Origin of the sequence: Neisseria mucosa, from assembly GCF_013267835.1 — a bacterium.
In the GTDB taxonomy this organism is placed as follows: Bacteria; Pseudomonadota; Gammaproteobacteria; order Burkholderiales; family Neisseriaceae; genus Neisseria.
Window position 1 is genome coordinate 1,720,713 of the sequence record NZ_CP053939.1, and the last position, 114,197, is coordinate 1,834,909.

Consider the following 114,197-nt stretch of genomic DNA (forward strand, 5'->3'; position numbering starts at 1 on the left):
CCTGGATAGAATTTACGCTCACTGATGGTTTTTCGACCATTCTTGATATCTACTACTTCCTCGACGGGCACAAGAATCTGACCGAAATAATCTTCCATGTTTTCACGAGCAATACGCTCTTTCAATGTTTTTTGGACATTTTTTTCAAAACCGGAATAGGCCTGCACCACATACCAACGCTTTGACATCTTTACCCTTTCCTATTTAATAAAACATCAAAAAACAACCATGAAATAATTGTATCTGCCACATAAATGAAGGCTGCCAAAATCGCAACAAAGATAATTACAAATACAGTCATTTTGACCGCTTCATCCCGACTCGGCCAAACCACCTTCTTGAACTCGGTCCAAGAGCTCTTAAAATATGCAAACAGACCTTCTTTCTTTTCAGGAGCTGGCTTACTACTTACCACCACTTCCTTTTTCTGATGGCCTTCTTTGTGTCCAGACGAATGTTCTGTCATCTTTACTCACTTATCAATGCCCCACCCACCATCCATTTTAGATAGCAGCATTGATCCATATAATTAATTCTAGATAATCTTAAAACTTAAGTACAAAAAAATTAACCGGCACAAGGCCGGTTAATTTTTTATTTGGCAGGCCAAGAGGGTCTCGAACCCCCAACCCTCGGTTTTGGAGACCGATACTCTACCAATTGAGCTATTGGCCTCTAAACTTAAGCGATGATAGAAGAAACCACACCTGCACCTACGGTACGGCCACCTTCGCGAATCGCAAAGCGCAAACCTTCTTCCATAGCGATAGGTGCAATCAGTTCTACAGTAATGGTTACGTTCTCACCCGGCATTACCATTTCTACGCCTTCTTCCAAAGTAACTGCACCAGTTACGTCGGTAGTACGGAAGTAGAATTGTGGACGGTAGTTAGCGAAGAATGGAGTGTGACGGCCACCCTCTTCTTTGCTCAGTACGTATACTTCTGCTTTGAATTTGGTGTGAGGAGTGATGGTACCCGGTTTGGCCAATACTTGACCACGCTCTACGTCTTCACGTTTAGTGCCACGCAGCAATACGCCTACGTTGTCACCTGCTTGACCTTCGTCCAGCAGTTTGCGGAACATTTCAACGCCGGTACAAGTGGTTTTTTGGGTTTCTTTCAGACCTACGATTTCGATCTCGTCACCAACGTGGATGATGCCGCGCTCTACACGACCGGTTACTACTGTGCCACGGCCAGAGATAGAGAATACGTCTTCGATAGGCAACAAGAAAGGTTTGTCCACAGCACGCTCAGGTGTTGGGATGTAGCTGTCCAAAGCAGCAGCCAGTTCGAAGATTTTTTCTTCGTAAGCAGCATCACCTTCCAAAGCTTTCAGTGCAGAACCTTGTACGATTGGGCAGTCGTCACCTGGGAAGTCGTAGCTTGACAGCAGGTCACGGATTTCCATTTCAACCAGTTCCAACAATTCGGCATCGTCAACCATGTCGCATTTGTTCATGAACACGATGATGTAAGGTACACCTACTTGGCGAGCCAACAGGATGTGTTCGCGAGTTTGAGGCATAGGGCCGTCAGCTGCGGAACATACCAAGATAGCGCCGTCCATTTGGGCAGCACCGGTAATCATGTTTTTAACGTAGTCGGCGTGGCCCGGGCAGTCTACGTGTGCGTAGTGGCGGGTTTCGGTTTCGTATTCTACGTGAGAGGTATTAATGGTAATACCGCGGGCTTTTTCTTCAGGAGCGTTATCGATTTGGTCGTAAGCTTTTGCAGCGCCACCGAATTTTTTAGCCAAAATAGTAGTCAATGCAGCAGTCAGAGTGGTTTTACCATGGTCAACGTGACCGATAGTACCAACGTTTACGTGCGGTTTGCTACGTTCAAATTTTTCCTTAGCCATGGCAATATCCTATAATCTAAGCTTTTGAAAGAAAGGGTAATAATGAGATGGTGCCCATGGGCAGATTTGAACTGCCGACCTCTCCCTTACCAAGGGAGTGCTCTACCCCTGAGCTACATGGGCGAAATTGTTTGGAGCGGGTGAAGGGAATCGAACCCTCACCGTAAGCTTGGAAGGCTTCTGCTCTACCATTGAGCTACACCCGCATACTCACTATTTGCTCCAAGTAAGAATTTTTGGTGGAGGGAGAAGGATTCGAACCTTCGAAGCTCACGCAACAGATTTACAGTCTGCCCCCTTTGACCGCTCGGGAATCCCTCCAAAAGAGAACGCTAGTTTATTTGCAACTCAGATTTCCGTCAAGATTTTTTTTCACTTATTTCTTTAAAAATATCCAAGTTTTTGCTTTTAAACATTATTTACTTAAACTGAATGATTTTTTCGTACTTAGCCATCAGTTCTTCGTACGTTTCAGGATGCTCTTCATCGATCAAGATACAGTCAACAGGACATACCTGTTGGCACTGCGGCTCATCGTAATGGCCCACACATTGCGTACACAAATTTGGATTGATTTCGTAAATTTCTTCACCTTGCGAGATGGCATCATTAGGACACTCCGGTTCGCACACATCGCAGTTAATGCACTCATCTGTAATAAAGAGCGACATTTCTATTTCCTTTTTTCTTAAATTATCAAAACCGATTGGGCGCGGATTATAGCACAAATGACGTCGGAACAATCTGTTTGAAAGAATGTTTTACACCTTGGGAATGATTCTCAAATTCTATACTATTCAGCAACTTGCGAATAGAGCAACAATTCAAACTTACTCATTCCCGCCTTTCCTTCCCGATAAATTTCCAGCCAATCCGGTTTTTCAGGCACCTTCCCTGCTTCAATATAGACCATTGCCCCATTTTTCAAGTGGCTTTGCAATCGGATAAAAAGATTTTGCCAATCTTCCCATGCAAACGGCGGATCAAGGAACACAACATCAAATTTTTCAGACGGCCTTGTCAAATAAGCCATGCCGTCTGAACACACGATTTCCACCTGCCTCAAGCCTAATTCACGAACATTTTTCTGAAGTGTTTGCACAGTTTGGCGGTGGTTATCGACCATTACCACTTTTGCCGCATGACGAGAAGCAGCCTCCATTCCCAAAGCACCACTACCGCTGAATAAATCCAATACTGTTTTGCCGGTTAAATCCTGACCCAACCAGTTAAACAGTTTTTCACGCACGCTGTCAGGTGTCGGACGCAAACCATCTGCGGACAGAAAAGTTAACTTTCGTCCCCTACATTGCCCGCCAATGATGCGTACTTGATTGGTGTGTTTGGAATGTTTGTTATTTGCCATAATTTTTTAAAAGATGCCAAGTTTTCAGACGGCCTCAATTATATAGTGAAACTGCTATCAAACCGTATTTCGATCTCTGCTTTTAGAGACAAAAGGTCGTCTGAAAATTTTTCAGACGACCTTTTCAGTTTGAATTTGACGACATGAAATACTGAACTATGTTTCACCGTGAAGTGCGTTTTAAACTTAAACTAGATAAATTACATTTACTTATTTATAATGAGTATTTCTCTGTGAAATGTTTATATAAGTTATTATCATGTCAGACCTGAATCTCAGTAACAGTATATTCCAAGGTTACAACGACAAACATGGTTTAATGATTTGTGGGTATGAGTGGGGTTGGAGTAAAGCCGATGAGGCTGCTTATGTAGCAGGTGAATACAAACTCCCTGAAAACAAAATCGACCATACATTTGCAAATAAATCCCTCTATTATGGTGAGCAGGCAAAAAAGTGGCGTTACGACAATACAATAAAAAATTGGTTTGAAATGTGGGGACACCCCTTAGACGAAAATGGATTGGGCGGTGCATTTGAAAAATCCCTGGTTCAAACCAACTGGGCAGCTACTCAGGGCAACAAAATCGACAATCCAAACAAATTTCTCCAGCCCGAACACGTCGATAATTTTCTCTACCACATTGAGAAACTACGTCCTAAATTGATTCTCTTCATGGGAAGCAACCTGACAAATTATCTTAATTGCGCAAATGTATTGCCGCGCTTCGAGCAGCTTGTCGGAAAACAAACTCAACCGCTACGAGTAGTACAAAAAGATTTTAGCGGTACACGTTTCAAAATCAGATTCCAATCGTTTGAAAATTGCGAAGTCGTCTGCCTGCCCCACCCTAGTGCCAGCCGCGGTCTATCTTACGATTACATAGCCTTATTTGAACCAGAAATGAACCGTATTTTATCGGACTTTAAAACGACACGCGGATTTAAATAAAATAATCACAGAAAAGCAAAGGTCGTCTGAAATTTTTTCAGACGACCTTTGCTCTTTAAACCAACCTACTTCATCATTCTTTCGGTGCAGGCGGTTCAACCTGTTCTTTCCAGCCGCATTCTTTTTGCGGACAGACTTTTTCCACGCCCCAGCGTTTGGTGGTTTTGATAGTTAAAACCGGCCAATGGCAGTTCGGGCATTCTTCGGCGACGGGCGGGTTCCAGGTGGCGTAGTTGCAGTCGGGATAGGTGCTGCAACTGTAAAACAGTTTGCCGTAGCGGGATTTGCGCTCGACGAGGTTGCCTTTTTTGCATTGCGGGCATTGGACGCCGGTGTCTTTCGGTTTTTCCAAAGGCTCGACGTGTTTGCATTTCGGATAGTTGGCGCAGCCGATGAATTTGCTACCGGTGCGGCTGTATTTGTACACTAAACGACCGCCGCATTTAGGGCATTCGCGTCCGTCGAGTTCGGCTTGCTCTGCTTCCGCTTTGGCGATGCGCTCGGCGGCTTCTTCGGCGGTTTCGTTAACGTTGCGCGTGTAGCTGCACTCGGGATAGCCGGCACAGGCGACGAAGCGGCCCATTTTGCCGAATTTGATTTGCAGCTTGTGTTCGCCGCATTTCGGGCAGGTTTCGTCTAGTTCCTGCGTGGTAAATTTGGCGCGTTCGATACCCTCTTTTTCTTCCACTTGCTTGATAAACGGCTTCCAGAATTTGTCCATTACGGGGATCCATTGGCGTTTGCCGTTGGCAATTTCGTCAAGCTGGTCTTCGAGTTTGGCGGTGAAGTGGTAGTCGACGTATTGGGCGAAGTGTTCAGTCAGGAATTTGTTGACGATGTCGCCCGTGTCGGTAGGCATGAAGCGTTTTTGCTCAAGGGTAACGTATTCACGGTCTTTGAGCGTGGAAATAATGCTGGCGTAGGTCGAGGGGCGGCCAATGCCGTATTCTTCGAGGGCTTTAACCAGCGTGGCTTCGTTGTAGCGCGGCGGCGGGGTGGTAAAGTGTTGTTCGCCGTAGAGTTTGTCCACGGGCAGTTTGTCGCCTTCGCTCATTTCGGGCAGTTTTTTGCTGTCTTCGCCTTCTTCATCGTCGCTGCTTTCTTCGTAAACGCTGAGGAAGCCTGCGAAGGTTTGTACTTGTCCGGTTACGCGGAATACGCCTTTGCCGACAGTAATATCGACAGTGGTTTGGTCGAATTTGGCGGGCGTCATCTGACAGGCGACGGTGCGTTGCCAAATCATTTGATAGAGTTTGAACTGGTCTGCGCTCAGGAAGGGTTTGACGCTTTCGGGCGTGCGGTACACGGAAGTCGGACGGATGGCTTCGTGGGCCTCTTGGGCGTTTTTGGATTTGGTTTTGTACTGCTTGGCCGAGCTTGGCAGATATTCTTTGCCGATTTTGTTTTCGATGTAATGGCGGATTTCGGTTAACGCTTCATCAGCCAAATTCACGCTGTCGGTACGCATATAGGTAATCAGACCGATGGCACCCCGCCCTACGTCTATACCTTCGTAAAGCTGCTGGGCGGTACGCATGGTGCGGTCGGTGGTAAAACCGAGTTTGCGCACGGCATCCTGCTGCATGGTTGATGTAGTGAACGGCGCGGCGGGGTTGCGGCTGCGCTTTTTCTTTTCGATGGCGGTAACGACGGCCCCTTTGCCTTCGAGTTCTTTCAACACGTCGGCTTGCGCGGTTTCGTTCGGCAGGTCGAACTGTTCGAGTTTCGCGCCGTTGTATTGGGCGAGTTTGGCGGTGAATTTGCTGCGGCCTTTGTGGCTGTCGAGATGTACCGTCCAATATTCCTGCGCTTCAAACGCGCGGATTTCGTTTTCGCGTTCGCAAATCAAACGCAGGGCGGGACTTTGCACACGGCCTGCGCTCAAACCGCGGCGGATCTTTTTCCACAACAACGGCGAGAGGTTGAAACCGACCAAATAGTCCAAAGCGCGGCGGGCTTGTTGCGCATCGACCAAGTCCATTTCGATTTCGCGCGGATGGGCGACGGCATCAAGCACGGCATTTTTGGTGATTTCATGGAACACGACACGCTGCGGCTTGATGTTTTTCAGGCCGCGTTTGGATTTGAGGATTTCCAAAAGATGCCAGGAAATGGCTTCGCCTTCCCTATCCGGGTCGGTTGCGAGGTAGATGTTTTCGGCTTCTTTGGCACCGGCGACGATGGCATCGACGTGTTTGCTGTTGCGGCTGATCAGCTGGTACTTCATGGCAAAGCCGTTGTCGGGATCGACTGCTCCGCTTTTGGGTACCAAGTCGCGGACATGACCGTAAGACGCCAAGATTTCAAAATCACCGCCCAGATATTTTTTCAAGGTTTTGGCTTTGGACGGGGATTCGACGATTAATAGGTTTTTCGCCATTGTTGTTCTCTTTTGGATGTATTGGGTTTATGTTTCAGACGGCCTTTATGATTGAGGCCGTCTGAAAAAAGGTTTAGTGCATCACGTTTTGTCCGGTCAACGCACTCATCAAGTCGTCGCCAATCAGGACGGGCAACTCACTCTTGTGCATCCACAACACCAGCAATACCAACACTTTGGCGGTATCGAGGGTGATTTCGTCCGATGGAATGTGCATCAGGGCGTGAATGACGATTTCGCGCTGCTCGTAAGTAATTGCGTGTTCGGCAACCAGATACTGCATCAAGCCCATGACTTCCTGCGGCAGGTTTTCAGCTTCTTCACGGCAGAATACGCGCAGGGAATCGCTGTTAAACGGCTCGGCATAAAATTCGGACGTATTGAACAAGACTTCCATCATCATCAATGTATTGCCAATTTCCGTAGCGTCAAAACCTGCATCTTCCAGCAGGCGACCCAAATCTTCCGGAGGCGGACAGTTGTCGAAATCTTGGAAGTGTTCGATTAAATAGGCAATGACTTCGGTCATGCTGGTTCCTTAAGATATAGATAATTTATGCTTTGACACGCTGATAACGGCCGCCCGGCAAGGCGGCAACAATACCGTCGAGTTCGTATTCTAAAAGCTGTGCGTACACGTCTGCCGCCGCCGTATTGGTTTGTTGCGCCAAAATATCGGAGTGTATCGGGTCGTAACCCATTGCTTCCAATAAAGTGCTTGTCGATGAGGCGGCAGGAGGGTTTTCAGACGGCCTTTGCGGTTCATCCGCTATTGCTTTGGGTTGCAGACGTTTGGTTTGGTCGTTTTTGGGTTTTACCGTCTTATTTATAGAATATGATGGAACGGGCGTATTTTGCAATAGCTGCGGACATTCGTGAAGAATATCGTCCAAACATTCCACCAATTTTGCCCCGTCTTTAATCAGCTTGTGGCAGCCTTTGCTGTGTGGATTGTCTATCGAACCGGGCACCGCCATCACTTCGCGCCCCATCTCCGCCGCCAACTTGGCAGTAATCAGCGAACCGGATTCCAATGCCGCTTCGACCACCAATGTCAGCTGCGACAACGCGGCAATCAGACGGTTGCGGCGCGGAAAATTGCCTGCAAACGGACGCGTGTCTAAAGGAAACTCGCTGACAATCAATCCTTTTTCAGCGATTTCATAAGCAAGGTTTTTATTGGACGGCGGATAAATGCGGTCTATACCGGTTCCCCAGACGGCAATGGTGCCGCCATCTGCCTGCAATGCGCCCTGATGGGCGGCGGTATCGATACCCGAAGCCATACCCGATACGACGGGAATGCCTTTCTCACTCAACGCCCTGCCGAAATCTTTGGCAATCCGCATTGCCTGCGGCGTGGCATGGCGGCTGCCGACAATCGCGGCAGAAGGTGTGTGCAGCAGTCCTGCATTGCCGCGCAAAAACAAGACCGGCGGCGCGGTAATGCCTTGCGTCAGCATTTCAGGGAAATCATCATCTTGCAGCAGCAACAAACGGCAACCGTCCTGCATTTCCCATTGTAAAGCGGCTTCGGCAGACTGCTGCGCCAAAGCCCGTTTGTCCGCATTGCGCCACGACTCGGCCGCCTGTTTATGGCGTACCAGGGCGGCAATTTTGTCTGCCGGCGCACTCAAGGCAGCTTGTGCACTACCGAATTGCTGCAACAGCACCAAAAAACTTTCTGCGCCGATATAGGGCGTAAATGCCAGTTGCAACCAAGCAAAACGCTCGTTTTCCGTCATCAATCTGTTCCCTTTTCGTAATGGTTTTTCAGACGGCCTGAAGTAAATTAAGGCCGTCTGAAAATTTTATTGGTATAAAACTTTTGTCTGGCTTAAAAGGCAAAACAACAATGCCGGGCCATATCATTATTTTGATAAAGTATCGTTTGTCTAAGCAAACCGTCAAATGACGATGCCGTCGCAAACCGTCAAATGACGATGCCGTCGCAAACCGTCAAATGACGATGCCGTCGCAAACCGTCAAATGACGATGCCGTCTGAAAAACCTGATGGCTTTCAGACGGCCTCTTTTGTGTTTGAACCGATATTGCGCTTATTCTTCGGATTTGTCGGCGCTGCGGCGCGATACGCTGATACCGAGTTGTTTGAGTTTGCGGTAAAGGTGCGTACGCTCCAAACCGACCTTTTGCGCCACACGGCTCATATTTTGGCCTTCTTGGGCAATGTGGTACTCAAAGTAACGGCGCTCGACTTCTTCCCTCAATTCGCGCAAAGGCATATTGAAATTGAAGCCACCGATGATTTCTGTCGCCGTTGCATTTTCCTTCTGACCCAAAGCCGCGGCAACGGCCTGGTCGTCCACTTCTTTGCCGTCCGATTCCAACATGATGTTTTTCACCGTTTCGGCAAGCTGGTCGTAATTGCCCGGCCAATCGTATTGGCGCAAAACCACCAACGCGCTGTCGCTGAATTTTACCGGCTGGATTTTTTGACTTTCGGCCAAATCGGTCATGATGCGGTTGATTAAAAAGACGATGTCGTCCGGTTGGCTGCGCAAAGAAGGGATATTGATACGCTCTTTCAACAACTCCGCCAGTCGGCCGGCAACGACGTCATCGGCGCTCTCACCGCGTTTAAAGCCGCATGAAGCAATCACACGGACATTGTAGCGGTCGGCTTTCTCCAGCAAGAAAGCGATGCCGTTTTGGATGTTTTTGCTGTAACGGGCAATATCGCCGACATACAAAATACCGCCCGATGCTTTTTGCAACAGCTCCAACGGTGTATCGACAATGTGTTCGACACGGTCGGTTGCCACCCAAGGCGTACCGCTTTTGTGAAGATAGCGGGCCACAATTTCAAACGGCGAGCCTGCCTCACCGGCCAACAGCAGCGGGCGGTTGTGTTTGGCGGCCGCTTCAATGCTGCCGTTCATTTCTTGAATGACGGGGCTGTTGCCCAGTTTGTCCAAAGTCATGCCGGAGGCCGTCTGAACTTCTCCATGTTTCAAGGCGCGTTCTACTGCGGACAAGAGTTTTTGCAGGGCAATCGGTTTTTCCAGAAAATCGAGCGCGCCGATTTTGGTGGCTTCAACCGCGGTGTCGATGCTGGCATGGCCACTCATCATGACCACAGGCATATTGAGTTGGCCGTTTTTCGCCCACTCTTTCAACAAAGTGATGCCGTCGCAATCGGGCATCCAAATGTCCAGCAATACCATGGCTGGACGCGTTTGGTAACGCAATTGGCGCGCTTCTTCGGCATTTTCGGCCAAAGTAACGGTATAGCCTTCGTCTTGAAGGATTTCGGAGAGCAGGTCGCGGATGCCTACTTCATCATCTACAATCAAAATATCACTGCTTCGCATAAGTTTCTGCCATTTCCGGTAAAGCTATTTTGACGCACGCGCCGCCGCTGTTCTGATTGCTCAGGCTGATACGGCCGCCATGCTCCTCGATAATTTTTTTCACAACGGGCAAACCCAGCCCAGTTCCTGTCGGTTTGTCGGTAACGTACGGCTCAAAAGCATTGTGCAGCATTTCTTTGCTGAAACTTTTGCCGTTGTTGCATACGGTCAGGAAAACCTGTCCGCCTTCGCGTCCTGTTTCGATGTTTACTTGCGGCGCTTCGTCCAACTCCGCCGCTTCTGCGGCATTCTTAAATAGGTTATGCAACACTTGGCGCATGGCCGTCGTATCGGCGGCAATCGGCAAGGCGTCGGCGCTGAGCCGTGCATTAAATTTGCACGCGCCTGCCTCATATAATACCAATACTTCCGACACCAAACCGTTTAAATCTTGTTTTTCTAAATTCAGCGACGGCGCACGCGCATAATTGCGGAACGCTTCGACCATTTCTTTCAGCGCGGCAACCTGTTTGACGATGGTATCGGTTGAACGGCTGAGGATCTGGGCGTCTTGCTCGTCAAGTTTATCATGCAATTTCCATGCCAATCTCTCGGCGGAAAGCTGGATGGGCGTAAGCGGATTGCGGATTTCGTGCGCCAAACGTTTCGCCACTTCGCCCCATGCGGCCTCTTTTTGCGCGCGTATCAAGACGGTAATGTCATCAATCACCATCACCACGCCGTTATCGTTGTCTTCCGGCAGGATGGTGGCTTTGCCCAACAAGATTCGGGCATCGTCGGGCGCGGCGTATTCGACTTGGACGGGTTTGTCGCTGTCGGCGGTTTCATTAATGGCGGCAAACACATCGGCCAACAGGGTTTGCTGCGGCGATTTGCCGTGCCATTGATGCCAGTTGCTGCCCCACAAAGACACCAGCGAAACGCCCAAAATCTGTTCGGCGGCTTTGTTAAAGGTTTTCAGACGGCCGTCGGCATCCAAAGTAATCACGCCTGTGGTCAAACTTTCCAACACGCATTCCAAATAATGGCGAGCGGCTTCTTCGCGCAAACGGTTGCGCTCGTCCGCCTCTTTGGCAATCGCCAATTGCTCGGTCATGTGGTTGAACAATTGGGTCAAACGGCCAAACTCGTCATTGCGGAATACCGGCCGGGTCTGGCTGAAGTCGCCCTGAGCCACCGCCCGCGCGCCCTCTGCCAACGACAACACCGGCGCCACAAAACGGCGGGCAAAATACAAAGCCATCACCAGCGCCAAAAAGATGGCCAACAATGTCGCGACCAACAGCGTGGACAGGAAAAAGGTTTGCAGGCCTTTTTTGGTATAACTCAGCTCGGCGTATTTGGCGCGGGCCGCTTCGATCAACGTCGCATCTTGGGCAACATCTTTCGGAATCGGCTGACGGAAAAACAATGCATAATCCTGATTTTTATGCGTACCAATCAGCATCCAGCCTTGAGCATACAGCACGCCGCCGATGTTTTCCAAGCTGCGTACCGAGCCGGTCTGCTCCAGTTGCTCCCATCCTTCTTTGTTGAGCGTCGGTTGATTCAGTTTCAGGGGGTTGATGCTTTTCTCGACTTTATGGGTGGTCGCGTTATAAAGCGCCAGCTGGGCAAATTCGGAAGTAGGTGCGGATTGGGTCAGCGTCTGCCCCAAGTCGCCGTCCAGCGAAGCGGCGCTGATTAAGTCGATTTGCACCGGCGTGGCGTTACTGACCGCGTTGTCCACTGCCAAGTTCAGCGCGGATTTGCTCAAGTTTAAGCTGCGCTCCAAAGCCTCATGGGTATCGTTGCCAAACCAAGAATTAATCGTGCCGTTAATAAACTGGGCGGAAATACCGAACAAAAACACACCCGGCAATACGGCAACTAAGGTAAACATCCCCGACAGCCGACGCGCAATCTGCGAGCCGAACACGCTTTTGCTGTTGTCGCGCATCAAAAGCACGACATAGCGCACCAATACTGCGGCCAACACCAGTAACAGCAAGCCGCACAAGGCGACAATCCACCAGAAATAATCGGACAATACGTTGCTGCTGCCCGTTGCAACAGTCAGACCGTACAACAAAACTACGGCGAATACAGCGGCAATCAGGAGAAAGCGGCGCATGGTTTACTCCTGCACGACCGACAAGGATTTCCAACCCGAATCCAAATGCCAATTTTTAGACGTCAGGGCATTGATTTGGAACGGTTTGGGCAGCTTGGCGGTTGTCAGCAACAGGCGGATTTCAGCCTTCGTGTCTTTGGCGGCCACTTCACTCAGCGCGCCTTTGGATAAAACCTTCCAATTCGCGACTGCGCCCACTGCGCGCAAGGCGGCTTCAAGCGTGTCGTACTCGGTAGAAAACGTACCGACGGTAACGCGATAGCGGTTGGTCAGCGGATGGAAGGACAGTTTGTATTGAATCGTGCTGTCGTTGTTGAGCAGCTGGTCGAACTTGAATTTATAAGACGCCACGGACGGCGCCGACAGCTGCCAACTTAAATTGAAATGCAGGGGGACGCCCTGTTTGAGTGCTTCTTTGAGCTGATCGGGCAGGTCGGTGCGGAAACGGCTGCTGACGGAAAGCTGTCCGGCATGGGTCAGCTTTGCCTCGGCACGGGTCGCACTGATGCCCTCGCCCGCCGCGTTCAGCGACACAGCGAGCAAGAGCGGTACAATCAGCGTTTTACTGCTTTTTAATAAGCGCGTAATAAAAGCCATCTTGATGTTTGTTCGGTAAAAGCACATGCGATTCGATCAACTCGGCATCGGCATGGCGGTTAAGGAATTTTTGCAATTGACCGTCGTTTTCTTCGACAAAGACCGAGCAGGTAGCCAGCAACATCCTGCCGTTTTTCGTCAGGGTCTGCCACAGCGCGTCTAATAATGCTTCCTGTTGGCGTGCGGTTTTGACGGCATCGGTCGGTCGGCGCAGCCATTTGACGTCGGGATTGCGCCGCGCCACGCCCGAAGCGGTACACGGCACATCGGCCAAAACAGCGTCAAAGGCCTTACCATCATACCATGCCGCCAAGTCCTGCGCATCGGCACAAGCCAAAGAGGCCGTCTGAAAGCCTAAACGGTCAAGATTACTCTTCACCCTGTTCAGACGGCCTTCGTCTATATCCAAAGCAGTAACATGACAATCTGCCAGTTCCAAGATATGGCCTGTCTTACCGCCCGGCGCCGCACAGGCATCGAGGATGCGTTCGCCGTCTTTCGGGTTCAACAAATAGGCAGCACGTTGCGCACCAAAATCCTGTACAGACACCAAGCCGTCTGAAAAACCGGGCAGGCGGCTTACCGGCACGGCTTCTTCCAACATCACGGCGTATTCGTCCAACGCCCTGGCCAAAATACCTTCCGCAGCCAGCTTTTCCAAATAGCTTTCGGCATTACCGTGTCGGCGGTTGACGCGCAAAGTCATCGGCGGATGCGATTGCAGCGCGGTGGTAATGTTGTGCCAATGTTTCGGATAACGGTTTTTCAAGTAAGCCACCCACCACAGCGGCAAATTATGTTTCGCCACATCGTCTTTTTTACAGGAGGCCGCGAGCTTGTCGCGTTCACGCAAAAAGCGGCGCAAAATCGCGTTGGCAAACGAGCGGAACTGACCGCGGCCGATTTTGGCAATGCTTTCCACCGCTTCATTGACCACGGCATGAGGCGCGTTGCGCGTGTAATGCAGTTGGTACATCGCCGCCAAAAGCAGGCTTTCAAGCTGCGGATTGTCAATCGGCTTCTTCAGCATTTGACCAAGCATGTGTTTCAAACTGCCCAAATAACGTTGGCAACCGTAGGCAATATCCTGCAAGGCGCCGTTTTCCTGCGCCGTCAACTGCGGATGCGCCACGCGGATTTCCGCCAAAACATCCTGAAGATTGCGCCCTTCGGCAACCGCGGCAACGCTGTCGGCGGCCAGTTTTTGGGCGAGGGACATACTCATATTTTTGCTTTCTGATTCATAATTTGATTTCAAGTGTTCGGCGGATTTCAGACGGCCTGTTCGGCAGCCAGCAATACCCGATAATATTCGGCATCTGTTTTGGAAAAACAGCAAAAGATGATTTTTTCCACTGCCGGACATTGCGGCAGGGTTTGCTTCAAACTCTCCAAAGCGATACGTGCGGCGGCTTCGGCCGGGAAGCGGTACACACCGGTGCTGATGCACGGAAAGGCAATGCTGTGAAGATCGTGTTTCTGGGCAAGCAGCAAAGAATTGGCATAGGATTGTGCCAATTTAGCCTCTTCATTTTGTTTTCCGCCAAACCATACCGGCCCGACCGTGTGGATGACAAAGCGTGCAGGCAAACGGTAGCCTTGGGTAATTTTGGCTTCGCCCGTGCGGCAACCGCCCAAAGTGCGGCACTCGTCCAGCAGCTCTTTGCCCGCGGCACGGTGTATTGCACCGTCTACGCCGCCACCGCCCAACAGCGATGAATTGGCGGCATTGACAATCGCATCGACTGCCAATCGGGTAATATCGCCCTCGACCACTTCAAAAACAGCCATTGTTTTCTTTCCTCTACGTTGGTTTTCAGCCTGTTACAAAACCGTTCCGACTTCAATCGTCCGACCTGCCGCAAATGCCTGTATGCTCATGCGTTTGCTGCCGGAAGGCTGCAATTCGGTAATGTTCAGCGCGTTTTTACCGCACGCCACCAGCAGGCCGTCTGAAGTGCAAGACAACACCTCGCCTGCCTTACCCTGTTTGGCCACCACTTCGGCGCGCCAGATTTTCATCGGTTTGCCTTGATACTCGACCCACGCGGCAGGGACGGGGTTAAAGGCGCGGATTTTGCGTTCGATAATGTCTGCGCTTTGATTCCAATCGATACGCGCTTCTTCTTTGCTTAATTTTTGGGCATAGGTAACACCTTCTTCAGGCTGTTTGACCGCGTTCAGACGGCCTTCCGCCTGCAGACGTTGCAAGTCGGCAACAATCGCTTCCGCACCCAAACCCATCAACGCGTCATGCACTTCGTTGGCGGTATCCGTAGGCTGGATGGCGTAGCGGCGTTCGCTGACCACAGCGCCGGTGTCCAAGCCGATGTCCATCTGCATGATGCACACGCCGGTTTCGGCATCACCGGATTCAATCGCACGTTGAATCGGCGCCGCACCGCGCCAACGGGGCAACAGCGAGGCGTGGATATTGAGGCAGCCGTGTTTGGGCGCATCCAACACTTCCTGCGGCAAAATCAAGCCATACGCGGCCACCACCATCACATCCGCGCCCGTATCTTTGAGCATTTGCAGGGCTTCGGCGTTATTGCGCAACTTTTCCGGCTGCGCCACGGTCAAACCCAATTCCAAGGCAGCCTGTTTGACCGGCGATGCGGTCAACTGCATGCCGCGGCCTTTGGGGCGGTCGGGCTGGGTCAACACCAGCGGAATTTCAAAACCTGCGGCGGCGATGGCTTTCAAGGCGGCGGCGGCAAAATCGGGCGTACCGGCAAAGATGACTTTCATGTTGTGTCCTTGTGGAAATGGTTTGAATGGGCGCGTTGGGCAAACTGTTTCAGCTGAAAAGGCCGTCTGAAAGATTGAAAACCGAAGTCTGCCTTCTGTTTTGTCTTTTCAGACGGCCTTTAAGCGATGCTTAGGTCAGATGGTGTGTTTCTGACGTTTTTTCAGTTTGGTTTTGATGCGGCCTTGTTTCAGCTGCGACAGGTGTTCGACAAACACGATGCCCATCAGGTGGTCCAATTCGTGCTGCACGCAGATTGCCAACAGGCCGTCTGCTTCCAGTGTGAATTTCTCGCCTTTTTCGTTCAAGGCTTCGACTTTGACGCGCTCGGCACGGGTTACGGTATCGTAAATGCCCGGCACGGACAGGCAGCCTTCTTCATAAGTCGTCTCGCCGTCTTTTTCGACAATGACGGGGTTGATGAACACGCGCGGCTCGCTGCGGTCTTCGGTCAAATCCATCACGACGATGCGCTCGTGTACGTCAACCTGAGTGGCCGCCAAGCCGATACCGCGTGCTTCGTACATGGTTTCAAACATATCGGCAACCAATGTCTGGATGCGCTCGTCGATTTTTTCAACAGGTTTGGCGACCGTGTGCAAACGCTCGTCAGGGTATTGGAGGATGTTCAGTAAAGCCATAATATTCTCGTTTTATAAAGCTGATGTGTGATTTTCATACAGATTTGGTTTCCGCCGCCACAATCTCCTGTCATGACAGCAACATTCAATGCTAAAATAACGCCGAAAAATGTTAAGATAGCGCGACAGAGGCCGTTCGTTATCGTATTGACGGATGGGCGGCAGTTTCGCAAACTCCAGCCTTCTCTGTTTATCATCTGAAGACAAACCAAACCGATTTCAAGGGGAACGGTTATGCAACAACGTATTATAACCCTGCTTTGCATGGCAGGCATGGCTATTTCTGCCCACACTCAGGCAGCTTCTTTAAAAATCCGCCCCAATGCGCCGCAACGCTACGTCGTTAAAAACGGCGATACCTTGTGGGGTATTTCCGGCAAATATCTGTACAGCCCGTGGCAATGGAACCGCCTTTGGGGCGCCAACCGCAACGCCATCCGCAATCCGCACCTGATCTATCCGGGGCAGGTGTTGGTTTTACGCTACGTCAACGGCCAGCCGCGACTGGGTTTTGAACACGCCCAAACCCGTTCAGACGGCATTCCCGTGATCAAACTGCATCCGCGCGTACGCGAAACTTCCGGCTACGGTATTCCGACTGTCAACGTCAACCTCTACCGTATGTTCATGAAACATCCGCAGATTATCGCTCCGGAAGAAACCGCCAACGCGCCGCGCCTGATTGCGGGCCCCGACAACCGCGTCCTCTACACGCAAGGCAACCGCGTGTACGCATACGGCCTGACCGAACCCGGCCGCTACCTGACCTACCGCGTCAATAAAAATATCACTGATCCGGAAACCGGCAAATTCCTCGGCCAAGAAGTCGTGTTCAGCGGCATCGCCAACACGCTGCCTTACACCGACTCCGCATTGGAACACCGTACCCGCGCTTCTGACGAAAAACTCAAAAGCAACGAGTATTACACCCAAGTCAACAAAGTCATGAAGCTGCGCACCCAGTCCGCGCAACCTTTGGTTATCGAAGAAGCCGTTTCCGAAATCCGCAAAGACGACTATCTGCTGAAACTGCCCGAAGGCCTCGACAGCTTCAACGTGATGCCTCACGCCCCTGCCCGTCCGATTCAGGCCAAAGTCGTTTCCATCTTCGACGGCGTGGGCGAAGCCGGCCAGTTCCAAACCATTACGTTGGATAAAGGCGAACTCGACGGCTTGGACAAAGGCACGGTGGTCAGCCTCTACAAACGTGGCCGCCAAGTCCGTGTGAATCTGTCCAACAACCTGATTCGCAAGCCGAAAGACAAAGATACGGTTGAATTGGTTTCCATTCCGGCGGAAGAAATCGGTTTGGCAATGGTGTACCGCACATCCGACCATCTGGCCTCCGCCATTATTTTGGAAAGCCTGAACAGCGTTTCCATCGGCGATACCGCCTCCGAACCCGGCCGCGATTTGGACAATATGGCCGATGAAAAAACCATGGACAAACCGGCCGAAGACGAACAGGAAAGAGAAATCGAACTGGAAGTCCGCAGCTGATTGAGCTTTTTTAGCAGCGATTCGGCAAACAAAGGCCGTCTGAAAACCTGTTTTTTCAGACGGCCTTTTGATTGTTGCCCATCAAAATAAATAAAATCTGTAACACGCCGTTTTAAAGCGCAAACAATATCCCATGTCTTCAGCTATTTATCGGCTATCCCCTTTTCTATTGTCTTGCCGTTCTGCCATTCCAATCAGCAATATAGAAACCCTAACACGCTATTTATTGCCTATTGATTGTTTCATCTATTCCTGCTAATCAAAAAGGCCGTCTGAAATCTTCAGACGGCCTTTTTATCCACCACTCAAATCCGATTATTTAAATTTATAAGTGTATTGCAAGCCCAAGATGTCCGCTTTGTTTTTGAAGCGGGCAGAGGATGCACCGCGGCTGTCTACGTCGTTGCCGCTGGCTTTGCCGGTACGGTAAACCGTGTCATTGATGTGGATATGGCTGTACGCCGCATCGATCACATGGTTTTTACCCAGTTGATATTTAGCGCCGACGGAGAACCAGATACGGTTGCCGTCAGGTAGGCTGTTCATGCGGTCTTCAGCACTTTTAACCGGTGATTTGTCGAAAGCGATACCGGCACGCAGTTGCAATGGTTCGGTAACTTGGTAAGAGCCGCCGAATGCAACTTTATAAGTGTTGCGCCAGTTAGGCGTAATGACGGTACGGTCAGATTTGCCGTTGACAACGTTTTTGGTATTTTCAAACACCAGCTCGGCTTTGTTAAAGCGGCTATGACGCGTCCAGGTCACATCGCCGAACAAATTGGTTTTGTCGGTGGCGCGGTACATACCGTGAACAGACAAAGACTCAGGCGTGACGATTTTGACGCTGGCTTTTTCGTTCGGCACATAACCGCGTGCAGCCATTGCACCCAAATCCCAAGCACGTTTTGCATATGCGCCGTCTGCTTCCCAATCGGCAGTGCCTTTCAGCGTATGCGATACTTTGGAACGATAGTTCACACCCACGCGTGCGCGGTCGTTAATGTCCCACATCCACGCCAGTTGGTAGCCGAAGCCCCAATCATGGCCTTTTACATCGGCATGACCGTCAGCTTTGCCGGTCGCATCGACAGCAACGGGACGGCCTGCTTGACGGGAAGCCAAGCCGCTGGCCAACTGGCTGATGGCGCCGGAAGCGTCCCAGTCGGAGTATTTACGCAATTCGGCTTTGGAATATTGGGCAATCAAACCGGCACCGACGGCGTGCTGCTCATTCAGTTTCCATGCGACTACCGGCTCGATGGCGATGGTGGTCAAACCCAGTTTGTTGATGTTGTGGCGCAACACGGAATCTTTTTCATATTCGGTTGCAGAGCCGAAAGGAACGTACACACCCAAACCCAAAGTTACATCGTCGCTGGCTTTGTACGCGCCATAAACGTGCGGAGCAACGGTGGTTTCAGTAATTTTGCCGCCGGTCGAGCCGCTGACATCGGCACCCGTGCGGAAGTGTTTCGCAGATTCCGCCTCATAGTGAATGCTTGGGAAAACGATATTGGCGTTGACGGAAATTTGGCTGCTGTCAATTTTGCTCAAACCGGCCGGGTTGTAGAAAATGGTTGATGCATCGGCGGCTTCGGCGGCGGCGGCGTTGGCCGTGCCTTGTGCGTTAACGGATTGTGTGCCGAAGTGGTAGCCGGAGGCTTGGACGGCGGTAGATAACAGTGCTGCGCTTAAAATAAATGCTGTTTTTTTCAGATTGAAATGAATCATTTTGGTTTACCGTGAAAGTAGCGGACAAAGAAAAAGGCCGTCTGAAACGTCCTTTATTGATTTAGTATAGGCACTCAATTCTATACTACATCATTATTTTTGCCTAATCTTTTCTTTTTTTACACAAAAAAAGCAGGCTAAAACAGCCTGCTTTTCCAATCATCGGATCACTGCAATTATTTAACCTGCAACACTTCCAGCGTATTGGTCGAACCGGATTCGCGCATTTTCGAACCGCTGGTGATAATGTATTGGTCGCCGCTTTGGAGGATTTTGTGTTCTACCAACATGGCTTCCACTTCGTTCAGCGCGGTATCGTGGTCGGTACTGGTTGCCAAAATCAACGGACGCACACCGCGGTACATCGCCATACGACGTTGCGCTGAAACACTCGGCGTCAGGGCAAAAATCGGCAGAGTGATGTTGTGGCGGCTGACTTCGAAGGCGGTCGAACCGCTTTCAGTCAGGGCAACAATGGCTTTGGCGTGAACCGCGCGCGCCACGCTGACCGCACCGCCGGCAATCGCCAAGTTGGTGCTGACGGCTTCGGGATACTCGACCTGTTCGGCAACACCGTTGAGCGAATCTTGTTCTTTTTCCGCAGCCGCACAAATAATCGCCATTTGGCTGACGGTTTCAAACGGATACGCGCCGACGGCGGTTTCGGCGGAACACATCACCGCATCGGTACCGTCCAATACCGCGTTGGCCACGTCGCTGACTTCCGCGCGGGTCGGTACAGGGTTGGTAATCATCGATTCCATCATTTGGGTTGCGGTAATGCTGAAGCGGCGCAACTCACGGGCGCGGCGGATCATTCGTTTTTGCAGGGCAGGTACGGCGGCATGGCCGACTTCCACTGCCAAGTCGCCGCGGGCAACCATAATACCGTCGCTGGCAAGGATGATTTCGTCCAGGTTTTCAATGGCTTCTACGCGCTCGATTTTGGAAACCAAACCGGGGCGTACGGCGGTGCTGCCTTTCATTTCTTCTTCGACTTTGGCGCGTGCGATGTGCAAATCTTCGGCAGATTTCACAAAGCTGATGGCCAAGTAGTCGCAACCGATGGCAATCGCGGTTTTCAAGTCGCGGAAGTCTTTTTCGGTCAATGCACCGGCAGACAGGCCGCCGCCGCGTTTGTTGATACCTTTGTTACTTTTCAGCACATGGCTGTTTTCTACCCTTGTAATAATCTTACTTCCTTCAACCGCTTCAACGGTCAAAGTCAACAGGCCGTCGTCCAGCCACAAAACATCGCCGGCAGCAACGTCATTCGGCAAATCGCGGTAGTCCAAACCCACCGCTTCGCGTGTGCCTTCGCCTTCAAGTGCGGCATCAAGAACCAGCGTTTCGCCTTTGTTCAATTCGATGCTGCCGCCAGCAATTTTGCCCACGCGGATTTTAGGCCCTTGCAAGTCGGCAAGAATGGCGATTTCCTGACCCGCACGTTTCGAGGCTTCGCGTACGATACGGGCATTTTCTTCATGGAACTCCGGCGTACCGTGGCTGAAATTGAAACGGACGACATTAAGGCCGCCGACACGGATCATGTCTTCCAACAATTGTACATTGTTGCTGCCCGGACCCAGTGTGGCGACAATTTTGGTATTGTGGCTGATACGGGTTAAATCACGTTGCAATTGGCTCATGTAAACGTCCTTTCCTGTTGATTTCACGTTTGATAATGAAGAGGATTGTACTCTTAATGCAATAATGTTGGCGTAAAATTACATCATTTTCTGACTTAAACTAAATTTATTTTTGCATTAACCTACTTTCCTATCGGATACAATATACCCTCACGTCGTCATGTTTAATTTTCAGACGGCCTCACTCATACGAATAGAATACTGAAATATCCGACCGATCCATGAAACGTTTTTTAACTCCTCTACCCATCGGCATCGTTTTGGCCGACCTGATATACGGTTTCGTCCTGAATGTGATGCAAGGCTTAAACTTGCAACAAACTGCATCCAACCAGTCCGGCACGCTTTCCGTTACGCCCGACATCGCCTTCAACAGCCTGCAAATCGTCGCCAACGGCGGCATGGTCTGCATCATCGGCTTCGGTTTGATTGTTTTGTTCCAACTCAACCGCGCCGTATTGCGCCGACAAATACTGCCCATCGGTATTTTCCGAACCCTCGGCCTGTTGGCTGTTTTGGCTTTCAGCATTTCGTCTTTGTGGGAATGGTTGCATGCCGCTTTGTCGCTGCTTTCCGGCCGCAATGTTTTAAACTTCAGCAACCCGCGTTATCTGGTTACCGCAGCCTGCATGCCCATTATTGCTTTCTTGTGCATCTTGCGCCTGTACAATTGGTATCGCCTGCATCGGACTGTTGCCACCGACGATACCTCCGCTACCTTCTAATCAAGCTGCAAAAAGGCCGTCTGAAACAGAAAAACCTATTTCAGACGGCCTTGTCATTATATGCCTCAACGTTGATGGCTGGTTTCTACACCAGCCTTAATCTCGCCATACATTTGCGAGCTGCCTTGCCCGCTGCCTGATGCGCAGGCCGCCAAACTCAGTGCTAAAACAGCCGCAGTCAAAATCTTCAACATGGGATTTCCTCTTTCTACAACCATTATTTCGGATCGCAACGGAAATGGTAGGCGCAAATTTCAAATCCGTTTTTGAAGTAGAGACGATGCGCATCTGCGCGGTCATGGTTCACATGGACATTCAGATGGATTTTGGTTGCGCCGGTTTCCGCACCGATTTTGCGTACTTCTTCCAACAAGCGCGAAGCATAGCCTTTTCGGCGGCTTTGAGGCATGGTCACAATGTCGTCAATATGGATGTGGTAACCGCTGGCCAAGTTGTACGCGGCATGGAAACCGCATACGGCTACGGCATTTTGTTTGCCTTCTTCAAAAATGCCCAACAGGCGGTAGCCGGTTTTACGCTGATGCTCGTTGATTTGTTCGACAAAACGGTGGATATCGGTCAAAGAAGAACGCAAAATGCTTAATGCCGCAAAAGCGGTCGCAGTTTCTTCCGGCGGAATTTCACGCAATACGCCGACCACAGGCGCGGCAGCTTGAGGCTCGGGCTGGGTATCGGCCGCTTCCGCACGCTCGGCGGCGTGTTTTTCTTCAATCGCCTGCGCCAACAAAACGCGCTCGACCGGCACTTCGCCCTGCTGCTTGCTTTCCTGCTCTTTGAGTAAGGCTTTGCAGTCAATCACGCGCAAATCGTTATCCGCTGCAAAATCCATCAAGAAACGGAACATTTGCGGATTGTCTTCTTCCAGTTTTTTATCGACTGCCACACAACGGACATTGTCCACCAAAATCGGGCGCACCCAATTCGAATAGGAAAGGCGGTTGTCTTTGGTGAAGGAGGACAAAATACCGCACAGGCGCTCCGCCCAGTCGCTTGGTCGGAAAATCTTGCCTTTGCTGGTTGTACCATGGATCACAACTTCATAAGGATTACACACTAACATAAGCAGCTTCCTGAAAGTAAATGGCTGAAGGAATATTTCGCCGCTGCCGACATCAGAAAAAGTTCCGATACATAGCAACAGATGATTGAAAAAATATCAGTAGGGTTTTGAACTAAAACAATGATAAAACGGCCTTGCCGATCCTGGCAATCCGTTTCGAATTCTTTGATTATTATACCCGATACGCCTCTTTTTCTTCAAAAATCATTTGAAAAATAACAACAGGCCGTCTGAAACCAAGTATTTCGGTTTCAGACGGCCTGCATATCCTACACATCAATACAACAATTTCTTACGGGGCTTTTGCTCGCCGCCGGATTTAATTTCCGACAGATTGAAATTCAGTATGCTCAAATCCAAAACGCTTTCTGAAGTGCATTGATCGCCAAAGGCATTTTCATAAGTGGCTTTCAGTTTCAACACACCGCCAAATGTTTGGTCCGGCAATTCGGCAGCCAGCGCCAACATGCTTGCAAACACGCCGCCATACAATTCGCCCGATGCCAGCATATCCACGCCGCCGGAAAACATCTCCAAGCGCATAACCGCATCGGCAACCAGCTTGCTCGGCAAGTGATCCGGCAAAGGCTCTACCTCAAAGCGCACATTCTTCGCCAAGCCCTTACCGCTATTGCGGACAACCAAAACCAATAAATCTGTTTGCCCGTCAGAACGCTGCAACGTTGCATGCAAAACAGGATGAATGCTCTCTTTTTGAATCAGCTGCTCACGGTGCAACATCTTGCTTTTGGCTTTGGATCGCGCAGATACGACGGCCCAAATCAACCAAACCAATGCAACGGCAGAAATGGCTGTAACCAAAAGGGGAAGATTGGCCAAATAGGCTTGCTGATTAAACCAAACTTGTGCGGCTAAAAATCCGGCAAAGAAAATCAAGACGTATAAAATTGGGGCAAACCGGCTTTGTATGGATGAGTGCATGAGTTTTCCTACATTTCGTATCATGTTATTAAAAAATAATGCCTTTCGGGCGAATAATGTCATCAACCCGGGAGGCATTATTTTAACGTAATTTTAACGCAACTTGGCTTAATATCTTGCTTTTTATCATCTAATGTATCAAGCAAACAACTCAAACTTCGCAGCCGTGTCTTCAGACGGCCTGAGATTTTTATCAAGCTTCGGCAACCGAATCACGCGAGAAGGTTTTTTCGCAATAATGACATTTCAAACGCGTCTGCCCATGATGTGAGCGGACATAAAAACGGCTGATGACCGGCTCGCCATGACTGGCGCAATTGGTATTCGGACAGCGGAATACCTCCGAAATTTCATCCGGCAATGATAAATGCTGTTTCTCAACGACCTTAAACCGATCGATTTTGTTGACCACTGCTTCAGGGGCAAATAAAGCCAAACGGTTTGCTGCATTGGCATCCAACCATACGCCGCTGATTTTAATAATGTCTTTGCTGCCCTGCGTTTTGCTGGGCAAATTGAAGCCGACCGTTACTGCATTGCCATAATGCAGCAGTTTGAACTGCCTTAAAATGGCCAAGCCTTTACCGGCAGGAATATGGTCAATGACCGTACCTTGTTCAATCGCTTCCACGCTGAGTTTTGAGTTTTCCATCTTTCGCTCCTTAAACTTCTTCGTTCAATACCAAAGACAAAATCGCCATCCGTGCATACACACCGTTGGTTGCCTGTTCAAAATAATAGGCATGAGGTGTTTTATCCACATTCGGATGAATTTCATCTACCCTCGGTAAAGGATGCAAGACGCGCAAATTGGATTTGGCATTTGCCAGCATTGACGCATCAAGATTGAATTTACCCTGGATTTTGGCAAATTCCTGCTCATCAAAACGTTCGCGCTGAACGCGGGTCATGTACAAAATATCCGCCCATTCGACCGCTTCTTCCAAGCCGGGCAAAATTTGATAAGGGCAACCGGCCTCTTCCAGCTCTTCAGTGATATAGTCCGGCATTGCCAAGCTGGGAGGGGAAACAAATGCAAACTCACAACCCCAACGCTTCAACGCCTGACATAATGAATGTACCGTACGGCCATATTTCAAATCGCCGGCCATCGCAATCTTCAAATTGCTCAAACTGCCCTGTGTTTCATAAATCGTGACCAAATCCAAAAGCGTCTGACTCGGATGTTGGTTGGTACCATCGCCGGCATTAATCACGGGCACGCTCGAAAACTCGGCCGCCACACGGGCCGCACCGTCTTTCGGGTGTCGCTGAATAATCGCATCCGTATAGCTGGAAATAATCCTCGCAGTATCCGCAAGCGTTTCACCCTTTTTCGCACTGGTATTCGCGCCATCGGAAAAACCGATAACTTTCCCACCCAAACGCTGTACCGCCGTTTCAAAAGACAAACGCGTACGAGTGGACGGTTCAAAAAAGCACGAACCAATCAACTTGCCTTCAAGCAAATCTTCACGAGGCTGCTTTTTCAACTTCAAGGCCGTCTGAAGCAGCAATTCGAGCTGCTCCGTCGTCAAATCTGAAATTGAAATAATATGTTGCCGATAAAGCGGATTAGGCATGACCATTCCTTCCCATAAAAAAACCCGCAAAGCGGGCGTTTCAAGCAAACCGATTCCATCGTTGTCCAGCATGATTCCAACCGGACAGTCTCAACCATGTTTCTACCACACCCATGAAATCTCCCGCATTATCGCATATTTAACAGACGACTGCTTCTATCAAGTTTTCAGACGGCCTAAGACCTTTGCAAAAAATCCTTCATTCTCAACAGCCAAAATTCAAACACAGGGATTTGATGGTTTCCTTTTATCTTCCCAATACTCGCATCTTGTAGGAGCAAACAAGCGCAAGTAAGCTGTTAACCGATTCAACGATTCAAACATATCGCTTTCGAATAGCGTTGCACACCCATGTTGCCTAAAGCAAATTAGGTTCACAGCCTGATTTACAGTGAAACGTAACAAAGCTTTGTTCAACTACATAACGGGTTTTTCAACAAATATTTGGTTGTGTTTGATTTGCGTTTCCGTCGATGAGTTGTTGCAAAGGGCTTTTCAATAATGCAGGTCTGTAGCTGATGTTTTTCTAGGTGCCATCTGTTTTGCTGCCGTAGCCTTTGATCGAGCATTCTGCCATACCTTATCTCGTCGACATTGAAGGAGTGATGTGCAGTTTCTCAATATAGCCTTTCAAAATAGATACAGATATATGTTTGCTGTATCAACCAGCTTTCTACCCTGCAGACAATGCTATCTTTGCTTGGTGTAATTTGTCTGCAGCCTTTATCTTTTATTGTCCTTACCCATGACCGCTCGGGCCGTCTGAATAATGTTGCATCAATAACTTAAACTACCGATTTCTCTACTTTTAAACTTTTCCGCTCAGTTTACAGTTAATCAGCTCCAATAGTTCTGATCAGGACATTACCTTCCGCCAGCTGGTTGCAGTATCAGCATAAGGTACTGGATTTGAAATATTCAGTTCGTCAAAATAATAAAACAGGTTAAGACAATAATACTGTACTCGAGGTTGAGATCAGCCTACCCAAAGACGTGCCCGCGCACGTCCTTTTTTCTTTATCCGCCCCCCTTTTCGATCAGATTTCTACCCCATAAAAGGCTTACACTCCGCATCATTACCCCTAAATATCTCCTCGCCGTCCGTACAACTGCCCTTCCCTTTCATCTTCCCGCACACCACCGCCGTCAACGACTCGTTCAAGCGCAGCACCCTCGGCTCCGCCTCCCTGTCCAGCGCCACCGCCTTCAAGGTAAACTTACCCTCCAGGATACCCTTAGCCTGGCCGCTCATCCTGATACAGAAACCGCCCGCCTCCTTCACCGGCAATTCCGGCCACTTCGTCGACGTCAGCTTAAAGCTGCCCTTTTTCGCATAGAACTGCTCCATAAAGCGCGCATTTTCCAGCAGCGCGGCATGCGCCGCACGCAGGTTGGCCGAGCGGACCGATTCCCGATAGGCCGTAAAGGCCGCCGCCGCCAAGATCGAAACCAGCAGCATCACCACCAACAGCTGTACCAAAGAATACCCCCTCTGCACAGTTGCCCCATTCCGTTTTCCGTCAAATGCCTTTAAGTACATATCTTTCTTCCCTTTATCTTTTATATCCCTATCCAATAGGCGTCCTATCCGTTTATCCCTTTACCCAACGGAAGCCCCCACTGGTTCAAGCTTCATCCCCGCCCCCAAACAAAGCCGCCCCGGGCCCAACCGGCAAACGGTTCGGCCGCAGGGCGGCATATAGGCAGAGTCCGGCTTATTTTTTCACGGCAGGCTGGGCGGCCTTAGGCGCGGCAGAAGAAACCGTCGCCTCCGCCTTCAACTTGTTCAGCACCGCATCACCGATGCCCTTCACGTTTTTCAGCTCCTCCACCGATTTGAACGCACCGTTCTTCTGACGGTATTCCACAATCGCCTTCGCCTTAGCCGGGCCGATACCCGGTAATGCCTCCAGTTCCGCAGAAGAGGCGGTATTGACGTTCACGGCAGCCAAAGAGAACGCCGTACACATGGCGGCAAATACACCAAATAAAAATTTCTTCATCAGGGTTTTCCTATAACGTGTCAGATTGAATCAACCGGGCCGTCTGCAGGACGGTTTTACCCACCCCGCCGACACTGCCACATCGACAGTAGAACACGGCCCCATTCCATATAAATGCATACGACATATTAACGCAAATACCGTTCGATTTCAAACATTCCAAACGGTTAACCGTAACTTTCGGTACTTTTGTGCAAGAATAACAACAGGATAAATATTTCCGATTCCAATACCAAGATGCACAAATACTCCATAAACACCGGTACATCACTATCCCAATGTTTGACCCCAACACCCATTATCCCAATTCTGCCGCCAAACCGACAGAAACGACAGGCATGTAAAAAGCCCCCGACATCAGTCGGGGGCTTCGGAATGGGTGTTTGGCGGTGACCTACTTTCACATGGAAGAACCACACTATCATCGGCGCTGAGTCGTTTCACGGTCCTGTTCGGGATGGGAAGGCGTGGGACCAACTCGCTATGGCCGCCAAACTTAAACTGTTACAAATCGGTAAAGCCTTAATCGGTATAAATGGTGATGACTGAATCAGTCAGTAAGCTTTTATTATTTGAAGTTCTTCAAATGATAGAGTCAAGCCTCACGAGCAATTAGTATGGGTTAGCTTCACGCGTTACCGCGCTTCCACACCCCACCTATCAACGTCCTGGTCTCGAACGACTCTTTAGTGTAGTTAAACCACAAGGGAAGTCTCATCTTCAGGCGAGTTTCGCGCTTAGATGCTTTCAGCGCTTATCTCTTCCGAACTTAGCTACCCGGCTATGCAACTGGCGTTACAACCGGTACACCAGAGGTTCGTCCACTCCGGTCCTCTCGTACTAGGAGCAGCCCCCGTCAAACTTCCAACGCCCACTGCAGATAGGGACCAAACTGTCTCACGACGTTTTAAACCCAGCTCACGTACCACTTTAAATGGCGAACAGCCATACCCTTGGGACCGACTACAGCCCCAGGATGTGATGAGCCGACATCGAGGTGCCAAACTCCGCCGTCGATATGAACTCTTGGGCGGAATCAGCCTGTTATCCCCGGAGTACCTTTTATCCGTTGAGCGATGGCCCTTCCATACAGAACCACCGGATCACTATGTCCTGCTTTCGCACCTGCTCGACTTGTCGGTCTCGCAGTTAAGCTACCTTTTGCCATTGCACTATCAGTCCGATTTCCGACCGGACCTAGGTAACCTTCGAACTCCTCCGTTACTCTTTGGGAGGAGACCGCCCCAGTCAAACTGCCTACCATGCACGGTCCCCGACCCGGATTACGGGTCTGGGTTAGAACCTCAAAGACACCAGGGTGGTATTTCAAGGACGGCTCCACAGAGACTGGCGTCTCTGCTTCAAAGCCTCCCACCTATCCTACACAAGTGACTTCAAAGTCCAATGCAAAGCTACAGTAAAGGTTCACGGGGTCTTTCCGTCTAGCAGCGGGTAGATTGCATCTTCACAACCACTTCAACTTCGCTGAGTCTCGGGAGGAGACAGTGTGGCCATCGTTACGCCATTCGTGCGGGTCGGAACTTACCCGACAAGGAATTTCGCTACCTTAGGACCGTTATAGTTACGGCCGCCGTTTACTGGGGCTTCGATCCGATGCTTGCACATCTTCAATTAACCTTCCAGCACCGGGCAGGCGTCACACCCTATACGTCCACTTTCGTGTTAGCAGAGTGCTGTGTTTTTAATAAACAGTCGCAGCCACCTATTCTCTGCGACCCTCCGGGGCTTACGGAGCAAGTCCTTAACCTTAGAGGGCATACCTTCTCCCGAAGTTACGGTATCAATTTGCCGAGTTCCTTCTCCCGAGTTCTCTCAAGCGCCTTAGAATTCTCATCCTGCCCACCTGTGTCGGTTTGCGGTACGGTTCGATTCAAACTGAAGCTTAGTGGCTTTTCCTGGAAGCGTGGTATCGGTTACTTCATGTCCGTAGACACTCGTCGTCACTTCTCGGTGTTAAGAAGACCCGGATTTGCCTAAGTCTTCCACCTACCGGCTTAAACAAGCTATTCCAACAGCTTGCTAACCTAACCTTCTCCGTCCCCACATCGCATTTGAATCAAGTACAGGAATATTAACCTGTTTCCCATCGACTACGCATTTCTGCCTCGCCTTAGGGGCCGACTCACCCTACGCCGATGAACGTTGCGTAGGAAACCTTGGGCTTTCGGCGAGCGGGCTTTTCACCCGCTTTATCGCTACTCATGTCAACATTCGCACTTCTGATACCTCCAGCACACTTTACAATGCACCTTCATCGGCCTACAGAACGCTCCCCTACCATGCCAGTAAACTGGCATCCGCAGCTTCGGTTATAGATTTGAGCCCCGTTACATCTTCCGCGCAGGACGACTCGACCAGTGAGCTATTACGCTTTCTTTAAATGATGGCTGCTTCTAAGCCAACATCCTGGCTGTCTGGGCCTTCCCACTTCGTTTACCACTTAATCTATCATTTGGGACCTTAGCTGGCGGTCTGGGTTGTTTCCCTCTTGACAACGGACGTTAGCACCCGCTGTCTGTCTCCCGAGGAACCACTTGATGGTATTCTTAGTTTGCCATGGGTTGGTAAGTTGCAATAACCCCCTAGCCATAACAGTGCTTTACCCCCATCAGTGTCTTGCTCGAGGCACTACCTAAATAGTTTTCGGGGAGAACCAGCTATCTCCGAGTTTGTTTAGCCTTTCACCCCTATCCACAGCTCATCCCCGCATTTTGCAACATGCGTGGGTTCGGTCCTCCAGTACCTGTTACGGCACCTTCAACCTGGCCATGGATAGATCACTCGGTTTCGGGTCTACACCCAGCAACTGTTCGCCCTATTAAGACTCGGTTTCCCTACGCCTCCCCTATTCGGTTAAGCTCGCTACTGAATGTAAGTCGTTGACCCATTATACAAAAGGTACGCAGTCACACCACAAGGGTGCTCCCACTGTTTGTATGCATCAGGTTTCAGGTTCTATTTCACTCCCCTCCCGGGGTTCTTTTCGCCTTTCCCTCACGGTACTGGTTCACTATCGGTCGATGATGAGTATTTAGCCTTGGAGGATGGTCCCCCCATATTCAGACAGGATTTCACGTGTCCCGCCCTACTTTTCGTACGCTTAGTACCACCATTGAGATTTCGAATACGGGACTATCACCCACTATGGTCAAGCTTCCCAGCTTGTTCTTCTATCTCGACAGTTATCACGTACAGGCTCCTCCGCGTTCGCTCGCCACTACTTGCGGAATCTCGGTTGATTTCTTTTCCTCCGGGTACTTAGATGGTTCAGTTCTCCGGGTTCGCTTCGCTTATCCTATGTATTCAGATAAGGATACCTCCTAAGAGGTGGGTTTCCCCATTCGGACACCGCGGGATCATAGCTTTATTGCCAGCTCCCCCGCGCTTTTCGCAGGCTTACACGTCCTTCGTCGCCTATCATCGCCAAGGCATCCACCTGATGCACTTATTCACTTGACTCTATCATTTCAAGAACCTCTCTGACTTCGTTTGCCTACCCGTTGACTAGGGAAGCAAACTTGAAATTCCTACTTTGATAAAGCTTACTGCTTGTTGTGTCTTAATCCTGCCTTTTGTGTTTCAGGATTAAGTCGATACAATCATCACCCAAATACTGTGTTTGTTTTCTTTTCTCTTGCGAGAGATTCTTTATCCTTTGCAAAGAATAAAAAATCAAAACAAACGCATTGTCTTTGTTTGTTGATTTCGGCTTTCCAATTTGTTAAAGATCGATGCGTCGATATTTCACTTCGCAAATCAAAATAAGCTGCTAAGTATAGCAGGCTTCCTTTAATTTGTAAAGTGCTTGGTGGAGGCAAACGGGATCGAACCGATGACCCCCTGCTTGCAAAGCAGGTGCTCTACCAACTGAGCTATGCCCCCGTTCTTGGTGGGTCTGGGAGGACTTGAACCTCCGACCCCACGCTTATCAAGCGTGTGCTCTAACCAGCTGAGCTACAAACCCGGATTCTCTTCTTAAGCGAATCTTGTCTTCACTCAAGCTTTCCTCTTCCGCATCTTTACAGTTTACCGATAAGTGTGAATGCATCAGACCTCTTCTTTCTCTAGAAAGGAGGTGATCCAGCCGCAGGTTCCCCTACGGCTACCTTGTTACGACTTCACCCCAGTCATGAAGCATACCGTGGTAAGCGGGCTCCTTGCGGTTACCCTACCTACTTCTGGTATCCCCCACTCCCATGGTGTGACGGGCGGTGTGTACAAGACCCGGGAACGTATTCACCGCAGTATGCTGACCTGCGATTACTAGCGATTCCGACTTCATGCACTCGAGTTGCAGAGTGCAATCCGGACTACGATCGGTTTTGTGAGATTGGCTCCGCCTCGCGGCTTGGCTACCCTCTGTACCGACCATTGTATGACGTGTGAAGCCCTGGTCATAAGGGCCATGAGGACTTGACGTCATCCCCACCTTCCTCCGGCTTGTCACCGGCAGTCTCATTAGAGTGCCCAACTTAATGATGGCAACTAATGACAAGGGTTGCGCTCGTTGCGGGACTTAACCCAACATCTCACGACACGAGCTGACGACAGCCATGCAGCACCTGTGTTACGGCTCCCGAAGGCACTCCTCCGTCTCTGGAGGATTCCGTACATGTCAAGACCAGGTAAGGTTCTTCGCGTTGCATCGAATTAATCCACATCATCCACCGCTTGTGCGGGTCCCCGTCAATTCCTTTGAGTTTTAATCTTGCGACCGTACTCCCCAGGCGGTCAATTTCACGCGTTAGCTACGCTACTAAGCAATCAAGTTGCCCAACAGCTAATTGACATCGTTTAGGGCGTGGACTACCAGGGTATCTAATCCTGTTTGCTACCCACGCTTTCGAGCATGAACGTCAGTGTTATCCCAGGAGGCTGCCTTCGCCATCGGTATTCCTCCACATCTCTACGCATTTCACTGCTACACGTGGAATTCTACCTCCCTCTGACACACTCTAGTCACCCAGTTCAGAACGCAGTTCCCAGGTTGAGCCCGGGGATTTCACATCCTGCTTAAGTAACCGTCTGCGCTCGCTTTACGCCCAGTAATTCCGATTAACGCTCGCACCCTACGTATTACCGCGGCTGCTGGCACGTAGTTAGCCGGTGCTTATTCTTCAGGTACCGTCATCAGCTGTCGGTATTAGCAACAGCCTTTTCTTCCCTGACAAAAGTCCTTTACAACCCGAAGGCCTTCTTCAGACACGCGGCATGGCTGGATCAGGCTTGCGCCCATTGTCCAAAATTCCCCACTGCTGCCTCCCGTAGGAGTCTGGGCCGTGTCTCAGTCCCAGTGTGGCGGATCATCCTCTCAGACCCGCTACTGATCGTCGCCTTGGTAGGCCTTTACCCCACCAACTAGCTAATCAGATATCGGCCGCTCGAATAACGCAAGGCCCGAAGGTCCCCTGCTTTCCTCCTCAGAGAATATGCGGTATTAGCTAATCTTTCGATTAGTTATCCCCCATTACTCGGTACGTTCCGATATGTTACTCACCCGTTCGCCACTCGCCACCCAAGAAGCAAGCTTCTCTGTGCTGCCGTCCGACTTGCATGTGTAAAGCATGCCGCCAGCGTTCAATCTGAGCCAGGATCAAACTCTTATGTTCAATCTCTAACTTATAACTTCTGGTCTGCTTCAAAGAAACCGACAGGACAATGTCTAAAACATCATCTTGTCTGTCTTTCAAACAGTGTGAGGCCTAATGCACTCACACTTATCGGTAATCTGTTTTTTAAAGAGCGAATCGAATTATACAGTACAATTTTCAAAAGTCAACTAAAATTATCGAAAATTTCAACCAACTGTGTTATACTGTCTGCTTCGTTTTCTTCACCGCGTCAGCAGCGAAAAACCGAACTATACGCCTCCCAACAAAACCAGTCAACACCTTTCGCAAAATTATTTTCAAAAATTTAATCACTCCCCTGTTTTAACAGGTTTTTTATTTTTCTAAAAACACCTCAAATCTTCCCTATTCGCTTCCCAAATCCAACCCGGTTCAATACTAAGGCCGTCTGAAAGAGTATTTCAGACGGCCTTTTTGAGGTTTTATGTCTATATTTTAGTCGGCAAACTGTTTTTTCATTCGTTCGCGTCGCTCTTGCGCTTCTACGGACAGTGTCGCGGTCGGACGTGCCAGCAGGCGTTTGAGGCCGATGGGTTCGCCGGTATCGGCACAGAAACCGTAATCGCCTTCGTCAATGCTGCGGATGGTCGCTTGTACTTTGCTGAGAAGTTTACGCTCGCGGTCGCGGGTACGCAGTTCTAAAGCGTATTCTTCTTCTTGGGTAGCGCGGTCGGCAGGATCGGGGGCGGATTCGTGCTCTTGGAGATGGCCGGTAGTGGTGTTTGCATTTTCAATCAGCTCTTCTTGCATTTTAACCAGTAGTTCGCGGAAGAAGGCCAATTGGTCGCTGTTCATGTAGTCCTCTTCGGGACCATCCCAGTTTAAAATATCTTGTTCTGTCAGCTTTGCCATGGTGTCTGCTTTCGGTTTATGTTAATGATTTGGATGCTATGGGTTTGCTTTTATTGGGTTTTCTTGAATTTCCGTTTTGGAAATTGGGCGAATCATATCATGTTTTACCTATTCATTTGTTCTTTATATTTCGATTTGCACTTTTTTGCACTAGCTTACGCCTAAATATATTAATGTGCTTTTTAGGACGTTGTATTTTTGGTCGTTAATACCTGCTGCGCTTTCAGACGGCCTATTGGAGCAACCATATATTCGTTTGCTGGATAAGCTGGGGAAACCATCGTGTCAGCCACAACCATAATAAGAGTGCCAGCAAACTGCCTGAAAAATCGTATCGCCCTGCGCGTAAGAGGGAAAACGGTTTGAGCAATGGCTGCAGGATTCGTTCGATGGCATAGGTCAACGGCGAATAGCGGCCCTGTATGCTGGACACCATTCTGATAATCAGAGCGATAAGTAATGTATAGGCTGCGGCTTTCAGCATATGGAGTATGGCAAACCAGAAGTTTGCCAGAATCAGCTTATTGCTGATGGATAATGCCGGCGAGATGAAAATAATGGCGGTACAGGTAAGGTAATACACCAGGAAACCTGAAGGCAGGCAGTACCAATCGGTTTTCTCGCCGGATGGAAATGCTTTTTGCCAAGGTTTGGTCAGCCAGCCTGTTGCCTGTATGCTGAATTTGAGCAGGGGGTATTCTGCTGCCAATCCTGCGTATCGGAGCAAAAAGCGTGTGATACACAGGATGGCAACGGCGTCTGCCAATAATAGGAGCAAGTCGCCGCGCATGTTCAGACGGCCTTGTATTGTTGCGCCATTTCTTGCGAACGTTTGACGCAGGCTTCTACGCCCTGTTCGATGGCTTCGGCAACGTGACGGGCTTTGAAGGTTTCGATGGCTTCGTGTGTCGTACCGCCTTTGGAAGTTACGTTTTGCTGTAATTGTGCGAATGCTTCGCCGGTTTGTTCGGCCAAAGCCACTGCGCCTTTAAATGTGGCGAGGCTCAGTTCGCGTGCATCTTGTTCGTTGAAACCTTGTGCCAAAGCCGCTTTTTGGAGCGCGCCCAACAGATAGAAAACGTAGGCGGGGCCGCTGCCGCTGATGCCGGTAATATTGTGGAGTTGCTCTTCCTCGTTCAGCCAAACGGTCGTGCCGACAGAACGTATGATGCCGTCTGCGACGGTACGGTCAGCTTCTGAAACGCCTGCATCGGCAAACATACCGGATACACCCAAGCCGATTTTAGCCGGCGTATTGGGCATGATGCGTACGATACGGCGTGTGCCGCCCAGATACTGGCTGAGGGTATCGATGGACAATCCGGCCGCTACGGACAACACCAGCGCGCCATTCAAACGGATGTTTTGACAGGCTGCCTGCATGTCTTGCGGTTTGACGGCGAGAATAAGGACGTCGTCTGCACTCAATTCGGGCAGGTTTTCAGAAGTGGCTACGCCCAATTCTTGAACCAACTGCGCACGTCTTTCGGCGCCACGTTCAACAATGTGGACACGATAGCCGTCTTGTTTGACCAAACCGCCTGCAATGGCAGTCGCCATATTGCCGCCGCCGAGAAAATAGATATTCATAATATATGTCACTCCTTTGTGATATCGATCAGGCCGTCTGAGACTGCTGTCTGCCCTGTTCAGACGGCCATTAATTTTACGCTTGAGGATAATGCCGCTTGCCGAAAATCGCGCTGCCGATGCGGATATGGGTTGCGCCGCATTCTACCGCGATTGGCATATCTCCGGACATACCCATAGACAAAACATCTGCTTCGACGCCTGCCGTGTTCAACTCAGCCAACAGCCGCTGCATGGTGTGAAACTGGCTGCGCAACTCATCGTCGCTGCTGTCGGCCTTGGCCACACACATCAATCCGCGCACTTTAATATTCGGCAACTTGGCCACTTCAAGGGCCAGCCCGACCGCTTCATCGGGCGCTACGCCGTGTTTCGCCTCTTCCGCGGCAATGTTCACTTCAATGCACACCTGCAACGGCGGCATTTCAGACGGCCTTTGTTCGCTCAAGCGCCGCGCCGTTTTCAGACGGCCTATCGTATGCACCCAATGTGCGCGCTCGGCCACAAATTTGGTTTTATTGGACTGCACATCGCCGATAACGTGCCAAACAATATCCGGCAAATCGGCCAGCGTTTCCGTTTTTTCAAACCATTCCTGAATATAGTTCTCGCCGAAATCACGCTGACCGGCCGCATACACTTCGCGGATATCGTCTGCCGGAAACGTCTTGCTGACCGCCACCAGTTTCACCGCATCCGCAGGCCGCCCTGCAGCCTCAGCCGCCTGTTCAACCGCCCGGCATACGTCCCGATAGTTTTGTTGCAATACCGACATGGTTTTCTCCTTTAACCCGTTCATCACTCGGCATTTTGAAAATTTTACTTGGTCGAACGGGTTTATCTATTTAAAATAAAGCGATTTTATTATTCTAAACCAAAACAAGGCCACATTATGCAGATTACCGACTTACTCGCGTTCGGCGTGAAAAACAAAGCCTCCGACCTCCATTTGAGTTCGGGCATTTCCCCTATGATACGCGTACACGGCGACATCCGCCGCATCAACCTGCCCGAGATGAGCCCGGAAGAAGTCGGCACCATGATTACCTCGGTCATGAACGACCACCAGCGCAAGCTCTATCAACAGGATTTTGAAGTCGATTTCTCATTTGAGCTGCCTAATGTTGCCCGTTTCCGTGTCAACGCCTTTATGACCGAACGCGGCCCGGCCGCCGTATTCCGTACCATTCCGAGCACCGTCCTGACGCTGGAAGAATTACGTGCGCCGCGCATTTTCCAAAAAATTGCCGAAAATCCGCGCGGTTTGGTCTTGGTAACCGGCCCGACCGGTTCGGGTAAATCCACCACGCTGGCGGCGATGGTCAACTACATCAACGAAACCCAACCGGCCCACATTCTGACCATCGAAGACCCGATTGAGTTCGTCCATCAAAGCAAAAAAGCGCTCATCAACCAACGCGAGCTGCATCAGCACACCCACAGCTTCACCAACGCCCTGCGTTCCGCCCTGCGCGAAGACCCTGACGTGATTCTGATCGGCGAGATGCGCGACCCTGAAACCATCTCCCTCGCCCTGACCGCCGCCGAAACCGGCCACTTGGTTTTCGGCACGCTGCACACGACCGGCGCCGCCAAAACCATCGACCGTATTGTCGACGTATTCCCAGCCGGCGAAAAAGAAATCGTGCGCTCCATGTTGTCCGAATCCTTGCGCGCCATCATTTCCCAAACCCTGCTGAAAACCCGCGACGGCAACGGCCGCGTCGCCGCGCACGAAATCCTGATTTCCACACCGGCCGTGCGCAACCTCATCCGCGAAAACAAAATCGCCCAAATCAACGCCGCCCTCCAAACCGGTCAGGCCCACGGTATGCAAACCCTCGATCAAGCCCTGCAAACCCTTGTCCGCCAAGGCACCATCAGCCCCGAGATGGCACGCAGCAAAGCGCAAAACATCGAAAACCTCTCTGTTTTCTAAACCATACTCAGGCCGTCTGAACCCCATCATCCCGTTTTCAGACGGCCTTTGAGCCTGACCGAATACCCGTTTTAAAGAGAATCATCATGAGCGACCTCGCCCCTCTGCACGACCTGTTAAGCGAAATGGTGCAAGCCTACTCACAAAAAAACCAAGCACCGCACATCCCCACACCGGCCGAAATCGGCACGCATCTTCACCCCCTGCTCGACCGCATGTGTGAAGAGGCCGAAAAACGCAACGCCTCCGACATCTTCATCAGCGCAGGCTTTCCCCCTGCCATCAAAGTCGGCGGCACCCTCACGCCCATGCCCCACAAGGCACTGACCGGCGCGGACACCGCCGCCATCGCCGAATCCACCATGAACCCCGACCAGCTCGAAGCCTTCAACCGCGACTGGGAAATCAACTATTCCGTCCAATCGCGCAGCAACACGCGCTACCGCGTCAACGCCTACCACGAACAAGGCCGCGTCGGCATGGTATTGCGCCGCGTCAGCCAAGACATTCCCGAGATGAAGACCCTCGGTTTGCCCGAAAAGCTCCAAGAGCTCGCTCTTGCACCGCGCGGCCTGCTAATCCTCGCCGGCCCGACCGGTTCGGGTAAATCCACCACCATGGCCTCCATGCTCAACTACCGCAACCAAAAGCTGCCCGGCCATATCGTTACCATCGAAGACCCCATCGAGTTTATCTACAAACCTTGCCGCAGCATCTTCACCCAGCGCGAAATCGGCATCGATACCGACAACTGGAAAACCGCCGTTCAAAGCGCCATGCGTCAAGCACCCGACGTCGTCTGTATCGGCGAAGTCCGCAGCGAAGAAAGCATGGAATACGCCCTCCAACTGGCTCAAACCGGCCATCTGTGCGTTTTCACCATCCACGCCAGCACAGCCTCCCAAACCATCGAGCGCATCATCAACTTCTATCCGGAAGACCGCCGCCAACAGGTCTTGATGGATTTGGCGTTGAACCTCGTCGGCATCATCGGCCAACGCCTCGTCGTCAAGAAAAACCGCCAACGCACGGCCGTTACCGACCTCCTGCTCAACACTCCGGCCATGCAGGACCTGATTTTCAAAGGCGAATTGCTGGAAATCCGCGACCTGATGGCACGCTCCGGCAGCAACGGCATGCAGACGTTCGACCAGAATCTCTTCAATCTCTACGCACAAGGCCAAATCGAACTCAGCGAAGCCCTGCGCCAAGCGGTATCCGCCAACGATTTGCGCCTGCGCATTCAAATGCACGACGAGGGCAACAATACCGAGCGTCTCTACGACCGCATCAGCGACCTCAACCTGATGACCTGATGACGCAGGCCAAACAAGGCCGTCTGAACAGATGTGGAAACGAAATCAAGCATTTCGCCGTATCCGTTCAGACGGCCTTATCTCATTTAAAGCATTCTGAAACCGACTGAAAATCCTGTTAAAATCCAATCATTCATCTCATAACAAATAAAACAACCCAATCATGAACACCCCGCCGCTCAAACCTCTGATCATTGCCTCCCTACCCGTCTTCGCCAGCGTATTCATCGCCGCCACCCTCGTTTGGCACTTTAACACCCCCAAACTCGCCATGCCCTTCGTACTCGGCATTATTGCCGGCGGTTTGGTCGATTTGGACAACCGCCTCACAGGCCGTCTGATAAACATCGTTATCACCGTCGCCCTGTTTACCCTCTCCTCACTGCTTGCCCAAAGCACCATCGGCACAGGCATTCCCTTCATCTTGGCTATGACCCTGATGACTTTCGGCTTCACCATCCTCGGCACCGTCGGCCTCAAATACCGTACCATCGCTTTCGGTGCGCTCGCCGTCGCCACCTACACCACGCTGACCTACACCCCCGAAAGCTACTGGCTGACCAATCCCGTCATGATTCTGCTGGGCACCGTCCTATACAGCGTCAACACCCTGATCTTCCAAATCATCCTGCCCCACCGCCCCGTCCAAGAAACCGTCGCCAACGCCTACGACGCACTCAGCAACTACTTCGATGCCAAAGCCGACTTTTTCGATCCCGACGAAGCCGCATGGCTGGGCAACCGCCAAATCGACCTGGCCATGAGCAACACCGGCGTGATTACCGCCTTCAACCAATGCCGTGCCGCACTTTTCTACCGATTACGCGGCCAACACCGCCATCCGCGCACCGCCAAAATGCTGCGCTACTACCTCAGCGCGCAAGACATGCACGAACGCATCAGCTCCGCCCACGTCGATTACAGCGAAATGGCCGAGCAGCTCAAAAACACCGACCTCATCTTCCGCATCCGCCGCCTGCTCGAAATGCAGGGTCAGGCGTGCCGCAACATTGCCGCCACCCTGCGCAACAACAAACCCTACGCATACAGCAAACGCCTCGGCCGCGCCATGGAAGGCTGCCGCCAATCCCTCGGCCATTTTGCCGAAACCCACGCCGACAATGCCAACCTCCACAATATCCGCCGCCTGCTCGACAACCTCAGCAGCGTCGATTACCAACTGCGGCAACTGCAAAACGATGCGTCCCTTGCCGAAAACGACAACACCGACACCCGCATCGCCGCCCTTGAAAACACCAAGTTCCGCAACATCGGCGAGACCGTCCTCAGCCAGCTCAATTTCGAATCCGGCGTCTTCCGCCATGCCACCCGCCTCTCCATCGTCGTGGCCGCGGCCTGCATCATCGTCGAAATCCTCCATCTCAACCTCGGCTACTGGATTCTGCTGACCGCCCTCTTTGTCTGCCAGCCCAACTACACCGCCACCAAAAGCCGCGTGTACCAACGTATAGCCGGCACGATTCTCGGCGTGATTGTCGGTTCGCTCGTCCCCTACTTCACCCCGTCCGTTGAAACCAAACTCTGGATTGTCATCGCCAGCACCACCCTGTTCTTCATGACCCGAAGCTACAAATACAGCTTCTCCACCTTCTTCATCACCATCCAAGCCCTGACCAGCCTCTCGCTTGCTGGTTTGGACGTGTACCACGCCATGCCCATCCGCATCATCGACACCATCGTCGGTTCCGTTATCGCATGGGCCGCCGCCACCTACCTCTGGCCCGATTGGCGTTACCTCACCCTCAGCCACACAGCCGCCCAGACCATCACTGCCAACGGCCGCTATCTCGACGCCATCCTCGACCAGCTGCAAAACGGCAGCCGCGACGATGTCGACTACCGCCTCACCCGACGCCAAGCCCACGAAAGCACCGCCGCCCTCAGCAGCACCTTATCCGACATGAGCAGCAACCCGAAAAAATACCAAGACCGCCTGCAAGACGGTTTTACCCTGCTCAAAACCAGCTATGCGCTGACCGGCCACATTTCTGCGCTCGGCGCATACCGTGACCAGGTTCATCACGACGGCAGCGATACCTTCGCCCCATATGCCCGCCTGACCCACCACATCGCCGAACTCCTCAAACAAATGCCGCAGACCGAACCGGCCACCTTCGATGCAAGCATCGAAGCCATCCGACAGGAGTTTGCCGATTTGGAACAGACCGACAAAGAGCAGTCCCAACAAAACCAAATCCTCAAACACCAGCTCGACCTCATCATCCGCCAGCTTGCACCGTGTTATCAGGCATTGCACAGACAGTCGGATACGCAAACCGCCTAAACCGATAACACATTTCAACAAAATAAATAAGGCCGTCTGAAACCTGATTCCAGATTTCAGACGGCCTTTATTCAGCCATCAAGATTAAAACCGATTATGCGCCGCGTTTTTCCAAAGCGGCTACGGCAGGCAACTCTTTGCCTTCCAAGAATTCGAGGAACGCGCCGCCGCCGGTGGAGATGTAGCTGATTTGGTCGGTCACGCCGAATTTGGCAATCGCCGCCAAAGTGTCGCCGCCGCCGGCAATCGAGAACGCATCGCTTTGGGCAATCGCTTCGGCCAATACTTTGGTACCGCCGGCAAATTGGTCAAACTCAAACACGCCGACCGGGCCGTTCCATACGACAGTGCCTGCGGCTTTGAGCAGCTCGGCCAAAGCAGCGGCGGATTTCGGGCCGATGTCCAAAATCATGTCGTCTTCGGCAACGTCGGCAATGTCTTTCACCACAGCTTCCGCATCGGCGGCAAAGGCTTTAGCGACAACCACATCGGTCGGTAGCGGAACAGAGCCGCCTTTGGCCGCCATTTTCGCCATGATTTTTTTGGATTCTTCCACCAAATCGTGTTCGGCCAAAGATTTGCCGATGGCTTTGCCTTCTGCCAGTAAGAATGTGTTGGCAATACCGCCACCGACGATGAGTTGGTCGACTTTGTCGGCCAAAGATTCGAGGATGGTCAGTTTGGTGGACACTTTGCTGCCGGCAACGATGGCAACCATCGGATGAGCCGGTTGTTTCAGGGCTTTGCCCAAAGCGTCGAGTTCGCCCGCCATCAACACGCCTGCGCAGGCAACCGGTGCGGCTTGGGCAACGGCTTCAGTCGAAGCTTGGGCGCGGTGGGCGGTACCGAACGCGTCATTGACGAACACATCGCACAAAGAAGCGTAGGCTTTGCCCAGCTCCAAGTCGTTTTTCTTCTCGCCTTTGTTGATGCGCACGTTTTGCAACATCACGACATCACCGGCGTTCAAAGTCGGTTTATTTTCACGCCAGTCGTTCAATACTTTCACGTCTTTGCCCAACAGTTTGCCCAAATGCGCGGCAACAGGCGCTACATCGTCTTCAGGATGGAATTCGCCTTCGGTCGGACGGCCGAGGTGGGTCATCACGATCACAGACGCGCCGTTGTCCAAGCAGTATTTGATGGATGCGAGCGAAGCACGGATACGGGTGTCATCGCTGATGTTGCCGTCTTTGAACGGTACGTTCATATCGGCGCGGATCAGAACGGTTTTGCCTTGAACATTTTGTTCGGTCAGTTTCAAAAATGCCATGATGATTCCTTTGTGATGGTTGGGAACGGGAATGTTTGGGATTATCCGCGAATGAGGCGCGACGGTAAAGATTGGCAACGGCCGCGCTTGATGTGAATCAGCAGATAAAGCCGCAGGCCGTCTGAAACATTCGGCCAATCTTTGCAGATTTTCCGCTATACTTTGGCGATTGATTTTCATTTTACGGATTAAACCATGTTACGCCGAATTGCTTTAATGCTTGCCTTCGCGCTGCCTGCCGCCTCATGGGCGCAGACGCTTTCTGAAACCCTGCCCAACGGTCTGAAAATCATCGTCAAAGAAGACCACCGCGCGCCTGTGGCCGTTTCGCAGATTTGGTACAAAATCGGCAGCGTGGATGAAAAACCGGGCAAAAGCGGCCTGAGCCACGCTTTGGAACACATGATGTTTAAAGGCACGAAAGACGTCCCCTCCGGCGAGTTCAACCGCCGCGTGTCCGAGCTGGGCGGGCAAAACAACGCCTACACCAACCGCAATGAAACGGTGTATTACGAAAACGTCGCCGCCGCCAACCTGCCCGAGATTCTGAAGCTCGAAGCCGACCGCATGCACAACCTCAACTTCAGCGACAAAGAATTCCTCAACGAGATGAACGTCATCCGCGAAGAACGCCGCCAACGCACGGAAGACACGGCCGACGGTAAAATGTGGGAGCAAGCCTATCTTGCCGCCTTTACCCAACCGTCCATGCGCGCCTCCGTCATCGGCTACATGAAAGATTTGCACACCCTAAAAGCCGACGACCTGCGCGCGTGGTACAAACAATATTACGCGCCCAACAATGCCGTATTGGTCATTGTCGGCGATGTCGATGCCAAACAAACGCTTCAGACGGCCGCCAAACTCTTTGGCGATATTCCGGCCAAAGCCCAGCCGCCGCGCAACAAGCTCCATACCGAACCCTATTTGCGCAAGCCTGTTACGGTCAAAGCCACTTCTCCGGTTACACACCAGCCGCTGATTGCCATCAACTTCCGTGTACCGAAACTCCAAAAACTCGATGACACGATGCCTTTCGCCCTCGACATCCTCTCCGATATTTTGGCAGGCAACGCGTCCAGCCGTTTTGATAAAAACCTCGTGCGCGGCAAGCAAACCGCATTGAGCGCAGGAACGCATTACGACATCATCAGCCGAGAGATGCCGCTGTTCAGCGTCATAGCCATGCCTGCCGAAGGCGTGAAAACCGATACTCTGATTGCCCAGCTGCGCCAAGAAATCAAAGACATTGCCGACCACGGCGTTTCAGAAGAAGAATTGCAGCGCGTCAAAACCCAAGCAGCGGTCAACGAAATCTACGCCAAAGACTCCATGTCTTCCCAAGCCTCCATGATGGGCCGCCTCGAAGCGCGCGGTTTCCAATATACCGACGAACAAGAAATCCACCGCCGCCTACAGGCCGTCAGCGCACAAGAAGTACAGGCCGCCGCCCGGATGTTGACCGACGAGCGCATGAGTACCGTCATCATCGAGCCACAAAAAACAGCCGCCGCACCAAGCAAAAAAGCTGCCAAACGCCGATAAACATCAGGCCGTCTGAAAGCCCATATCCTTTCAGACGGCCCTAACAGAAAGCCACAACATGAAACCCACCCTGCTCGCCCTTGCCCTACTCCTGCCCTTAAGCGTCCAAGCCGCCACCGACATCCAACGCTGGCGCAACCGCGACGGTACCCAAATCCTCCTTGTCGAACGCCACGAAAACCCCATCATCGACCTTGAAGTCAGCTTCAAGGGCGCAGGCAGCGTCGCCAATCCGGACGGCAAAAGCCAAGTTGCCGAATTTACCGCCGCCCTCCTGACCGACGGCACCCAAGAGCTGGACGAAGAAGCCTTCAATGCCGAAGCCGACAACATCGGCGCACAAATCAGCAGCGACAGCAATGCCGAAAGCGCGTCCGCAGGCTTCCGCAGCCTCAGCAAAGCCGACATCCGCGACAAAGCCGCCAACTTGCTCAACCACTCGCTGACCCGTCCGCGCTTTGACGAAGCCGTTTTCCGCCGCCGTCAAACCCAATCCATTACCGGCTTGCAACAACAAGAAACCACCCCCGACTACACCGCCACGCGCGAACTGACCAAACTCATCTACCCGAAACACCCCTACGGCAGCGGCGCAAACATAACCGTTGACAGCCTCAAACGCGTCAACCTCGACGACATCCGCGCCTTCCACCGTACCCACTACGGCAAAGACAACGCCATCGTCGCCATCGTCGGCGACCTCAACCGCAAACAGGCAGAGCAACTGGTCGATCGCGTCCTCAAAGACCTGCCGGCCAAAGCCACCGCAACCCACGCCATCCCGCCCGTTCCCAAACAAACCGCCCAACGCCGCGACATCCCCTTTGCCGGCACACAAGCACAAGTCCTGCTCGGCACCTCCCTCATCAAACGCCACGACCCCGACTATTACGCCCTCGTTGCCGGTAACTACATCCTCGGCGGTGGCGGTTTCGACAGCCGCCTCATGAAAGTTTTGCGCGACCAACACGGCTACACCTACGGCGTATACAGCAGCCTCGCCCCGGCGACAGAAGAAGGCACGTTTGCCGTTTCCTACTCCACCCAAAAGAAAAACACCAAAGCCTCACTGGCCGACACCCAAGCCGTCATCGAACAGTTTATCGCCGAAGGCCCGACCGAAGCCGAACTGAAACAGGCCAAAGCCAACATCGTCGGCAGCTTCCCCCTGCGCTACGACTCCAACGACAAACTGCTTAACTACCTGAGCCTGATCGGCCTCTACGACCTGCCCAACGACTACTTGGAAGCCTACCCCAAAGCCATCAACAGCCTGACCGTCGAACAAGTCCGCGACGCATGGCAACGCCGCGTCAAATTCAAAGACCTCAACACCGTCGTTGTCGGCGCAGAATAAAACGCTTTAAAACAACAGGCCGTCTGAAACCTTGAAATAGGTTTCAGACGGCCTTTAGCTTTGTTTAAAATCAATCAAACCATTTGTAGATAATTGGTAGAATTTAAGTCCCCTTTTTACATTTTCTTTTGATTTTACTTAAGAAATCCTCGCTCCATGTGATTGGGATTGCACGATTTGTTTTTGTTGCTCCTCATATTCAATTCGTTGTGCCGTTTGCTGAATTTGGCTCAGGCTTTCCTCTACCGGCGTCTTAGCCGCTTCCCACATATCTACAGAAGCCATTATTAATCCGGGGGCTCTGTGTCCGACCGAGACTTTCCCATTATCGTTAATATTGATTAAAGACACACCACTCATCTTGTTTTTATAAGCCACTGAAGCTAACGACATCGCAATATTGTCCAAACTATTTGCATCGTAAGCGATGTTTTTCTGGGCACAAAAATCAGCAAAAATCTGTTTCCCTTGATGATAGATTTTTTGGGCGTTTTGCGGCATATCCTCAATAGTTAAAGCCGTTGGTTTATCAATATCCGCCGCGTATTGATCGCGTTCATCCCTTTCATCCAAAGACATCATATTTGGATCTTTTTCGATAAGGTCACGGGTTTTTTGGTACATTTCGTTGGCATTCTGCTCAATGTCTCGCCAACGCCCCAGCAGGCTTTTATCATATAAGGCTGGTGATTTTTTCAGCTTATTAAATAACCCTCCTCCTTGACGAAACAGAAGAATACCTGTTTCTTCCATCAGAATATCTGGTTTTTCTTGGTTCGATTTCTCCGATTGGAGTCTTTTGAAGTCCTTATCCGTAATATTGACAAACGGCAGCTTGTCGGTATCGGTATAGACAAGGGGTACAGACCTGCCTATACCTTTCGGATCAATAGCTTTCTTGAACCCCGCGTTTGCCGTATCTACCATCATTTTTAACATCCTGCCCGAAGCGTCTTGGGAAGATGAACCGCCGATAAAATCGAAGTTGTCGTCTTTGGGCGTGATTCTGAGGTTGCGAATTTCGCGGCTGCCGTCCGGACGGACGAAGAATTGGAGCTTTCTAAGATCATCAGGTGTAACAACTACTTGTGTTGAACCGAAGATAAAAGCACGTTCGACGTAGTCTGAAGATGAAGTGTCGATTCCGTATTGAGAAACAGCGACAGTAAAACCATTTCCTGGAGTCGTACTGTAGAAACCATTTTTCCAACTGTTAAATCTCTCTACCCCATAGATTTTATTACCAATCTCATCGAAAGAATAAGGTGTATTTCTTGCAGGTAAATTCGAGGCTTTAAAAAAATTCTCAAACATCTTGAAATCTGCTGCCGTGGCATATCTGCCTGCACCATTCTTCATATAGTCGGTTGCGTCAATTTTTACTGGTGTACGATTAGCTGATGTTATCGATATTCCCATATCTTCTCTTTTGGGTGGTATCGGGCTGTTCCACAAATATTGGGATAAAATTCTATCTACTGTAACATCGGATACAGCTAAAGATTTTTGGTTATCTGGCATGATAATGTTGCTCCTCGTTAAGAAGATAAGTTATTTGACATAAAAAGGTTGCCACAAAACATCTCCGCAATTGTTCATGAATAATATTTCTGTAGCGTATTGTTGATACGTTCTCTCTTTATTTACATTCCATCTATGCAGGCCAGGATCTACACCAGTAAATTTAAAATAAAAATTACCTACTCCGTAATTTTGAATATTGATATTTTGGGGTATGTCATTTTCTGGAAAAATTGCTGCTCCTTCCAAATAAGTAATTAAAGCATCTTTTTTAATTATTGGTTCAGCCTCTTTTTTACTTAAAACTGTACAGCAATCAGAACCATACACATCTGCACCGTTCTTACTGGGACCTCTAAGAATCAAAGTAAAACCTTTATTGTCATATTGTTTCAAATAGTTTTTCAAATCATTTTCCTGTCTGATTTCCTTTTTAGGATATTTTGCCAGCAGCGTCCCATCCGTCGGATCTTTCTCCGCCAAAAACATACTATCCCATTGCTCGTTAGTGTAATCCTGCGGGACAAACCAGACGCTACAGGCCTTTTCGTGACGTACGCAGTCTGCTCCCGTAGAATAATCCCGTCCGCCCTGATTGGTGGTCATGTTGGCCTTATAGGCTTCTGTTTCTCCCAACAACCTACCTGCAAAACTGACCATTGCTTTCCTGTGTAATTCCTCAGGGGTGTAAAATTTCCTGTCCCGCCAGCAGTAACCTGCCCTGAGTTTTTCCCTGTATTCCTGTTCCGAAACCCCGTCAGGCTTGGGGTCTTTGGCAATCAGTTCTTTCCAGTATTGGTATTTATCGGGCGCAGTATATTCATATATACCGAAGCCTGCTGCCGCCAAAGCAGCGATTGCCAGTAGGTATTTATAGACTTTATTCATTTGTTTGCCTTTAATTAATAATCAAGGTCGTCTGAAACTTTTCAGACGACCTTTTATCGTTTAAGCCAGGCTTTACTCAACCGTTACCGATTTAGCCAAGTTGCGCGGTTTGTCCACGTCTGTACCGCGTGCGAGGGCAGCGTGGTAAGACAGGAGTTGCACGGGGATGGTGTGCACAATCGGTGAGAGTACGCCGACGTGGCGTGGGGCGCGGATGACGTGCACGCCTTCGGTGGCGTTGAAGTTGCTGTCGAGGTCGGCGAAGACGAAGAGTTCGCCGCCACGTGCGCCGACTTCCTGCATATTGGCTTTCACTTTGTCCAACAGGCTGTCGTTCGGGGCAATCACGACAACGGGCATGTTCTCGTCCACCAATGCCAACGGGCCGTGTTTCAGCTCACCCGCAGGATAAGCTTCGGCGTGGATATAGGTAATCTCTTTCAGCTTCAACGCGCCTTCGAGGGCAATCGGGAAGTGGATGCCGCGGCCCAGGAAGAGTGCGCTGGTTTTCTTGGCAAATTTTTGCGCCCAAGCGGCGATTTGCGGCTCAAGGTTGAGAACGTGCTGAATGCTGCCCGGCAGTTGGCGCAATTCTTCGACGTATTCACGCGCCTGTTCGTCGGAAACCAGGCCGCGGTGTTTGCCCAAGGTAACGGCCAGGCCGAACAAGACAACCAGTTGGGTCGTGAACGCTTTGGTAGAGGCAACGCCGATTTCTGCGCCGGCGCGTGTGTACAGTACCAATTCGCTTTCACGCGGCAGGGCGGATTCCATCACGTTACAGATAGACAGGCTGTGTTTGTGTCCCAAGGATTGCGCGTATTTCAGGGCTTCCATGGTGTCCAGGGTTTCGCCGGATTGGGAAATGGTGATGACCAGTTGTTTCGGATCGGCAATCACGTCGCGGTAGCGGTATTCGCTGGCGATTTCCACGTCGGTCGGCACTTTGGCAATGGATTCGAGCCAGTATTTGGCAGTCAGCGCGGCATAGTAGGACGTGCCGCAGGCAAGGATTTTGATGCTGTGGATATCGTCGAACACTTCGCGGGCGTTCGCACCGAAGTTTTCAGGTTCAAAACCACCGTCCAAGAAGACTTCGGCGGTATCGGCGATGGCGCGGGGTTGTTCGTGGATTTCTTTTTGCATGAAGTGGCTGTATGGGCCCAACTCCAAAGAAGCCAGAGACAATTCGGATACTTTAACCGCGCGTTCGGTTTGAGCACCGGTTTTGTCGAGCAGTTTTTCGATACCGTTTGCGTTCAGCAGGGCGATGTCGCCGTCTTCCAAGTAGGCGATGCGGCGGGTAAAGGCAATCACGGCGGATACATCGGAAGCGATGAAGGTTTCCTGGTCGCCCAAGGCCACCAACAGCGGGCAGCCCATGCGCGCAACAACCATTTCTTCAGGGTTGTCTTGTGCGATAACAGCAATGGCGTATGCGCCGTGGAAACGGGCAGTCGCAGCTTGGACGGCTTCAAACAGTTTGCCGCCGTTTTGCGTGTATTCGTGGTTGACACTGTGGGCGATGACTTCGGTATCGGTTTGCGATTCGAAGGTGTAACCCAGAGCTTGCAGGCGTTCGCGTTCGGCTTCGAAGTTTTCGATGATGCCGTTGTGGACAACCGCAATCATGCCGCCGGAAATATGGGGGTGGGCGTTAGGCTCGGTTACGCCGCCGTGGGTCGCCCAACGGGTATGGCCGATGCCGATATGGCCAAACACGCCTTTTTCGCGTGCAGCATCTTCCATCAGCTGCACGCGGCCGACGCGGCGGACGCGTTTGATTTTGCCGTCCATGTTTACGGCAATACCCGACGAATCGTAGCCCCGATATTCAAGGCGTTTGAGACCATCGGTCAGAAAATCGACTACATTGTGATTGGCGCGAATAGCACCTACGATACCGCACATATAAGTTCCTTAGTATCAAAAGTTTGAGAAAATCTACGCCACTGACTTTCAGACGGCATAGGGGATTACTTCAGTTTGCAACGTCATTATTATCCAAGGGAACGACCACCGAAACTTTGCTCATTTGCTTTCTGTTGTACTTCTTGAGCCATATTTTGTTGTTCTTGTATTATTTTTTCTTGAACTTTTGCATCTAAAGCAGCAACAATATTTTTGTTATCGGCAATAACTTGCTTAGTAAATGAACCATCTTTATCACTTATAAGATTATCAATTAGCGCACTAAAATCATCACGAGAAACCTGAGCACTTACTTTTTTACCTTCTTCTCGTTTAATTTTATTAATAGATTTCTCAGGCTCATTAAACAATTTTCTAATTTCATCATGACTATTTTTTTTATCTCCTTCTAATTTAGAAGGATTTTCAAGAGGATTCGTTTTAACACTATCCCACTCATCAGATAAAATATTATTTTTTCCCATTTTATTTAATTGAGAAATTAGAATTGCACCTAATACTGCCTCTTTTCTACCAGTTTCTATATAGTCATTTTTGTCCTTAAGAATACTATCAATTCTATTATTTACCTCATTAACTGAATGAAATTTACCATTTTTAATTTCTTGTAATACTGTTCTCCCATTGCGTTCACTTTGATTGTAAAGTTTCGAAGTTACTGCTACTAATTGTATTTTGTCATCAAAAGACAATTTTTTATATAACTCTGTCTCTTGCAAAGGAGTAAAAATATTTTTCTCAATCTTATTAATCTGATTTACATCTCGAGTATGAACCCAAGTAATTCCATCTTTACTACTGAAGAATTGATTAAACCTAGCTTTAAACTCAGCTGGTAACGGTCTTCCATCTTCTTTTTCTATCTCTCTACCTGTCCTTCCTAAATCATGAATAATATCCTTTTCTTGTTTTTCAGAAAGTTTCCATTCGGGTTTTTTCTCTAAAGCCCATTTTTGATATGCATCAACTAAATCTTTTACAACTTCGGGATGCTGTCCTAAATCGGTTTGTATTGTTCCGATAGAATATCCACTATTCCCAACAGGATATAATTTCCCATTTTTAGTATTTGCTGCTATAACTAATTTATAAGCATTTAATTTTGATTCAGAAGAAACACCTACTGCAAAATAAGCTATTGTTTGAAAATCTTCTTTACTTAATGTTTTTTGTTGATTATTTGACACCATGATTTAAAAATCCTTATTTAATCAAAATAAATTCTTTACCCTTTTTATATTCTTTATTATTATTTTTATAAAATTCAATAATCTTATTATTATCTATAATAAAATAACTTTCATTACTATCGTATCTAGGACAAGACTCATACCAGTTATTTCCCTCATCAGAACAATAACTTAAAAATAGTTTATTTCCCTTCACATATCCTTTTAATTTTCCACTTCCCCCGCTACCTGTCGAAATTCCCTCATTCCATACTCCTGTAACTGAATTACCCTCCTGCTTGAGAACCAATTCTTTCCCTCCCACAGTATCTTCAACCTGATCAGTATATGACCAAGTACCAGAAAAAGATGATGGACGAGCACATGCCATCAATGGGATTAATAAAAAAATTGAAATATACTTTTTCATTTCTTACTCCATAGATACTATTTTTACCGTTTATGAATAACTCTATACCCATTTTCTCCAGCTTTACTTGTCCTTGCGCATAAATCATTTCCGCAACGGACAATATCTGCTTGATTAATCCGTGTAACCATATCTGCATCAATTTTCTTACTCTGAATAACTCCCGAATAAAACCAAATCAATGCAATTCCCCCAATAACCAACGTTGCCAATGTTAGCGATGTAACCCATACTGAACGGGAAGAAATTTTATTATTTTCCTCCTGTACTTTCCGAAGGTAGCCATTAAACTCTCTAACTTGATCTGCCATCTGATTACGTGCTTTTTCCATATCTTTTACATAAGCATAAACAGTTTGAGAGACTTCTTTTGTTACTTCCTCCCTAATCATTTGAACAAGCATACGACGTTGTTCAATTAAAGATTTGTCTAACTCATTTCGAACATCATTCACAAGTTTTTCACTATTGTCTCGATATGCAACCATTAATCTAGATGTCTCGATAACCAAACTTCGAGCTTGTTCTATATCAGTGTTTTCTTCCATTATACGTCCTATGAAAATTAAATCTTTCTTACCTTCAGACGGCCTGTTGTTTCTCAAGGCCGTCTGAAAATAAATAAAAGGCCGGTTTTACTTCTTATCGCCTTTTTCCGGACGTACCCAGCCTTCGATGACGGTTTGGCGCGAACGGGCGAGGACGAGTTTGCCGTCTTCGACGTTTTTGGTAATTGCGCTGCCTGCGCCTGTCGTCACTTTGTTGCCCAGCGTTACGGGGGCGATTAAAACGCAGTTTGAACCGATGCGCACTTCGTCGCCGATGACGGTTTTGTGTTTGTTCACGCCGTCGTAGTTGGCAATAATCGTGCCAGCGCCGAAGTTGGTTTTGCTGCCGATTTCGGCATCACCGATGTAGGTGAGGTGGTTGGCTTTGGTGCCGTTGCCGATGGTGGCGTTTTTGACCTCGACGAAGTTGCCGATGTGTACGTCGTCGGCCAGTTTGGCTTGCGGACGCAGACGGGCGTATGGGCCGATTTGGTTGTTTTCGCCGACTTCGCAACCTTCAAAATGGGAGAATGGGGCGATTTTGGTGTTGGCACCGATTTTGGCGTTTTTGATCACGCAGTTGGCACCGATTTCGACGTTGTCGCCGAGTTCGACTTCGCCTTCGATGACGACGTTGACATCAATCACGACATCTTGTCCGTGTTTCAGACGGCCTCGTAAATCAAAACGTGCCGGATCGCGCAGGGTGACGCCTGCTTTGAGCAATTCTTGCGCCTGTTCGATTTGGAAAATGCGCTCGAGTTCGGCCAGTTGGAGTTTGTTGTTCACACCGGCGGCCAGATGGGAGGCGCGGACTTGGACGGGATGAACTTTGATGCCGTCGGCAACGGCTTTGGCGATGAGGTCGGTCAGGTAGTATTCGCCTTGGGCATTGTTGCTGGAAAGGCTGTTCAACCAAGCTTCAAGTTTGGCGTTAGGCAGAACCAAAATGCCAGTGTTGATTTCTTTTACGGCTTTTTGGGCGGCATCGGCGTCTTTTTCTTCGACAATGGCGGTTACGCTGCCGTTGCTGTCGCGGATGATGCGGCCCAAACCTGTCGGGTCGTTGGGCACGTCGGTCAACAGGCCGACTTCGTTGCCTGCGGCTTCGAGCAGGGTTTCGAGGGTGGCTGCGTCAATCAGGGGGACGTCGCCGTACAACACCAGCGTGCGGCCTTCGGCGGCAAGGTGCGGCAGGGCGGTTTTGACGGCGTGGCCGGTACCGAGCTGTTCGGTTTGTTCAACCCAAACGACATCGCGTTTGACGGTGTCCAAGACCTGCTCTTTGCCGTGGCCGATGACGACGCAGATGTTTTGGGGATTCAGGGAGGCGGCGGTGTCGATAACGCGCTCAACCATGGGAAGGCCTCCGATGCGGTGCAGCACTTTGGGCATTTTGGAGTACATGCGCGTGCCTTTGCCGGCGGCGAGGATGACGATATTTAAAGCTGTCTGAGCCATGATACGGTTTCCGTTGTCGTTGTTTGAGGCCGTCTGAAAAGTTCAGACGGCCTTGGGGATATTGTTATTCGGTTGCTGGCTGTTGGTTGGCAAATTGCGGTTTTTGCCAGTTTTGGCCGCGTTCAGCGTGTTCCGCTTGATGGGATTGGACGGCGCGGCGCTCTGGGCGGAACTGGTTGTAATTCATGTTTTTAGAATAAGTACCGTCCTGATAAACAATGGGTGTGCCGGTAGCATACTTTTGGCGTACGGCGGTACGGCCGGATTCGGTGGTGTAGGTTTCCCAAGAGCAACCGGCCAAAACGGCGGCGGCAGTCAGGATTAAAGCGAGTTTACGCATGATGTTGTCCTTGTTTTTAAATGTCGTCAATACCGTGTATTGTACTTGATTTTTAAAAATTTCACGGCAGTTTTGTGCAAAATTCAAGCAAACCCTGCATATCTTTCGCCATGCCGTCGGCAAATGGCAACGGATGGGCTTTTTCGCCGTACCAAACGGTCTTCATGCCCAAGGCTTTGGCTTGGTGCAGATTGTCGGCGCTGTCGTCTACCATAATGCACTGTTCGGGTTTGACGCCCAACAGGCGGCAGACGTTGAGATAGGCTTGCGGATTGGGTTTGTAGAGCAGGCCAAAGTCATCCGTGCCGAACAAGCCGTCAAAATGCGCTTCCAAGCCCAAGGCTTCAACCAATGCGCGGACATAAAACGAAGGCCCATTGGAAAATACGGCTTTTCGCCCTTTCAGACGGCCTAAAACGTCATCAGTTCCATCCATACCCTCCACCTTTGCCAAAATTTGCTTAAGCGGGTGACTTTCACGCAAAAATTCATCGATATCGACTTCGGGATGGTGGATTTGCAAACCGGCAAGCGTCGCGCCGTATCGGTGCCAATAATCTTGGCGCAGGTGGGAGGCGGCTTCTTCGGAAAGTTTCAGACGGCCTGCCATGTATTCGGTCATGGCGCGGTTGATGATGTAGAAAATGCCGGCTTCGGCATTGTGCAAAGTGTTGTCGAGGTCAAACAGCCAAACGGGGGAATGATTCATATCGTGCCTTGATATGCAGATTTTGTTATGATATTTCGTATTTTACCCGTACAAAGGAAAGAGAATGAAACTGAAATTGTCCGCCCTCGCCCTGTTGCTGGCTTCGGCAAACCTGTACGCTCAAACCGAAGTGCGTCTGGCCGTGCACAAATCCTTCAGCCTGCCCCAATCCGTCATCGCGCAATTTGAAAAAGCCAACGATGCCAAAGTGTCCGTCATCAAGGCAGGCAGCGGCAACGAAATGCTCAACAAGCTGATTTTGAGCAAGGCCAACCCGATTGCCGATGCAGTTTACGGTTTGGACAACGCCAACATCGGCAAAGCCAAAGCCGCCGGCATCCTCGCCGCCAGCCAACCCAAATCCGCGCCCGTAACCGCGTCCCTGCCCGATGCGCTGGCCGTCGATTACGCCTATGTCGCCATCAACTACGACAAAAAATGGTTTGAACAGAAAAAACTGCCCCTGCCGCAAACCCTGCAAGACCTGACCAAACCGGAATATAAAAACCTTCTGGTGACCCCGTCTCCCGCCACCTCCTCGCCCGGCCTCTCCTTCCTCTTGGCCAACATCGGCGGCATGGGTGAAGAAGGCGCGTTCAAATGGTGGGCGCAAATGCGCCAAAACGGCGTGAAAGTCGCCAAAGGCTGGAGCGAAGCCTACTACACCGACTTCACCCAAAACGGCGGTGCCTATCCCCTCGTGGTCAGCTATGCCACCAGCCCGGCGGCCGAAGTCCACTACTCCAAAGGCAAATACAGCACCCCGCCCACCGGCAACCTCTTCCTCAAAGGCGGCACATTCCGCCAAGTTGAAGGCGCGGCCGTTTTGAAAGGCGCGAAACAACCCGAGCTGGCGGCCAAACTGGTAAGCTGGCTGCAAAGCGGCGACGTGCAAAAAGCCCTGCCTGCCGAAATGTGGGTCTATCCGGCAGTCAAAAACACGCCGCTGCCCAAAGTATTCGAGTTTGCCCAAACCCCGAAACACAGCGATTCCCCCAACCGCGCCGACATCAACACCAAACAAAAACAATGGGTGAGCCGTTGGAGCAAAACCGTTTTACGTTAAGCTGAAAAAAATTTAAGAAAGATTAAAGGCCGTCTGAAAAACCAAATCATTAGTTTTTCAGACGGCCTTGTTTTACAATAACCTTTTAAACAACTTCACACGCACACACAATTATGAATTTCGATCTTCAAGCCCTCTCCTCCTTCTCCGGCTGGGAACACCTCGCCCAAGTTGGTATGTCTTTCGGCACCAACCTGCTAGCCGCCTTAGCCATCTTCTTTATCGGCCGCTGGGTCGCCACGCGCGTGGTAACACTGATGAAAGCCGCGCTGACACGCGCCAAAGTCGACAAAACACTGGTCAGCTTCCTCGGCAACGTCGCCAACATCGGCCTGCTGATCCTCATCATCATCGCCGCACTGGGCAAACTCGGCATCCCGACCACTTCCGTTACCGCCTTGATCGGTGGCGCAGGCCTGGCCGTGGCTTTGTCATTGAAAGACCAACTGTCCAACTTCGCCGCCGGCGCGCTGATTATCCTCTTCCGTCCGTTTAAAGTCGGCGACTTTATCCGCGTCAACGGTTTTGAAGGCATCGTCCGCGAAATCAAAATGGTGCAGACCTCTTTGAGTACGCCGGACAACGAAGAAGTCGTCCTGCCCAACAGCGTGGTCATGAGCAACAGCATCGTCAACCGCTCCTCCCTGTCCCTCTGCCGCGCCCAAGTCGTGGTCGGCGTCGATTACGCCTGTGATTTAAAAGTTGCCAAAGACGCCGTATTGAGAGCGGCAACCGAGCATCCATTGTGTGTTCAAACCAAAGAACGACCTGCCGTCGTATACATTACCAACCTTGGCGACAGCGCCATCGAAATCACCCTTTGGGCGTGGACGCAAGAAGAAAACCTCGGCCCGTTCCGATTCGCCCTGAACGAACAAGTGGTTGAAAACCTGCGTGCCGCCAACATCAACATCCCATTCCCGCAACGCGATGTCCACCTCATCCAGCCGAAAGCCTGATTTCAGCTTTCAGGCCGTCTGAAATCCGGCGGGCCAAGCGCCTGCCCGGTTTTACCCTTTTCTATTAAGGAGCCGCCATGTCCCATCTGCAAACCATCGCCGAACACCTGACCAGCCGCCGTCAAACCGTTACCTGCGCCGAGTCCTGCACCGGCGGCCTGCTTGCAGGTGCGCTGACTTCCATTCCCGGCAGCTCGCAGTGGTTTCATCAAAGCTTCGTCACATACAGCAACCAAGCCAAACAGGAACGCCTGGGCGTCATGCCCGACACCTTGCTGAAACACGGCGCAGTCAGCCGCGAGACCGTCTATGAAATGGCACGCGGCGCAAAAGCCGTCGCGCAGGCAGATTACGCCTTGAGTATTTCCGGCATCGCCGGCCCCGGCGGCGGCAGCGCGGCCAAACCGGTCGGCACAGTCTGGTTCGGCCTAGCCACGCCCGAAGGTTCGTTTGAGCAAACCGCGCTATTCACGGGCGATCGCGAAGCAGTAAGGGCGCAAGCCGTCGAATACGCATTGGCTTTCTTGGCGGAACATTTGGTTTGATAGAAAAAACTCAGGCCGTCTGAAATCTGGAAATCAGGTTTCAGACGGCCTTTTTATTATCTATTTAAACCATCGGCGGATTTATACGCCTAAAAGTTCTTTGCCGAGGAAGCTGCCTTTTTCGACACCCGGCAGAACGAAGAAATAGCCGCCGCCAAACGGGCTGATGTATTCCTCCAGCGGCTCGCCGTTAAGCAGGTTTTGCACGAAGATGAAGCCGTCGGCAAGGTTGGCCTGATAGCAGATGAAAATCAGGCCGACGTCGAGCTGGCCGTTGGCGGCGAGGCCGCGCGAGTAGTTGAAGGCGCGGCGGTAGAGCAGGTGTTTTTTCATGAACTCCGGATCGCGCGGATTGGCAAGGCGCATATGGCTGTCTTTGGGCGTGATTTTGCCGTCGGGGTCTTTGGCGAAATCGGCGGTGTCGCCCTCTTTTTTACCGTCCATGGGCGCGCCGCTGTATTTGCGCCGGCCGAAAATATCGGTTTGTTCCTGCATCGGGGTGCGGTCCCAAAACTCGACAAAGTGGCGGATGAGGCGGACGGCCTGATAGCTGCCGTTTTTCGTCCATGCCGGTTCGTCCAAGCTGTTGGCGGCAACGCCTGTCCACAGGACTTGATCGGCGACTTTGGGATCTTCGACTTTGGGATTGCCGGAGCCGTCGCGGAAACCTAAAAGGTTGCGCGCGGCAATGGCGCCGGGTTCGGCTTTAGGGAGCCAACCGTCTATGCTCCAACGGATGACGGCAAACTGGGCGGTGTTTTTGATGATGTCGCGTAGGGCGGCTTGGCAGGTTTCGGGGGAGAATGCGCAAATTTGCAGGCTGAGGTCGCCGTCGCACCAAGATTTTTGGAGTTTGTCGTTGGGGAAGTCGCGCATTTCCTGCAGGTGTTTCGGTTTTTTGTCTTTGAGGCCGAAGCGGTCGTCAAAAAGGCTGCTGCCGACGCCGACGGTAACTGTCAGTCCGTCGGGGCGGAATTGTTTACCGAGGATGCCGCTGCCCGCAGGCGGGAGCTTGTCGTCGCCGTCTTGGTATTCGCCGCCTTGGGTAAGGAATTCGATGCGGGCGGTCAGGGCGCGGAACAGGTTTTCAAGTTGTTTGGCGTCTTTGGCGGTAACGTCAAAGGCACACATGATGCCGAAGAGCTGGTGTGGCGTGACGATGCCTGCCTGATGCTCGCCATAACACGGATAGGCCAGCTCGGAATGTTGGTTGTTTTGGGTCTCGGCGGCGGCTTCGCCTTGTTTTTTACCGGCAAAATAACCGGCAACGCCGATGGCGCCGGCGGCAAGGGCAGTTTTGAAAAGGGTTCGTTTTTCGGGTTGTGCCGGTTGTTTGTTTTGGCTCATGGTCTGCTCCTTGGCAGGGAACGGAAAGATTGCAATCGTGTGAAGTAAGGTCGGTTTTCAAACATATTTGTGTGGGCGGCAATAAGATTCAGACGGCCTTTCAATATCCAAAGGCCGTCTGAAAACGCGTTATCTTATTTCAAACCCAAAATGCCGCGCAGTTTGGCCAAGTCTTCTGCCAAGGCATTAATTGGCGCTTGCAGGGCTTTGCGGTCTTCTTCGCTCAGTTTGTCGTACAGCTCGAAGCCGTCTTGTTTTTTGTATTTCGCCAAAATGTCTTCAACCTGTTTGAAGTTGGCATCGGTTTTTTCCAACAGCGCTTTGTCTTTGGCTTCGATCAGCGGACGGAACAAATCAACGATTTTTTTGGAGCCTTCCACATTGGCTTGGAAGTCGCTCAGGTCGGTATGGCTGTAACGGTCTTCTTCGCCGCTGATTTTGCTGCCGGCCACTTCTTCAATCAAAACAGCCGCGCCGCCAACCACTTTGCTTGGCGGGAAGGAAAGGGCGTCGATTTCTTTTTGCAGGGATTCAACGTCTTTCATCAGTTTGTCGGCAGTCTCTTTCACGCCGGATACGTCTTTTTTCACCCACAGGGCGTGTTCGATGCGGTGGAAACCGGTGAAGGCTGCGTCGTTTGCGCCGTCTTTGAAGTCGTCTTCACGCGCGTCGATGGCGGGGTCGAGTTCGTTGAAGAGTTCGGCAATCGGCTCGATGCGTTCGTAGTGGATGCGGGTGGCGGCAAACAGGGATTTGGCTTTTTCGATGTCGCCGGCTTTGACGGCCTCGGTAAAGGCTTTGGTTTTAGCGACCAACTCTTTGGCTTCCGCCTGAACATAAGCTTTATAGTCGGCCAGAGGTTGTGCCAGTTTTTCCAAATCGGCTTCGTTGGCCGTGTCTTTGAAGCCGCTGTCGGTAACAATCAGCTTGCCGCGCGGATTGGTCAACAGGCCGCAAGTCATTTCGTATTCGCCCGGCAGCAGGGTAACGGTCATTTTGTCGGATAAACCCGGGGCGATGTTTTCACGCTCGTCCACCACCATCACGCCTTTGAGGATTTCCCATTCCAGCTTGCGGCCGCTGTCATTTTTGATGTTGAACACGACTTGGCCGCTGGGGACGGTCAATTCCATCGGTTCGCAGGCAGTATCGTTCACACCGATATTGACCGAACCGTCGGCATTGGCGGCAGCGGATGCGCCTGAAGCGGCAGGCGCGGCTTTTTCGGCTTCAGGCGGCTGACACGCGGTCAAACCCAGAGCCAACATTACGGACAAAGCAGTCAGATTGAATTTTTTCATTTTCATTCCTTTTTATTTAGTTAACGTTTTTGCCGGCGCGCTGCCGCGCAAAAACCAAATCATGACGGGAACCAGATACAGCAGCCAAATCAGGACTTCGCCTTTGGTCGGGTGGTCGGTATAGCCGAAGAAACCGCCGAGCAGTACGCCTAAAGGGCTGTCTTCATGCAAATATTTCGATGTGTCGAAAGCAATATCCTGCATCACATTCCATACGCCGGCCTCATGCAGCGCGCGAAACGAACCAGCCAGCAGACCGGCCGCCACCACAATCAGAAACGCGCCCGTCCAACGGAAAAACTTCGCCAAGTTCAGGCGCATACCGCCCTGATAAATCAGCGTACCAATGACAACCGCCGCCAACAGCCCCAACACCGCGCCTATCGGCATAGACCACGTCGGGCTTTGCTGGAACACGGCCAGCAGGAAAAACACACTTTCCAAACCTTCGCGCGCCACAGCCAAAAACGCCATGCCGACCAAGGCCCAACCCTGGCCGCTGCCGCGGTTCAAGGCCGTCTGAACAGAATCCTGCAGATGCTGTTTCATCGAACGCGCGGCCTTTTTCATCCACAAAATCATGTACGTCAGCATGGCCACGGCCACCAGGCCGATGACGCCGACCACCAATTCCTGTTCTTTTTGCGGAATCTCGCCAGTAGCGGAATGAATGCCGTAACCAATACCCAAACACATGACCGAAGCCAAAAACACGCCCAGCCAAACCTTCGGCATCAGCTCGCTGTGTCCCGACTGTTTCAAAAAACTGGCAACAATGCCGACGATCAGGGCGGCTTCGATGCCCTCACGCAGCATAATCAATAAAGCAATCAGCATAAAAAACTCTAAAGTGAAACGTTCATTTGTTAACGCATTTATAACGCTTTATGTTTAATAATGCAAATTATTTTTATTTTTTAATAACCCTATATTTATTAAGATTTTTTAAAAGAAAATAACGAACGTAATCAATAAAAACTAAAAGGCCGTCTGAATTTTATTTTTTCAGACAGCCTTAAAAACAGTAACTAATTGTAAATAAATAATAAAAAAGTTCCATAGTATAAAATTCTCTATCAGTTATATTTTCAAAATTTATCAAATTTAAAAGGTTGATTTACAACAAAAATTAAAACCGCCTTATCTTTTATAGTTGGCATATTGCTGGTGCAATCAGCAATCCATGACATAACAAACGCATAACAAAGGAACCCTCCTATGCCACGTTTAAAACTCCACCAAATCGCTTTGGCTTTGGCCGTTTCTGCCGCGCTGACCGCCTGCGGCGAGAAAACGGCTCAAACAACCGAAACCCCTCAAGCAGCTTCTGCCGCGAGCGCTGCCGATACTGCCGCAAGCACCGCCGCCGTTTCGGCCCCTCAAAATTCCGCCGATATTTCTGCCGAAGACAAAGCCCTGTTGGAACGCGCGCAAGCTACGTTCAAACCTTTGCCTGACTTAGCCGAAATGCAAAAAGTTCGTCCGTTTACTGAAGAACAGGTCAAACTCGGCCAACAACTTTGATACGAAAACCGCCTGTCCAAAGGCAACACCGTCAGCTGTAACTCTTGCCACAATTTGGCAACTGCCGGCGTAGACAACATGCCGACCAGCGCGGGCCACAAAAGCCAATTCGGTGGCCGTAACTCCCCAACTGCTCTGAATGCCGCCTTGTTAGGCAGCCAATTCTGGGACGGCCGTGCAGCCGATGTGGAAGAACAAGCCGGCGGCCCATTGCTCAACCCGGTTGAAATGGCCAACGCGACCGAAGCCGATGCCGCCGCCAAAATCGCCGGTATCCCTGAATACCAAGAAAAATTCAAAGCCGCATTCCCTGAAGACGGCGCCGTTTCCTTCAAAAACATCACCACCGCATTGGGCGCGTTTGAACGTACCCTGCTGACCCCGACCCGTTGGGACGACTACCTGAAAGGCAACGTATCTGCCCTGAGCGAACAAGAACGCAAAGGCGTACGCGCATTTATGGACAACGGCTGTATCGCTTGTCACAACGGCGTCAACTTGGGCGGTACCATGTTCCAAAAATTCGGTTTGGTGGATGGTCCTTACTGGAAACACATTGACGATCCTAAACACGACAAAGGCCGTGCGGACGTAACCAAAAAAGCCGAAGACGAATTCTTCTTCCGTGTTCCCGGCTTGAGAAACGTCGAACGCACCTACCCATACTTCCACAACGGCAGCGTTTGGGAATTGGATAAAGCCGTCAACATCATGGCGAAAGCTCAATTGGGTAAAACTCTGGCTCCGGAAGAAACTGAAAACATCGTTGCCTTCTTGAAAGCCCTCTCCGGCAATGTTCCTGAATCTGCCCGAACCATGCCTGAGCTGCCTGTATCCACCGATGTCAAATCCCAACCTGACAACAAATAAGGTTTAGCACAAAACAAAGGCCGTCTGAAAATCCGTTTCAGACGGCCTTTTTGTTGCCGGCCATATGGACGGCTTTGTTTCACGATTCCACACAATATGGTAATCTTGAGCCGATTTTCACCATACATCCGAAAGGAACATCATGAGCCTGATTATTGAAGACTTGCAAGAAGGCCACGGCAAAGAAGCCGTCAAAGGCAAAGAAATCACCGTACATTACACCGGCTGGTTGGAAGACGGTACCAAATTCGACTCCAGCCTCGACCGCCGTCAACCGCTGACCATCACTCTGGGCGTCGGCCAAGTGATTAAAGGTTGGGACGAAGGCTTCGGCGGCATGAAAGAAGGCGGCAAACGCAAGCTGACCATTCCTTCCGAAATGGGCTACGGCGCACACGGTGCCGGCGGCGTGATTCCTCCGCACGCAACCTTGATTTTTGAAGTCGAGCTGCTGAAAGTGTACGAATAAGCATTTGACGCTTCAAAAGACCGAGGCCGTCTGAAACCCGAAGTTTGGTTTTTCAGACGGCCTGTTTTATCAAGATTCGGTATAATGCCCTCTTTTACAAGCAAACCATTTCCCAAGGAACCCCCATGCTTTTACCCGAACAAGTCAAAACCCTGATTGAAGGTGTTACCCCTTGCGAACACGTCGAAGTCGAAGGCGACGGCCATCACTTCTTCGCCGTCATCGTTTCCTCCTCATTTGAAGGCAAAGCCCGCCTCGCCCGCCACCGCCTGATTAAAGACGGCCTCAAGCCGCAACTTGAAAGCAACGAATTGCACGCGCTGTCGATTTCCGTTGCCGCCACTCCGGCCGAATGGGCTGCCAAACAGGCTTAATTTGGAATCAAACAAAAGGCCGTCTGAAGAGTTTTCAGACGGCCTTTTTCATACATATTAAACAGCACAGACGATCGATACAAACGCCAAACCGCATTCGACAATACGCAATCGCGGTGTAAACCCTACCGGCACGACCGCCAAACTAGCCCTGCCGTTTCGGGAAAAACTGCACCACGTTCTCACCTTGCGGCAACACCAATTTCTTCACGGCATGGCCGTACACGGTTTCAAGTGTGATGTTCAGACGGCCTTCGTTGGCAAAAATCTTATCCACACATTCCTTGGCCGCTTGCGGATTGCTGAACTTCAACGCATTCCACAATCCCAAGGTTTCCATGTCCTGCCAAAACGTCCCGGCTTTTTTATAGCTCAACTCAAGCTTCGCCGTGTCGGTTACCGGATCGTAAAAGCCGTTGTCGGCGAGCATATCGCCCAAGTCGTGCATATCAATCAGCGTGGGCGCTTCGCATTCGATGCCTTCATGGTTCAGACGGCCTGTCAGCTCGCTCAGGCTGTCGCGGCCAAAGTGCGTGAAAAACAATAATCCGTCGGTTTTCAAAGCGGTAGCCCAGTTTTTCAATACCGGCAAAATATCGTCGGCGCGGCTGAGGCTGAGGTTGGCCCACAACATATCGGTGGATGCCTCGGGCAACGGCACAGTCAGGGCTTGGCAATGCTGCGGGATGGTTTTGCCGGTCAGCTTCTGCCAGAAACCGCCTTTGCGCGCGGCGGCGGCGGTTTTCAAAAAATCGGCATTCGGATCGTATTCTTCAAACACGGCGTTGGGATAACGCGCGGCCAGCAGGCTGCGGCTGATATCGGCATCGGCACCAATCAGCATGATGCGTTTGGGTGCATTGCGGACCAGCTGCAGGCGCTCGTCGGTGTCTTGGGCGAGATGGCGGTGAATCTGCCAGCGTTTGTCTTGTTCGGTCATGGTAGGTCGTGTCAGCGGGCTTTGCCCGGCAATGTTTTTATGGTTTAAGGCTATTTCAGACGGCCTTTTCGACAAAATTGCGGTAAATTTCGGCAAACTCGTCGGCATGGCTTAAAAAGGGCGCGTGTGCGGCTTTGTCGATAAGGACCAGCTCGCTGTTGCTCAAATGGCGGTGTAAATATTCACCCATGCGCGGCGGCGTGATGGCGTCTTTCTGTCCAAACACCAGCAATGACGGCGTTTGAATCAGCGACAACAGCGGACGCGCATCGGCATGGTTGACCGCTTCAAGCGCGGCCTGTAAGGCGGAAGGCGTGCCGCAGTGCGCCAAATCGGGCAGCACCCGGTTTAAGATTTCGCTTGAATGCGGCGTGTGCAGCAGTTGCAGTTGTAGAAACTGTTTAATATGTTTGGCATAATCCTGCTGAAATGCGCCGACCATCTTGCCCAAGGCAGGTTGCGCCAAGCCTTCGGGATAATCCGTGTCGGCAGTCAGTCGGGCAAAACTTGCCGTCAGGCAGAGCGATCGGATTTTGTCGGGATAAAGCGCGGTCAGATACAGGGCAACCAGTCCGCCCAGCGACCAGCCGAGAATGTGTGCCGGCGTGTCGATTTGTCCGGCGAAGGCTTCGGCAACGGCGGCAATATCAAACGGCTCGGCAAAAGGCGCATCGCCGTGTCCGGGCAAATCAAGCGCGCGGACGTCCCAACCGGCAGGCAGGCGCGGTATCAAATCGTCGAATACATGGCGGTTCGCCGCCCAACCGTGTATCAGATAAACTTTTTTGGCGGAGTGTGGCATGAATGTTCTTTCTTGGTGGCGCAATTTGAAACGGCTCAATGCGCGACGTTGCGTATTATGCCACGATTCCGTTTCAGACGGCCTTTGCCGAGGCTGCGCAAACGATTTGACGGAATATTTTATCGACGCGGCACAAAGCTGTCCTTTGTGTTTCCGCCATGTCACGGGCGGGGCGGTATGCGGCGGTTGTCAGAAAAAGCCGCCCGCATTTGATAGAATGTGGGCCTCGCTGTATTACGAACCGCCCGTCAGCAGCATGATACGCGAGCTGAAACACTTGGCCGACTTGGGCATGAGCCGTCCGTTGGCGGATTTGATGTGCCAAAACGCACCCGGCTGGCTGGCGGCGGAACACTTCGATTTCGTCCTGCCCATGCCTTTGAGCAAAGAGCGGCGGCTCAAGCGCGGATTCAACCAAAGCGAGGCGTTGACGGATATTTTGGCAAAACGCTACGGCTGGACGCTGCTGCCGCGCCACGCAGTTTTCAGACGGCATGGCGAGCCGCAAAGTACGCTGAAAAGCGACGAACGTCGGCGAAATATCAAGAATGCATTTAAAATCAAAGCCGAATTGCCGAAGGCGTGTAATATTCTGTTAATTGACGATGTCTTCACCACCGGCTCGACTTTGGACGAATTGGCGAAAACGCTGAAAAAATCAGGCGCAGGTAAGATTTTTTGCTGGAGTTTGGCGCGTCCGCCAATGAAAAAATAGCTTAAAGTTTTTGACACCCATGGAACATTTCGGCATTATGCCACTCTATAAGTGATTGATTTATATGTTTACCATAGTTTTGTACCAACCCGAAATCCCGCCTAATACGGGCAATATCATCCGCCTGTGCGCCAATACCGGTGCAGATTTGCACTTGGTCAAGCCGCTTGGTTTCCCTCTGGATTCGTCCAAAATGAAACGCGCGGGTTTGGATTATCACGAGTTTGCCAAACTGACGGTACATGAGAATTTCGAAGACTGCCTCAAGGCACTCGAAGGCCGCCGCATTTTCGCGCTGACCACCAAAGGCTCTACCCGCCCCGACGAAGTTTCCTTCCGCGAAGGCGACGTGTTGCTGTTTGGTCCCGAAACGCGCGGCCTGCCTGCCGAAATTCTCGACAGCCTGCCTGCCGGACAAAAAATCCGCCTGCCGATGATGCCCGGCAGCAGGAGCATGAATCTTTCCAATACTGTCGCCGTGATTTTATTTGAAGCATGGCGGCAAAACGGTTTTGTCGGCGGCGTATAACAACAGGCCGTCTGAAACCGCTGCGTTATCAACTCAAGAACGGAACCCGTTTTGACTTTTACCAAAAAAACCCTCCTTTCCTTAGCCGCCGCCACCATCGGCGTCCTTTCCATCAATGCCGCCGTTGCCGACAGCGTGGTCCGAGTCGAAAAACTGCATCCTTCTGCCAACCGCAGTTATAAAGTTGCCGGCAAACGCTACACGTCGCTGACTCAAGTTTCCTCTTTCAGCCAAACCGGCAAAGCCTCATGGTACGGCAACCAATTCCACGGCCGTAAAACTTCCAGCGGCGAGCGTTACAATATGAACGCCCTCTCCGCCGCCCACAAAACCCTCCCTATTCCCAGCTACGCACGCGTGACCAATATGCAAAACGGCAAAAGCGTCATCGTCCGTGTCAACGACCGCGGCCCTTTCCACGGCAACCGCGTCATCGATGTTTCCCGCGCCGCCGCCCAACAATTGGGTTTCATCAACCAAGGCACGGCCAACGTTAAAGTTGAACAAATCATCCCCGGCCAAACCGCCGCTCAAACCATTGTTTCCCCAAACAACAAAGAATTTTTTGTTGATTTGAAATCCTTCGGTACCCAACGCGAAGCGCAGGCTTATCTGAACCAAGCCGCACAAAGCCTGCCGTCAGACAGCAAAGTCATGCTGGAAAAACGCAACTACGAATACGTTGTCAAAATGGGTCCGTTCAGCAGCCAAGAACGTGCCGCCGAAGCAGGCGAACGTGCCCGTCATCTGAATCTGGCATCCGCCATCTGATTTCGTCCGCGTTAGCGCTGAAGTTTGATACAATACAAGGCCGTCTGAAACCCGATTGCAAGGTTTCAGACGGCCTTTTTTAATCACAGGGGAACACCATGATCAGCAGGCTCACAGGCAAATTGATTGAGAAAAATCCGCCGCAGGTCGTTATCGACGTCAACGGCGTCGGTTATGAAGCCGACGTTTCCATGCAGACTTTCTACAACCTGCCTTCCGTTGGCGAAACCGTCCATCTCTACACCCAGCTTGTCATCCGCGAAGACGCGCATTTGCTGTTTGGTTTCGCCTCGGCCGAGGAACGCGCCACCTTCCGCCAACTGGTCAAAGTCAGCGGCATCGGTGCCAAAACTGCATTGGGCATTTTGTCGGCCATGAATGCCGACGAGCTGGCGCAAGCCGTCGCCGAAGAAGACGTCAAACGCCTCTCCTCCGCCCCCGGCATCGGCAAAAAAACCGCCGAACGCATGGTGTTGGAACTGCGCGGCAAACTCATATCCCATACCGTTTCAGACGGCCTGTTTGCCCCTGATGCCGTTGCCGACAAAAGCCAAGACATCATCAACACCCTGCTTGCCCTCGGCTACAACGAGCGCGAAGCCAAAGCCGCCACCAAAGGCATTCCCAAAGGCACGGAAGTCGGCGAAGGCGTGCGCCTGGCCTTGAAAAACCTGCTCAAATAAGGCCGGCTGAAACATGAAAACTGCCGTCCTGAGTGCCGCCTTGCTTCTAAGCGCGTGCGTCTATACCGAGACTCCGTACGGGCGAACCGCCGTCTTAGACCTGCCCGTCCACGCGCAAACCACCGTCAACAAAACCGTGACCATCAACGCCCCGCCCGGGACGACCGTCATCTATCAAGACAGCGAACCCGTCCACAATCACCCGGCCTATCCCGTTTATCCCCGCCGGGTTTATCGTTATCGATAAACAACGCTGACCGTTTGAAACCATATATTCAGACGGCCTGTTGAGAGACCAACCATGAAATACATCCTTCCCCTGCTTTTACTCCTGAGCGCCTGCACACCGGACACCAAGACCACCACGGATGCCGCATCCGCCCCCAAAACACACGGCTTTGCACACCGCCTGACCGAAGGCGAAAAACTGCTGACCCAAGCCCTCATCAAACAAGACCTCGCCGCCTACTTCAAACACGAAACCGGCGGCGCATTTGCCGAACAAGCCCCCTTATTCTCGGCCCAGCAACTTGCCGAACAGAAAAACATCCCCCAAAACGATGCCATCGGCGTTTACGGCAAAATCATCAAAACCCAAGGCCGCACCGCCTGGCTGCAAACCGACAAGCAAACCCTCAAACTTGATTTGGCCGAACCGCTGCAAGAAGCGCAAGGCGAAGTTACCCTTGTCTGCCAACATGAAAACACCGCATTCCAAGACTGCCAAACAGAAGAAAACTTCGCCCGACGCTTTACCGAACAAATCTTCTCGGCGGTCGAGTCCGGACGCGTATCCGCCCAAACAGACGCACCGGCCGAAGAAATCATGGCCGGCCGCCTCATCCCGTTTTTGAGTGCCGCCAGCGACTTTACCGGCAACTTCAAAGCCTGCGCTACCACCATGACCGAATACTGCACCAGCCGCCTGGCACGCGAAATGCCCGAATCCGCAGTCCGCAAAAAAGCACAGGAATTGGGTTTGACCGAAATAGCATTTAAAAAGAAAAAATAAATATTTAGGCCGTCTGAACCCTATGGCGGCTGTGTTATAATCCGCACCTCATACAGGTCGGACAGACAGTCGCCGCGTATCGCGTAAGGCATACGGGGAGGAAAGTCCGGGCTCCACAGAGCAGAATGCCGGCTAACGGCCGGGCGCGGCAACGCGACGGAAAGTGGAACAGAAAGCAATACCGCCGATGATTGCCTTCGGGCAAAACAGGTAAGGGTGAAAAGGTGCGGTAAGAGCGCACCGTGCATTTGGTAACAAAGCGCAGCAGGCTAAACCCCATTCGGAGCAAGACCAAACAGAACGCGATGACGCTGCTCGCCGAGCGTTCGGGTAGGTTGCTTGAGCACACCAGCAATGATGTGCCTAGAGGAATGACTGTCCGCGACAGAACCCGGCTTACCGTCCGAGCTGTATGTCCCCATACCGCGGCAGGTTTTTAAAACCTGCCGCATTTTTACGAAATAAAAAGGCCGTCTGAAACCTGAATCTTGGTTTCAGACGGCCTTTTTTTAAACCGCTGTTTATGGACGGTATTCCGGTTTCATGCCGTTGGGCAAAAGCTGCCATACATAGCCGGTGGTTTTCATTTTGCCGGCCACTTCGCCTGCTTCGTCGCCATAACCCCAGAAATAATCCACACGGACCGCGCCTTTGATCGCGCTGCCGGTATCTTGCGCCATAATCAGACGGTTGAGGGCTTTTTTGGTGATCGGATGGGCAGTGGCGACAAATAACGGTGCGCCAAGCGTGATGTAGTGGCGGTCGATGGCACCGGCGTATTCGCCCATCAACGGCGTACCCAATGCGCCCACCGGGCCGGAATCGCCGCTGCCGGTCAGCTCGCGGAAGAAAACGTAGCTTGGGTTTTGCCCCAAAACTTCGGCAAGGCGGCCGGGGTTTTGCTTCATATAGGCCTTGATGCCCTGCATGCTGGTCTGACCCAGCGGCAGATAGCCTTTGTCCGCCATATAGCGGCCGATGGAAACATACGGATGTTCGTTTTTATCGGCAAATCCGACGCGGATGTATTTGCCGGATGGTGTTTTCAGACGGCCTGAACCTTGAATGTGCATAAAGAAAAGTTCGACCGGATCATCTGCGTAACCCAAAATCGGCGCTTTGCCGTTAAGTGCGCCGCCGTTGATTTGGCTGCGGGTGTAGTAAGGGACAAAACGGCTGCCTTCAAAACGGCCTTTCAGCGCAGTGCTGCGTGCTGTAATCGGGAATCTGGACAAATCGGCCGTGTATGTGCCGCTATTGTCGATGACGCCGCTGTTTTGGCCGGTTTGGCGGATGCGGACGGTGGCTTTACTGCCTCTCAAGTTTGCAGCCAACGGAACGGAAACAAAATCGTTCGGAATGCCGTAAATAGGGAAACGGGATTGGCTTGTGGGCTTGTCGTCGCCGTGCAGGACCGGTTCGTAATAGCCGGTAATGGTGCCGGCAGGATTGCCGCCATTGTCAACGCGCCATGCGGTGAAATAGCGCTCGAAAAAGTGCTTGGCTTGGAAATGGTGCGCCGGCGTTTGCATGGCTTGGATACAAACGTCCTGCCAGCCTTGGCGGTTTTTGAGTTTTTCACAGCCTAAGCGGAAAGATTGCAGGCTTTTGGTAAAGTGTTGGAGGTCCCAGTGCGGCAATTCGTTGTAGGAAACTACGGTGTAGTTTGCTCCTCCCCCGCTCACTGTCGTCCCGACGGGATCGGGCGTACCGGTGGGGCGGTCGGGGCCTTTGATAATGCTGGTGTCGGTTTCGGGAAGGTTTTTAATGCTTTTGCTCGGACAGGCGGCAAGAATGGCCACGGCAATGCTGACGAGCGTGATGCGGTACAAATGTTTTTTCATGGAATCAATAGCGTGTCGAAAGGCCGTCTGAAAGCGATTTTTCAGACGGCCTATGTTGGAAAGTGCTGATTTTAACACAAAAAAGCGATTTATCGGCGCGGCGGCAGTTGGACGACAACCGTATCGGCCAGCATATCGTAGAGCGTGCGGCGGTCGCGTTTGACGGAGAAGAGCATGATGAAGTTGATGAAGGCTATAAGCAGAGAAATCAGGTTTCCACCCGTGTCACTTATTGCCAACGATACAATAGTTACCACAACACCAACAGCAAGCGCCCAAACAACTTCGCGGATTAAAACCGTTCCTTCAAAACCTGGATTATTCCCGTCACTTTTTAACACGCGTATGCCCATAATTTTTTTACCTAAAGACTGACCGTCCCGGCTCATGTAATACAGTTGGAAGATACCGAAAACCAAATAAACAGCCAAAGAAATAAAAAATGTTATGGCAAAATATTCAGGGGTATTAAAAAGAGAAGATTCCGAAACTAATTCTTTGCTTTCATCTAAAGTGAAAACTACCATCACAATGAATGGCAACCATATCAAAAAAGTAAACAGATTATTCAACAAATATGCCGCAACCCTCGCCCCCGGCGAAGCAATATGGACATCTACTATTTCTGTTCGAGGCAAATCCGACAAATTGATTTCGCTCATTTAATCTTCCTCTGTACCATTAATGAAATGCAATTTCATTGCCATCTTAACCTATTTTCCCATCATTCTAAAAATTTTCGATAAAAACCTTTACATTTTCCGCAGACGGCGTTAAAACGTTTGTTTTCCCCTTTTTTATAGTGGGTTAACAAAAATCTGAACAAAGCGGCAGGCGATGCCGTTCCGATTTTTGTTAATGCACTATAAACTTATCTGGATTTTCTTTGTAAGGAGTAACACATGAAAGTAGGTTTCATCGGCTGGCGCGGTATGGTCGGCTCTGTTTTGATGCAGCGTATGAAAGAAGAAAACGACTTCGCCCACATTCCCGAAGCGTTTTTCTTTACCACTTCCAACGTCGGCGGCGCTGCCCCTGATTTCGGTCAGGCGGCCAAAACATTGTTGGATGCCAACGATGTTGCCGAATTGGCAAAAATGGACATTATCGTTACCTGCCAAGGCGGCGATTACACCAAATCCGTGTTTCAACCCCTGCGCGACAGCGGCTGGAACGGCTACTGGGTTGATGCGGCTTCTTCCCTGCGCATGAAAGACGACGCGATTATCGTCCTCGACCCGGTCAACCGCAACGTCATCGACAACGGCCTCGAAAACGGCGTGAAAAACTACATCGGCGGCAACTGTACCGTTTCCCTGATGCTGATGGCTTTGGGCGGCCTGTTCCAAAACGATTTGGTCGAATGGGCAACCAGCATGACCTACCAAGCCGCTTCCGGCGCGGGTGCGAAAAACATGCGCGAACTCATCAGCGGTATGGGCGCGATTCACGCCCAAGTAGCGGACGAGCTTGCCGATCCTTCCAGTGCGATTCTCGACATCGACCGCAAAGTGTCCGATTTCCTGCGCAGCGAAGACTATCCGAAAGCCAACTTCGGCGTACCGCTCGCCGGCAGCCTGATTCCGTGGATTGACGTGGATTTGGGCAACGGCCAGTCCAAAGAAGAATGGAAAGGCGGCGTGGAAACCAACAAAATCCTCGGCCGCAACGACAATCCGACCGTAATCGACGGCTTGTGCGTGCGCATCGGCTCTATGCGCTGCCACAGCCAAGCCATTACCCTGAAGCTGAAAAAAGACCTGCCTGTTTCTGAAATCGAAGCCATCTTGGCAGGTGCAAACGACTGGGTGAAAGTCATCCCCAACGAAAAAGAAGCCAGCATCCACGAGCTGACGCCTGCTAAAGTTACCGGCACGCTGTCTGTTCCTGTCGGCCGTATCCGCAAACTGGAAATGGGTGGCGAATACATCAGCGCGTTCACTGTCGGCGACCAACTCTTGTGGGGCGCTGCCGAGCCGTTGCGCCGCGTATTGCGCATTATCTTGGGCAGCCTGTAATTGAGGTTGGCATGAAAAAAGCAACAATTTGAGCCGTTGCTTTTCTGGATAATAACAAGGCCGTCTGAACCTTTCAGACGGCCTTTTTCCTATTCTTTCTTACCGGCCAAACCGATTTCTTTGGTGGAATCGCCAATTTTGATTTGCGCCTTACCGGCAATTTCTTCAGCCTGCGGACCGAAGAGTTTCAAATCGTAACGGCCGTTTTCGACACCGTTCAAACTGGTTTTACCGCTGATGGCGGCTTTGCCGTTGTTATTGGCAATGCCTGCGGCAAGCAGGTTGACATTATTGTGGGAAGCCATGCTGCTGATGTTGCCGTAACCTTGTTTTTTATCGAAATCGACGGTGTATTTCAGACGGCCGCTGCGGTCGTCGCCGTTAAACGCGATACCCGAATACTGATAGCTGCCTTGTTTGGGCAAATTGCTATACGCTGTTTCATCGCCTTGGACTTCGCCGACGGTAAATGTGTATGTATCGAGGTTTTGCAGCTTGCCTGCGTCATCGGCTTTTTGTTTGGCGTAACGCGCGGCAACAGAGGAATAATTTTGTTTATACACTTGGAAGTCGCCTGTTTCCAAAGTGATGACTTGGCCGTTTACCTTGATTTTTTGGGCGTAGTCGTAAGAGGATACTTTATCGGTTTTCAAAAAGCCGGTATCGAGTTTGTCACCTTTTTGCAGGGTTTGCGTTTTACCGTTGGCTGTCAGGTCCAACGTACCGTTTTCAGGGACGGATTCGTTCAATTCAACGGACAACACGCCTTTCGGATGCGGATTGAGCGGCTCGGTAACGGCATTTGACAAGCCGCTTGTTGCGCCGCCGCAGGCAGCCAACATCAAAGACAGGGAAGCCGTCAAAGCAGAAATGCGGAGGGTTCTCATCATTTTTTCCTTTCCTTTTTATTTGGTATGATATTTATCATATCCCTAAAAAAATGAACAATAAATGATTTTTGTCAAAATCAAGCATTTTGAATATTGATTTTATAAATATTGAAACATTTTTAAAATATCGGGTATTCAGTCTATTCAAAGTCCCCTCCGCTATAATCATTTTATTTTACAAACGGATTTTATTTATCATGCCGAAAATCACCCTTATCGCCGCCTACGCCGCCCGCCGCTGTATCGGCATCAACAACACCATGCCTTGGCATTTGCCCGAAGATTTTGCCTTTTTCAAATCATACACCACCGGCAAACCCGTCATTATGGGCCGCAAAACATGGGAATCGCTGCCGCGCAAACCGCTGCCCGGCCGTCAAAATATCGTCATCACCCGCCAAGCTTATCAGGCCGAAGGCGCGCAAACGGCGGCTTCTTTGGAAGATGCACTGGCTTTGTGTCAGGGGGTTGAAGAAGTCATCATCATGGGCGGTGCGCAAATTTATGCACAAGCCCTGCCGATTGCCACAGATTTGCGCTTGACCGAAGTCGGTTTGGATGTGGACGGCGATGCGTTTTTTCCTGAGTTTTCCACAGAAACATGGCAAGAAGCCTCTCGGGAAAACCATGTTTCCGCCAAAGGCATCGAATACGCGTTTGTGCATTATGTGAAGGCATAATCCGACAACGCAAAGGCCGTCTGAAACCCTGTTTTTCAGGTTTCAGACGGCCTTTTTATTTCGTTTGTTTACGGCATGCTGTTTAAGCCGTTTTGTTTTTCAAAGGCAGTTTGATATGCGGTTTAGCCGGCTTGGGCGCTTCTTTCAATCCAAGTTCGATTTGCTGCTCTTCGCTCAACAAATTGCTCCAGTCGCCTTTTTTATACCAGTCGCGGCCGTCCAACTCGATGGGGTGTTGGATGCGTTCGCAACCGTTGCCGCATTGCAAATCGTCTTCTTTGCAGTATTTGTCGCAACCCCAGCAGATACGCTCGGGATTTTTCGGAAAAATGGGAAATTTCTTGGCCATGATGTTCTTCTTTTGTTTGTGTGCGGTATGGGCAGAATTATAAGTGATTTGAATGGGACTGGCGGCGGGTTTATCGTGTTTTACGCTGATTTTTTAAAATGTGTTAACCTTTCAGACGGCCTATACTGTAAAAACTATCCCTATTCGGTACAACAAGAGGACCCGATATGAACATATGCCGTCTGAAGCCTGAATTTGTCGAGCCTTTATCCCTCGCTCTGTTTGAGGAATGGCACGATTTTGCGCCGTGGTCGTCTCTGGACAAAATCCGTGCGTATTACGCGCAGTGCCTCGATGGGGATGACTTGCCGCTGGCGTTTGCGGCTGTGGATAAGGAAGGGCGGCTGATGGGTTCGGCGGCATTGAAGCGGTTTGATATGGCGTGTTTTCCCGAATACGAATATTGGCTGGGCGATGTGTTCGTTTTGCCGCAGTTTCGAGGTTTGGGCGTAGGCAGGCAGCTGGTCTCGTTTTGTCTGGATAAAGCACGCAAACTGGGTTTGCCGCATCTGTTTCTCTATACGCCGGATGTGCAGGCCGTGTATGAAAAGTTCGGCTGGAAAGAAATCACCCAGACTTGGCACAACGGGGAAACCGTATCCGTCATGAAATTGGATTTATAGCTTGAAAAGAATAAAAGGCCGTCTGAACATTTGGTTTCAGACGGCCTTTGTTTTTTTAAATTATCCACAACTACCCTATCCGTTTAAACGGCGGCAGACAGGCCAATAATTGCTGGCCGTAGCGTTGCGTTTTGACACGGTTGTCGAGGATGGTCACGCGGCCGTAATCCTGTTCAGTACGGATAAGGCGGCCGACGGCTTGGATCAGTTTGATGCTGGCTTCAGGCACCGTAATTTCGATAAAGGGATTGCCGCCGCGTTGTTCAATCCAACGGTTTTGGGTTTTCTCGATGGGGTTGTCCGGCATCGCAAACGGCAGCTTGGCAATAATGACTTGCACGCAGGCCGTACCGGGCAGATCAAGGCCTTCGGCAAAACTGTCGAGGCCGAAAATAATGCTGGCTTTGCCTTCGGCAATGGCTTGATGGTGCCTTTGTAAAAGAACGGCCTTGGGTAACTCGCCTTGAACAAGCAGAAGCGGCAAGTATTCGTCAGGCAGTCGTAAGGCGACATCCTGCATTTGCTTGCGCGAGGAAAACAACACCAGCGTGCCGATGGCTTCAACCGGCGAAACCAGCTTCGGCAACCATTCGACAATGGCGGCCGTATGCGCATCAGGATCTTTGGGGCTGGCGTGCACCGGCGGAATATACAGCTCGCCTTGCGCATCGAAATTAAACGGGCTTTCCAAAGCGAGCGTGGTGGTTTCAGGCAGCCATAATAGGCCGGTTTGGCGCAAAATCAGGTTGAAGCTGCCGAGCGATTGCAGGGTAGCCGAAGTCAACACCGCGCCTGCCGCGCGCCGCCACAGGCTGTTGGCAAGGTGGGATGCGCTGCTGATGGGGCTGGCGTTGAAAATATAGTCGTTTTTGTCGTCGGCACGGCGGGTTATCCATTTCGCCAACGGCTCTTCGCCCTCGATGGGAACGGTGGAGAGCAAATCCCAAACTGCGCTGATTTGTTCGATACGGGCGATAAAAAGGCCGAACTCGCTGGTCAGGCGGTCGATGAGCGCGCCGTCCTGCTCTTTTTCGCGGCGGGCGGCGGAAAGCGCATCGTTCAGGCCGATAACGTGTTTGAGCAGGCTGCGTGCAGCAATGGCCGTATTGGAAACCGTGGTTTCAAGGCCTTCGGGGATTTTGCCGTCTTCCCACAGCCAAGTCGGTTCGCTGTGTTTCCGCCTGTCGTTTTCAGACGACCCCAGACTTAAAGACGGCTCTTCCGCCAAGTGAAACTGCCATTCGTGCAGACTGTCGAGCAAGGATATGGCAGCTTCGTCGGCAAGGTTGGCAAGTTCGGCTTTATCGGTCAGCGCGGCAATTTTGCCGGTCAACTGCGGCAGTTTTTCCAGCGTCCAAACGGCAATATTCCATGAATGTTCGGCGGCAAAACGGCTGAGGGCTTTTTTGGGCAGGTGGTGCGCTTCGTCTATGCAATAGAAACTGTTTTCGGGCGCAGGCAGAATCACGCCGCCGCCCATGCTGATGTCGGCAAGCAGAAGATCGTGGTTGGCAACGACGACATCGACGGTTTCCAAAACATCGCGCGCCAGGTAAAACGGGCATTCCGGACGGTTGGGACAGGCGGATTTCAGGCAGCCGTGGCGGTCGTTGGTCACTTTGAGCCAAATCGCGTCATCGATTTTTTCCGGCCAAGTGTCGCGGTCGCCATTAAAGCGGCGGGCGGAAAATTCATCGGCAATGTCGCGCAGCAGGTTCAGTTCTTCCGGCTTGGGTTTGCTGTCCCACAACACTTCCGGCGCTTCAAAACCAAGCAGGTTTTGCTGGGCATTGTTTTGCGTCAGTTGATAGAGTTTGTAGGGGCAAAGATAACGGCCACGCCCCTTGGCAAGCGCAAAGGTCAGCTCCAAACCGCTTTTTTCGACCAGAAACGGCAAATCACGGTCAACCAACTGCTCCTGCAAAGCCACCGTCGCGCTGCTGACGATCAACCGTTTGCCGCGTGTTTGCGCCATGATGCCGCCGGCCAAAAGGTAGGCCAACGATTTGCCCACGCCGGTCGGCCCTTCGATCACGGCAATGCTCTCACCCTCGCGTTTGGGCGCTTCTTCGCCTTCTTCACGCGTCAACGTCCGCGAAAAAGCGTTGGCAATCGCCGCAATCATTTCCCGCTGCGAAGCGCGCGGACGGAAACCGGGCAGGTTTTTGCCGATGTTTTGGTAATGGTCGCGGATAGCGTTTTTTTCTAAATCGGTGAGCATTGAGGCCGTCTGAATGGGTTTGCAAGAATAGCGTATTTTAGCATTTTTACCTTCATGAAGCCTTCGTAAAGTCTTACTCTATTTTAGGGTTTGGCATTTTTATGGCGATGGCCGAACCGCAAAGGCATAACCGGTTTTAATCAAGCAAAAGGCCGTCTGAAACTTTAGCCGCACTGATGCAGAGGCACCCACAATTTTTGCTTCTCGGATTTGTTTTTCTCGTAGCGGTTCCACGCTTTTTCATGAAAATAAAAGACGACGGTATTGACGATGGGTTCTACCAAAGCCACCGCGCTGGAAACACCGATACTGCCGGTCAGAATATAGGCGACACTAAATGCAACGCTGAAATGCAAAATAGCAAATGTAATGGTTTTAATCATTTTGTTTTCCTGATACATTGATGTTTTAATCGATACATAATAATTATTATCAACTGACGCGTATATTTTAAATCCTTTATCCTAGTTTAGATTTTATAAATCGATATTTTATTTTTGATAGGAATTTTATGAACCCGCTCCATATTGTCGTCCTCGACCGCGATACCCTCGTCAACCGTCCGTTTGAATTTGATTTTCCACACACATTAAGCAGCTACGGCACAACCGAAGCGCACGAAACGCTAGCGCGTATCCACGGCGCGGACATTGTGATTACCAACAAAGTCGTAATTTCCGCCCAAGCCTTTGCCGAAAATCCACAACTCAAGCTGGTTGCCGTTACTGCGACAGGCGTCAACAATGTGGACGTTGAGGCCGCCAAACAAAACGGCACGGCAGTGTGCAATATCCGCGCTTACGGCAATGAATCCGTGGCGGAACACGCGTTTATGATGATGATTACCCTGATGCGCAACCTGCCTGCCTATCAGCGCGATGTTGCGGCAGGCTTGTGGGAAAACTCGCCGTTTTTCTGCCACCTCGGCGCACCGATGCGCGATTTGAACGGCAAAACGCTGGCGATTTTCGGTCGCGGCAATATCGGTAAAACGCTGGCAACTTATGCACAGGCTTTCAAAATGAATGTCGTGTTCGCCGAACATAAAAATGCCCAAAGCGTCCGCGACGGCTATGTTTCCTTTGACGAAGCCATCCGCTCCGCCGATGTCGTGTCGCTTAATTGTCCGCTTACGCCGCAAACGGCAAACATGATAGGCGAAGCCGAATTGCAGCAAATGAAACCCGGCGCCATCCTCATCAACTGCGGGCGCGGCGGCTTGGTCGATGAAGCCGCTTTGGTTGCGGCGTTGAAATACGGCCAAATCGGCGGGGCAGGTTTTGACGTGTTGACACAAGAGCCACCACGCGACGGCAATCCTCTGCTGAAAGCCCGACTGCCCAACCTCATCGTCACGCCACACATCGCATGGGCAAGCCAAGAGGCCGCCAACCGCCTGTTTGACATCCTTTTGGACAACATCAACCGCTTCGTGGCCGGCAATCCGCAAAATCTGGTTTAATCTATGGAAAACCTGTTGATAAGGTTGTGAACAATTTTAAAGGCCGTCTGAAACATTCAGACGGCCTTTATTAATCTTTATTTATTTCATAAAGTTATCTATCAAATACTATAAATTGCTTCATTTTTCATTGTGGATAACCCTATAAAAAGGCCGTCTGAAATACTCAGACGGCCTTTTGTTTGCCCGGGCAAATTAAATATCGTATGTGGTTGAAGCGGTATCGCCGCCTTTACCTGTCCAGTTGGTATGGAAGAATTCGCCACGCGGTTTGTCGGTACGCTCGTAGGTGTGCGCGCCGAAGTAGTCGCGTTGGGCTTGCAACAGGTTGGCCGGCAGGCGCGCGGAAGTGTAGCCGTCAAGGAAGGTAATCGCAGAAGCCATGCAAGGCATCGGAATACCGCACTCGATCGCTTTGGCCACCACTTTGCGCCATGCAGGCAGACAGGTTTCCAATACGCCTTTGAAATAAGGATCGGAACCCAAGAAGACCAAATCAGGATTGGCTTCGTATGCGTCGCGGATGTTGCCCAAGAAGGCGCTGCGGATAATGCAGCCTTCACGCCACAAGAGGGCGGTGTTGCCGTAATTCAATGCCCAATCATTGTTTTCACTGGCTTCGCGGATGAGCATGAAGCCTTGTGCATAAGAAATAATTTTAGATGCCAACAGGGCTTGGCGCAAAGCATCCACCCATGCGGCTTTGTCGCCTTCAATCGGGGTAATGGTTTTGCCAAACAGGCTGTTTGCTTGGACGCGTTGGTCTTTGAACGCAGAAACGCAACGTGCAAACACGGCTTCGGAAATCAGGGTCAACGGGATACCCAAATCGAGGGCGTTGATGCCGGTCCATTTGCCCGTGCCTTTTTGACCGGCGGTATCGAGGATTTTTTCAACCAAAGGTTCGCCGTTTTCATCTTTGTAGCCCAAAATCGCGGCGGTGATTTCAACCAGATAAGAATTCAGTTCGGTTTGGTTCCATTCGCTGAAAATGCGGTGCATTTCATCGTAGCTCAGACCCAAGCCGTCTTTCATGAATTGGTACGCTTCGCAAATCAACTGCATATCGCCGTATTCGATGCCGTTGTGCACCATTTTGACGAAATGGCCCGCGCCGTCGCGGCCGACCCAGTCGCAGCAGGGTTCGCCTTGCGGGGTTTTGGCGGCAATCGCTTGGAAAATTGGTTTGACAGCAGGCCATGCGGCTTCGTCGCCGCCGGGCATAATGGACGGGCCGTGACGCGCGCCTTCTTCGCCGCCGGAAACGCCTGCGCCGATAAAGCGGATGCCTTTTGCCGCCAGCTCGTGTGTGCGGCGGGTGGAATCGGGATAATTGGCATTGCCGCCGTCAATAATAATGTCGCCTTCGTCCAAAAGCGGAACGAGTTGTTCGATAAAATCGTCAACAACAGAACCGGCACGTACCATCATCATGATTTTGCGCGGTTTTTCTAATTTATCAACCAAATCTTGCAGTGAATATGCGCCGATAATATTGGTATTTTTGGCTGCACCGTTTAAAAAATCATCTACTTTGCTGGTCGTACGGTTGTATGCGACAACTTTAAAGCCGTTGTCGTTCATGTTGAGAATCAGGTTTTGCCCCATTACGGCAAGGCCGATTACGCCAATGTCGCCTTTCATTTCGTGAAACTCCGTTATTGATTAATTTTATCAAGCGTAACTCTAGCTGATTTACACGTTTTTAACAATCCTTAACTTTTTAATTTTTTGAAAAGATGCCTTTACGTTTCAGACGGCCTTTGCCTTCGAGAAAACAAACTATAAATAAGATTTTAAATAATAAATAGAAGATGATATTGAGTGTTGCCACAGCTTGTTGATAACTTTGATTAAAACAATTTTTCAAATACTTAGCTGATATTTTTTGATGAGGATAAAGTATGGTCGGCCTTGTTTGCATATGTGGATAAAAATTTTCTGCCGCTTCATTCTGTGGATAAATTTTCGCCTGTGCACAATCTTAGCTTGTTTTATACTTCTCCAATCGGAACTGATTGAGTAGGGAAATAGTCAAATGGTTTTTTATTTCTGAATATTTTCATATTTCCTCTTGTTCAAGTTGGGAAAAGGCCGTCTGAAAATATTTAAATTTATGGAGTGAATATGAAATTTTCCTTTGGTATTAAGTTATTACCTGTTTTGGTCTTGGCCGCTTGTGCGCAACAGCCGGCTCTGAAACCTCAAGTTGCCCTGCCCTCCGTATCTGTGGATAACCATGCGCCGGAACAAGGGACGGGGCTGACCGAGCAGAAATTGATCCGCGCCAAGCATTATATGGCGGCGTCTGCCAATCCGTTGGCGACCGAGGCGGGATACGAGGTTTTGAAACGCGGCGGCAGCGCGATAGATGCGATGATCGCCATGCAGACGACCTTGGGGCTGACCGAGCCGCAGTCTTCCGGTTTGGGCGGCGGCGCGTTTCTGGTGTATTGGGACAATAAGGCGAAAAAACTGACGACGTTTGATGCCCGAGAAACGGCGCCGAAAGCGGCAACGCCGGCGCTTTTTTTGGATGAAAACGGCAAACCGATGGGCTTTATGAAAGCTGTTGTTGGCGGCCGTTCGGTCGGTGTGCCGGGGATTCCGAAGCTGCTGGAAGATGTCCATAAGCATTACGGCAAATTGCCGTGGGCAAGCCTGTTTGACAAACCGATTGCTTTGGCGGAACAAGGCTTTACCGTTTCACCGCGCATGGCGAAATCCATCGAGCAAAATTTGGAGCCTTTGAAACGTTATCCGCAAACCGCCGCGTATTTCCTGCCCGACGGCAAGCCTTTGGCAGCGGGAACGGTGTTGAAAAACCCTGAATTTGCGCGTTCCGTACGCCTGTTGGCGAAAAAAGGCAGTGCGCCGTTTTATCAGGGAATGCAGGCGCAGAATATTGTCCGTGCCGTTACCGGTGCTGTGGATAATCCCGGCAAAATCAGCATGGCGGATTTGAAAAACTACCGCGTTATCGAGCGCGAACCGGTTTGCGCGCCGTATCGTGAATACGAAGTCTGCGGCATGGGCGCGCCAAGTTCGGGCGCGATTGCTTTGGGCGAGATTTTGGGCGTCCTGCAAAATCAGGATATGAAGGCGTTAGGCGCGGAAAATATCCACAGTTGGCGCTGGATAGGCGATGCGTCGCGGATTGCGTTTACCGACCGTGATTATTATGTCGGCGATCCTGCGTTTGTCAACGTCCCGACCCGCGCCCTGATTTCTCAGGCTTATTTGAAACCGCGTGCCGAAGAAATCCGCAAGGCTGACAAGGCATTGGAAACTATTCAGGCAGGTAAGTTTGGCAAGGCATACGCGCAAGGCATGGCAGTAGAGCTGCCGTCCACCAGCCATTTGGTGGTTGTGGATAAAGACGGCAACGTTGTATCGATGACGACTTCGATTGAAAACGCATTCGGTTCGGGGCTGATGGCAAACGGCTATCTGCTCAACAATGAATTGACCGATTTCGCTTTCAACCCTGTCGGTGCGGACGGTAAAATCGTTGCCAACAGCGTGGCGGGCGGCAAACGGCCACGTTCTTCAATGGCACCGACCATCGTGATGAAAGACGGTAAGCCTTATCTGGCGGTCGGTTCGCCGGGCGGCAGCCGTATTATCGGTTTCGTCGCCAAAACGCTGGTGGCGCATATCGATTGGGGCATGGACATTCAGGCGGCAATCTCCCTGCCGAATATGCTCAATCGCGGCAGCCAGTATGAAATCGAGGAAAAAACCGCTGCGGCGGACAAAGCGTCAGCATTGGAAAAACTGGGCTACAAAGTCCAAATCCGCGATTTGAATTCCGGCGTACAAGGCATTGTGATCGGCAAAGACGGTTTGCTCGGCGGTGCCGACCCGCGCCGCGAAGGCAAGGTTATGGGCGATTGATATTGTCGGTTTGACATGAAAAAGGCCGTCTGAACTTGGTTTCAGACGGCCTTTTTAGTTTGGGAAAATATATGGATAAGATGTGTATAAGAATAACGCTAAATTTTAATATTTTTATTTTTCAATAAGATAAAAAGAATGAATATGTGGATAATTAATTGTGGAAAATGACATGATTTAGGCCGTCTGAACCTTTCAGACGGCCTTCTCATTGGACTGCTTTATCTATTTTTTATCAGGCTGCCGGCAGCTCGTGAAAAGCGGTGGGCAATTCTTCGTCATCGGCAAACTCAACCCATTCGTAAGCCGTTTCGTCTGCCAAAACGGCACGCAACAGCGCATTATTGATGGCATGACCTGATTTGTAACCTTCAAATGCGCCGATAATCGGATGGCCGACAATGTACAAATCGCCGATGGCATCCAGGATTTTGTGGCGGACAAATTCATCGGGATAGCGCAAACCTTCCGGATTCAAAACGTCCATGTCGTCAATCACAATAGCGTTGTTCAAATTGCCGCCCAGTCCGAGATTATGAGCGCGCATCATTTCCACTTCGTGCATAAAGCCGAAGGTACGGGCGCGGGCAATTTCATCGATATAGGATTTTCCTGCAAAATCAATCTCAAAAGTGGGCGAGCTGCGGTTGAAAACCGGATGGTCGAATTCGATGGTTAAAGTAACTTTAAAGCCGTCGTAAGGTGTAAAGCGCACCCATTTTCCGGTTTCTTTGATTTCAATAGGTTTGAGGATTTTTAAAAAACGTTTTTGGGCTTTTTGATCGACAACGCCCGCATCTTGCAAAAGATAAATAAACGGCAGGCTCGAGCCGTCCATAATCGGAATTTCGGGTGCGTTCAATTCAATCAAGGCATTGTCGATGCCGTAGGCAGACAGAGCCGACATAATGTGTTCAATCGTACCGATGCGCACGCCCTTATCGGTAACAATGGTTGAAGAGAGGCGGGTATCGTTGATCAAATAAGGATTCAATTGGATGACTTCGCCCATTTCCCCGCTCAAATCAGTACGGCGGAACGAAATACCGCTGTTTTCTTCGGCAGGATGCAAAGTCAGAGCGACCCTTTCGCCCGAATGCAGGCCAACGCCGGTAACGCTTACTGATTTGGCTAAAGTCCGTTGCAGCATATTTGCTTCCTTTTAAAAAGTCTGATGGACAAATGATACGTTAAAAAGGAAAAAACAAGCCATCATTTTTAATAGTATTTGCCAATATGGACGTTTTGCAGGGATGAACTTCACGTTTTGAATTATCCACAAGGGTGTGTGAAATTGAAGTGGGTAATTTGGTTTTTATCCACAGGTAAATAGGTAAACTAAGATTTTATCCTTTTTTATTCCGACATTCAGTTAGGGTTTGCCTCAAAGATAAAAATTGATTATTGGATTGGTTTTAAAGAAAAATATTCTGTTATCCACAAAGGATCGGGACCATCATCAAAATCATCGTTTTAAAAATTTAAATACTATGATTTGAAGAAAAGACTGTGCTATCAGCACAAAAACGGCAAAATACAGAAAAATAGAACTAAATTTATGAAAATCATAAACTTACAAAAAAATTAAGATAAAAAAATGAAATTTATGAAATAAAATACCAAAAAACAGGACTATTTAGACAAATCCGATATTTTCCTACAAGCAAGAATTTCACGTTTTGTTTATTTAAATCAAACATTTTAAAAGTAATTACATGTAATTCTAGAAAGTAATTTTATTTCAGGATACAATGGCCTTACTGAAAAATTTTTCCCATTCCATCTAAAGGAGTAGCAAAATGAGTATTAAAGTAGCGATTAATGGTTTTGGCCGTATCGGTCGTCTGGCATTGCGTCAAATTGAAAAAGCCCAAGGTATCGAAGTCGTTGCTGTTAACGACTTGACTCCTGCCGACATGCTGTTGCACCTCTTCAAATACGACAGTACCCAAGGCCGCTTTGAAGGCTCTGCCGAATTGAAAGACGACGCTATTGTTGTTAACGGCAAAGAAATCAAAGTATTTGCCAATCCTAATCCTGAAGAATTGCCTTGGGGCGAGCTGGGTGTGGACGTCGTCCTCGAATGTACCGGTTTCTTTACCAATAAAACCAAAGCGGAAGCCCATATCCGTGCCGGTGCGCGTAAAGTTGTGATTTCTGCACCTGGCGGCAATGATGTGAAAACCGTTGTATACGGCGTAAACCAAGATATTTTGGACGGCAGCGAAACCGTCATCTCCGCCGCTTCTTGTACGACTAACTGTCTGGCTCCTATGGCTGCGGTATTGCAAAAAGAATTCGGTATTGTCGAAGGCTTGATGACCACCATCCACGCCTATACCGGCGACCAAAACACCCTTGACGCGCCACACCGCAAAGGCGACTTCCGCCGCGCCCGTGCCGCTGCCTTGAATATCGTACCGAACAGCACCGGTGCCGCTAAAGCCATCGGCTTGGTTATCCCTGAATTGAACGGCAAACTTGATGGTTCTGCCCAACGCGTTCCCGTAGCTACCGGCTCTTTGACCGAACTGGTTTCTGTTCTCGAGCGTCCTGTGACCAAAGAAGAAATCAATGCTGCGATGAAAGCTGCCGCCAGCGAGTCTTACGGCTACACTGAAGATCAAATCGTTTCTTCCGACGTCATCGGTATTGAATACGGCTCACTCTTCGATGCGACTCAAACCCGCGTGATGACTGTTGGCGACAAACAATTGGTGAAAACCGTTGCTTGGTACGACAATGAAATGTCTTACACTTGCCAACTGGTTCGTACCTTGGAATTCTTTGCCAGCAAAATCTAAAAAATAACGGGCTGAATCAATTAGTCTGTGGATAACTCAAAGGCCGTCTGAACATTTCAGACGGCCTTTTGTTTGTAGAAAGATTCAATCTGCAATCAAATTGTGGATAGTTTAATCACGGTGGCACATTTGTTTTCTATCCTAAACTGCACTTCATAATCCGCAATATTCATTACATAAATCCGTTCGGGAATATCTTGGTAGGCAGGACGGGGATCTTGGGCAATGCTTTGCTCAATAAGATGTTTTTCTTCTATGGATAAATGTTCCGCAAGCGTACTTTCTGCCCAGACTACACTCAATTCTTCAGGTTTGCCGCTGACAAAGCCCGATGATGCGCCAGGTTTGGATTCGACAAACGGGATGTAGGGTTTGATATCCACTACCGGGGTACCGTCCAACAGGTCTGCACCGCTGCAATAAATGCGGACAGGTTTGCCTGTTTCGATGCGTTCGAGTTTCAGCAGGGATAAACCGAGATGATTAGGGCGGTGCGGGCTGCGCGTGGCAAATACGCCCATTTTTTGTTTACCTCCGAGCCGTGGCGGACGCACCATTTGTGCCCAACCTTCATCCAATACACCGTGGAAAATAAAACTTATCCACACATAGTCGAAATCCTCCAAGCCCCGAACACTGTCTGCGGTAAATTCAGGAGAGAGTTCAATGCAAATTTCTGCCGCAGGAACCAAGCCGGGTTGGCGGGCAATGCCGAATTTTTGCTTGTAGGGGGAATGAACGGTTGCAATAGGCGTAATCGAATAGGACATAATTTGTGGATAAATATACTGTGCAAATTGTCATCATATCACAGATGTTTTCCCACATTTTGCAGTCGTAATTTGTTATAATACAAAGCATTTATTCCAAATGTCCGAACATGGGCAACAAATGCAAAATTTAAATTATTTAAAATAAAATCAATAGGTTAAATTAATCCATGATTGTTTCTATCGATGTAGATGCACAAAAAACGTTTACGCCTTTGTGTCCGAAAGAATTGCCTGTTGCCGAAGGCCATCTGATTGCGGATGAACTCAATGCCCAAGCCGCATTGGCGGATTTACGCGTGATGACGAAAGATGCGCATCATGTCGCGGCAAAATGGCTTGTGGATAATCCTGTTGATATGTTAAAACCGACGGGTTTACCCGATGCGGATTTGACTTGGGTGTCACATGCGATGGTTGGAACATATGGCTATGAGTTGTTGGATGGCCTGCCTTCAGCCAAGGAATACGATTATTGTGTTTGGAAAGGCGTCGATCCTGAGTTACACCCTTACGGCGCATGTTTTCACGATATTGAAGAAAAGCTCAGTACAGGTTTGATCGAATGGTTGCGCTGTCAAAATGCAGATACAGTTATTGTCGGCGGCTTGGCAACGGATTATTGTGTGAAGACAACGGTTTTACAGTTGCTTAAAGGCGGGGCTTGGAAAGTCATCGTCAATCAGGCGGCTTGCCGAGGTATTGCTCCGGAAACGGTTGAATCTGCATGGCGTGAAATGCATTCTGCCGGAGCCATTATTTTAGAAAACGCCGAAGAAATAAAAAAATACATTAATAATCAATAAATTATATTTAAAATTCTGTTGTTTCACGTGAAACATTTTCCAAAATATGAAGATTTTACTTGTCCGCTTGTCCAGTATGGGCGATTTAATTCATACGTTGCCCGCAGTTGAAGATTTGGCGCGACAATGTCCTGAGGTAGAGCTCCATTGGCTGTGTGAGGCAGGGTTTGCAGATATTGCCCGCTTACATCCTTTTGTCAAAAAAGTTCATGTAATGAAATGGCGGCAATGGCGCAAGCACCTTTTTCAGGCTGAAACGTGGCGTGAAATAGGCCATCTGAAAACGGATTTACAGGTTGAATCTTTTGATTTTGTTTTAGATAGCCAAGGACTGATTAAAAGCGCATGCTTTGCCAAAATGGCGAAATCCCCTATTTACGGTTTAGATAAACACAGCGCGCGTGAAAGTTTGGCTGCCCTTGCGTACAACAAAACATTTGCCGTGCCGAAAGGTAAAAATGCGGTTTGGCGAAACCGTGAGTTATTCGCCCAAGTTTTTGGTTATACAATGCCTGAAACGCAGGTGTTTGGTTTGTCGGTTCCTGAATCAGGCTGTCTGAAAAATGTGCAATCCCCTTATTACGTTGCTTTGCATGCAACCAGTCGCGACAGTAAATTATGGCCGGTAGAACACTGGCGTGCATTATTGAAAAAGTTGAATGAAAAACGACGATACACCGTATATCTGCCGTGGGGAAATGAAACCGAAAAAATGCGTGCCGAACAGATTGCAAGCGATTTACCGTTTGCTTTCGTCTGCGACAAAATGAATTTATTACAGGCTGCATTTTTATTGAAAAACGCAGAGGGTATTATTGGTGTAGATACCGGATTGTTACATCTTGCCAATGCGTTGGAAAAGCCTGTCGTTGGAATTTATACGGATACAGATCCGGCCAAGACCGGCGTTCAAGTTTCGGTTTATGCAAAAAATTTAGGCGGTATCGCTCAAATTCCCAATGTTGACGAGGTTTACCAAACCTTAATGGATTGTGTTGCAGTATACGGTAAATAATTGTTGGGGAGTTGGATTTATTTTCTGAGTAAATGCTTTAGAAATGATATAATTCCGCTCTATTTGCCAAGATTTATATAAATTTGGTTTTGTCATGTTGGTGAAAACCGGATTGGATTTTATACAAAGAATGTATCAAAAGCAGTATGCTTGATTTGATGAACATTCTTTTTAGGAGAATTGAATGAAAGCACTGGTCGCAGTAAAGCGCGTAGTGGACTACAACGTCAAAGTTCGTGTGAAAGCCGATGGTTCCGATGTGGATATCGGTAATGTCAAAATGTCGATGAACCCGTTTGATGAAATCGCGGTAGAAGAAGCTGTCCGTTTGAAAGAAGCCGGAAAAGTAAGCGAGATTGTTGCTGTTTCTCTTGGCGAGAAAAAATGCGAAGAGACGTTGCGTACAGCTTTGGCGATGGGTGCCGACCGTGCGGTTCATGTTGAGACTGATGCGAAATTGGAGCCTTTGGCCGTTGCAAAATTGCTGAAAGCTGTTGCGGATAAAGAAAATCCGCAAGTTTTACTGCTGGGCAAACAGGCAATTGACGATGATGCCAACCAAGTTGCCCAAATGCTGGCTGCGTTGTTGAATGCGGCTCAAGGTACTTTTGCATCAAAAGTGCAAATTGAAGGTGAAGAGGCATTGGTAACCCGTGAAATTGACGGCGGCGAAGAGACTGTTGCGTTGAAGCTGCCTGCAGTCATCAGTGCGGATTTGCGTTTGAACGAACCACGCTTTGTCAAACTTCCTAATATCATGGCGGCAAAGAAAAAACCTTTGGAAAAATTAAGTCCTGCCGATTTGGCTGTGGATATTTCTCCGCGTTTAAATACCGTGAAATTTGCCGAACCTAAAGCACGTCAAGCCGGTGTGAAAGTGGCTGATGTTGCCGAGTTGGTTGAAAAGCTGAAAAACGAAGCCAAAGTGATCTAAGGAGTATGAAATGAGCGTATTGATTATCGCGGAACATAATAACCAACATTTGAATCCTGCCACTTTGCATGCGGTAACGGCTGCCGCCAAATTAGGTAATGTAGATTTATTGGTCGCCGGCAGCAATGCTGCTGCGGTCGTTGAAGAGGCAAAACAGGTTGCAGGCGTAGCGAAGGTTTTGGTAGCCGATGCGTCCTATTATGCTGAAGGTTTGGCAGAAGAATTGGCGCCTTTGGTTGTTAAACTGGCTGTGGATTACCGCTATGTGGCTGCGACTGCAACTGCGTTTGGCAAAAATCTTCTGCCTCGAGTAGCAGCCTTGTTGGATGTACCACAAGTTTCGGATTTAACCGAAGTTGTGGATAACTCGACATTTGTCCGTCCGATTTATGCCGGTAATGCGTTTGAAACTGTTCAATCCGATTCTGAAAAACTGGTGCTGACTTTCCGTGCGACAGCATTTGATGCTGCCGGACAAGGCGGTAATGCAGAAGTGGTTAATGTTGAGGCAACGCCTGCTCAAAACCTGAGCCGTTTCGTAAACCGTCAACTTTCCCAATCTGACCGTCCTGAATTGACTCAGGCTAAAGTAATTGTTTCCGGTGGCCGTGCATTGGGCAGTGCTGAAAAATTCAATGAAGTGTTGACTCCTTTGGCAGATGTTTTGGGTGCGGCGATTGGTGCGTCCCGTGCAGCAGTGGATGCCGAGTATGCGCCAAATGATGCCCAAGTGGGGCAAACCGGTAAAGTGGTGGCGCCGCAACTGTACTTCGCTATCGGTATTTCCGGTGCTATCCAACACGTTGCCGGTATGCAAGACAGTAAAGTGATTGTTGCCATCAACAAAGATGCTGACGCTCCGATTTTCAATGTGGCGGATTACGGCTTGGTTGGTGATTTGTTTGAAGTTGTGCCTCAACTGACTGAAGCACTGAAAAACTGATGTTTCACGTGAAACGTTCAGACGGCCTTTTATAATAAAGGCCGTCTGAAAATATTTTGGCATGATTACGACCTATAAAACCATTACCACACCGACACAGGCTGAATTTAAAGATAAAGGCAGCCGCTTCATCGCATATGCCTATCCGATTCGCACTTTAGCCGATGTGAAGAAATATCTCGACCCATTAAAGGAAGAGCATCACAAGGCACGACATTGGTGTTACGCTTACCGATTGGGTGTAGATGGAATGCAGTTTCGCGCAAACGATGATGGAGAACCGTCCGGAAGTGCAGGCCGCCCTATTCTAGGGCAGATTGATTCTGTCGGCGTAACGGATGTGTTGGTTGTGGTTGTGCGCTATTTTGGCGGTACGCTATTGGGTGTTCCCGGTTTGATTTATGCGTATAAGGAATCAACGGCTCAGGCACTGGCGATAGCAGAAGTTGTTGAAAAGAATGTCGAAAAGACAGTTTGGTTGAAGTGTGAATATCCTGTTTTGAATGAGGCTATACGGATTGCCAAACAATATCAGGCCGATATTGTAGAACAGGATTTGCAGCTGGATTGTAAGTTGACAGTGAAAATAGCGTTGGCCGATTATGAAGCTTGTATTGCTGCTTGGAAAAATACGCGTCAAATTGAAGTAGATACTGAGAAGCCGTTTGAATAAAAGGTCGTCTGAACATATTTGAGAAATCAAAAGTTTCAGACGGCCTTTGATGTTTTAGCCTTGGTATCTGTCTAAAGCATTTACGCTTGAACGCAGGTGCTCCCAAGCCAGTTGATGAAATTCCCCCAGTGCGTTCCATAGGGCATCTTCGCTCATAATGCTGTATTCGCCCTGTGTTCGCAAATCAACATCTGCTCCTTCTTCAATGGCTTGATGGCATGCTTGGTATTCGTTGGTATAGAAGTCATCCATGTCTTGCATGAGGCTTGCAGCATGTTTCCAGCGGGCGATATCTGCTTCCAGTTGCGGCAGTAATTCGCACCATTCGCGGTATTTGCTTTGAATTTCATCAATACGTTTTTGCATGATTTTCCTTTCGTTGTTTGAAATTAGAGTATGGTTGTCTTGGTGCAATATTATTCTTAATTTGAAACAGCTATGCAAGATGGAACAATAATTCCATCGATTGAATTTTATTTACAACATCTATTCTTCAAGGAGATGGTATGAAATTGCTCGTTATTGGTAATGGTGGACGTGAACACGCACTGGCTTGGAAATTGGCGCAGTCGTCTAAAGTAGAAACTGTCTTTGTTGCACCTGGTAATGCCGGAACGGCAATTGAGCTTAAACTGCAGAATATAGCGTTGACGGCGCATCAAGATTTGATTGATTTTTGCCGTAATGAAAATATTGCCTTTACCGTAGTCGGCCCTGAAGCGCCTTTGGCTGCGGGTGTGGTGAATGACTTCCGTGCTGCCGGATTGAAGATTTTTGGCCCGACTCAATACGCGGCTCAGTTGGAGAGTTCAAAAGATTTTGCTAAAGCATTTATGGCAAAATATAACATTCCAACCGCGCAATACCAAACCTTTGAAAATGCCGATGTGGCACATGATTACGTCAACCGAAAAGGTGCGCCGATTGTTATTAAGGCGGATGGTTTGGCTGCCGGTAAGGGTGTGATTGTCGCCATGACTTTGGATGAAGCCCATGCCGCTATCGACGATATGTTGTTGGGCAATAAAATGGGCAATGCAGGCGCGCGCGTCGTGATTGAAGATTTCCTGCAAGGCGAGGAAGCGAGCTTTATCGTTATGGTGGACGGCAATCATGTTTTACCGATGGCAACCAGCCAAGACCATAAACGCCTGCTGGATGACGACAAAGGCCCTAATACCGGCGGTATGGGCGCATATAGCCCTGCTCCGGTGGTAACGCCTGATGTATACGAGCGCGCGATGAATGAAATTATTTTGCCGACCGTGGCCGGTATGAAAGCAGAAGGTCATGAATTTACCGGCTTTTTATACGCGGGCTTGATGATTGATAAAACCGGTGCGCCTTATACCATCGAATTCAACTGCCGTTTCGGGGACCCTGAAACGCAGCCGATTATGAGCCGTTTGGATAGCGATTTGGTGGACTTGGTTGAAGCGGCAATCGACGGCAAACTGGATAGTGTTGCTGCCGAATGGAATCCGCAGACTGCAGTAGGCGTGGTGTTGGCCGCACAAAACTATCCTGATTCTCCGAAAAAAGGCGATGTGATCTTTGGCTTGGATAAGGCCAATAAAATCGGTAAAGTTTTCCATGCCGGTACTGCAACGAATGAAAAAGGCGAAGTGGTAACCAACGGCGGCCGTGTGTTGTGTGTCGTCGGTTTGGGCGATAATGTTGCACAAGCTAAGAGTAAGGCTTATGAGGCATTGGAAACCATCTGTTTTGACGGTATGCAATACCGTAAAGACATTGCTGATAAAGCCATCAATCGTTAATAATGAATAGAAATAGGCCGTCTGAACACAGATTGTCCGACAATCGCAGTTTCAGACGGCCTTGGTATATGATGATGTTCCCCAGAATTTTATCGGCTGCAGCCCAACGCAGGTTGCAGGCGCATCTTAAAAAAGGCGGTTTGGTCGCCTATCCTACCGAGTCTTGCTATGGCTTGGGCTGTATCCCTACTTTGCCCAAAGCACTCAATCAACTGATTCATCTGAAAAAACGACCGCAACACAAAGGTATGATTGTCATTGGGCATAGCTTGGAACAGTTGCAACCTTTGCTACAAAGGCCGTCTGAAAATATCCAAACCATGCTGCGTGAAGCATGGCCGGCTCCGAAAACTTTTTTATTGCCGGCCGGCAAAAAAGTATTGCCCTCATTGCGAGGAAAAAGACGCAGTAAATTGGCTGTCAGGGTTCCGGCGCATGCAGGTGCAAGGCGTTTGTGTCAGGTTTTGGAAATGCCTTTAGTCTCTACTTCATGCAATCGTGCGGGTAAACGGGCGTGCAAAACGGAAAGGGAAGTCAGAAGACAGTTTGGTAGGAAAGTCTGGGTTGTAGGCGGATTGATAGGTAAGCAGAAAACGCCTAGCCAGATTATTGACGGAGAAACAGGGGCAAGGCTGCGTTAAAGAAGAATTGTATTTTCAAAGGAAAAAGGTATTTATTTGGAGAAGCAAATTTTTTCCAAAAGATTGGAAATATCTTTGTGAAAAGCATTTAGCGCAGATCCAGTTTGATGTATAGCAGTCTGTAAATACAGATCGATTAAGCAGATAGTAAGTCAGTAAATAGAGTATAAAGCAGTATTTTGTGAAATGCTCTGGCAAAGAGTGAAGCAAATTTTGAGTGTAAATGAATCGCTGTAATAAATTATTTTTGAATAAACAAATTTTGTGGATAAATTTGAAGATAAATTTCCATAAAAACATAAAAAGGCCGTCTGAAACTTGATATTCAAAGCATTCAGACGGCCTTTAAAATATTTAAACTGTGGGTAACTTTGTGAATAAGTGTGGATTAAAGCTTATGTCCGCACACAGTTTCGTATTGTTTTTCAGTAATCGTGCCGCTCATGACGCTCATTGGGCGGATGCTGGTCGGCGTATAGCTTTGGTTGGAAATTACCCGGCCGTGTTCGTCCATCAGTTGCAGCGCTGCCAGGCGATAGGTTTTGTTTGAGCAATGAATTTCCCAGCTGCCGATGGCCGTTTTATAGGCCGGCGTGTTGACGAAACGTTCCTCTTTCAGTTTGGAAACGGTTTTTTTATCGCGGAAAGTAACCAGTGCGCCATTTCTTTTAATGCTGCTTCTATCAATGGCCACTTTGATATTGCCTTCAGAGATGGTGCCGATATTGGTCCAGCTGCCGCCACCGCTCGATGTGGTGGTTGTTTCACAGGCACTCAACATCAAAGTCGCAAATACGGTTGCAGCTAGGGAAAAACGTTTGATATTCATAAAACCTCATTATTTACAGAAAGTCAGCCAATATTATCCGTGAAGATGGCATATATCGTAAATCGATTTTGCAAAGTTGAACCTCTGAAAAGAATTTTATGAAAAATACGCTGAAAAGGCCGTCTGAAACCTGTCTTTCAGACGGCCTTGGAGTGTAAAATCATGTATAATTGCAAACAATTTGGTTTTCATCCCATAGGAAGATCCGACATGATTAACCCTATCGCTGCACTTTCCCCATTAGATGGCCGCTACGCCAAATCCGTTGAAGCATTGCGCCCGATTTTCTCCGAATACGGCCTGATGCGTGCGCGTGTCAAAGTTGAATTAAACTGGCTCAAAGCCCTTGCCGCCGAGCCTAAGATTGCAGAAGTTCCTGCTTTCAGCGATTTTACGCTTGCCGAAATCGACAAAGTGATCGAAAACTTCTCGCTTGAAGATGCCGCCGCCGTCAAAGCCATTGAGGCGACCACCAATCACGACGTCAAAGCCATCGAATATTGGCTTAAAGAACGCTTCTCCGGCGTGCCTGAAGTGGCTGCTGCCAGCGAGTTCATCCACTTTGCCTGCACCAGCGAAGACATCAACAACCTGTCCCACGCTTTAATGCTGCAAGAAGCGCGTGAGGCTGTTTTGCTACCGAAACTGGTTGAAATCATCGAGAAGTTGACCGGCATGGCGCATGAGTTGGCTGCCGTCCCGATGATGAGCCGCACGCATGGCCAGCCTGCTACACCAAGCACACTGGGTAAAGAAATCGCCAATGTCGTGTACCGCCTGCAACGCCAGTTTAAAAACCTGCAAGCGCAAGAGTTCCTCGGCAAAATCAATGGCGCAGTCGGCAACTACAATGCCCATATGGTCGCTTATCCCGATGTGGATTGGGAAACCCATTGCCGTAACTTCGTTGAAATCAGCCTTGGTCTGACCTTCAACCCCTACACCATTCAAATTGAGCCGCACGACTATATGGCGGAATTCTTCCAAGCCATCAGCCGTGTCAACACGATTCTGATCGACTTCAACCGCGATGTTTGGGGCTATATTTCTTTGGGTTACTTCAAACAAAAAGTCAAAGCAGGCGAAGTCGGTTCTTCCACCATGCCGCACAAAGTCAATCCGATCGACTTTGAAAACTCCGAAGGTAACCTCGGTATGGCCAATGCCGTATTGGGCTTTTTGTCCGAAAAACTGCCGATTTCCCGTTGGCAGCGCGACCTGACCGACAGCACCGTATTGCGCAATATGGGCGTAGGCGTGGGCTATACCGTATTGGGCTTTGCCGCCCATCTGCGCGGTCTGAATAAGCTTGAACCGAATCCTGCCGCCCTTGCTGCCGATTTGGACGCTACTTGGGAGCTGCTGGCCGAGCCGATTCAAACCGTCATGCGTCGTTACGGCGTGGCCAATCCTTACGAAAAGCTGAAAGACCTGACACGCGGTAAAGACGGCATTACGCCTGAAGTGTTGAAACTCTTTATCGAGTCGTTGGAAATTCCGGTAGAAGCCAAAGCCAAATTACTTGAGCTGACCCCTGCGTTGTATGTTGGCAAAGCCGAAGAGTTGGCAAAACGAATTTAAAAGGCTTTTGTAGGGTGCACTTTCTTAGTTATTGAGATTTTTTGATAGATAAGAAACCAACCCTCTACATCCGACAAATTAAAAAGGCTGTCTGAAATCTCTTTCAGACGGCCTTTTTCGATTCAATCCGTTATTTCACTTTGTCTTTCAATGCGCCGTAGCCGGCTGCGTCCATTTCTTCCAAAGGAATGAATTTCAAACTTGCGCCGTTGATGCAATAGCGCAGGCCGCCTTTGTCTTGCGGGCCGTCGGCGAAGACGTGTCCCAAGTGCGAATCGGCGGCGTGGCTGCGCACTTCGGTGCGGCGCATGTTGTAGCTGAAATCGTCGTGTTCGGTAACGGCGGCGGCGTTAATCGGGCGGGTGAAGCTCGGCCAGCCGCAGCCGGAATCGAATTTGTCGGCAGAGCTGAACAGGGGTTCGCCGCTGACGATGTCCACATAAATACCGGGTTTGAACAAGTGGTCGTATTCATGACTGAAGGCGTATTCGGTTGCGTTGTTTTGGGTAACTTGGTATTGCTCTTCGGTCAGAAGGCGTTTGAGTTCGGCATCGCTGGGCTTTTTATACCTTGCCGCGTCGAAGCCTTTGCCTTGCGGGGCGGCTTTGGTTTTGCCCGGTAGCGGTTCGTCGGCTTTGCGGATATCGATGTGGCAATAGCCGTTGGGGTTTTTAATCAGATAGTCCTGATGGTATTCCTCGGCATCGTAGAAGTTTTGCAGCGGCTCGTTTTCGACGACGAGGGGCTGTTGGTATTTTTGCTGCTCGCGTTTGAGCGCGGCGGCAATGACGGCTTTTTCGGCGGGGTCGGTGTAGTACACGCCGCTGCGGTATTGCGTGCCGATGTCGTTGCCTTGTTTGTTGAGGCTGGTCGGATCAACGACGCGGAAGAAATATTGCAGGATGTCGTCTAGACTGAGTTTGTCGGCATCGTAGGTGACTTTGACGGTCTCGGCATGGCCCGTGTTGCGGTAGGACACATCTTCGTAGCTCGGGTTTTCCGTTTTGCCGTTGGCATAGCCGGATACTGCGTCAACCACGCCGTCTATGCGTTGGAAATAGGCTTCCAAGCCCCAGAAGCAGCCGCCGGCGAGGTAGATGGTGCGTGTGTTCATGATTTTTGAATCCTTTTTCTGTGTGTCGGGTTTGTAGAACGAGTTTTTCAGACGGCCTAAATCGGCATTCGGGTCGCGGATTAACGCCAATGCCTGCGCTTCGTTGATGCTGCCTTTGACGATGCGCTGCACGTCGCCGTCTTTGCCGATTAACGCCCACGACGGGTAAACGCCGATATTCAGGCTTTGGGCGATGGTGCCGCCGTTGTCGGTCACGACGGGCAGCTTGGGATAGTTCAAACCGGCATACCATTTTTGGAAGTCGCCGTCTTTTTTCTCGTGCAAAAAGCCGGGGGACGCGACGGTAATCAGGTTGGCGGAGCTAAACCGCTTGTCCTGCGCCCATTTTTCGGTCTGCCCCAGTTCGGACAAACACAAAGGACACCAACTTGCCCAAAATTTAATCAGGGTTGGTTTGTCTTTTTTCAGGAAGACACTGGCAGGGCGGTTGTCAGGAGTTTTCAACGAGGACAATGCCTGCGGTACAGTTGCGGCTTCGGTATCCATCATTTTGGATGAGCAGGCGCCAAGCGCAAGCAGGCAGCCGAACTTGGCACAAAGGGAAAAGAAGGTACGGGGTTTCATCTCTATGTTTCCTGTATGGATGGTTTGCCTTGTTAGACGTTGGAAATGCCAAAACCTGACAACCTTGATTTTCAGACGACCTTGCCACGTAAAATACGCTACAATACTCCCTATTTCAAGTTTCTAAAATTAAAAGGAAAATTTAATGTTCAGCTTCTTCCGTCGCAAGAAAAAACAGGAAACTCCGGCTCCTGAGGAGGCTCAAGTTCAGGAAACCGCAGCAAAAGTAGAGTCTGAAGTTGCTCAAGTAGTTGAAGATATTAAAGAAGATGCCGAATCTTTAGCAGAAAGCGTCAAAGGGCATATTGAATTAGTTGTCGAATCGGCTGTTGAAACTGTCAGTGAAACCGTCGAGCAGGTGCGGGAAGCTTTGACCGAAACGCCGTCTGAAACAGTCGAAAAAGTGGAAGAACACGTTGAAGCGGCAAAAGAAGCGGCTGTTGAAACCGTCAGCGAGGCTGTTGAACAGGTTCAAGAAACCGTTGCCGAGATGCCGTCTGAAGCGGCTGAGGCTGCTGAAGAAGCAGCGGAACAGGCTGAGGCGACAAAAGAAGCAGCCGTTGAAACCGTCAGCGAGGCTGTTGAACAGGTTCAAGAAACCGTTGCCGAGATGCCGTCTGAAGCGGCTGAGGCTGCTGAAGAAGTAGCGGAACAGGCCGAAGCGGGCAAAGAAGAAGCTGTTGAAGCAGTTAGTGAAGCTGTTGAACAGGTTCAAGAAGCCGTTGCGGAAACCCCGGCTGAAGCCCCTGCTCCGGTAGAAGAACAAAAGCTCAGTTGGGCTGCGCGTTTGAAACAAGGCTTGACCAAATCACGTGACAAAATGGCAAAATCGTTGGCCGGCGTGTTTGGCGGCGGACAAATCGACGAGGATTTGTACGAAGAGCTGGAAACTGTGCTGATTACCAGCGATATGGGCATGGAAGCCACTGAATACTTGATGAAAGACGTGCGCGACCGTGTCAGCCTCAAAGGCCTCAAAGACGGCAACGAATTGCGCGGCGCGCTGAAAGATGCGCTGTACGACTTGGTTAAGCCTTTGGAAAAACCTTTGGTCTTGCCGGAAACCAAGGAGCCTTTCGTGATTATGCTTGCCGGTATTAATGGCGCGGGTAAAACCACGTCTATCGGTAAATTGGCCAAATACTTCCAAGCGCAGGGCAAATCTGTATTGCTGGCGGCAGGTGATACTTTCCGCGCCGCCGCGCGTGAGCAGCTTCAAGCTTGGGGCGAGCGCAACAATGTAACCGTGATTTCGCAAACTACGGGTGATTCCGCCGCCGTTTGCTTCGATGCCGTCCAAGCCGCGAAAGCGCGCGGTATCGACATTGTGCTGGCCGATACTGCCGGCCGCCTGCCGACGCAACTTCATTTGATGGAAGAAATCAAAAAAGTGAAACGCGTGTTGCAAAAAGCCATGCCGGATGCGCCACATGAAATCATTGTTGTACTTGATGCCAACATCGGTCAAAACGCCGTCAACCAAGTGAAAGCCTTTGACGAAGCATTGGGTTTGACCGGCCTGATCGTCACCAAGCTCGACGGTACGGCCAAAGGCGGTATCCTTGCCGCCCTTGCCTCTGACCGCCCAGTTCCCGTACGCTACATCGGCGTAGGCGAAGGCATCGACGATTTGCGTCCGTTTAATGCCAAAGCGTTTGTGGATGCCCTATTGGATTAAACGGACAGGCTGAGGCTTGTCAACGCAGTTTGCGGAGGATTTCTGAGCCGTATTTTGAAAGATTCCGCATTCGGTTGATACCAGCCAAACAGGCTGTTAAAAAGGCCGTCTGAAACCTAAAATCAGGTTTCAGACGGCCTTTATTGATTTACAAGGTTTAGTTTTTCCGTGCGGTAACAAACTCGGCCAGTTGGCGCAGGCGCAGGGCTTTGCCGCCGAATGGCTCGATCAGGGCAACGGCTTCTGCAATCAGCGTTTCTGCGTAAGTACGCGCGGCCTGCAGGCCCATCAGTTTGACGTAGGTCGGTTTGTCGTTGTCCGAGTCTTTGCCGGCGGTTTTGCCCAAGGTGGCGGTATCGGCTTCGCAGTCCAATACATCGTCGATCACTTGGAAAGCCAAGCCTAATTTGGCGGCGTAGCGGTCTAAGGTTTGGATTTGCGCCGGTGTTAAGTCCGGGCAGGAAAGTGCGCCTAAGGCCACGGCCGCGCGGATGAGTGCGCCGGTTTTGAGACTGTGCATCTGTTCCAATTCGGCCTGATTCATGGCTTTGCCGACATTGGCCAGGTCGATGGCTTGTCCGCCCGCCATGCCGAGGCTGCCGGATGCCTGGGCCAGCGTGGACAACATGGCAAGCTGACGTTCGGCAGGCAGGCCTGTCGGACGGCTCAGTACATCAAAGGCTTGGGTTTGCAGCGCATCGCCGACCAAAAGGGCGGTTGCTTCGTCGTATTGCACATGGCAGGTCGGTTTGCCGCGGCGCAGGCTGTCGTTGTCCATTGCCGGCATATCGTCGTGAACCAGCGAATAGACGTGCACCATTTCGATGGCCGCCATCGCCTGCTCAACGGCATTTTGGTTTGCTTCGCCCAATTCGGACGCGGCAAGCACCAAGAGCGGGCGCAGCCGTTTGCCGCCGCCGAGGGTAACGTAACGCATGGCTTCGTGCAGCGTGTGCGGCACTTGGCTTTCATACGGCAAGAAATGCGCCAGCAGCAATTCAGTTTGCGCTTGGGCTTTTTGCTGCCATGTTTTGAGTTCATTCGCCGGGTTCAAGGTTCAACTCCTTCAGTTCGCCGGCATCCAAGACTTGCAGTTTCTGCTCAACTTCCGCCAATTTGGTTTGGCAGTATCGGACCAATTCGTTGCCTTCCTGATAGGCGGCCAAAGCATCTTCCAGCGGCATTTCGCTGCTTTGCATGGCCTGGGTCAGGGTTTCGAGGCGGGATAAGGCTTCTTCAAAGGATTGGGGGGCGTTTTTTTTCATGGTTTGAAATGATGGGCAGAAAAGGGGAATTGTAGCATTTTTAGATGATTAAGGCCGTCTGAACAGGGATGAAAACGAAATCGAAGATTTCTGTTTCTTCGTTCAGACGGCCTTTTTTCAAACGGAATAACGTTATCAGCCCGGTAAAACGGCTTTTTGATAGTTGAGTGCGATAAACTGCTTCTCGGCATCCAATTCAGTGATTTTGAACAATGCCTGCGATTTGGGCAGCGCGTCAAACGGAATACCGGTCGCGCGCGTTACCAGCGGCAGCCCCTCAATGCGGACGAGGTCTTCTTTGAGGATGGTAGCCGTCAGCTCGCTCGTGCCTTGCTGTTGCAGATAGACGAGGCTCCAGTAGGCTTCCATTTGGCGTTGGAAGTCGGCGTAGGCTGTATAGGCGGCATCAAAGTCGCGCAGCGCGGCGAAAAGCTCGGCATCGCTGTTTTGGTACAGCGGCTCGGCAGTGTCGTCGATCAGGCTGATCAGCTGCTTTTGGTTGATGTAGTCGGCGGCGCGGCGCAGCGGCGAGGTGAACCAGCCGTAATGCTGCACGCCCATGCCGATGTGCGGTTCGGATTTGGTGCTCATGCGCACTTTGCCTGCCGGTTGGACGCGGAAAAGGCCGGGCAGCTCGTTTTTGTCCAGCATTTGCGCCCAAGTGCTGTTGGCAAGAATCATCATCTCGCTGACCAGCGTATCGATGGGCGAACCGCGTTCGCGGCGGACGACGGATACGTTGCCTTCCTCATCTAATTCGATGCTGTAATCGTATTGCGGCGCGCGGTCGGGCTCGTATTTGCCGCGCGCTTTTTGCAGGGCGATGGCGAATTGATAGAACCAAATCAGGTCTTGATGGTGGGCAAACATCATTTCGCCGGCTTCGTCCAAGCCGGTTTCGGCGTTGAAATGCGGTTCGATGGCTTGAATGCGCAGGTTTTCGGCGATGTTGACCGCTTCGATTTTGCAGGTTGGCTCGCCGACGTTGAACTCGCCGTCCACATCAAAATAAATGCTGACGGCAGGGCGGTACGCGCCCGCATCAAGGCTGAACGCGGCAATCCAGTTTTCGGGCAGCATGGTGATTTTGCCGCCGGGGAAATAAACCGTGCTCAAGCGTTCCATGATGTTTTTTGCCATTTTGTCGCCCGGTTTAACGGCAAGCGACGGCGCGGCAATGTGGATGCCGACGCGTTTCATGCCGTTGCCCAAGTCGGTCAGGCTCAAAGCGTCATCGACTTCGGTGGTTGATTCGTCGTCAATGGAAAAGGCGGTAACATCGGCCTTGGGCAGGTCGGGCATTTCAGGAAGCGGAAGATCGGGGAAACCTGTTCCTTTGGGGAAGTATTTGATTTCAAACCCGTCTTGCAGGTATTGGGGAATGGACGTAATGCCGCCTGTCTTTTTCGCCAGTTCGTAGGCAGAGATTTTCAGCGCGTCGGCGGCTTTGGTAAAGGCTTTATAGGTCAGCGACTGCTTGTCGGGCGCATGCAGGATGGTTTTCAAATCCGCCGCGATTTCAGACGGCATCTCGCCGCGTTTTAAGGCTTCCGCCCAAGCGTCAATTTGCGCGTCTTGTTGTTTTTTGCGTTCGATGGCGGCAAGCGCCTGTTTCAAAGTTTCTTCAGGCGCGGCTTTGAACACGCCTTTGGCTTTTTTGTAGAAATACATCGGCGCGGCGTAAAGCGCAATCAAGGTCGCCGCCAGCTCGGTTTTGGTCGGTGCATGGCCGAAATATTCTTCGGCAATCGCCTCAGCGGTAAACTCCTCTTCGCCGCATACTTCCCACAATAAATCGGTGTCGATGTCCGCCGCCTGTGTCTGCGCGTTCTCCAAAAACGCCGCCATATCGCCGTCAAACTCGGCAAAGACATTATTTGCCTTCACTTTGGTGCGTTTGCCGTGTTGGGTATCGACTTGGTAGGTGGCGTCGTTTTTTTGGACGATGGAGGCAACTTTGAATTGGCCGGACTCTTCGTAAAAGATATTCATTTTTTTAGGATTTTATGATTTGTAGGAAACGCGTGATTTTAGCAGATTTGCACAAGAAAGGCCGTCTGAAAAACATACTTTCAGACGGCCTGTTCAAACGGCGGATGATTAATACTGATATGCCGCCAGTTTGCGTTTGATTTCAGGCAGGGCAGTGCGTGCGGCCTGTTCGCCCAATTGGATGGCGCGTTGTTTTTGGTCGAAGCCGCCAATCGAGCCCAGCTCCAAAACCTGCGGTTTGATGACCACATTGGCTTGGCCCAATTCTTGGCGCAAGGCGGTTTGGCTCATCACGTTGATGGTTTGGTCAAGATAGGAGAACATGCCTTGGCTGACGTTTTTGGCCGGACGGGCGGAAATATCGACGGCAATGATGAAGTTTGCCCCCAGTTTTTTCGCCGCGCTGACCGGTACGGGCTGCGACAGGCCGCCGTCCACATATTTGCGGCTGCCGATAACGACTGGTTGGAACACGTTCGGAATCGAAGCAGAAGCGCGGACGGCCTGTCCGGCATTGCCTACGTTGAACACCACCGGTTTGCCGCTTTCAAAATCGGTTGCAACGGCGGCAAATTTGATGGGGAACTGCTGCATCGGGCGGTTGCCGACTTTACGGTTGATGTAGTTTTGCAGTTTTTCGCCTTTGATGAAGCCGCTGGTGGACAAGGTCAAATCCACCAAATCGGTTTTACCCAAAATTTCCGCTTCCAATTCGAGGCGGTCGGGCGACATTCCCGAAGCGTACATACTGCCGACAATCGAGCCTGCGGATGTGCCGGTAACGATTTTGATCGGAATATTGTTTTCTTTCAAAACCTTAATAATCCCGATATGGGCAAAGCCTTTGGATGCGCCGCCGCCCAAAGCCAGCGCAACCGTGGCTTTCGGTTTAGGTGCAGTATGCGAAACCGTATTTTGACCCTGCGCAGAAGGTTTGGATTGCGGCGCGTTGCCGCTCGGACAGGCAGCCAATACCAAGACGGACGAAGCGGCTAAAAACGTTTTGAATGTGGAAAAAAGTTTATTCATGTTCAGACAGCCTTTAATATGTCGAAAGGGTTATTTTACTCTGAAATTAAGTCGAAAGGCCGTCTGAAATTAGGATTCAGACGGCCTTTTAAATCCGGCTTAAGCCAATTCGAGCTGTTTTTCCAAACTTTCGACCAGTTGGTCGTCCAAATTCAAAGCTTGGGACAAACGGCTCAGGAACACGATTTCCTTGCGCGACAAGTCCGCGCAGACCAATCGGGCCGCCAGATAAGTTTCGGCTGCCAAAGCCTCGTCATTGCCGACCGAAGCGGCAATTTGCTCGATGGAGGCCGGTTGCGCATATTCCGCCTGCAGCCATGCCGCCGTTTCCGCATCGCTGCCGCTTTCACGCTCAATGGCCGCGCGTTCCGCATCGTCAATCAGGCCGTCTGAAGCCGCCGCCGCAATCATCGTTTGCAAAATCACACGGCTGTGGTTTTCACCAATCAGGCCGGCAGGTTGGAACACACTTTGCGGCAATTCGTCCTGCTGCTGGTTTTGTTTCCAGTTTTGATAGCCTTTATAAGCCAGAAAACCCAAAGCGGCGACCGAGCCGGCCTTGACCAGCTTCTTTGCGTTTTTCTTTTTCAACAGCATCGATGCCAAAGCACCCGTCAGCGCGCCGCCGCCGAAAGAATTGAGCGGGCTGTCCGCCACCGCTTTGCCGCCTTTTTGAGCCGCACCCAAAACCTGATTGAGCAACTGACTGAAATCCATAAAAAAATCTCCTGAAAACCAATACATTGCAAATATAGAGTAGAAACACCCAAAAACCAAGCCAAAGAAAGTTAAAAGGTGCAAACAAGTTTTCAGACGGCCATAGCCGACTTTCGGTACAATCACACCATTCCAAACAATAAACCCCATCATGACCGATACCGCCCAAATCATTACCAGCTATGGCCGCCGCTATATTGTCCGCACCCCCGACGGCCAAACATATGACGCCACCACCCGCAAAAAACGCGTCGATTTCGCCTGCGGCGACCAAGTCCGCATCAGCCCCATCAACGGCGAACAAGTCGTGATTGAAGACTACCTCCCGCGCGAAAGCCTGCTCTACCGCCAAGACGCATGGAAAACCAAACTGATTGCCGCCAACGTTACCCAACTGCTCATCGTAACCGCCGCCAGCCCCTCACCCAGCGAAGCCCTGTTGCAACGCGCCCTCCTCGCAGCCGAAGCGGCCGGCATTAATGCCGTCATCGTCCTCAATAAAGCCGACCTTCCCGAAACCGCCCAATGGCGCGAGAAACTCAAATTCTACGAAACCCTCGGCTACCCCGTAGTCGAAACCAACGCATTGGAAAACGCCGACATCCTGCGTCCCATTTTAGAAGGGCAAACCAACATCCTGCTCGGACAAAGCGGCATGGGCAAATCCACCCTGACCAACGCCCTACTCGGCAACCAAGCCGCCCGAACCGGCGACATTTCCACCGCGCTCGACTCCGGCAAACACACCACCACCCACGCCCAACTCTACGATTTAAACGCAGAAACCCGACTCATCGACTCCCCCGGCCTGCAAGAATTCGGCCTGCACCATCTCCAAGCTGCCGATTTATTACAATACTTCCCTGACCTGCGCCACCTTATCGGTCAGTGCCGTTTCCACAACTGCACCCACCGCGCCGAACCCGGCTGCGCCGTCAAAGCCGCTGCCGAATCAGGTGAAGCCAAACCCGAGCGCATCGAATTTCTGCAACGCGTTACCGATGAATTGTTGAGATAAAGATTGAACGGAAACTAAGCGTTTGGATAAATAAAAAGGCCGTCTGAAATTTTCAGACGGCCTTTTGTTGAAGTATAACCAAATTTACCTTTCAACCAGTATCGGTACCTTAGCGGGAAAGAGACGGTGCTTTTCGTGGCGGATTGATCATGAGAAGCACGGCTTCTTCAATTTGTTTGTCCTCCCGATCATGGAGCTCTACCGGAAACTTCAGACGCAATACTGTAATAATAGCGCCAACCGATAAGCCTGCATCATTAAGCAACTCAATTTCTTTAAGTACCGGTGCGGAAAGGTTTAACATGGTTTCTCCTTATGGTTTGGCTAAGGCTTAGCCCACTTTATCCCCGGGCTGCGCGCCGACATCGACATCGAGGAGCTTCAGTTTGCCCTCGGCGGTGGCGGCACTCAAAATCATGCCTTCGGATACGCCGAATTTTGCCATTTTGCGCGGGGCGAAGTTGGCGACGGCGATGACCATGCGGCCGTTCAATTCGGCGGGGTTGGGATAAGACGCGGCGATGCCGGAGAAGATGATGCGTTTTTCAAAACCGAAATCGAGGTCGAATTTTAAGAGTTTGGTGCTGCCTTCGACGGCTTCGCAGTTCAATACTTTGGCGACGCGCATGTCGATTTTCATGAAATCGTCGAAGCTCGCTTGTTCGGCGACTTTTTCGTATTTGCTCTCTTCGGCGGCAGGCGCGGCTGTGGCGGTGATGCTTTGTTTGTTGGCTTCGATTAAATCGTCCACTTGTTTTTGCTCCACTCGTTGCATTAAATGTTCGTACTTGTTGATGGCGTGTTCGCCTAAGGTTTCGCGTGTATTTGCCCAAGTGATGGCTTCCAAATTTAGGAATTTGGCGGCGTTTTCGGCCACTTTCGGCAATACGGGGGCGAGGTAGGCGGTCAACATGGTAAAGGCGTTGATGAGCTCGCTGCATACTTCGTGCAGGCGTTCGTCTTGGCCTTCTTGTTTGGCCAGTTCCCAAGGTTTGTTGGCATCAACGTATTCGTTGACAATGTCTGCCAAGGCCATGATGTCGCGCAGGGCTTTGGCGTATTCACGGCTTTCGTAGCATTCAGCAATGGCTTCGCTTTGCGCAGTCAGTTTTGCCAGCAATTCGCTGTCGGCAACGTCTTTCAGACGGCCTTCAAAGCGTTTGGCGATGAAACCTGATGCGCGGGCGGCGATGTTGACGTATTTGCCGACGAGGTCGCTGTTGACGCGGCTGATAAAGTCCTGCAGGTTCAAATCGATGTCTTCGATTTTGCTGTTGAGTTTGGCGGCAATGTAGTAGCGCATCCACTCGGGGTTCAGGCCTTGTTCCAGATAGGATTTGGCGGTGATGAAGGTGCCGCGCGATTTGGACATTTTTTGCCCGTCCACGGTCAGGAAGCCGTGTGCGTACACGCCGGTCGGGGCGCGGTGGCCGGAGAAATGCAGCATGGCGGGCCAGAACAGGGCGTGGAAATAGAGGATGTCTTTGCCGATGAAGTGGTACATCTCGGTTTGACTGTCGGCTTTGAAGTATTCGTCGAAATCGATGCCGATGCGGTCGCACAGGTTTTTAAACGACGCCATGTAGCCGACGGGCGCGTCCAGCCAGACGTAGAAGTATTTGCCCGGCGCGTCGGGGATTTCAAAACCGAAATACGGCGCGTCGCGGGAAATGTCCCAGTCGGACAGGGTGGTTTCTTCGCCTTCGCCCAGCCATTCTTTCATTTTGTTGAGGGCTTCGGCTTGCAGATGGGGCTTGCCGTCGTGCGGGTTGTTGCCGGAAGTCCAGGCTTTGAGGAAGTCGGCGCATTCGCCCAGTTTGAAAAAGAAGTGTTCGGATTCGCGCAATTCGGGTTTGGCACCGGAAACGGCAGAATACGGGTTGATCAGTTCGGTCGGGGAATAGGTCGTGCCGCAGACTTCGCAGTTGTCGCCGTATTGGTCTTGGGCGTGGCATTTGGGGCATTCGCCTTTGACGAAGCGGTCGGGCAGGAACATTTGTTTTTCGGGGTCAAAAAGCTGCTTGATGACGCGGCTCTCAATCTTGCCGTTGGCTTTCAGCGCGCGGTAAATTTGTTCGGAAAACTGTTTGTTTTCAGGAGAATGGGTGCTGTAATAATTGTCGTAGCCGATGAAAAAACCGGTAAAGTCGGCGAGGTGCTCTTCGCGCACTTTGGCAATCATGTCTTCGGGCGCGATACCTTGTTTTTGCGCGGCAAGCATTACAGGCGTGCCGTGGGTGTCATCGGCGCAGCAGTAGTAGCATTCGTGGCCGCGCAGTTTTTGGAAGCGTACCCAAACATCGGTTTGGATGTGTTCGACCATGTGGCCGAGGTGGATGCTGCCGTTGGCATAGGGCAGCGCGGAGGTAACGAGGATTTTGCGTGTCATGGTTTATGCTTGGGAAAACAATGGATAAAGATGTTGGGAATTATACCGCAAAACAATACGCAAAGGCCGTCTGAAACCCGATTGCCGGTGTTTCAGACGGCCTTTTGAGACGTTATAGAAAGGTTTTGTTACACGATACTCATTCCACGCGATTGAGATTGCACTAATTGTTTCTGTTGCTCTTCATATTCAGAGAGTTGTGCCGTTTGCTGGATTTGATTAAAACTCTTTTCCACGGGAATAGATGCAGATAGTCCTATATCCATAGAAGCAAGATTTAATGTAGGATTTCGGTTCCCGATTAGATACTGGTCGTTTTTTACACTAAATAAAGTAAGATCAGTTATATTTTTTGACTGAGCCAAGGCGGTAAGTGCCATAGCGGAATTTTGTAGTTTTCCCTCATCAATAGACAGGTTGTTTGTCTTATGATAAGTCGTTAGGTGTGCCATTGCAGTATTGAAGAGTTTTTGGGTTTCGGGCGAAATGTTTTGTAGTTTTGTAGCATTTATTTGCGGATCTAAAAAGGCGTATTGAGGACGATCCTGTTGTTCATATGGATTTGAATACTGGGGTTGGTTTTCTGCAATAAATTTATCAGCCCAGTTAATATATTTTTCAAATGCTTGTGGTGATTGACGAATTTTTTCTTTTACTAGATTATTAAATCTGCTTAGCATAGCCATATTTTTTTCAGCCAGTTGATGAGCTGGAGAATGTGGAGATAAAACAGATAATCCCTTTTCAGGGGTAAAATTGTTTATAGCATGAGATGAGTAAAGATTCCACTTGTTAGCCAAAAAGTTGTCATCCGAAGTATCTTGTGTGGCAAAACCACCTTTACGCAGATTATCTACTTCGTTTTTTGTAGTATACAAAATACTTCTGCCTAAATGATTGCTTGCAGATGAGACATAGTCTCCACCCATGCGGTGATTGATGATTAATCTGTCTGCTAAAGGGTTAATTGGGAGAGCTTCTTTCAAGCCTGCTGCTCCAAAGGCATTGAAAGTTTCGGTACGGTGGCTATAACGATTACCACATAGCTGGGCAAGTGCTCCTCCTAGTGAATGGCCGGTTTGGTAGATTGTTGCTCCGTTATGTTTTGCCATTGCATTTGCTACTTCAGTTAACGCTCTAGCATCGTTGTACTGAGGATTGGTATGGCTTTTAACCATACGCATATCGGCTTCTCGGTCTTGGCGTGTTTCAAACTCCGTACCTCTGTGGACGACTACTAACTCGTTGGTGTCTAAGCGACGGTAAATGGCACCAAAATAACCATTTTTGGGATTGTCGCTGATTCTTTCAACAGCATATTTAATACCGTTTAAAGTTATTTCTTTATTTTTTTCGTTATCAAAAACCAGTTTTTTTTCGCCGTTTTCATCTTTCTTCCCATAAATGTGATCAGACAGCAGGGCAAAATCCTGACTATTCAATGCTCTCATTTTTCAACCTTTCTTAATGTTAATTCAACTGTAAAAAGAGAATCCGGTTTATAATCCGCCACATTTTTATGCCAACTTTCAATACCTCTATCAGAATATCCGCTATCAATTGAACCATTACCTTGAAATTCGGTTGCTATGGGATAAAGGTTTTTTTCATAATGATTGGTTACTTTTAATTCAGGATTTTCCTCAGTCAGTTTTTTTAAATCTTCCGAATCAATACGGACAATCAAAGCTGTTTCTCGCTTATCTTTTCCTGTCGGTTCCATTACTATGGCAGCACTTAAAAACTGCCATTTACATACGCCTTCCCCATAGTAATCTTCATCTAAAGGAGTATCCGAATAAAAGTCTGTAGCATATGTATTATTATCAATTTTAGTCATCTCCAGTTTTTTTCGGTATTGAGGCCACGTTGTCGCACCTACCCAACGATTGGTTACATATTTGCAGTTTTCCGATTGGTAAAGTTCATCTCCCGTCACAATCTGGAAAGCTAGAGGCGCATCTTTAATTTTAACCACTGCTTGATAATGTTCTTTACGGTTTGGGTTAATTTTGACATCCTTTGGAGGAGCATCTCCTTTTGGCAGTTTATAGGTAGGGAATTCCGATTCTTTAAATCCGTATTCCTCGTACATGTTTTTCTCCTTGTTGCAGGCAGTTAATGATAAAGCGGCACAGAGACCGAATAGTAAGATAAAAGGTTTCATAAGAGTTCCTTCTACAATAAGACTTTGAATCTTGATTCAAAGTATACAGGAATATTTGTTGTTACTTTATTCTTTTGTATTTTCTTTCAAATTTTGATAAATACGCTGTTTTAGAAACTCTGCAATGGTTGTCAATAAAAATGCTGTAAACCATAAATACAATCCTAATCCGTAAGTTGGTTTTTCATGCCCTCCCGCTTCATTCACAATTACTTCGTTTAAGGTAAATGTAAGTAGTGCCACAACCCATAATAAACCATGCAAAGTAAAGATAAGTTTTTTTGCTTGAGGTCGGATAAGAGATATGAATATTAAAATGAACCAAATATAATTTGCATAAACAGCAAAATATCCAATGTGGCCTAAACCAGGTCCAAATATTGTTCCAATAATGAGAACAAAAAATCCCTCATATTGTCCTTCTTTTCCGAAAGTAAATACATTTTGAAATAAGGAACAAATCCAAATGAAAATGGCAATAAAGAAACATAGTTTATGGCCATAATGGGTTATCCGTTTCTTTGTCGTGTGTGATGAACTGTTCATAATGAATATTGATTATATGGAAGATTAGCAGTGAATAATCATTAGGTTTACTACTGCTTTAATGATTATTTTTGTATCAATCAGATTAATTTTGAGAAGATGGGACGGTAGGTTTTCTGAGTGGTTACTAATCAAAAAATCCTATTTCTTATCTTGTTACCTGCTTTTTATTTCACAAGTAGATAGGCCGTCTGAAAACAAGCATAGCGAGTTTGCTAGATTTTGTTTTCAGACGGCCTTTTATTTATCGGCTGCGTATGGAATCAACCGCGTACGCGTTCGATTTTTGCGCCTACGCCGCCGAGTTTTTTCTCGATGTATTCATAGCCGCGGTCGAGGTGGTAGATGCGTTCGACGATGGTTTCGCCTTCTGCGACCAAGCCTGCCATGACGAGGCTGGCGGAGGCGCGCAGGTCGGTTGCCATCACGACGGCGCCGGAGAGTTTTTCCACGCCTTTGATGTAGGCGGTGTTGCCTTCGGTGGTGATGTCTGCGCCCATGCGGTTGAGTTCGGGAACGTGCATGAAGCGGTTTTCAAAAATGGTTTCCACCACGCGGCTGCTGCCTTCGGCAATGGCGTTCATGGCCATAAACTGCGCCTGCATGTCGGTTGGGAAGCCTGGGTGGACGACGGTGCGGATGTCCACGGCTTTGGGGCGTTGTTGCATGTCGATGGAAATCCAGTTGTCGCCTGCTTCGATGATGGCGCCGGCTTCGGTCAGTTTGTTTAGCACGACTTCCATGGTTTTGGGGGCGGCATTGCGCAGGACGACTTTGCCGCCGGTCATGGCGACGGCGCAGAGGAAGGTACCGGCTTCAATGCGGTCGGGAACGACGCTGTGTTCGCAGCCGTGCAGCTCTTTTACGCCTTCGATGGTCATGGTTGCTGTACCGATGCCGCTGATTTTTGCGCCCATTTTGACGAGGCATTCGGCCAAATCGACAACTTCGGGCTCGATGGCGCAGTTTTCGAGGATGGTGGTGCCTTCGGCAAGCGTGGCCGCCATCAGCAGGTTTTCGGTACCGCCTACGGTCACGACGTCCATGGTGACGCGCGTGCCTTTCAGACGGCCTTTGGCTTTGACGTAACCGTGTTCGATGGTGATTTCCGCCCCCATGGTTTCTAGGCCTTTGAGGTGTTGGTCAACCGGGCGCGAACCGATGGCGCAGCCGCCGGGCAGGCTAACTTGGGCTTCGCCGAAGCGGGCGAGGGTCGGGCCCAAAACCAAGATGGATGCGCGCATGGTTTTCACCAGCTCGTAAGGTGCGCAGGTGTTGTTGACGGTGCCGCCGTTGATTTCAAATTCGGAGATGTTGTCGGTCAAAACGCGTGCGCCCATGCCTTGCAGCAGTTTTTGGGTGGTTTTGACGTCGGCGAGCATGGGTACGTTTTTCAGGCGTAAAGTGCCGGAAGTCAGCAGGCCGGCACACATCAGCGGCAGGGCGGCGTTTTTTGCGCCGGATACGGTGATTTCGCCGTTGAGGGGGCCGTTGGCAGAGATTTTGAGTTTGTCCACAGGATGTCTTTCGTTATTTGTCTGCACGGTTTATGCCGCACAAATGAAATGAGATGGATCATAAACCATCAATTATAAGGGATTATGCCCTTGCTGTTAGATTTGGCAGTATTAAATTTTCACAAGGTTTGTTTACGTTGCGAAAGGATAAGATTTCAGGCCGTCTGAATGGTTCAGACGGCCTGTTTGCCAAGGCTTATTTTTTGGCTTTGAAGCCTAAGAGGTGTTGCGTGGTGGCCAGCCATGCGCCGAATACGCCCAGCGCGATGACGAAGCCGAATACCAGCGACACTTCGCTAAATGTGAAGAAACGCCAGCCGATGTTCAGACCGTAGGGTTTGAATATCGCGTCCACCAGCGGCCGTACTTCGGCCAAAAGCCAAGCCGACAAGCCCAGGCTGACGGCGGCGGAGAAAATACTCTGCCACATTGCCTGATAAAGGAAAGGGCGGCGGATGAAGGAAGCGGGTGCACCCAATAGCTTGGTGATTTCCAGCTCTTCCTTGCGGCTGAGGATTTGCAGGCGGATGGTGTTGTGTGCCACCAAGACAAAGGCCATGCCCAATGTCAGCGAGAGGAACCACAAAATCTTGCGGATAAATTCGTTAATACGATAAAGGGTTTGTACCCATTCCGTATCCATGGTTGCAGATTCGACGCGCGGTAGCTTGGTAATGTCTTTATAGATAGCCTGCATCTGGTCCGGCGAAGTGGCAGGGTCGGGCGTAACGATAAAGACGTCGGGTAACGGGTTGCCATCGAGCATGGAAACAAGGTTTTGGTCGAGATTGGTCTGCAATTCTTCCAAACCTTCCTGCTTGCTGATAAAGCGGACTTTATCGATACGGCTGTCGCGTTGGAGCAGGTTTTTCACCGTATCGGCATCAGAACTTGCCGCATCGGTGTCCATATAAACCGTAATCTGCGGCGACTCGTTGAGTTTGCCCAACACGCTTTGACCGCTTTGGATGCCTAAATACATAAACAGCGGCAAGGTCATGGCAACGGCAAGCATGAGCAGGGTCAGCAACGTGCCGATGGGTTGGCGCAGAAGCTCTTTGAGTGCGGCGCGCGCCGATTCGACGTGTAACGAGATGTAATGAATCATACTCATGCGAGGCGTCCTTTCTGCAGGCGCAAGACGCGGTGGCCGTAATCCGCCATCAGCGTTTCATCGTGCGCCGCAACGATCACGGTCGTGCCTGCTTCATGGAAGGTTTTAAACAACTCCATGATATCCAGCGCATAGGCGCGGTCGAGGCTGGCGGACGGCTCGTCGGCAATCAGCAGGCTGGGTTGGTGAACCACTGCGCGCGCGATGCACAAGCGCTGTTGTTCGCCGCCGGACAAAGTGATGGGCATATCGTTTTCGCGGCCTTTCAAGCCGACTTTCTCAATGGCAATACGCGCACGCTCTTCCGCTTTGCGCGGCTGGTAGCCGCTAATCCGCAAAGGCAGGATAACGTTTTGCAAGACATTGCGGTCGTAGAGGATTTTGTGGTCTTGGAAGACAATGCCGATATGTTGGCGCATAAAGCCGATTTGATTGTCGCTCAAGGTGCCGAGGTCTTGATTGTTGAACCAAACCTTGCCTTTGGTAGGCTTGGTAATGCCTGAAATCAGCTTCAAAATGGTGGATTTGCCCGAGCCCGAATGGCCGGCGATAAAAATCATCTCACCTTTTTTAATCTGGAAACTGACATTTTTCAGGGCTTCGAAACCGCCGGGATAGGTTTTGGAAACTTGTTCGAAACGGATCATGGGTTTTCCTGAAAATAGGGATTCAGACGGCCGGCGTCATCGATAGGGCAACATGCCGTCTGAAAAAATGGGGATATTCACAGATTATAAATATTTCGGCTGCTTTTTGATAGTGAAACCCCGGTTCTGCCTGTGGATACACTGTCGGTTTGCAACACAAAGCAATATGGTTTGAAATAAAGGCCGTCTGAACGGTTGGATTTCAGACGGCCTCGGTATCAGCAGAGTAGGTTAAGCACCCTATCCGCTGTTTTATTTACATTTGGTTTTGGCCAAATTCACGGCGGCGGTCAGGCTTTTTTCGTTGACTTCGCCGGTGATGGTTTGTTTGTAGCCGCATTTCGGCGCTTCGACGACAGTGAAGGGCAATACGCCGACGTTGTTGCCGTGGGCTTTCATGAAGTTGCGGCTGTTGGCACCGGTGTAACGCCAAATCGGGTAGCTGACCGGTGTTTGTTTCAGGAACTTGCCGATGTTGTCGGTCGTATCCAGCGCGATGCCGACCATATCGACGCTGCCTTTTTTCTGCGCTTTGTACCATGCGGACATGGCGGGCATTTCTTTACGGCAGGGGCCGCACCAGGTTGCCCAAAGGTTGACCACGCGCACGGGGGCTTTGAGCGATTCCAGGCTTTGCGGTTTGTTGTCCTGCCAACCTGCCGTTTCGTCGGCGGCAAAGGCCGGCGCAGCGGTAAAAACGGCGGCGGACAAGAGAAGGGCGGTTAAGGCTTTCATGGTTGTATCCTTGAGGTTGCCAATCGAAATTGGGTTTATTGTAAAACGGTTTGGTGGGTATGCCTACCGATTCATATCAAGATATCAGGTAAAAAGTTTGAGTAAAAATCAGTTGCAGACGATAATAACCGCCATCATTGAATGATTTTGCAATAATACGGAGACTTTCATGCCGTCTGAATTCACACTTTATCACAACCCGCGTTGCAGCAAATCGCGTGCCGCGCTGGCTTTACTCGAAGAAAAAGGCGTTGCCGCCGACGTGGTCAAATATCTAGATACAGCGCCTGATTTGGCGACTTTGCAGGATATGTTTGCCAAACTCGGTATCGAATCGGTGCGCGACATGATGCGCACGAAAGACGATTTGTACAAAGAATTGGGTTTGGACAATCCCGATTTGGACAATGCCGCCCTGCTTCAGGCAATCGCCGAACACCCCGCCCTGCTCGAGCGTCCCGTTTTGGTAACGCCTACGCGCTCAGCCATCGGCCGTCCGTTGGAAAACATTGCCGCCCTACTCGGCTGACGGGGTTGGATAAGGCCGTCTGAAGATGATTTCCCTGCTTAAAAGCCGCAATGGCCTGCGATATTACCTGTTTCGCGGCCTTGCTTTGAGCGTTTTGCTGGTGTGCGGTATTTTTTTGAGCGGCACATGGCAGATTTACCGGACAGGTTTGCAAACCTTGCCGAAGGACGTTCATGCCGATGCGGCGGTGGTGTTGGGTGCGGCGGCGTGGGACAAACGCCCGTCGCCGGTATTCCGTGAGCGCATCAACCACGCCATCACGCTCTACCAAAGCCATCGGGTCGGCAAAATCATTTTCACCGGCGGCACACCTAAAAAAGGATTTATGACCGAAGCCGAAGTGGGGCGCCGATACGCACTCAAGCAGGGCATACCGGCGCACAATATTCTGTTTGAAAATACTTCGCGCAACACTTACGAAAACCTGCGCAATATCGTTCCCATCATGCACGC

At 50.3% G+C, this 114,197-nt stretch carries 107 protein-coding genes, 6 tRNA genes, 3 rRNA genes, 1 other RNA gene and 1 pseudogene (2 of these 118 cut by a window edge); 40 read left to right on the forward strand and 78 right to left on the reverse strand.

Annotated features, from left to right (window positions below; all coding sequences use genetic code 11):
• From nusG to rsmD, 9 genes are all read right to left on the reverse strand, one after another.
• On the reverse strand, positions 1-188 hold the beginning of the coding sequence (nusG, locus tag FOC66_RS08210; RefSeq protein ID WP_003749258.1) for a transcription termination/antitermination protein NusG. It extends 346 nt beyond the left edge of the window; 188 of the gene's 534 nt are visible here — the first part of the coding sequence; it begins with the start codon at positions 186-188; its stop codon lies off the left edge, out of view.
• 2 nt (positions 189-190) lie between these two features.
• Complete coding sequence (gene secE, locus FOC66_RS08215) at positions 191-466, reverse strand: preprotein translocase subunit SecE (RefSeq protein ID WP_003749256.1); 276 nt, start codon at positions 464-466, stop codon at positions 191-193.
• A gap of 133 nt (positions 467-599) precedes the next feature.
• A tRNA-Trp gene (locus tag FOC66_RS08220) sits at positions 600-675 on the reverse strand.
• Between the two features lie 6 nt (positions 676-681).
• Entirely contained in the window at positions 682-1,866 is a 1,185-nt protein-coding gene (gene tuf, locus FOC66_RS08225; protein WP_003684779.1) for an elongation factor Tu, read from the reverse strand.
• A gap of 48 nt (positions 1,867-1,914) precedes the next feature.
• Positions 1,915-1,989 (reverse strand) — tRNA-Thr (locus FOC66_RS08230).
• A gap of 9 nt (positions 1,990-1,998) precedes the next feature.
• Positions 1,999-2,072, reverse strand: a tRNA-Gly gene (locus FOC66_RS08235).
• A 31-nt stretch (positions 2,073-2,103) separates the two neighbouring features.
• Positions 2,104-2,187, reverse strand: a tRNA-Tyr gene (locus FOC66_RS08240).
• Between the two features lie 98 nt (positions 2,188-2,285).
• Positions 2,286-2,537 carry a YfhL family 4Fe-4S dicluster ferredoxin gene (locus FOC66_RS08245; RefSeq protein WP_003749253.1) on the reverse strand — a complete coding sequence of 84 codons (252 nt, stop codon included), beginning with the start codon at positions 2,535-2,537 and terminating at the stop codon, positions 2,286-2,288.
• Positions 2,538-2,659: 122 nt separating this feature from the next.
• The gene (rsmD, locus tag FOC66_RS08250) at positions 2,660-3,232 is read right to left on the reverse strand and encodes a 16S rRNA (guanine(966)-N(2))-methyltransferase RsmD (RefSeq protein WP_003749250.1); all 573 of its coding nucleotides are present in this window, start codon (positions 3,230-3,232) and stop codon (positions 2,660-2,662) included.
• A gap of 256 nt (positions 3,233-3,488) precedes the next feature.
• Between rsmD and FOC66_RS08255 the strand changes: the two genes are divergently transcribed.
• Positions 3,489-4,184, forward strand: a complete 696-nt coding sequence (locus tag FOC66_RS08255) for a hypothetical protein (RefSeq protein ID WP_029609880.1) — start codon at positions 3,489-3,491, stop codon at positions 4,182-4,184.
• 73 nt (positions 4,185-4,257) lie between these two features.
• Here the strand turns inward: FOC66_RS08255 and topA are convergent, their stop codons facing one another.
• The 10 genes from topA to def form a co-directional block, all read right to left on the reverse strand.
• A complete protein-coding gene (gene topA, locus FOC66_RS08260; protein WP_003749245.1) occupies positions 4,258-6,564 on the reverse strand; it encodes a type I DNA topoisomerase in 2,307 nt (768 codons plus the stop codon).
• A gap of 73 nt (positions 6,565-6,637) precedes the next feature.
• Complete coding sequence (locus FOC66_RS08265) at positions 6,638-7,093, reverse strand: DUF494 family protein (RefSeq protein WP_003749244.1); 456 nt, start codon at positions 7,091-7,093, stop codon at positions 6,638-6,640.
• A 25-nt stretch (positions 7,094-7,118) separates the two neighbouring features.
• Entirely contained in the window at positions 7,119-8,309 is a 1,191-nt protein-coding gene (dprA, locus tag FOC66_RS08270) for a DNA-processing protein DprA (protein ID WP_003749242.1), read from the reverse strand.
• Positions 8,310-8,622: 313 nt separating this feature from the next.
• Positions 8,623-9,897 carry a sigma-54-dependent transcriptional regulator gene (locus FOC66_RS08275; protein ID WP_003749241.1) on the reverse strand — a complete coding sequence of 425 codons (1,275 nt, stop codon included), beginning with the start codon at positions 9,895-9,897 and terminating at the stop codon, positions 8,623-8,625.
• Positions 9,884-12,010 (reverse strand): sensor histidine kinase, encoded by a 2,127-nt coding sequence (locus tag FOC66_RS08280; protein ID WP_003749239.1) that lies wholly within the window; start codon positions 12,008-12,010, stop codon positions 9,884-9,886. The genes FOC66_RS08275 and FOC66_RS08280 overlap by 14 nt, the downstream gene beginning before the upstream one ends.
• Before the next feature lie 3 nt (positions 12,011-12,013).
• Positions 12,014-12,607: a DUF4390 domain-containing protein gene (locus FOC66_RS08285; protein ID WP_003749237.1), complete on the reverse strand. Its 594-nt coding sequence runs from the start codon at positions 12,605-12,607 to the stop codon at positions 12,014-12,016.
• Complete coding sequence (rsmB, locus tag FOC66_RS08290; protein ID WP_036494040.1) at positions 12,573-13,832, reverse strand: 16S rRNA (cytosine(967)-C(5))-methyltransferase RsmB; 1,260 nt, start codon at positions 13,830-13,832, stop codon at positions 12,573-12,575. Before rsmB ends, FOC66_RS08285 begins: the two co-directional genes overlap by 35 nt.
• 47 nt (positions 13,833-13,879) lie before the next feature.
• Positions 13,880-14,398 (reverse strand): O-acetyl-ADP-ribose deacetylase, encoded by a 519-nt coding sequence (locus FOC66_RS08295; protein ID WP_003749233.1) that lies wholly within the window; start codon positions 14,396-14,398, stop codon positions 13,880-13,882.
• Positions 14,399-14,431: 33 nt separating this feature from the next.
• Positions 14,432-15,358, reverse strand: a complete 927-nt coding sequence (gene fmt / locus FOC66_RS08300) for a methionyl-tRNA formyltransferase (RefSeq protein WP_003749232.1) — start codon at positions 15,356-15,358, stop codon at positions 14,432-14,434.
• A 135-nt stretch (positions 15,359-15,493) separates the two neighbouring features.
• Entirely contained in the window at positions 15,494-15,997 is a 504-nt protein-coding gene (gene def, locus FOC66_RS08305) for a peptide deformylase (protein WP_003678675.1), read from the reverse strand.
• Between the two features lie 234 nt (positions 15,998-16,231).
• On the opposite strand from def, the gene FOC66_RS08310 reads away from it, so the two are divergent.
• Complete coding sequence (locus FOC66_RS08310) at positions 16,232-17,497, forward strand: LysM peptidoglycan-binding domain-containing protein (RefSeq protein WP_003749229.1); 1,266 nt, start codon at positions 16,232-16,234, stop codon at positions 17,495-17,497.
• 315 nt (positions 17,498-17,812) lie between these two features.
• Here FOC66_RS08310 and FOC66_RS08315 read toward each other — a convergent pair whose 3' ends face one another.
• Both FOC66_RS08315 and pyk read right to left on the reverse strand, forming a co-directional pair.
• On the reverse strand, positions 17,813-19,228 hold the full coding sequence (locus FOC66_RS08315; RefSeq protein WP_003749227.1) for an OmpP1/FadL family transporter: 1,416 nt from the start codon (positions 19,226-19,228) through the stop codon (positions 17,813-17,815).
• Between the two features lie 176 nt (positions 19,229-19,404).
• A complete protein-coding gene (pyk, locus tag FOC66_RS08320; protein WP_003749226.1) occupies positions 19,405-20,877 on the reverse strand; it encodes a pyruvate kinase in 1,473 nt (490 codons plus the stop codon).
• A gap of 221 nt (positions 20,878-21,098) precedes the next feature.
• On the opposite strand from pyk, the gene FOC66_RS08325 reads away from it, so the two are divergent.
• The gene (locus tag FOC66_RS08325) at positions 21,099-21,602 is read left to right on the forward strand and encodes a hypothetical protein (RefSeq protein ID WP_003749225.1); all 504 of its coding nucleotides are present in this window, start codon (positions 21,099-21,101) and stop codon (positions 21,600-21,602) included.
• Positions 21,603-21,667: 65 nt separating this feature from the next.
• On the opposite strand, the gene FOC66_RS10820 is transcribed toward FOC66_RS08325, so the two are convergent.
• The 5 genes from FOC66_RS10820 to pyrB form a co-directional block, all read right to left on the reverse strand.
• Positions 21,668-21,796 carry a hypothetical protein gene (locus FOC66_RS10820; protein WP_269208304.1) on the reverse strand — a complete coding sequence of 43 codons (129 nt, stop codon included), beginning with the start codon at positions 21,794-21,796 and terminating at the stop codon, positions 21,668-21,670.
• Between the two features lie 23 nt (positions 21,797-21,819).
• The gene (locus tag FOC66_RS08330; RefSeq protein WP_003749223.1) at positions 21,820-22,683 is read right to left on the reverse strand and encodes a GNAT family N-acetyltransferase; all 864 of its coding nucleotides are present in this window, start codon (positions 22,681-22,683) and stop codon (positions 21,820-21,822) included.
• 276 nt (positions 22,684-22,959) lie between these two features.
• Positions 22,960-23,625, reverse strand: coding sequence for a hypothetical protein (locus FOC66_RS08335; RefSeq protein WP_003749221.1), 666 nt, complete (start codon positions 23,623-23,625; stop codon positions 22,960-22,962).
• A gap of 193 nt (positions 23,626-23,818) precedes the next feature.
• Positions 23,819-24,277, reverse strand: a complete 459-nt coding sequence (gene pyrI / locus FOC66_RS08340; RefSeq protein WP_003749219.1) for an aspartate carbamoyltransferase regulatory subunit — start codon at positions 24,275-24,277, stop codon at positions 23,819-23,821.
• A 10-nt stretch (positions 24,278-24,287) separates the two neighbouring features.
• Complete coding sequence (pyrB, locus tag FOC66_RS08345) at positions 24,288-25,208, reverse strand: aspartate carbamoyltransferase (RefSeq protein ID WP_003749217.1); 921 nt, start codon at positions 25,206-25,208, stop codon at positions 24,288-24,290.
• Between pyrB and FOC66_RS08350 the strand changes: the two genes are divergently transcribed.
• Positions 25,207-25,503 (forward strand): hypothetical protein, encoded by a 297-nt coding sequence (locus FOC66_RS08350; RefSeq protein ID WP_003749216.1) that lies wholly within the window; start codon positions 25,207-25,209, stop codon positions 25,501-25,503. The two genes, pyrB and FOC66_RS08350, sit on opposite strands and share 2 nt — an antisense overlap.
• A 750-nt stretch (positions 25,504-26,253) precedes the next feature.
• On the opposite strand, the gene FOC66_RS08355 is transcribed toward FOC66_RS08350, so the two are convergent.
• The 11 genes from FOC66_RS08355 to FOC66_RS08405 form a co-directional block, all read right to left on the reverse strand.
• The gene (locus FOC66_RS08355) at positions 26,254-26,748 is read right to left on the reverse strand and encodes a type IV pilin protein (RefSeq protein ID WP_081456519.1); all 495 of its coding nucleotides are present in this window, start codon (positions 26,746-26,748) and stop codon (positions 26,254-26,256) included.
• Between the two features lie 175 nt (positions 26,749-26,923).
• Positions 26,924-27,211 (reverse strand): ComEA family DNA-binding protein, encoded by a 288-nt coding sequence (locus tag FOC66_RS08360; RefSeq protein WP_003747589.1) that lies wholly within the window; start codon positions 27,209-27,211, stop codon positions 26,924-26,926.
• 381 nt (positions 27,212-27,592) lie between these two features.
• Positions 27,593-27,706: ribosomal RNA gene (rrf, locus tag FOC66_RS08365) — 5S ribosomal RNA — on the reverse strand.
• 96 nt (positions 27,707-27,802) lie between these two features.
• Positions 27,803-30,691: ribosomal RNA gene (locus tag FOC66_RS08370) — 23S ribosomal RNA — on the reverse strand.
• 347 nt (positions 30,692-31,038) lie between these two features.
• Positions 31,039-31,114: transfer RNA gene (locus FOC66_RS08375), tRNA-Ala, on the reverse strand.
• Positions 31,115-31,119: 5 nt separating this feature from the next.
• A tRNA-Ile gene (locus FOC66_RS08380) sits at positions 31,120-31,196 on the reverse strand.
• A gap of 104 nt (positions 31,197-31,300) precedes the next feature.
• Positions 31,301-32,841: ribosomal RNA gene (locus FOC66_RS08385) — 16S ribosomal RNA — on the reverse strand.
• The 16S, 23S and 5S rRNA genes sit together here with 2 tRNA genes alongside, the layout of an rRNA operon.
• 456 nt (positions 32,842-33,297) lie before the next feature.
• A complete protein-coding gene (dksA, locus tag FOC66_RS08390; RefSeq protein WP_003747644.1) occupies positions 33,298-33,714 on the reverse strand; it encodes an RNA polymerase-binding protein DksA in 417 nt (138 codons plus the stop codon).
• A 232-nt stretch (positions 33,715-33,946) separates the two neighbouring features.
• Positions 33,947-34,504: a YggT family protein gene (locus FOC66_RS08395; RefSeq protein ID WP_003747645.1), complete on the reverse strand. Its 558-nt coding sequence runs from the start codon at positions 34,502-34,504 to the stop codon at positions 33,947-33,949.
• A 2-nt stretch (positions 34,505-34,506) separates the two neighbouring features.
• Positions 34,507-35,304: a pyrroline-5-carboxylate reductase gene (gene proC, locus FOC66_RS08400; RefSeq protein WP_003747647.1), complete on the reverse strand. Its 798-nt coding sequence runs from the start codon at positions 35,302-35,304 to the stop codon at positions 34,507-34,509.
• Positions 35,305-35,380: 76 nt separating this feature from the next.
• On the reverse strand, positions 35,381-36,079 hold the full coding sequence (locus FOC66_RS08405; RefSeq protein ID WP_003747651.1) for a YggS family pyridoxal phosphate-dependent enzyme: 699 nt from the start codon (positions 36,077-36,079) through the stop codon (positions 35,381-35,383).
• A gap of 117 nt (positions 36,080-36,196) precedes the next feature.
• On the opposite strand from FOC66_RS08405, the gene FOC66_RS08410 reads away from it, so the two are divergent.
• The 3 genes from FOC66_RS08410 (at position 36,197) to yccS (ending at position 40,864) form a co-directional block, all read left to right on the forward strand.
• Positions 36,197-37,243, forward strand: a complete 1,047-nt coding sequence (locus tag FOC66_RS08410; RefSeq protein ID WP_003747652.1) for a type IV pilus twitching motility protein PilT — start codon at positions 36,197-36,199, stop codon at positions 37,241-37,243.
• 86 nt (positions 37,244-37,329) lie between these two features.
• Positions 37,330-38,559, forward strand: a complete 1,230-nt coding sequence (locus FOC66_RS08415; protein WP_003747654.1) for a PilT/PilU family type 4a pilus ATPase — start codon at positions 37,330-37,332, stop codon at positions 38,557-38,559.
• A gap of 163 nt (positions 38,560-38,722) precedes the next feature.
• The gene (gene yccS, locus FOC66_RS08420; RefSeq protein WP_003747655.1) at positions 38,723-40,864 is read left to right on the forward strand and encodes a YccS family putative transporter; all 2,142 of its coding nucleotides are present in this window, start codon (positions 38,723-38,725) and stop codon (positions 40,862-40,864) included.
• A gap of 94 nt (positions 40,865-40,958) precedes the next feature.
• Here the strand turns inward: yccS and FOC66_RS08425 are convergent, their stop codons facing one another.
• Complete coding sequence (locus FOC66_RS08425; protein ID WP_036493913.1) at positions 40,959-42,137, reverse strand: phosphoglycerate kinase; 1,179 nt, start codon at positions 42,135-42,137, stop codon at positions 40,959-40,961.
• Positions 42,138-42,332: 195 nt separating this feature from the next.
• Between FOC66_RS08425 and FOC66_RS08430 the strand changes: the two genes are divergently transcribed.
• Complete coding sequence (locus FOC66_RS08430) at positions 42,333-43,682, forward strand: M16 family metallopeptidase (protein ID WP_003747659.1); 1,350 nt, start codon at positions 42,333-42,335, stop codon at positions 43,680-43,682.
• A 58-nt stretch (positions 43,683-43,740) separates the two neighbouring features.
• Positions 43,741-45,039, forward strand: a complete 1,299-nt coding sequence (locus tag FOC66_RS08435) for a M16 family metallopeptidase (protein WP_003747662.1) — start codon at positions 43,741-43,743, stop codon at positions 45,037-45,039.
• A 138-nt stretch (positions 45,040-45,177) separates the two neighbouring features.
• Here FOC66_RS08435 and FOC66_RS08440 read toward each other — a convergent pair whose 3' ends face one another.
• From FOC66_RS08440 to FOC66_RS08480, 9 genes are all read right to left on the reverse strand, one after another.
• The gene (locus FOC66_RS08440) at positions 45,178-46,560 is read right to left on the reverse strand and encodes a calcium-binding protein (RefSeq protein WP_231288098.1); all 1,383 of its coding nucleotides are present in this window, start codon (positions 46,558-46,560) and stop codon (positions 45,178-45,180) included.
• A 30-nt stretch (positions 46,561-46,590) separates the two neighbouring features.
• Positions 46,591-47,448, reverse strand: a complete 858-nt coding sequence (locus FOC66_RS08445; protein ID WP_003747667.1) for a hypothetical protein — start codon at positions 47,446-47,448, stop codon at positions 46,591-46,593.
• Between the two features lie 72 nt (positions 47,449-47,520).
• Complete coding sequence (gene glmS / locus FOC66_RS08450; RefSeq protein WP_003747670.1) at positions 47,521-49,359, reverse strand: glutamine--fructose-6-phosphate transaminase (isomerizing); 1,839 nt, start codon at positions 49,357-49,359, stop codon at positions 47,521-47,523.
• Positions 49,360-49,448: 89 nt separating this feature from the next.
• Complete coding sequence (locus tag FOC66_RS08455; protein WP_003747672.1) at positions 49,449-50,570, reverse strand: hypothetical protein; 1,122 nt, start codon at positions 50,568-50,570, stop codon at positions 49,449-49,451.
• Positions 50,571-50,583: 13 nt separating this feature from the next.
• A complete protein-coding gene (locus FOC66_RS10760; RefSeq protein WP_231288099.1) occupies positions 50,584-50,979 on the reverse strand; it encodes a hypothetical protein in 396 nt (131 codons plus the stop codon).
• Positions 50,980-51,002: 23 nt separating this feature from the next.
• The gene (locus FOC66_RS08465; RefSeq protein WP_003747674.1) at positions 51,003-51,527 is read right to left on the reverse strand and encodes a hypothetical protein; all 525 of its coding nucleotides are present in this window, start codon (positions 51,525-51,527) and stop codon (positions 51,003-51,005) included.
• A gap of 87 nt (positions 51,528-51,614) precedes the next feature.
• On the reverse strand, positions 51,615-52,988 hold the full coding sequence (gene glmU / locus FOC66_RS08470) for a bifunctional UDP-N-acetylglucosamine diphosphorylase/glucosamine-1-phosphate N-acetyltransferase GlmU (protein WP_003747676.1): 1,374 nt from the start codon (positions 52,986-52,988) through the stop codon (positions 51,615-51,617).
• A 64-nt stretch (positions 52,989-53,052) separates the two neighbouring features.
• A complete protein-coding gene (locus FOC66_RS08475) occupies positions 53,053-53,328 on the reverse strand; it encodes a membrane lipoprotein lipid attachment site-containing protein (protein WP_003747679.1) in 276 nt (91 codons plus the stop codon).
• 61 nt (positions 53,329-53,389) lie between these two features.
• Complete coding sequence (locus tag FOC66_RS08480; protein WP_003747681.1) at positions 53,390-54,037, reverse strand: pyrimidine 5'-nucleotidase; 648 nt, start codon at positions 54,035-54,037, stop codon at positions 53,390-53,392.
• Positions 54,038-54,101: 64 nt separating this feature from the next.
• Here FOC66_RS08480 and FOC66_RS08485 point away from each other — a divergent pair, with 64 nt between their 5' ends.
• From FOC66_RS08485 to FOC66_RS08495, 3 genes are all read left to right on the forward strand, one after another.
• Complete coding sequence (locus FOC66_RS08485; protein WP_003747683.1) at positions 54,102-55,103, forward strand: thiamine ABC transporter substrate-binding protein; 1,002 nt, start codon at positions 54,102-54,104, stop codon at positions 55,101-55,103.
• 113 nt (positions 55,104-55,216) lie between these two features.
• Positions 55,217-56,062, forward strand: a complete 846-nt coding sequence (locus FOC66_RS08490; RefSeq protein WP_003747685.1) for a mechanosensitive ion channel family protein — start codon at positions 55,217-55,219, stop codon at positions 56,060-56,062.
• A 77-nt stretch (positions 56,063-56,139) separates the two neighbouring features.
• Positions 56,140-56,607, forward strand: coding sequence for a CinA family protein (locus FOC66_RS08495; RefSeq protein ID WP_003747688.1), 468 nt, complete (start codon positions 56,140-56,142; stop codon positions 56,605-56,607).
• Positions 56,608-56,688: 81 nt separating this feature from the next.
• Here FOC66_RS08495 and efeB read toward each other — a convergent pair whose 3' ends face one another.
• The 3 genes from efeB to efeU form a co-directional block, all read right to left on the reverse strand.
• Positions 56,689-57,954 (reverse strand): iron uptake transporter deferrochelatase/peroxidase subunit, encoded by a 1,266-nt coding sequence (gene efeB, locus FOC66_RS08500; RefSeq protein WP_003747690.1) that lies wholly within the window; start codon positions 57,952-57,954, stop codon positions 56,689-56,691.
• A gap of 134 nt (positions 57,955-58,088) precedes the next feature.
• Complete coding sequence (gene efeO / locus FOC66_RS08505; protein ID WP_003747693.1) at positions 58,089-59,255, reverse strand: iron uptake system protein EfeO; 1,167 nt, start codon at positions 59,253-59,255, stop codon at positions 58,089-58,091.
• A 12-nt stretch (positions 59,256-59,267) separates the two neighbouring features.
• Positions 59,268-60,092 carry an iron uptake transporter permease EfeU gene (gene efeU, locus FOC66_RS08510; protein ID WP_003747695.1) on the reverse strand — a complete coding sequence of 275 codons (825 nt, stop codon included), beginning with the start codon at positions 60,090-60,092 and terminating at the stop codon, positions 59,268-59,270.
• A 381-nt stretch (positions 60,093-60,473) separates the two neighbouring features.
• Here efeU and FOC66_RS08515 point away from each other — a divergent pair.
• The 3 genes and pseudogenes from FOC66_RS08515 (at position 60,474) to FOC66_RS08525 (ending at position 62,492) form a co-directional block, all read left to right on the forward strand.
• Positions 60,474-61,649 (forward strand): annotated as a pseudogene (locus tag FOC66_RS08515) (cytochrome-c peroxidase).
• Between the two features lie 139 nt (positions 61,650-61,788).
• Positions 61,789-62,118 carry an FKBP-type peptidyl-prolyl cis-trans isomerase gene (locus tag FOC66_RS08520; RefSeq protein ID WP_094192864.1) on the forward strand — a complete coding sequence of 110 codons (330 nt, stop codon included), beginning with the start codon at positions 61,789-61,791 and terminating at the stop codon, positions 62,116-62,118.
• Between the two features lie 125 nt (positions 62,119-62,243).
• Positions 62,244-62,492, forward strand: a complete 249-nt coding sequence (locus FOC66_RS08525) for a BolA family protein (protein ID WP_003686612.1) — start codon at positions 62,244-62,246, stop codon at positions 62,490-62,492.
• Positions 62,493-62,637: 145 nt separating this feature from the next.
• Here FOC66_RS08525 and FOC66_RS08530 read toward each other — a convergent pair whose 3' ends face one another.
• Complete coding sequence (locus FOC66_RS08530; protein WP_003747703.1) at positions 62,638-63,432, reverse strand: methyltransferase domain-containing protein; 795 nt, start codon at positions 63,430-63,432, stop codon at positions 62,638-62,640.
• A 55-nt stretch (positions 63,433-63,487) separates the two neighbouring features.
• A complete protein-coding gene (gene bioH, locus FOC66_RS08535) occupies positions 63,488-64,234 on the reverse strand; it encodes a pimeloyl-ACP methyl ester esterase BioH (RefSeq protein ID WP_003747705.1) in 747 nt (248 codons plus the stop codon).
• Here bioH and FOC66_RS08540 point away from each other — a divergent pair.
• The 7 genes from FOC66_RS08540 to rnpB all read left to right on the forward strand — a co-directional run bounded on the left by FOC66_RS08540 (position 64,233) and on the right by rnpB (position 68,359).
• On the forward strand, positions 64,233-64,949 hold the full coding sequence (locus FOC66_RS08540; RefSeq protein WP_003747707.1) for a ComF family protein: 717 nt from the start codon (positions 64,233-64,235) through the stop codon (positions 64,947-64,949). The genes bioH and FOC66_RS08540 overlap by 2 nt on opposite strands.
• Before the next feature lie 64 nt (positions 64,950-65,013).
• Positions 65,014-65,478 (forward strand): tRNA (uridine(34)/cytosine(34)/5-carboxymethylaminomethyluridine(34)-2'-O)-methyltransferase TrmL, encoded by a 465-nt coding sequence (trmL, locus tag FOC66_RS08545; RefSeq protein ID WP_003747708.1) that lies wholly within the window; start codon positions 65,014-65,016, stop codon positions 65,476-65,478.
• Positions 65,479-65,529: 51 nt separating this feature from the next.
• The gene (locus tag FOC66_RS08550; RefSeq protein ID WP_003747710.1) at positions 65,530-66,249 is read left to right on the forward strand and encodes a septal ring lytic transglycosylase RlpA family protein; all 720 of its coding nucleotides are present in this window, start codon (positions 65,530-65,532) and stop codon (positions 66,247-66,249) included.
• A 98-nt stretch (positions 66,250-66,347) separates the two neighbouring features.
• Positions 66,348-66,932, forward strand: coding sequence for a Holliday junction branch migration protein RuvA (ruvA, locus tag FOC66_RS08555; protein ID WP_003747712.1), 585 nt, complete (start codon positions 66,348-66,350; stop codon positions 66,930-66,932).
• 13 nt (positions 66,933-66,945) lie between these two features.
• Complete coding sequence (locus FOC66_RS08560; RefSeq protein WP_003747714.1) at positions 66,946-67,179, forward strand: hypothetical protein; 234 nt, start codon at positions 66,946-66,948, stop codon at positions 67,177-67,179.
• A gap of 54 nt (positions 67,180-67,233) precedes the next feature.
• A complete protein-coding gene (locus FOC66_RS08565) occupies positions 67,234-67,944 on the forward strand; it encodes a hypothetical protein (protein ID WP_003747716.1) in 711 nt (236 codons plus the stop codon).
• A gap of 53 nt (positions 67,945-67,997) precedes the next feature.
• An RNA gene (rnpB, locus tag FOC66_RS08570) (RNase P RNA component class A) lies at positions 67,998-68,359 on the forward strand.
• 106 nt (positions 68,360-68,465) lie between these two features.
• On the opposite strand, the gene mltA is transcribed toward rnpB, so the two are convergent.
• Both mltA and FOC66_RS08580 read right to left on the reverse strand, forming a co-directional pair.
• Positions 68,466-69,788, reverse strand: coding sequence for a murein transglycosylase A (gene mltA, locus FOC66_RS08575; protein ID WP_003747722.1), 1,323 nt, complete (start codon positions 69,786-69,788; stop codon positions 68,466-68,468).
• 89 nt (positions 69,789-69,877) lie between these two features.
• The gene (locus FOC66_RS08580; RefSeq protein WP_003747723.1) at positions 69,878-70,450 is read right to left on the reverse strand and encodes an RDD family protein; all 573 of its coding nucleotides are present in this window, start codon (positions 70,448-70,450) and stop codon (positions 69,878-69,880) included.
• Positions 70,451-70,690: 240 nt separating this feature from the next.
• Here FOC66_RS08580 and asd point away from each other — a divergent pair, with 240 nt between their 5' ends.
• A complete protein-coding gene (asd, locus tag FOC66_RS08585; RefSeq protein ID WP_003747724.1) occupies positions 70,691-71,806 on the forward strand; it encodes an aspartate-semialdehyde dehydrogenase in 1,116 nt (371 codons plus the stop codon).
• A gap of 89 nt (positions 71,807-71,895) precedes the next feature.
• Here the strand turns inward: asd and FOC66_RS08590 are convergent, their stop codons facing one another.
• Positions 71,896-72,693, reverse strand: a complete 798-nt coding sequence (locus FOC66_RS08590) for a factor H-binding protein (protein WP_036493916.1) — start codon at positions 72,691-72,693, stop codon at positions 71,896-71,898.
• A gap of 200 nt (positions 72,694-72,893) precedes the next feature.
• Between FOC66_RS08590 and FOC66_RS08595 the strand changes: the two genes are divergently transcribed.
• Positions 72,894-73,376, forward strand: a complete 483-nt coding sequence (locus tag FOC66_RS08595) for a dihydrofolate reductase (protein ID WP_003747727.1) — start codon at positions 72,894-72,896, stop codon at positions 73,374-73,376.
• 82 nt (positions 73,377-73,458) lie between these two features.
• Here FOC66_RS08595 and FOC66_RS08600 read toward each other — a convergent pair whose 3' ends face one another.
• Entirely contained in the window at positions 73,459-73,725 is a 267-nt protein-coding gene (locus FOC66_RS08600; RefSeq protein ID WP_003686685.1) for a DUF3079 domain-containing protein, read from the reverse strand.
• Between the two features lie 167 nt (positions 73,726-73,892).
• On the opposite strand from FOC66_RS08600, the gene FOC66_RS08605 reads away from it, so the two are divergent.
• Positions 73,893-74,348, forward strand: coding sequence for a GNAT family N-acetyltransferase (locus FOC66_RS08605; RefSeq protein WP_003747729.1), 456 nt, complete (start codon positions 73,893-73,895; stop codon positions 74,346-74,348).
• A 70-nt stretch (positions 74,349-74,418) separates the two neighbouring features.
• Here FOC66_RS08605 and dinG read toward each other — a convergent pair whose 3' ends face one another.
• Both dinG and FOC66_RS08615 read right to left on the reverse strand, forming a co-directional pair.
• On the reverse strand, positions 74,419-76,569 hold the full coding sequence (gene dinG / locus FOC66_RS08610; RefSeq protein WP_003747731.1) for an ATP-dependent DNA helicase DinG: 2,151 nt from the start codon (positions 76,567-76,569) through the stop codon (positions 74,419-74,421).
• Positions 76,570-76,733: 164 nt separating this feature from the next.
• Positions 76,734-76,952, reverse strand: coding sequence for a DUF2061 domain-containing protein (locus FOC66_RS08615; protein WP_070826381.1), 219 nt, complete (start codon positions 76,950-76,952; stop codon positions 76,734-76,736).
• 128 nt (positions 76,953-77,080) lie between these two features.
• Here FOC66_RS08615 and FOC66_RS08620 point away from each other — a divergent pair, with 128 nt between their 5' ends.
• Complete coding sequence (locus FOC66_RS08620; protein WP_003747737.1) at positions 77,081-78,031, forward strand: D-2-hydroxyacid dehydrogenase; 951 nt, start codon at positions 77,081-77,083, stop codon at positions 78,029-78,031.
• A 195-nt stretch (positions 78,032-78,226) separates the two neighbouring features.
• On the opposite strand, the gene gnd is transcribed toward FOC66_RS08620, so the two are convergent.
• The gene (gene gnd, locus FOC66_RS08625) at positions 78,227-79,675 is read right to left on the reverse strand and encodes a decarboxylating NADP(+)-dependent phosphogluconate dehydrogenase (protein WP_003747739.1); all 1,449 of its coding nucleotides are present in this window, start codon (positions 79,673-79,675) and stop codon (positions 78,227-78,229) included.
• Between the two features lie 483 nt (positions 79,676-80,158).
• On the opposite strand from gnd, the gene ggt reads away from it, so the two are divergent.
• Entirely contained in the window at positions 80,159-81,928 is a 1,770-nt protein-coding gene (gene ggt / locus FOC66_RS08630; protein WP_003747740.1) for a gamma-glutamyltransferase, read from the forward strand.
• Positions 81,929-82,163: 235 nt separating this feature from the next.
• On the opposite strand, the gene lpxC is transcribed toward ggt, so the two are convergent.
• Entirely contained in the window at positions 82,164-83,078 is a 915-nt protein-coding gene (lpxC, locus tag FOC66_RS08635) for a UDP-3-O-acyl-N-acetylglucosamine deacetylase (protein ID WP_003747742.1), read from the reverse strand.
• 649 nt (positions 83,079-83,727) lie between these two features.
• Here lpxC and gap point away from each other — a divergent pair.
• On the forward strand, positions 83,728-84,732 hold the full coding sequence (gene gap, locus FOC66_RS08640; protein ID WP_003747744.1) for a type I glyceraldehyde-3-phosphate dehydrogenase: 1,005 nt from the start codon (positions 83,728-83,730) through the stop codon (positions 84,730-84,732).
• A 95-nt stretch (positions 84,733-84,827) separates the two neighbouring features.
• Here gap and tsaA read toward each other — a convergent pair whose 3' ends face one another.
• Positions 84,828-85,502, reverse strand: coding sequence for a tRNA (N6-threonylcarbamoyladenosine(37)-N6)-methyltransferase TrmO (gene tsaA, locus FOC66_RS08645; RefSeq protein ID WP_003747745.1), 675 nt, complete (start codon positions 85,500-85,502; stop codon positions 84,828-84,830).
• A 170-nt stretch (positions 85,503-85,672) separates the two neighbouring features.
• Between tsaA and FOC66_RS08650 the strand changes: the two genes are divergently transcribed.
• The 5 genes from FOC66_RS08650 (at position 85,673) to FOC66_RS08670 (ending at position 89,873) form a co-directional block, all read left to right on the forward strand.
• Entirely contained in the window at positions 85,673-86,308 is a 636-nt protein-coding gene (locus FOC66_RS08650; protein WP_003747747.1) for a nicotinamidase, read from the forward strand.
• Between the two features lie 46 nt (positions 86,309-86,354).
• Positions 86,355-87,323 carry a lipopolysaccharide heptosyltransferase I gene (waaC, locus tag FOC66_RS08655; protein WP_003747750.1) on the forward strand — a complete coding sequence of 323 codons (969 nt, stop codon included), beginning with the start codon at positions 86,355-86,357 and terminating at the stop codon, positions 87,321-87,323.
• A gap of 184 nt (positions 87,324-87,507) precedes the next feature.
• Complete coding sequence (locus tag FOC66_RS08660; protein WP_003747752.1) at positions 87,508-88,257, forward strand: electron transfer flavoprotein subunit beta/FixA family protein; 750 nt, start codon at positions 87,508-87,510, stop codon at positions 88,255-88,257.
• A gap of 10 nt (positions 88,258-88,267) precedes the next feature.
• The gene (locus FOC66_RS08665; RefSeq protein ID WP_003747754.1) at positions 88,268-89,200 is read left to right on the forward strand and encodes an electron transfer flavoprotein subunit alpha/FixB family protein; all 933 of its coding nucleotides are present in this window, start codon (positions 88,268-88,270) and stop codon (positions 89,198-89,200) included.
• Between the two features lie 61 nt (positions 89,201-89,261).
• Positions 89,262-89,873 (forward strand): IMPACT family protein, encoded by a 612-nt coding sequence (locus FOC66_RS08670; protein ID WP_003747756.1) that lies wholly within the window; start codon positions 89,262-89,264, stop codon positions 89,871-89,873.
• Between the two features lie 54 nt (positions 89,874-89,927).
• On the opposite strand, the gene FOC66_RS08675 is transcribed toward FOC66_RS08670, so the two are convergent.
• The gene (locus FOC66_RS08675) at positions 89,928-90,239 is read right to left on the reverse strand and encodes a DUF4298 domain-containing protein (protein WP_003747758.1); all 312 of its coding nucleotides are present in this window, start codon (positions 90,237-90,239) and stop codon (positions 89,928-89,930) included.
• Between the two features lie 140 nt (positions 90,240-90,379).
• Here FOC66_RS08675 and purD point away from each other — a divergent pair, with 140 nt between their 5' ends.
• On the forward strand, positions 90,380-91,651 hold the full coding sequence (gene purD, locus FOC66_RS08680; protein WP_003747760.1) for a phosphoribosylamine--glycine ligase: 1,272 nt from the start codon (positions 90,380-90,382) through the stop codon (positions 91,649-91,651).
• A 71-nt stretch (positions 91,652-91,722) separates the two neighbouring features.
• A complete protein-coding gene (locus tag FOC66_RS08685; protein WP_036493962.1) occupies positions 91,723-92,292 on the forward strand; it encodes an L-threonylcarbamoyladenylate synthase in 570 nt (189 codons plus the stop codon).
• Positions 92,293-92,680: 388 nt separating this feature from the next.
• Here FOC66_RS08685 and FOC66_RS08690 read toward each other — a convergent pair whose 3' ends face one another.
• A complete protein-coding gene (locus FOC66_RS08690) occupies positions 92,681-93,121 on the reverse strand; it encodes a surface-adhesin E family protein (RefSeq protein ID WP_003747764.1) in 441 nt (146 codons plus the stop codon).
• Positions 93,122-93,331: 210 nt separating this feature from the next.
• On the opposite strand from FOC66_RS08690, the gene purB reads away from it, so the two are divergent.
• Entirely contained in the window at positions 93,332-94,702 is a 1,371-nt protein-coding gene (purB, locus tag FOC66_RS08695; protein WP_003747766.1) for an adenylosuccinate lyase, read from the forward strand.
• 130 nt (positions 94,703-94,832) lie between these two features.
• On the opposite strand, the gene msrAB is transcribed toward purB, so the two are convergent.
• On the reverse strand, positions 94,833-96,401 hold the full coding sequence (msrAB, locus tag FOC66_RS08700; RefSeq protein WP_036493918.1) for a bifunctional peptide-methionine (S)-S-oxide reductase MsrA/peptide-methionine (R)-S-oxide reductase MsrB: 1,569 nt from the start codon (positions 96,399-96,401) through the stop codon (positions 94,833-94,835).
• Between the two features lie 145 nt (positions 96,402-96,546).
• On the opposite strand from msrAB, the gene ftsY reads away from it, so the two are divergent.
• Entirely contained in the window at positions 96,547-98,079 is a 1,533-nt protein-coding gene (gene ftsY, locus FOC66_RS08705) for a signal recognition particle-docking protein FtsY (protein WP_003747770.1), read from the forward strand.
• A 157-nt stretch (positions 98,080-98,236) separates the two neighbouring features.
• Here the strand turns inward: ftsY and FOC66_RS08710 are convergent, their stop codons facing one another.
• The 5 genes from FOC66_RS08710 to FOC66_RS08730 all read right to left on the reverse strand — a co-directional run bounded on the left by FOC66_RS08710 (position 98,237) and on the right by FOC66_RS08730 (position 103,082).
• Positions 98,237-99,133: a polyprenyl synthetase family protein gene (locus FOC66_RS08710; protein WP_003747772.1), complete on the reverse strand. Its 897-nt coding sequence runs from the start codon at positions 99,131-99,133 to the stop codon at positions 98,237-98,239.
• Positions 99,117-99,344 (reverse strand): exodeoxyribonuclease VII small subunit, encoded by a 228-nt coding sequence (locus FOC66_RS08715; protein WP_003681131.1) that lies wholly within the window; start codon positions 99,342-99,344, stop codon positions 99,117-99,119. The genes FOC66_RS08710 and FOC66_RS08715 overlap by 17 nt, the downstream gene beginning before the upstream one ends.
• 135 nt (positions 99,345-99,479) lie before the next feature.
• Entirely contained in the window at positions 99,480-101,336 is a 1,857-nt protein-coding gene (locus FOC66_RS08720; RefSeq protein ID WP_003747773.1) for a ribonuclease catalytic domain-containing protein, read from the reverse strand.
• A 108-nt stretch (positions 101,337-101,444) separates the two neighbouring features.
• On the reverse strand, positions 101,445-102,365 hold the full coding sequence (locus FOC66_RS08725) for a patatin-like phospholipase family protein (protein WP_003747776.1): 921 nt from the start codon (positions 102,363-102,365) through the stop codon (positions 101,445-101,447).
• Between the two features lie 99 nt (positions 102,366-102,464).
• Positions 102,465-103,082 (reverse strand): tellurite resistance TerB family protein, encoded by a 618-nt coding sequence (locus FOC66_RS08730; protein WP_003747778.1) that lies wholly within the window; start codon positions 103,080-103,082, stop codon positions 102,465-102,467.
• A gap of 151 nt (positions 103,083-103,233) precedes the next feature.
• Here FOC66_RS08730 and rsgA point away from each other — a divergent pair, with 151 nt between their 5' ends.
• The gene (gene rsgA / locus FOC66_RS08735; protein ID WP_003747784.1) at positions 103,234-104,100 is read left to right on the forward strand and encodes a ribosome small subunit-dependent GTPase A; all 867 of its coding nucleotides are present in this window, start codon (positions 103,234-103,236) and stop codon (positions 104,098-104,100) included.
• Between the two features lie 109 nt (positions 104,101-104,209).
• On the opposite strand, the gene FOC66_RS08740 is transcribed toward rsgA, so the two are convergent.
• The 9 genes from FOC66_RS08740 to FOC66_RS08780 all read right to left on the reverse strand — a co-directional run bounded on the left by FOC66_RS08740 (position 104,210) and on the right by FOC66_RS08780 (position 113,215).
• The gene (locus FOC66_RS08740; RefSeq protein WP_003747785.1) at positions 104,210-104,404 is read right to left on the reverse strand and encodes a hypothetical protein; all 195 of its coding nucleotides are present in this window, start codon (positions 104,402-104,404) and stop codon (positions 104,210-104,212) included.
• 27 nt (positions 104,405-104,431) lie between these two features.
• Entirely contained in the window at positions 104,432-106,489 is a 2,058-nt protein-coding gene (gene metG / locus FOC66_RS08745; RefSeq protein WP_003747786.1) for a methionine--tRNA ligase, read from the reverse strand.
• A gap of 128 nt (positions 106,490-106,617) precedes the next feature.
• Positions 106,618-107,940 (reverse strand): lipase family protein, encoded by a 1,323-nt coding sequence (locus FOC66_RS08750; RefSeq protein WP_003747789.1) that lies wholly within the window; start codon positions 107,938-107,940, stop codon positions 106,618-106,620.
• The gene (locus tag FOC66_RS08755; protein ID WP_003747791.1) at positions 107,937-108,656 is read right to left on the reverse strand and encodes a hypothetical protein; all 720 of its coding nucleotides are present in this window, start codon (positions 108,654-108,656) and stop codon (positions 107,937-107,939) included. Before FOC66_RS08755 ends, FOC66_RS08750 begins: the two co-directional genes overlap by 4 nt.
• Positions 108,657-108,722: 66 nt before the next feature.
• Complete coding sequence (locus FOC66_RS08760; protein ID WP_036493921.1) at positions 108,723-109,202, reverse strand: hypothetical protein; 480 nt, start codon at positions 109,200-109,202, stop codon at positions 108,723-108,725.
• 263 nt (positions 109,203-109,465) lie between these two features.
• Positions 109,466-110,719 carry a UDP-N-acetylglucosamine 1-carboxyvinyltransferase gene (gene murA, locus FOC66_RS08765; RefSeq protein ID WP_003747808.1) on the reverse strand — a complete coding sequence of 418 codons (1,254 nt, stop codon included), beginning with the start codon at positions 110,717-110,719 and terminating at the stop codon, positions 109,466-109,468.
• A 196-nt stretch (positions 110,720-110,915) separates the two neighbouring features.
• The gene (gene ftsX, locus FOC66_RS08770) at positions 110,916-111,833 is read right to left on the reverse strand and encodes a permease-like cell division protein FtsX (protein WP_003747810.1); all 918 of its coding nucleotides are present in this window, start codon (positions 111,831-111,833) and stop codon (positions 110,916-110,918) included.
• Entirely contained in the window at positions 111,830-112,480 is a 651-nt protein-coding gene (ftsE, locus tag FOC66_RS08775; RefSeq protein WP_003747812.1) for a cell division ATP-binding protein FtsE, read from the reverse strand. The genes ftsX and ftsE overlap by 4 nt, the downstream gene beginning before the upstream one ends.
• 252 nt (positions 112,481-112,732) lie before the next feature.
• Positions 112,733-113,215, reverse strand: coding sequence for a TlpA disulfide reductase family protein (locus tag FOC66_RS08780; protein ID WP_003747814.1), 483 nt, complete (start codon positions 113,213-113,215; stop codon positions 112,733-112,735).
• 169 nt (positions 113,216-113,384) lie between these two features.
• Between FOC66_RS08780 and arsC the strand changes: the two genes are divergently transcribed.
• Together arsC and FOC66_RS08790 are read left to right on the forward strand one after the other, a co-directional pair.
• Positions 113,385-113,744, forward strand: coding sequence for an arsenate reductase (glutaredoxin) (gene arsC / locus FOC66_RS08785; RefSeq protein WP_003747816.1), 360 nt, complete (start codon positions 113,385-113,387; stop codon positions 113,742-113,744).
• Between the two features lie 25 nt (positions 113,745-113,769).
• A protein-coding gene (locus FOC66_RS08790; RefSeq protein ID WP_003747817.1) for a YdcF family protein crosses the window boundary here: on the forward strand, positions 113,770-114,197 show its 5' portion. Its footprint extends 229 nt past the window's final position; the window shows 428 of its 657 coding nt (coding positions 1-428); the start codon lies at positions 113,770-113,772; the stop codon falls past the right edge of the window.

Excerpts from the sequence above, each read along its gene's own strand:
- FOC66_RS08485 (WP_003747683.1), top strand. The coding sequence starts at position 54,102 with ATGAAACTGAAATTGTCCGCCCTCGCCCTGTTGCTGGCTTCGGCAAAC.
- ruvA (WP_003747712.1), top strand. The coding sequence starts at position 66,348 with ATGATCAGCAGGCTCACAGGCAAATTGATTGAGAAAAATCCGCCGCAG.
- pyrB (WP_003749217.1), bottom strand. The coding sequence starts at position 25,208 with ATGCCTAATCCGCTTTATCGGCAACATATTATTTCAATTTCAGATTTG.
- FOC66_RS08685 (WP_036493962.1), top strand. The coding sequence starts at position 91,723 with ATGATGTTCCCCAGAATTTTATCGGCTGCAGCCCAACGCAGGTTGCAG.
- dinG (WP_003747731.1), bottom strand. The coding sequence starts at position 76,569 with ATGCTCACCGATTTAGAAAAAAACGCTATCCGCGACCATTACCAAAAC.
- rsgA (WP_003747784.1), top strand. The coding sequence starts at position 103,234 with ATGACCGATACCGCCCAAATCATTACCAGCTATGGCCGCCGCTATATT.
- FOC66_RS08660 (WP_003747752.1), top strand. The coding sequence starts at position 87,508 with ATGAAAGCACTGGTCGCAGTAAAGCGCGTAGTGGACTACAACGTCAAA.
- ftsY (WP_003747770.1), top strand. The coding sequence starts at position 96,547 with ATGTTCAGCTTCTTCCGTCGCAAGAAAAAACAGGAAACTCCGGCTCCT.
- FOC66_RS08715 (WP_003681131.1), bottom strand. The coding sequence starts at position 99,344 with ATGAAAAAAAACGCCCCCCAATCCTTTGAAGAAGCCTTATCCCGCCTC.
- efeB (WP_003747690.1), bottom strand. The coding sequence starts at position 57,954 with ATGAGCCAAAACAAACAACCGGCACAACCCGAAAAACGAACCCTTTTC.
- FOC66_RS08265 (WP_003749244.1), bottom strand. The coding sequence starts at position 7,093 with ATGACCGAAGTCATTGCCTATTTAATCGAACACTTCCAAGATTTCGAC.
- FOC66_RS08415 (WP_003747654.1), top strand. The coding sequence starts at position 37,330 with ATGAGCGACCTCGCCCCTCTGCACGACCTGTTAAGCGAAATGGTGCAA.
- ggt (WP_003747740.1), top strand. The coding sequence starts at position 80,159 with ATGAAATTTTCCTTTGGTATTAAGTTATTACCTGTTTTGGTCTTGGCC.
- rsmB (WP_036494040.1), bottom strand. The coding sequence starts at position 13,832 with ATGAGTATGTCCCTCGCCCAAAAACTGGCCGCCGACAGCGTTGCCGCG.
- waaC (WP_003747750.1), top strand. The coding sequence starts at position 86,355 with ATGAAGATTTTACTTGTCCGCTTGTCCAGTATGGGCGATTTAATTCAT.
- purB (WP_003747766.1), top strand. The coding sequence starts at position 93,332 with ATGATTAACCCTATCGCTGCACTTTCCCCATTAGATGGCCGCTACGCC.
- FOC66_RS08405 (WP_003747651.1), bottom strand. The coding sequence starts at position 36,079 with ATGTCGGTATTGCAACAAAACTATCGGGACGTATGCCGGGCGGTTGAA.
- FOC66_RS08560 (WP_003747714.1), top strand. The coding sequence starts at position 66,946 with ATGAAAACTGCCGTCCTGAGTGCCGCCTTGCTTCTAAGCGCGTGCGTC.
- ftsX (WP_003747810.1), bottom strand. The coding sequence starts at position 111,833 with ATGAGTATGATTCATTACATCTCGTTACACGTCGAATCGGCGCGCGCC.
- FOC66_RS08605 (WP_003747729.1), top strand. The coding sequence starts at position 73,893 with ATGAACATATGCCGTCTGAAGCCTGAATTTGTCGAGCCTTTATCCCTC.
- FOC66_RS08530 (WP_003747703.1), bottom strand. The coding sequence starts at position 63,432 with ATGACCGAACAAGACAAACGCTGGCAGATTCACCGCCATCTCGCCCAA.
- FOC66_RS08540 (WP_003747707.1), top strand. The coding sequence starts at position 64,233 with ATGAATGTTCTTTCTTGGTGGCGCAATTTGAAACGGCTCAATGCGCGA.
- efeO (WP_003747693.1), bottom strand. The coding sequence starts at position 59,255 with ATGAAAAAATTCAATCTGACTGCTTTGTCCGTAATGTTGGCTCTGGGT.
- FOC66_RS08760 (WP_036493921.1), bottom strand. The coding sequence starts at position 109,202 with ATGAACAGTTCATCACACACGACAAAGAAACGGATAACCCATTATGGC.
- FOC66_RS08310 (WP_003749229.1), top strand. The coding sequence starts at position 16,232 with ATGCAACAACGTATTATAACCCTGCTTTGCATGGCAGGCATGGCTATT.
- FOC66_RS08580 (WP_003747723.1), bottom strand. The coding sequence starts at position 70,450 with ATGAGCGAAATCAATTTGTCGGATTTGCCTCGAACAGAAATAGTAGAT.
- FOC66_RS08615 (WP_070826381.1), bottom strand. The coding sequence starts at position 76,952 with ATGATTAAAACCATTACATTTGCTATTTTGCATTTCAGCGTTGCATTT.
- asd (WP_003747724.1), top strand. The coding sequence starts at position 70,691 with ATGAAAGTAGGTTTCATCGGCTGGCGCGGTATGGTCGGCTCTGTTTTG.
- FOC66_RS10760 (WP_231288099.1), bottom strand. The coding sequence starts at position 50,979 with ATGAAAAAGTATATTTCAATTTTTTTATTAATCCCATTGATGGCATGT.
- def (WP_003678675.1), bottom strand. The coding sequence starts at position 15,997 with ATGGCTTTACTGAACATCCTCCAATACCCTGACGAGCGTTTGCACACG.
- FOC66_RS08565 (WP_003747716.1), top strand. The coding sequence starts at position 67,234 with ATGAAATACATCCTTCCCCTGCTTTTACTCCTGAGCGCCTGCACACCG.
- FOC66_RS08360 (WP_003747589.1), bottom strand. The coding sequence starts at position 27,211 with ATGAAGAAATTTTTATTTGGTGTATTTGCCGCCATGTGTACGGCGTTC.
- arsC (WP_003747816.1), top strand. The coding sequence starts at position 113,385 with ATGCCGTCTGAATTCACACTTTATCACAACCCGCGTTGCAGCAAATCG.
- FOC66_RS08595 (WP_003747727.1), top strand. The coding sequence starts at position 72,894 with ATGCCGAAAATCACCCTTATCGCCGCCTACGCCGCCCGCCGCTGTATC.
- FOC66_RS08740 (WP_003747785.1), bottom strand. The coding sequence starts at position 104,404 with ATGTTAAACCTTTCCGCACCGGTACTTAAAGAAATTGAGTTGCTTAAT.
- ftsE (WP_003747812.1), bottom strand. The coding sequence starts at position 112,480 with ATGATCCGTTTCGAACAAGTTTCCAAAACCTATCCCGGCGGTTTCGAA.
- tsaA (WP_003747745.1), bottom strand. The coding sequence starts at position 85,502 with ATGTCCTATTCGATTACGCCTATTGCAACCGTTCATTCCCCCTACAAG.
- dprA (WP_003749242.1), bottom strand. The coding sequence starts at position 8,309 with ATGACGGAAAACGAGCGTTTTGCTTGGTTGCAACTGGCATTTACGCCC.
- FOC66_RS08430 (WP_003747659.1), top strand. The coding sequence starts at position 42,333 with ATGTTACGCCGAATTGCTTTAATGCTTGCCTTCGCGCTGCCTGCCGCC.
- FOC66_RS08425 (WP_036493913.1), bottom strand. The coding sequence starts at position 42,137 with ATGGCATTTTTGAAACTGACCGAACAAAATGTTCAAGGCAAAACCGTT.
- bioH (WP_003747705.1), bottom strand. The coding sequence starts at position 64,234 with ATGCCACACTCCGCCAAAAAAGTTTATCTGATACACGGTTGGGCGGCG.
- purD (WP_003747760.1), top strand. The coding sequence starts at position 90,380 with ATGAAATTGCTCGTTATTGGTAATGGTGGACGTGAACACGCACTGGCT.
- topA (WP_003749245.1), bottom strand. The coding sequence starts at position 6,564 with ATGGCGAAAAACCTATTAATCGTCGAATCCCCGTCCAAAGCCAAAACC.
- rsmD (WP_003749250.1), bottom strand. The coding sequence starts at position 3,232 with ATGGCAAATAACAAACATTCCAAACACACCAATCAAGTACGCATCATT.
- yccS (WP_003747655.1), top strand. The coding sequence starts at position 38,723 with ATGAACACCCCGCCGCTCAAACCTCTGATCATTGCCTCCCTACCCGTC.
- FOC66_RS08475 (WP_003747679.1), bottom strand. The coding sequence starts at position 53,328 with ATGCGTAAACTCGCTTTAATCCTGACTGCCGCCGCCGTTTTGGCCGGT.
- FOC66_RS08325 (WP_003749225.1), top strand. The coding sequence starts at position 21,099 with ATGAAACGTTTTTTAACTCCTCTACCCATCGGCATCGTTTTGGCCGAC.
- FOC66_RS08620 (WP_003747737.1), top strand. The coding sequence starts at position 77,081 with ATGAACCCGCTCCATATTGTCGTCCTCGACCGCGATACCCTCGTCAAC.
- trmL (WP_003747708.1), top strand. The coding sequence starts at position 65,014 with ATGTTTACCATAGTTTTGTACCAACCCGAAATCCCGCCTAATACGGGC.
- FOC66_RS08245 (WP_003749253.1), bottom strand. The coding sequence starts at position 2,537 with ATGTCGCTCTTTATTACAGATGAGTGCATTAACTGCGATGTGTGCGAA.
- FOC66_RS08725 (WP_003747776.1), bottom strand. The coding sequence starts at position 102,365 with ATGAATAAACTTTTTTCCACATTCAAAACGTTTTTAGCCGCTTCGTCC.
- gap (WP_003747744.1), top strand. The coding sequence starts at position 83,728 with ATGAGTATTAAAGTAGCGATTAATGGTTTTGGCCGTATCGGTCGTCTG.
- FOC66_RS08465 (WP_003747674.1), bottom strand. The coding sequence starts at position 51,527 with ATGGAAGAAAACACTGATATAGAACAAGCTCGAAGTTTGGTTATCGAG.
- FOC66_RS08720 (WP_003747773.1), bottom strand. The coding sequence starts at position 101,336 with ATGAATATCTTTTACGAAGAGTCCGGCCAATTCAAAGTTGCCTCCATC.
- FOC66_RS08355 (WP_081456519.1), bottom strand. The coding sequence starts at position 26,748 with ATGTACTTAAAGGCATTTGACGGAAAACGGAATGGGGCAACTGTGCAG.
- FOC66_RS08280 (WP_003749239.1), bottom strand. The coding sequence starts at position 12,010 with ATGCGCCGCTTTCTCCTGATTGCCGCTGTATTCGCCGTAGTTTTGTTG.
- tuf (WP_003684779.1), bottom strand. The coding sequence starts at position 1,866 with ATGGCTAAGGAAAAATTTGAACGTAGCAAACCGCACGTAAACGTTGGT.
- FOC66_RS08780 (WP_003747814.1), bottom strand. The coding sequence starts at position 113,215 with ATGAAAGCCTTAACCGCCCTTCTCTTGTCCGCCGCCGTTTTTACCGCT.
- FOC66_RS08650 (WP_003747747.1), top strand. The coding sequence starts at position 85,673 with ATGATTGTTTCTATCGATGTAGATGCACAAAAAACGTTTACGCCTTTG.
- proC (WP_003747647.1), bottom strand. The coding sequence starts at position 35,304 with ATGAATATCTATTTTCTCGGCGGCGGCAATATGGCGACTGCCATTGCA.
- FOC66_RS08315 (WP_003749227.1), bottom strand. The coding sequence starts at position 19,228 with ATGATTCATTTCAATCTGAAAAAAACAGCATTTATTTTAAGCGCAGCA.
- FOC66_RS08665 (WP_003747754.1), top strand. The coding sequence starts at position 88,268 with ATGAGCGTATTGATTATCGCGGAACATAATAACCAACATTTGAATCCT.
- lpxC (WP_003747742.1), bottom strand. The coding sequence starts at position 83,078 with ATGCTGCAACGGACTTTAGCCAAATCAGTAAGCGTTACCGGCGTTGGC.
- FOC66_RS08600 (WP_003686685.1), bottom strand. The coding sequence starts at position 73,725 with ATGGCCAAGAAATTTCCCATTTTTCCGAAAAATCCCGAGCGTATCTGC.
- FOC66_RS08295 (WP_003749233.1), bottom strand. The coding sequence starts at position 14,398 with ATGGCTGTTTTTGAAGTGGTCGAGGGCGATATTACCCGATTGGCAGTC.
- FOC66_RS08495 (WP_003747688.1), top strand. The coding sequence starts at position 56,140 with ATGTCCCATCTGCAAACCATCGCCGAACACCTGACCAGCCGCCGTCAA.
- FOC66_RS08690 (WP_003747764.1), bottom strand. The coding sequence starts at position 93,121 with ATGAATATCAAACGTTTTTCCCTAGCTGCAACCGTATTTGCGACTTTG.
- FOC66_RS08275 (WP_003749241.1), bottom strand. The coding sequence starts at position 9,897 with ATGCGAAGCAGTGATATTTTGATTGTAGATGATGAAGTAGGCATCCGC.
- FOC66_RS08285 (WP_003749237.1), bottom strand. The coding sequence starts at position 12,607 with ATGGCTTTTATTACGCGCTTATTAAAAAGCAGTAAAACGCTGATTGTA.
- FOC66_RS08410 (WP_003747652.1), top strand. The coding sequence starts at position 36,197 with ATGCAGATTACCGACTTACTCGCGTTCGGCGTGAAAAACAAAGCCTCC.
- FOC66_RS08675 (WP_003747758.1), bottom strand. The coding sequence starts at position 90,239 with ATGCAAAAACGTATTGATGAAATTCAAAGCAAATACCGCGAATGGTGC.
- FOC66_RS08330 (WP_003749223.1), bottom strand. The coding sequence starts at position 22,683 with ATGTTAGTGTGTAATCCTTATGAAGTTGTGATCCATGGTACAACCAGC.
- mltA (WP_003747722.1), bottom strand. The coding sequence starts at position 69,788 with ATGAAAAAACATTTGTACCGCATCACGCTCGTCAGCATTGCCGTGGCC.
- fmt (WP_003749232.1), bottom strand. The coding sequence starts at position 15,358 with ATGAAAGTCATCTTTGCCGGTACGCCCGATTTTGCCGCCGCCGCCTTG.
- secE (WP_003749256.1), bottom strand. The coding sequence starts at position 466 with ATGACAGAACATTCGTCTGGACACAAAGAAGGCCATCAGAAAAAGGAA.
- FOC66_RS10820 (WP_269208304.1), bottom strand. The coding sequence starts at position 21,796 with ATGTTGAAGATTTTGACTGCGGCTGTTTTAGCACTGAGTTTGGCGGCC.
- metG (WP_003747786.1), bottom strand. The coding sequence starts at position 106,489 with ATGACACGCAAAATCCTCGTTACCTCCGCGCTGCCCTATGCCAACGGC.
- FOC66_RS08435 (WP_003747662.1), top strand. The coding sequence starts at position 43,741 with ATGAAACCCACCCTGCTCGCCCTTGCCCTACTCCTGCCCTTAAGCGTC.
- pyrI (WP_003749219.1), bottom strand. The coding sequence starts at position 24,277 with ATGGAAAACTCAAAACTCAGCGTGGAAGCGATTGAACAAGGTACGGTC.
- FOC66_RS08490 (WP_003747685.1), top strand. The coding sequence starts at position 55,217 with ATGAATTTCGATCTTCAAGCCCTCTCCTCCTTCTCCGGCTGGGAACAC.
- FOC66_RS08750 (WP_003747789.1), bottom strand. The coding sequence starts at position 107,940 with ATGAGAGCATTGAATAGTCAGGATTTTGCCCTGCTGTCTGATCACATT.
- dksA (WP_003747644.1), bottom strand. The coding sequence starts at position 33,714 with ATGGCAAAGCTGACAGAACAAGATATTTTAAACTGGGATGGTCCCGAA.
- FOC66_RS08590 (WP_036493916.1), bottom strand. The coding sequence starts at position 72,693 with ATGAGAACCCTCCGCATTTCTGCTTTGACGGCTTCCCTGTCTTTGATG.
- FOC66_RS08440 (WP_231288098.1), bottom strand. The coding sequence starts at position 46,560 with ATGCCAGATAACCAAAAATCTTTAGCTGTATCCGATGTTACAGTAGAT.
- pyk (WP_003749226.1), bottom strand. The coding sequence starts at position 20,877 with ATGAGCCAATTGCAACGTGATTTAACCCGTATCAGCCACAATACCAAA.
- glmS (WP_003747670.1), bottom strand. The coding sequence starts at position 49,359 with ATGTGCGGTATCGTAGGTGCTATTCGCGCCAATCACAATGTAGTCGAT.
- glmU (WP_003747676.1), bottom strand. The coding sequence starts at position 52,988 with ATGGCTCAGACAGCTTTAAATATCGTCATCCTCGCCGCCGGCAAAGGC.
- msrAB (WP_036493918.1), bottom strand. The coding sequence starts at position 96,401 with ATGAAACCCCGTACCTTCTTTTCCCTTTGTGCCAAGTTCGGCTGCCTG.
- FOC66_RS08730 (WP_003747778.1), bottom strand. The coding sequence starts at position 103,082 with ATGGATTTCAGTCAGTTGCTCAATCAGGTTTTGGGTGCGGCTCAAAAA.
- gnd (WP_003747739.1), bottom strand. The coding sequence starts at position 79,675 with ATGAAAGGCGACATTGGCGTAATCGGCCTTGCCGTAATGGGGCAAAAC.
- FOC66_RS08445 (WP_003747667.1), bottom strand. The coding sequence starts at position 47,448 with ATGAATAAAGTCTATAAATACCTACTGGCAATCGCTGCTTTGGCGGCA.
- FOC66_RS08670 (WP_003747756.1), top strand. The coding sequence starts at position 89,262 with ATGATTACGACCTATAAAACCATTACCACACCGACACAGGCTGAATTT.
- FOC66_RS08455 (WP_003747672.1), bottom strand. The coding sequence starts at position 50,570 with ATGGTGTCAAATAATCAACAAAAAACATTAAGTAAAGAAGATTTTCAA.
- FOC66_RS08350 (WP_003749216.1), top strand. The coding sequence starts at position 25,207 with ATGACCATTCCTTCCCATAAAAAAACCCGCAAAGCGGGCGTTTCAAGC.
- FOC66_RS08525 (WP_003686612.1), top strand. The coding sequence starts at position 62,244 with ATGCTTTTACCCGAACAAGTCAAAACCCTGATTGAAGGTGTTACCCCT.
- efeU (WP_003747695.1), bottom strand. The coding sequence starts at position 60,092 with ATGCTGATTGCTTTATTGATTATGCTGCGTGAGGGCATCGAAGCCGCC.
- FOC66_RS08395 (WP_003747645.1), bottom strand. The coding sequence starts at position 34,504 with ATGCGCGGCGACTTGCTCCTATTATTGGCAGACGCCGTTGCCATCCTG.
- FOC66_RS08480 (WP_003747681.1), bottom strand. The coding sequence starts at position 54,037 with ATGAATCATTCCCCCGTTTGGCTGTTTGACCTCGACAACACTTTGCAC.
- FOC66_RS08755 (WP_003747791.1), bottom strand. The coding sequence starts at position 108,656 with ATGAAACCTTTTATCTTACTATTCGGTCTCTGTGCCGCTTTATCATTA.
- FOC66_RS08335 (WP_003749221.1), bottom strand. The coding sequence starts at position 23,625 with ATGCACTCATCCATACAAAGCCGGTTTGCCCCAATTTTATACGTCTTG.